Source organism: Listeria fleischmannii subsp. fleischmannii LU2006-1, assembly GCF_000344175.1.
Taxonomy (GTDB): Bacteria; Bacillota; Bacilli; order Lactobacillales; family Listeriaceae; genus Listeria; species Listeria fleischmannii.
Window position 1 is genome coordinate 57,672 of sequence record NZ_ALWW01000001.1, and the last position, 90,825, is coordinate 148,496.

Annotated in this window: 82 protein-coding genes, 8 pseudogenes and 1 other annotated feature; of the genes and pseudogenes, 13 read left to right on the forward strand and 77 right to left on the reverse strand. The window is 38.2% G+C overall.

The window, feature by feature from the left end; translation table 11 throughout:
- Positions 1 to 27: 27 nt before the first annotated feature.
- The 9 genes from LFLEISCH_RS00315 to LFLEISCH_RS00355 form a co-directional block, all read right to left on the reverse strand.
- Entirely contained in the window at positions 28 to 255 is a 228-nt protein-coding gene (locus LFLEISCH_RS00315; protein WP_007471808.1) for a hypothetical protein, read from the reverse strand.
- An 81-nt stretch (positions 256 to 336) separates the two neighbouring features.
- On the reverse strand, positions 337 to 720 hold the full coding sequence (locus tag LFLEISCH_RS00320) for a DUF1149 family protein (RefSeq protein WP_007471810.1): 384 nt from the start codon (positions 718 to 720) through the stop codon (positions 337 to 339).
- A gap of 15 nt (positions 721 to 735) precedes the next feature.
- Positions 736 to 1,116, reverse strand: coding sequence for a VOC family protein (locus LFLEISCH_RS00325; RefSeq protein ID WP_007471812.1), 381 nt, complete (start codon positions 1,114 to 1,116; stop codon positions 736 to 738).
- Positions 1,106 to 2,305 carry a multidrug effflux MFS transporter gene (locus LFLEISCH_RS00330; RefSeq protein ID WP_007471814.1) on the reverse strand — a complete coding sequence of 400 codons (1,200 nt, stop codon included), beginning with the start codon at positions 2,303 to 2,305 and terminating at the stop codon, positions 1,106 to 1,108. Before LFLEISCH_RS00330 ends, LFLEISCH_RS00325 begins: the two co-directional genes overlap by 11 nt.
- A 45-nt stretch (positions 2,306 to 2,350) precedes the next feature.
- A complete protein-coding gene (locus LFLEISCH_RS00335) occupies positions 2,351 to 3,355 on the reverse strand; it encodes an inorganic phosphate transporter (RefSeq protein ID WP_007471815.1) in 1,005 nt (334 codons plus the stop codon).
- Between the two features lie 98 nt (positions 3,356 to 3,453).
- A complete protein-coding gene (locus tag LFLEISCH_RS00340) occupies positions 3,454 to 3,855 on the reverse strand; it encodes a hypothetical protein (RefSeq protein WP_007471818.1) in 402 nt (133 codons plus the stop codon).
- On the reverse strand, positions 3,846 to 4,247 hold the full coding sequence (locus LFLEISCH_RS00345; protein ID WP_007471820.1) for a DUF4064 domain-containing protein: 402 nt from the start codon (positions 4,245 to 4,247) through the stop codon (positions 3,846 to 3,848). Before LFLEISCH_RS00345 ends, LFLEISCH_RS00340 begins: the two co-directional genes overlap by 10 nt.
- A gap of 117 nt (positions 4,248 to 4,364) precedes the next feature.
- The gene (locus LFLEISCH_RS00350) at positions 4,365 to 4,790 is read right to left on the reverse strand and encodes a universal stress protein (RefSeq protein WP_007471822.1); all 426 of its coding nucleotides are present in this window, start codon (positions 4,788 to 4,790) and stop codon (positions 4,365 to 4,367) included.
- Between the two features lie 66 nt (positions 4,791 to 4,856).
- Entirely contained in the window at positions 4,857 to 5,210 is a 354-nt protein-coding gene (locus tag LFLEISCH_RS00355) for an iron chaperone (RefSeq protein ID WP_007471824.1), read from the reverse strand.
- A 376-nt stretch (positions 5,211 to 5,586) separates the two neighbouring features.
- Between LFLEISCH_RS00355 and LFLEISCH_RS00360 the strand changes: the two genes are divergently transcribed.
- Together LFLEISCH_RS00360 and LFLEISCH_RS00365 are read left to right on the forward strand one after the other, a co-directional pair.
- The gene (locus tag LFLEISCH_RS00360) at positions 5,587 to 6,117 is read left to right on the forward strand and encodes a hypothetical protein (RefSeq protein WP_007471825.1); all 531 of its coding nucleotides are present in this window, start codon (positions 5,587 to 5,589) and stop codon (positions 6,115 to 6,117) included.
- A gap of 70 nt (positions 6,118 to 6,187) precedes the next feature.
- Complete coding sequence (locus LFLEISCH_RS00365) at positions 6,188 to 6,868, forward strand: cyclic nucleotide-binding domain-containing protein (protein ID WP_040504715.1); 681 nt, start codon at positions 6,188 to 6,190, stop codon at positions 6,866 to 6,868.
- 27 nt (positions 6,869 to 6,895) lie between these two features.
- Here the strand turns inward: LFLEISCH_RS00365 and LFLEISCH_RS00370 are convergent, their stop codons facing one another.
- The 6 genes and pseudogenes from LFLEISCH_RS00370 to LFLEISCH_RS00395 all read right to left on the reverse strand — a co-directional run bounded on the left by LFLEISCH_RS00370 (position 6,896) and on the right by LFLEISCH_RS00395 (position 11,816).
- Entirely contained in the window at positions 6,896 to 7,576 is a 681-nt protein-coding gene (locus LFLEISCH_RS00370) for a DsbA family oxidoreductase (RefSeq protein WP_007471829.1), read from the reverse strand.
- Positions 7,577 to 7,657: 81 nt separating this feature from the next.
- Complete coding sequence (locus LFLEISCH_RS00375) at positions 7,658 to 8,101, reverse strand: DMT family transporter (protein WP_373852535.1); 444 nt, start codon at positions 8,099 to 8,101, stop codon at positions 7,658 to 7,660.
- 36 nt (positions 8,102 to 8,137) lie between these two features.
- The gene (locus LFLEISCH_RS00380; protein WP_007471835.1) at positions 8,138 to 8,587 is read right to left on the reverse strand and encodes a DMT family transporter; all 450 of its coding nucleotides are present in this window, start codon (positions 8,585 to 8,587) and stop codon (positions 8,138 to 8,140) included.
- Positions 8,588 to 8,655: 68 nt separating this feature from the next.
- Positions 8,656 to 9,749 (reverse strand): annotated as a pseudogene (gene uvrC, locus LFLEISCH_RS00385) (excinuclease ABC subunit UvrC).
- 242 nt (positions 9,750 to 9,991) lie between these two features.
- The gene (locus tag LFLEISCH_RS00390; RefSeq protein WP_007471841.1) at positions 9,992 to 10,336 is read right to left on the reverse strand and encodes a hypothetical protein; all 345 of its coding nucleotides are present in this window, start codon (positions 10,334 to 10,336) and stop codon (positions 9,992 to 9,994) included.
- Complete coding sequence (locus LFLEISCH_RS00395) at positions 10,317 to 11,816, reverse strand: T7SS effector LXG polymorphic toxin (protein WP_007471843.1); 1,500 nt, start codon at positions 11,814 to 11,816, stop codon at positions 10,317 to 10,319. The genes LFLEISCH_RS00390 and LFLEISCH_RS00395 overlap by 20 nt, the downstream gene beginning before the upstream one ends.
- Before the next feature lie 146 nt (positions 11,817 to 11,962).
- Here LFLEISCH_RS00395 and LFLEISCH_RS16125 point away from each other — a divergent pair, with 146 nt between their 5' ends.
- The 3 genes from LFLEISCH_RS16125 to LFLEISCH_RS00405 all read left to right on the forward strand — a co-directional run bounded on the left by LFLEISCH_RS16125 (position 11,963) and on the right by LFLEISCH_RS00405 (position 14,715).
- Entirely contained in the window at positions 11,963 to 12,343 is a 381-nt protein-coding gene (locus LFLEISCH_RS16125) for an Abi family protein (protein ID WP_051057268.1), read from the forward strand.
- Entirely contained in the window at positions 12,340 to 12,885 is a 546-nt protein-coding gene (locus LFLEISCH_RS16415; RefSeq protein ID WP_420912436.1) for an Abi family protein, read from the forward strand. The genes LFLEISCH_RS16125 and LFLEISCH_RS16415 overlap by 4 nt, the downstream gene beginning before the upstream one ends.
- Positions 12,886 to 13,278: 393 nt before the next feature.
- Positions 13,279 to 14,715 (forward strand): glycoside hydrolase family 1 protein, encoded by a 1,437-nt coding sequence (locus LFLEISCH_RS00405; RefSeq protein WP_007471844.1) that lies wholly within the window; start codon positions 13,279 to 13,281, stop codon positions 14,713 to 14,715.
- Positions 14,716 to 14,766: 51 nt separating this feature from the next.
- On the opposite strand, the gene LFLEISCH_RS00410 is transcribed toward LFLEISCH_RS00405, so the two are convergent.
- The 8 genes and pseudogenes from LFLEISCH_RS00410 to yicI form a co-directional block, all read right to left on the reverse strand.
- Positions 14,767 to 16,293, reverse strand: coding sequence for a flavocytochrome c (locus LFLEISCH_RS00410; RefSeq protein ID WP_007471846.1), 1,527 nt, complete (start codon positions 16,291 to 16,293; stop codon positions 14,767 to 14,769).
- Between the two features lie 169 nt (positions 16,294 to 16,462).
- Positions 16,463 to 16,939, reverse strand: coding sequence for a MarR family winged helix-turn-helix transcriptional regulator (locus LFLEISCH_RS00415; RefSeq protein ID WP_007471848.1), 477 nt, complete (start codon positions 16,937 to 16,939; stop codon positions 16,463 to 16,465).
- A gap of 2 nt (positions 16,940 to 16,941) precedes the next feature.
- Positions 16,942 to 17,076 (reverse strand): hypothetical protein, encoded by a 135-nt coding sequence (locus LFLEISCH_RS16130; protein ID WP_277619579.1) that lies wholly within the window; start codon positions 17,074 to 17,076, stop codon positions 16,942 to 16,944.
- 121 nt (positions 17,077 to 17,197) lie between these two features.
- Positions 17,198 to 17,839: a histidine phosphatase family protein gene (locus LFLEISCH_RS00420; RefSeq protein WP_007471851.1), complete on the reverse strand. Its 642-nt coding sequence runs from the start codon at positions 17,837 to 17,839 to the stop codon at positions 17,198 to 17,200.
- A 90-nt stretch (positions 17,840 to 17,929) separates the two neighbouring features.
- Positions 17,930 to 19,420 carry a xylulokinase gene (xylB, locus tag LFLEISCH_RS00425; protein ID WP_007471853.1) on the reverse strand — a complete coding sequence of 497 codons (1,491 nt, stop codon included), beginning with the start codon at positions 19,418 to 19,420 and terminating at the stop codon, positions 17,930 to 17,932.
- 11 nt (positions 19,421 to 19,431) lie between these two features.
- Positions 19,432 to 20,739, reverse strand: a pseudogene (gene xylA / locus LFLEISCH_RS00430) (xylose isomerase).
- A gap of 11 nt (positions 20,740 to 20,750) precedes the next feature.
- Positions 20,751 to 22,139: a glycoside-pentoside-hexuronide (GPH):cation symporter gene (locus LFLEISCH_RS00435; RefSeq protein WP_007471857.1), complete on the reverse strand. Its 1,389-nt coding sequence runs from the start codon at positions 22,137 to 22,139 to the stop codon at positions 20,751 to 20,753.
- Positions 22,140 to 22,164: 25 nt separating this feature from the next.
- Positions 22,165 to 24,424 (reverse strand): annotated as a pseudogene (yicI, locus tag LFLEISCH_RS00440) (alpha-xylosidase).
- Positions 24,425 to 24,569: 145 nt separating this feature from the next.
- Here yicI and LFLEISCH_RS00445 point away from each other — a divergent pair.
- The gene (locus LFLEISCH_RS00445) at positions 24,570 to 25,706 is read left to right on the forward strand and encodes an ROK family transcriptional regulator (protein WP_007471859.1); all 1,137 of its coding nucleotides are present in this window, start codon (positions 24,570 to 24,572) and stop codon (positions 25,704 to 25,706) included.
- Positions 25,707 to 25,774: 68 nt separating this feature from the next.
- Here the strand turns inward: LFLEISCH_RS00445 and LFLEISCH_RS00450 are convergent, their stop codons facing one another.
- Both LFLEISCH_RS00450 and LFLEISCH_RS00455 read right to left on the reverse strand, forming a co-directional pair.
- Positions 25,775 to 26,764 (reverse strand): Gfo/Idh/MocA family protein, encoded by a 990-nt coding sequence (locus LFLEISCH_RS00450; RefSeq protein WP_007471860.1) that lies wholly within the window; start codon positions 26,762 to 26,764, stop codon positions 25,775 to 25,777.
- A gap of 1 nt (position 26,765) precedes the next feature.
- Positions 26,766 to 27,782: a Gfo/Idh/MocA family oxidoreductase gene (locus LFLEISCH_RS00455; protein WP_007471862.1), complete on the reverse strand. Its 1,017-nt coding sequence runs from the start codon at positions 27,780 to 27,782 to the stop codon at positions 26,766 to 26,768.
- A gap of 160 nt (positions 27,783 to 27,942) precedes the next feature.
- Between LFLEISCH_RS00455 and LFLEISCH_RS00460 the strand changes: the two genes are divergently transcribed.
- Positions 27,943 to 28,797 (forward strand): MurR/RpiR family transcriptional regulator, encoded by an 855-nt coding sequence (locus LFLEISCH_RS00460; protein ID WP_007471863.1) that lies wholly within the window; start codon positions 27,943 to 27,945, stop codon positions 28,795 to 28,797.
- Positions 28,798 to 28,824: 27 nt separating this feature from the next.
- On the opposite strand, the pseudogene LFLEISCH_RS00465 reads toward LFLEISCH_RS00460, so the two are convergent.
- The 3 genes and pseudogenes from LFLEISCH_RS00465 to LFLEISCH_RS00475 form a co-directional block, all read right to left on the reverse strand.
- Positions 28,825 to 29,786, reverse strand: a pseudogene (locus LFLEISCH_RS00465) (ring-cleaving dioxygenase).
- A gap of 12 nt (positions 29,787 to 29,798) precedes the next feature.
- Positions 29,799 to 30,212: a MarR family winged helix-turn-helix transcriptional regulator gene (locus LFLEISCH_RS00470; protein ID WP_007471864.1), complete on the reverse strand. Its 414-nt coding sequence runs from the start codon at positions 30,210 to 30,212 to the stop codon at positions 29,799 to 29,801.
- Positions 30,213 to 30,273: 61 nt separating this feature from the next.
- The gene (locus tag LFLEISCH_RS00475) at positions 30,274 to 30,804 is read right to left on the reverse strand and encodes a TetR/AcrR family transcriptional regulator (protein WP_007471866.1); all 531 of its coding nucleotides are present in this window, start codon (positions 30,802 to 30,804) and stop codon (positions 30,274 to 30,276) included.
- Between the two features lie 147 nt (positions 30,805 to 30,951).
- Here LFLEISCH_RS00475 and LFLEISCH_RS00480 point away from each other — a divergent pair, with 147 nt between their 5' ends.
- On the forward strand, positions 30,952 to 32,412 hold the full coding sequence (locus LFLEISCH_RS00480) for a glycoside hydrolase family 1 protein (protein ID WP_007471868.1): 1,461 nt from the start codon (positions 30,952 to 30,954) through the stop codon (positions 32,410 to 32,412).
- Positions 32,413 to 32,462: 50 nt separating this feature from the next.
- Here LFLEISCH_RS00480 and LFLEISCH_RS00485 read toward each other — a convergent pair whose 3' ends face one another.
- From LFLEISCH_RS00485 to LFLEISCH_RS00505, 5 genes are all read right to left on the reverse strand, one after another.
- Entirely contained in the window at positions 32,463 to 34,412 is a 1,950-nt protein-coding gene (locus LFLEISCH_RS00485) for a LapB repeat-containing protein (RefSeq protein ID WP_007471869.1), read from the reverse strand.
- A 254-nt stretch (positions 34,413 to 34,666) separates the two neighbouring features.
- Positions 34,667 to 38,272: a DNA-directed RNA polymerase subunit beta' gene (rpoC, locus tag LFLEISCH_RS00490; protein WP_007471871.1), complete on the reverse strand. Its 3,606-nt coding sequence runs from the start codon at positions 38,270 to 38,272 to the stop codon at positions 34,667 to 34,669.
- 187 nt (positions 38,273 to 38,459) lie between these two features.
- Positions 38,460 to 42,011 carry a DNA-directed RNA polymerase subunit beta gene (gene rpoB / locus LFLEISCH_RS00495; protein WP_099048767.1) on the reverse strand — a complete coding sequence of 1,184 codons (3,552 nt, stop codon included), beginning with the start codon at positions 42,009 to 42,011 and terminating at the stop codon, positions 38,460 to 38,462.
- Between the two features lie 521 nt (positions 42,012 to 42,532).
- Positions 42,533 to 45,199 carry an alpha-mannosidase gene (locus LFLEISCH_RS00500; RefSeq protein ID WP_007471877.1) on the reverse strand — a complete coding sequence of 889 codons (2,667 nt, stop codon included), beginning with the start codon at positions 45,197 to 45,199 and terminating at the stop codon, positions 42,533 to 42,535.
- 11 nt (positions 45,200 to 45,210) lie between these two features.
- Complete coding sequence (locus tag LFLEISCH_RS00505) at positions 45,211 to 46,500, reverse strand: glycoside hydrolase family 125 protein (RefSeq protein WP_007471879.1); 1,290 nt, start codon at positions 46,498 to 46,500, stop codon at positions 45,211 to 45,213.
- Between the two features lie 159 nt (positions 46,501 to 46,659).
- On the opposite strand from LFLEISCH_RS00505, the gene LFLEISCH_RS00510 reads away from it, so the two are divergent.
- Both LFLEISCH_RS00510 and LFLEISCH_RS00515 read left to right on the forward strand, forming a co-directional pair.
- Positions 46,660 to 47,706, forward strand: a complete 1,047-nt coding sequence (locus LFLEISCH_RS00510; protein ID WP_007471881.1) for a GntR family transcriptional regulator — start codon at positions 46,660 to 46,662, stop codon at positions 47,704 to 47,706.
- 14 nt (positions 47,707 to 47,720) lie between these two features.
- Positions 47,721 to 49,916: a GH92 family glycosyl hydrolase gene (locus tag LFLEISCH_RS00515; RefSeq protein ID WP_007471883.1), complete on the forward strand. Its 2,196-nt coding sequence runs from the start codon at positions 47,721 to 47,723 to the stop codon at positions 49,914 to 49,916.
- Between the two features lie 97 nt (positions 49,917 to 50,013).
- On the opposite strand, the gene LFLEISCH_RS00520 is transcribed toward LFLEISCH_RS00515, so the two are convergent.
- From LFLEISCH_RS00520 to LFLEISCH_RS00690, 38 genes and pseudogenes are all read right to left on the reverse strand, one after another.
- Positions 50,014 to 50,472: a hypothetical protein gene (locus tag LFLEISCH_RS00520; RefSeq protein WP_007471885.1), complete on the reverse strand. Its 459-nt coding sequence runs from the start codon at positions 50,470 to 50,472 to the stop codon at positions 50,014 to 50,016.
- Between the two features lie 114 nt (positions 50,473 to 50,586).
- The gene (locus tag LFLEISCH_RS00525; RefSeq protein ID WP_007471887.1) at positions 50,587 to 51,375 is read right to left on the reverse strand and encodes a hypothetical protein; all 789 of its coding nucleotides are present in this window, start codon (positions 51,373 to 51,375) and stop codon (positions 50,587 to 50,589) included.
- A gap of 668 nt (positions 51,376 to 52,043) precedes the next feature.
- Positions 52,044 to 53,084, reverse strand: a complete 1,041-nt coding sequence (locus LFLEISCH_RS00530) for an ABC transporter substrate-binding protein (RefSeq protein ID WP_241432849.1) — start codon at positions 53,082 to 53,084, stop codon at positions 52,044 to 52,046.
- A 130-nt stretch (positions 53,085 to 53,214) separates the two neighbouring features.
- Positions 53,215 to 53,496 carry a hypothetical protein gene (locus LFLEISCH_RS15680; protein ID WP_241432850.1) on the reverse strand — a complete coding sequence of 94 codons (282 nt, stop codon included), beginning with the start codon at positions 53,494 to 53,496 and terminating at the stop codon, positions 53,215 to 53,217.
- A 116-nt stretch (positions 53,497 to 53,612) separates the two neighbouring features.
- Positions 53,613 to 55,214, reverse strand: coding sequence for a beta-N-acetylglucosaminidase domain-containing protein (locus LFLEISCH_RS00535; protein ID WP_007471888.1), 1,602 nt, complete (start codon positions 55,212 to 55,214; stop codon positions 53,613 to 53,615).
- 11 nt (positions 55,215 to 55,225) lie between these two features.
- Positions 55,226 to 56,710 carry a response regulator transcription factor gene (locus tag LFLEISCH_RS00540; protein WP_007471890.1) on the reverse strand — a complete coding sequence of 495 codons (1,485 nt, stop codon included), beginning with the start codon at positions 56,708 to 56,710 and terminating at the stop codon, positions 55,226 to 55,228.
- Positions 56,710 to 58,422: a sensor histidine kinase gene (locus LFLEISCH_RS00545; protein ID WP_007471892.1), complete on the reverse strand. Its 1,713-nt coding sequence runs from the start codon at positions 58,420 to 58,422 to the stop codon at positions 56,710 to 56,712. The genes LFLEISCH_RS00540 and LFLEISCH_RS00545 overlap by 1 nt, the downstream gene beginning before the upstream one ends.
- Before the next feature lie 225 nt (positions 58,423 to 58,647).
- Complete coding sequence (locus LFLEISCH_RS00550) at positions 58,648 to 59,052, reverse strand: DUF624 domain-containing protein (protein ID WP_007471894.1); 405 nt, start codon at positions 59,050 to 59,052, stop codon at positions 58,648 to 58,650.
- Between the two features lie 61 nt (positions 59,053 to 59,113).
- Entirely contained in the window at positions 59,114 to 60,037 is a 924-nt protein-coding gene (locus LFLEISCH_RS00555) for a carbohydrate ABC transporter permease (RefSeq protein ID WP_007471897.1), read from the reverse strand.
- A gap of 13 nt (positions 60,038 to 60,050) precedes the next feature.
- Positions 60,051 to 60,932: an ABC transporter permease gene (locus tag LFLEISCH_RS00560; protein WP_007471899.1), complete on the reverse strand. Its 882-nt coding sequence runs from the start codon at positions 60,930 to 60,932 to the stop codon at positions 60,051 to 60,053.
- A 218-nt stretch (positions 60,933 to 61,150) separates the two neighbouring features.
- The gene (locus LFLEISCH_RS00565) at positions 61,151 to 61,750 is read right to left on the reverse strand and encodes a class I SAM-dependent methyltransferase (protein ID WP_007471902.1); all 600 of its coding nucleotides are present in this window, start codon (positions 61,748 to 61,750) and stop codon (positions 61,151 to 61,153) included.
- 95 nt (positions 61,751 to 61,845) lie between these two features.
- The gene (locus tag LFLEISCH_RS00570; RefSeq protein WP_007471904.1) at positions 61,846 to 62,331 is read right to left on the reverse strand and encodes a DUF1307 domain-containing protein; all 486 of its coding nucleotides are present in this window, start codon (positions 62,329 to 62,331) and stop codon (positions 61,846 to 61,848) included.
- 20 nt (positions 62,332 to 62,351) lie between these two features.
- Complete coding sequence (locus LFLEISCH_RS00575) at positions 62,352 to 63,017, reverse strand: DUF1266 domain-containing protein (protein WP_007471906.1); 666 nt, start codon at positions 63,015 to 63,017, stop codon at positions 62,352 to 62,354.
- 156 nt (positions 63,018 to 63,173) lie between these two features.
- Positions 63,174 to 65,108 carry a M56 family metallopeptidase gene (locus tag LFLEISCH_RS15685; protein ID WP_007471908.1) on the reverse strand — a complete coding sequence of 645 codons (1,935 nt, stop codon included), beginning with the start codon at positions 65,106 to 65,108 and terminating at the stop codon, positions 63,174 to 63,176.
- Positions 65,105 to 65,485, reverse strand: a complete 381-nt coding sequence (locus LFLEISCH_RS00585) for a BlaI/MecI/CopY family transcriptional regulator (RefSeq protein ID WP_007471910.1) — start codon at positions 65,483 to 65,485, stop codon at positions 65,105 to 65,107. Before LFLEISCH_RS00585 ends, LFLEISCH_RS15685 begins: the two co-directional genes overlap by 4 nt.
- A gap of 156 nt (positions 65,486 to 65,641) precedes the next feature.
- The gene (rplL, locus tag LFLEISCH_RS00590) at positions 65,642 to 66,010 is read right to left on the reverse strand and encodes a 50S ribosomal protein L7/L12 (RefSeq protein ID WP_007471915.1); all 369 of its coding nucleotides are present in this window, start codon (positions 66,008 to 66,010) and stop codon (positions 65,642 to 65,644) included.
- Positions 66,011 to 66,064: 54 nt separating this feature from the next.
- The gene (gene rplJ, locus LFLEISCH_RS00595) at positions 66,065 to 66,565 is read right to left on the reverse strand and encodes a 50S ribosomal protein L10 (RefSeq protein WP_007471917.1); all 501 of its coding nucleotides are present in this window, start codon (positions 66,563 to 66,565) and stop codon (positions 66,065 to 66,067) included.
- A gap of 46 nt (positions 66,566 to 66,611) precedes the next feature.
- Positions 66,612 to 66,751 (reverse strand) — a sequence feature (ribosomal protein L10 leader region).
- Positions 66,752 to 66,798: 47 nt separating this feature from the next.
- Entirely contained in the window at positions 66,799 to 67,488 is a 690-nt protein-coding gene (rplA, locus tag LFLEISCH_RS00600; RefSeq protein WP_007471919.1) for a 50S ribosomal protein L1, read from the reverse strand.
- A gap of 33 nt (positions 67,489 to 67,521) precedes the next feature.
- Positions 67,522 to 67,947, reverse strand: a complete 426-nt coding sequence (gene rplK / locus LFLEISCH_RS00605; RefSeq protein ID WP_007471922.1) for a 50S ribosomal protein L11 — start codon at positions 67,945 to 67,947, stop codon at positions 67,522 to 67,524.
- Positions 67,948 to 68,077: 130 nt separating this feature from the next.
- Positions 68,078 to 69,106 (reverse strand): CgeB family protein, encoded by a 1,029-nt coding sequence (locus LFLEISCH_RS00610; RefSeq protein ID WP_007471924.1) that lies wholly within the window; start codon positions 69,104 to 69,106, stop codon positions 68,078 to 68,080.
- Positions 69,103 to 69,735, reverse strand: a complete 633-nt coding sequence (locus LFLEISCH_RS00615; protein WP_007471926.1) for a DUF6270 domain-containing protein — start codon at positions 69,733 to 69,735, stop codon at positions 69,103 to 69,105. The genes LFLEISCH_RS00610 and LFLEISCH_RS00615 overlap by 4 nt, the downstream gene beginning before the upstream one ends.
- A gap of 98 nt (positions 69,736 to 69,833) precedes the next feature.
- Positions 69,834 to 70,631, reverse strand: a complete 798-nt coding sequence (locus tag LFLEISCH_RS00620; protein ID WP_007471928.1) for a hypothetical protein — start codon at positions 70,629 to 70,631, stop codon at positions 69,834 to 69,836.
- On the reverse strand, positions 70,628 to 71,533 hold the full coding sequence (locus tag LFLEISCH_RS00625) for an O-antigen ligase family protein (RefSeq protein ID WP_159099749.1): 906 nt from the start codon (positions 71,531 to 71,533) through the stop codon (positions 70,628 to 70,630). Before LFLEISCH_RS00625 ends, LFLEISCH_RS00620 begins: the two co-directional genes overlap by 4 nt.
- Entirely contained in the window at positions 71,455 to 72,012 is a 558-nt protein-coding gene (locus tag LFLEISCH_RS00630; protein WP_007471933.1) for a hypothetical protein, read from the reverse strand. Before LFLEISCH_RS00630 ends, LFLEISCH_RS00625 begins: the two co-directional genes overlap by 79 nt.
- A gap of 105 nt (positions 72,013 to 72,117) precedes the next feature.
- Positions 72,118 to 72,633 carry a nucleotide-binding protein gene (locus LFLEISCH_RS00635; protein WP_007471934.1) on the reverse strand — a complete coding sequence of 172 codons (516 nt, stop codon included), beginning with the start codon at positions 72,631 to 72,633 and terminating at the stop codon, positions 72,118 to 72,120.
- Positions 72,634 to 72,724: 91 nt separating this feature from the next.
- On the reverse strand, positions 72,725 to 73,315 hold the full coding sequence (locus LFLEISCH_RS00640; RefSeq protein ID WP_007471936.1) for a YveK family protein: 591 nt from the start codon (positions 73,313 to 73,315) through the stop codon (positions 72,725 to 72,727).
- A gap of 12 nt (positions 73,316 to 73,327) precedes the next feature.
- Positions 73,328 to 74,476 carry a glycosyltransferase family 4 protein gene (locus LFLEISCH_RS00645; RefSeq protein ID WP_007471938.1) on the reverse strand — a complete coding sequence of 383 codons (1,149 nt, stop codon included), beginning with the start codon at positions 74,474 to 74,476 and terminating at the stop codon, positions 73,328 to 73,330.
- Complete coding sequence (locus tag LFLEISCH_RS00650; protein WP_007471940.1) at positions 74,473 to 75,699, reverse strand: glycosyltransferase; 1,227 nt, start codon at positions 75,697 to 75,699, stop codon at positions 74,473 to 74,475. Before LFLEISCH_RS00650 ends, LFLEISCH_RS00645 begins: the two co-directional genes overlap by 4 nt.
- Complete coding sequence (locus LFLEISCH_RS00655) at positions 75,696 to 76,307, reverse strand: CatB-related O-acetyltransferase (protein ID WP_007471943.1); 612 nt, start codon at positions 76,305 to 76,307, stop codon at positions 75,696 to 75,698. Before LFLEISCH_RS00655 ends, LFLEISCH_RS00650 begins: the two co-directional genes overlap by 4 nt.
- The gene (gene murJ / locus LFLEISCH_RS00660; RefSeq protein WP_007471945.1) at positions 76,307 to 77,830 is read right to left on the reverse strand and encodes a murein biosynthesis integral membrane protein MurJ; all 1,524 of its coding nucleotides are present in this window, start codon (positions 77,828 to 77,830) and stop codon (positions 76,307 to 76,309) included. The genes LFLEISCH_RS00655 and murJ overlap by 1 nt, the downstream gene beginning before the upstream one ends.
- A gap of 23 nt (positions 77,831 to 77,853) precedes the next feature.
- On the reverse strand, positions 77,854 to 78,549 hold the full coding sequence (locus LFLEISCH_RS00665; protein ID WP_007471947.1) for an acetyltransferase: 696 nt from the start codon (positions 78,547 to 78,549) through the stop codon (positions 77,854 to 77,856).
- Positions 78,515 to 79,117 (reverse strand): sugar transferase, encoded by a 603-nt coding sequence (locus tag LFLEISCH_RS00670; RefSeq protein ID WP_007471949.1) that lies wholly within the window; start codon positions 79,115 to 79,117, stop codon positions 78,515 to 78,517. Before LFLEISCH_RS00670 ends, LFLEISCH_RS00665 begins: the two co-directional genes overlap by 35 nt.
- Positions 79,118 to 79,130: 13 nt before the next feature.
- Positions 79,131 to 80,444 (reverse strand): UDP-glucose dehydrogenase family protein, encoded by a 1,314-nt coding sequence (locus LFLEISCH_RS00675; protein ID WP_007471951.1) that lies wholly within the window; start codon positions 80,442 to 80,444, stop codon positions 79,131 to 79,133.
- Positions 80,444 to 80,821, reverse strand: a complete 378-nt coding sequence (locus LFLEISCH_RS14470; protein ID WP_051057270.1) for a glycosyltransferase — start codon at positions 80,819 to 80,821, stop codon at positions 80,444 to 80,446. Before LFLEISCH_RS14470 ends, LFLEISCH_RS00675 begins: the two co-directional genes overlap by 1 nt.
- Positions 80,754 to 81,068 carry a glycosyltransferase gene (locus tag LFLEISCH_RS16305; protein ID WP_338151537.1) on the reverse strand — a complete coding sequence of 105 codons (315 nt, stop codon included), beginning with the start codon at positions 81,066 to 81,068 and terminating at the stop codon, positions 80,754 to 80,756. The genes LFLEISCH_RS14470 and LFLEISCH_RS16305 overlap by 68 nt, the downstream gene beginning before the upstream one ends.
- A gap of 30 nt (positions 81,069 to 81,098) precedes the next feature.
- Positions 81,099 to 81,605, reverse strand: a pseudogene (locus LFLEISCH_RS16310) (glycosyltransferase); the annotation flags it as partial.
- A gap of 112 nt (positions 81,606 to 81,717) precedes the next feature.
- On the reverse strand, positions 81,718 to 82,146 hold the full coding sequence (locus LFLEISCH_RS00685; protein WP_007471952.1) for a DUF4352 domain-containing protein: 429 nt from the start codon (positions 82,144 to 82,146) through the stop codon (positions 81,718 to 81,720).
- Between the two features lie 14 nt (positions 82,147 to 82,160).
- Positions 82,161 to 82,811 carry a cyclic nucleotide-binding domain-containing protein gene (locus LFLEISCH_RS00690; protein ID WP_007471955.1) on the reverse strand — a complete coding sequence of 217 codons (651 nt, stop codon included), beginning with the start codon at positions 82,809 to 82,811 and terminating at the stop codon, positions 82,161 to 82,163.
- 364 nt (positions 82,812 to 83,175) lie between these two features.
- Between LFLEISCH_RS00690 and LFLEISCH_RS00695 the strand changes: the two genes are divergently transcribed.
- The 3 genes from LFLEISCH_RS00695 (at position 83,176) to LFLEISCH_RS00705 (ending at position 85,254) form a co-directional block, all read left to right on the forward strand.
- Complete coding sequence (locus LFLEISCH_RS00695) at positions 83,176 to 83,919, forward strand: LytR/AlgR family response regulator transcription factor (protein ID WP_007471956.1); 744 nt, start codon at positions 83,176 to 83,178, stop codon at positions 83,917 to 83,919.
- A gap of 17 nt (positions 83,920 to 83,936) precedes the next feature.
- Complete coding sequence (locus tag LFLEISCH_RS00700) at positions 83,937 to 84,662, forward strand: hypothetical protein (RefSeq protein WP_007471959.1); 726 nt, start codon at positions 83,937 to 83,939, stop codon at positions 84,660 to 84,662.
- A gap of 127 nt (positions 84,663 to 84,789) precedes the next feature.
- On the forward strand, positions 84,790 to 85,254 hold the full coding sequence (locus LFLEISCH_RS00705) for a GHKL domain-containing protein (RefSeq protein WP_007471961.1): 465 nt from the start codon (positions 84,790 to 84,792) through the stop codon (positions 85,252 to 85,254).
- A 47-nt stretch (positions 85,255 to 85,301) separates the two neighbouring features.
- On the opposite strand, the gene LFLEISCH_RS00710 is transcribed toward LFLEISCH_RS00705, so the two are convergent.
- The 6 genes and pseudogenes from LFLEISCH_RS00710 to LFLEISCH_RS00730 form a co-directional block, all read right to left on the reverse strand.
- Complete coding sequence (locus LFLEISCH_RS00710; protein ID WP_007471963.1) at positions 85,302 to 88,487, reverse strand: Ig-like domain-containing protein; 3,186 nt, start codon at positions 88,485 to 88,487, stop codon at positions 85,302 to 85,304.
- A gap of 237 nt (positions 88,488 to 88,724) precedes the next feature.
- Positions 88,725 to 89,258: a transcription termination/antitermination protein NusG gene (nusG, locus tag LFLEISCH_RS00715; RefSeq protein ID WP_007471966.1), complete on the reverse strand. Its 534-nt coding sequence runs from the start codon at positions 89,256 to 89,258 to the stop codon at positions 88,725 to 88,727.
- A 128-nt stretch (positions 89,259 to 89,386) separates the two neighbouring features.
- Positions 89,387 to 89,567: pseudogene (secE, locus tag LFLEISCH_RS00720) on the reverse strand (preprotein translocase subunit SecE).
- Between the two features lie 20 nt (positions 89,568 to 89,587).
- On the reverse strand, positions 89,588 to 89,737 hold the full coding sequence (gene rpmG / locus LFLEISCH_RS14885) for a 50S ribosomal protein L33 (RefSeq protein WP_007471971.1): 150 nt from the start codon (positions 89,735 to 89,737) through the stop codon (positions 89,588 to 89,590).
- Positions 89,738 to 89,865: 128 nt separating this feature from the next.
- A pseudogene (locus LFLEISCH_RS00725) lies at positions 89,866 to 90,454 on the reverse strand (RNA polymerase factor sigma-70).
- A gap of 89 nt (positions 90,455 to 90,543) precedes the next feature.
- A pseudogene (locus LFLEISCH_RS00730) lies at positions 90,544 to 90,825 on the reverse strand (NYN domain-containing protein); the annotation flags it as partial.

A 90,825-nucleotide genomic window follows, 5' to 3' on the forward strand; every position in this document is an offset into this window, starting at 1 on the left:
GGAAAGTGTTTTCCAAACCTCTAAATCTTACTCATTATTTTTTTGGAATCCGCGTTTAACACCTTTTAAAAAGGAGCCACTCGTTTTCCCAATTACTTTTGCTGCTTCAAGCGAACCATAAACGGCAATTTTAGCAGCATCTCCAAGAACTTCACCAGCTTTTTCAGCAGCATCTGTCGCCGTTGCACCAACTTTTTCAGAAATTTCTTTGACTTTTTCTTTGTCAAACAACTTCGGCTCTTCATTCTGTGTCATACTATTCCTCCGTTCTTGTGTTTCCTTAATCATAGCGAAATTATGCCTAACATTCAAGCCCATATTCTAAGAAGGCTTGATTTAGTTAGCTTCAAAATTAAGATCAAATCCTGGCTCATCAAACGCAATTTCCGTTACTTCATACGTAAGGCGTTTAATATAGTCAATAAGCGGGCTTGAAAGTTCAGCAATAAAACTCTTATCTAGTTCATCCGCTTCCCCAAAATAATCCACTAGTTGCACGATTCGACTAATATGTCCATTAATATTAAAACGTTCTAAACTAAGCTCGAAAGGTACATCTACTTTAAACATTTTTCCCTCGTCTAAAATGGATTTATCATCTCCAGCCGGTTCTACTTCATTTAATTGCACAGTAATTTTATTTTCACCATTTATTTTTCCACCTAGATTTGCTTCAAAATTATATTTTTCAACTACAATTGGATTCGTTTTTATTTCCATTTTTATCACCCTCACTTAAATTGTTAATTCAATTCGATTTCCTTCTGGATCTAAAATAACACTTTCATAGTAGCCATCTCCTGTTATACGGGGCTCTCCTATGATTTCGAAATGGTCATTTCTAAATATTTCTGTAAATTGGTCCACCTTTTCTTTACTGCCTAGCGAAATCGCAATATGGGCATAGCCAAATTGCTCGCCTTGTGTTCTTGAAAAAATATCCGTACGCGTCATTAATTCGATCCGGCATTCCGAATTCATTGTTAGAAAATACGATGCAAATCCTTTTTTCTCATTGACGTATTTTTCTGAAGCAGAGGCATCAAAATAGTCCTCATAAAATTGACGCATTTTTTCTAAATCTTTGGCCCAAATGGCGATATGTTCAATTCTCATATTTCATTCTTCCTTTCTGATAGAGCAGAAATATAACGATAGCCGAAATGGCGCAACCTACCATTACAATTCCCATCGGTAATCCCGTTTTCCCCGAACCAAGACCAACAAGCGGCGAAACAATTCCACCGAATAGAAATCCCATTAATCCGATTAACGCCGAGGCACTTCCAGCATTTTTTGACTGACTTTGCATACTAAGAGAGGTACCTACTGTATTAATTATACCCACACTTGAAATAGCAAAAAACAAAATAAGGATTATGAACCCGACTGGCGCTAAAAATGCGAGTAAAAGAAGTAGGAGAAGGCTCGCTGAGACTGCCAATATAACCCCAAACTTAAATACGCTAACTTCAGTATACCTTAAGCTGAAATTTCCTGCTAACTGGGAAGCTATAACTAGCCCTAAACCATTTAAGGCAAAGCAAAAACTAAACATTTGCGGGGATAAAGCATAGATACTTTGTAGAACAAACGGAGAAGCCGCAATGTAAGCAAACATCATACCTGTTAACAGACCTTGTGGTAGCGCATATTGCATAAACTCTCGATTTTTAAGAAGTGTACGAAAGGCAATTAAAATCCCCATTAAGCCACCTTGTTCGCGCTCTTTTTCCGGCAAAGATTCCCCTACCATAAAAAATGAAAAAACAAAGAGCAACAAGCCAATAAAAGTAAGCAAAATAAAAATGCCTCGCCAATCTGAAATAAGTAACATGCCACTTCCAATAATTGGTGCAAGAATAGGACCTAGCCCATTAATTAGCATCAAAAAACTAAAAAAGCGGGTTAAATTTTTCCCTTCATAGTAATCTCGCGCAATCGCACGTGAAAGTACGCTTCCTGCCCCACCAGCAAATCCTTGAATAAAACGAAGAATGATAAATAAAATGATGTTTTCTGTAAAAATACAAATAAAAGAAATGATAAAATATAGAAATATCCCAATAAGAAGCGGTTTCCTTCTGCCAACTGAATCACTAAGCGCGCCGATTACTAATTGGCCAGCAGCAAGGCCAATCATACAGGCCGTTAAGCTAAGCTGAGAAACAGATGCGCTGACGCCCATATCGGCAGCCAGATCAGGCAGTGCAGGCAAATACATATCAAGTGAAAGTGGACCAAACGCGGAAAGAAAACCTAGGATGATTACTAATGAGACAACAATTTTATCTTTTTTTTGCATAATTTCTCCTTTTTGCTAAATCCTAAACATTGAAAAACTTACTTTTTATAAAAAAACAAAAGCTGCTACCCAGTAAACGAGCGCTGCGAGCGTAGCCGCAATGGGAAGTGTGATTATCCAAGTAACGAGCATATTTTTCCCTGTGCGCCAGTTCACTTCTTTTTTATGATTGGCCGTCCCAACCCCCATAATCGAGCTGTCAATAACCTGTGTAGTGCTCACGGGCAGATGCGTTAAGGTTGCGGACATAATGACGGAAAGTGAGCTAATATCCGCCGCAACCCCTGTCACAGGCTCGATTCGCATGATCTTCGTTCCGACAGTTTTAATGATACGAAATCCACCCACAGAAGAGCCAATAGCCATCGCGAGCGCGCAAGAAAGTTGGACCCAAAACGGGACGCCAGCGGTTTCTTTTAAGAGCCCGCTTGTGATTAAAGCGAGTGTAATTACTCCCATCGTTTTTTGCGCATCGTTTGTTCCATGTGCGTAGGCTTGAATTGCAGCCGTAAAAATCTGAGCCACCCTAAAATGACGATTGGTTTTCGCACGTTTTCGATTTCGAAATATCCATTTAAATCCCGAATAAATCAAATAACCTACTGAAAATCCAATAATTGGCGAAATAATTAATGCAATTATAATCGTCGTAAATCCACTGAAATTAATAACACTGAACCCAGCAGATGCAATGGCTGCACCCGCTATCGCACCAATTAGTGCATGTGAGGAACTACTTGGCATACCAATTAGCCATGTCAGTAAATTCCAGATTACAGCAGCAACTAAACCGCATAAAACAACAAATTCCCCGTTATTCAGAGAAAATGGATCTACAATGCTTTTGGTCAAACTTTCAGCGACACCTGTGAATGAAATCGCCCCAAGAAAGTTCATGACAGCGGCCATCGAAATAGCAACACGCGGCTTTAATACACGAGTTGAAATACATGTAGCTACCGCATTGGCAATATCATGAAATCCATTGATAAAATCAAAAGCAAGACCAACGATCACAATCAAAATAGTAATGAGAATAACTGTATCCATAAAAATACTCCTATCAAACTGCCTTTTTATCTCTCTACCCTATTCTAAGCTAAACAAAAACCCCTACTACTTGCAGGGGCTCTAGATGAAGTCTCTGTTTAAAAATCATATTCCTCGTCATAATCGTACATGTGATCATCCATCTCATCGTGCATATTATAACCATCGTCATACCACCCATTATCTAATTCATAAATAATAGAAGTAAAGAAACCAATTCCAACAAAAATACTAAGTACAAAACTTAAACCTGTCATAATACAACCTGCTATTAAGAGCCCTAAGCCCTTCTTTGGTTCGAAACTAGGTTTTTTCACAAAAAGATAGACCAGTAAGACGATAATCACACTTGTGAATACGATAAGTAAACACCAAAGCAATGAATTCATCCCACGCCTTTCTGCATCTTTATAAATCCAAAACGCAAGCATAGCGCGTGCCGCTAATGATACTAATGCTAAAAATAAAATACCAAAGATAAATAAAAACATTATTCCCATTTCGTCTGTTCCTCACTCTCTGTTTTTTCAGCTGGTTTTTTCGTTAATGTTAAAATACCTGCTATTAAAAATAAAATCCCTTGAATGCTTGAAATTTGCAGACCACCAAATACAATTAAAAGAATCGCATACGTTCGAATTTTTGGTACATCTGCTTTTATTTTAAATGCCGCAATAAAACCAATCACGGCTGATGCAATCGTTACTAAAACAATAATACCAATAATAACAGCAAAAATACCAAAAAAGAGTACATCTTCACTGCTTGTATAGCCCATACTAGCAATAAAACCCATCCCTAGAAAAAGGCCATATAATACGATAAATATAGTTGAAAGTATACTAAATGCTGCGCCAACGATAGCTAAAATAAATTCTGCTTGTCTGTTCATAAGGCCCTCCTCTTTATCATTACTCTATTTAGTTTAGCATGGTTTTAAAAAAAATGCTTTCATTTCTATGAAAAAAATACAAAAAGGAAGGAATAACTTGCTCCTTCCTTTTTGTATTTATCTTGCAATTAAAACTTGGCAGGTTGCATGCTTCACGATATACGATGAAATACTGCCCATCAAAACTTTTTCTAACCGCGTTAACCCTGTTGCTCCGCAAATAATTAAATCGGCGCCAAATAAATCTGGAATTTCTTCTGTTAATAATTTTTTCGGATTCCCTACTTCTAAAAATGTCCCAACTGATTGAATTCCTTCCGCTTCTGCAATCTGAACATATTTACTCAAAATCTCTTCAACATCCGACCGAAGTTCCGCTTCCCATGTCCTACCTTCAGCTGTGAAGCTTGGGAAAGACCTTACATCTATAACACTTGCCAGTGCAAGAGATGCATCAAGCGCTTTCGCCAATTGAACAGCTTCATGAAAAGCTTTTTCCGCTTGTTTTGATCCGTCTATGGCAACTAAAATTCGTTTATACACAGGAAATCGCCTCCTTAAGTATCTTTTAGCCTCTCTATTCTATACCTTCACCAGTCTAATTTAAACTTATTTTGAACGATTTTCTTCTGTTCTAAATCTCACTATTTTTTCAATTAAAGCTACTGGCATTTCTTCGTTTAACGGAAATTGTATCGTCCCTTTGGAATATTTATATTTTCCCTCTACATCATCTAAAAAAGTAGCCACACCTTTTGCGCCTGGATAGAAACCAATATGCGTTTTATACCCTGCAAAATGAACTAAATTACCGTTTAAATAAAATGTTGGAATACCGTAACTTATTTTTTCTGTAGCTTCTGGCGCTATTTCTTTAACTAATGCCCGAATGGCTAAAAGTCGCTCTTTTACTATTCCTGAAAATTGATTGATATATTCATCTATATTTTGATATTCTTCCATTTTATGCACCTCTTTTAGTCTTTTCTTTAGGATAACATGACGATTCACAAAAAGATAGCGCTTTCTATAACAGTTGAAATTTTTATATCTGCCATTTCTATTTTGCACTTTGTCAAGCTTGATAAAAAAATTCATAAAATAGACAAATAATCCAAAAAAAAACTACTAAAGTGAAATTTTCCTTTTCTCTATACATGGTATGATGCAAGTAATGAAAGGTGTGAGCGAAAATGAAAATACTATTTAATGCAGATGAATTTGTAAATGGGATAAAAAAAGAACTTCCAAATGCAATAGAAAAAATAAAAAGTTCAGCCTGGGACTATTCTATCCTTTGAAGAAATAGATTCATGTTATATTATTAGCTCTGGAGTTATTGGCGGATTTATACGTAATCCTATGGAATCAAAAAGCGAGCAAGTTTATTCCTTTTTTTCCTAAAGGGGATGTTGTAGGGTTTGGCCAGATTTTTGACAACTTTAAAGGCATGATTTTTGAGGCTATAACAGAGGTTGATGTATACGCGATTAAAAAGTTAGAGTTAGAATTTTGGCTCTCTTTTCCGGAAAATACACCCTTTATTTATTATATTATGAAACGTTTTGGTACGCATTACTATTTAAAATCCTTACTTAGCCTTCGTACTAAAAGCAATGTGTTGCCACAAAGTATTTATAATCTTTGTTTTTTACTTGAGACTAATATCAATGAGCTAGATTTTGTAAAATTCCCAAAAGAGTTTACGCAATCTCGTTTGATGGAGTATTCTACACTTTCGCAAGGTGGATTTTATAAACATCTCGATATCCTCTATAAAGCTGAAATTCTGTCCAGAGATTCTTCTGGAATTACTGTTAATATGAAGAAAATGCGTGATTCTTATCCAAATATGCATTTCCATAAGTAATTATATGGTGTATCCTTTCTTCTTTTGGGTAAACAGGTACTAACCCAAAGAAATGAAAGGGATTGATTTTATGGACAATCTTTTCACCCCTGATGAATTCATCAATGCCATTCGCGATACTTTGCCAAACGCGATAAACGAAAAAAAATTACCAGCAAATATGGAAATCCCTTTTAATCACGCTACTTCCTATATTATAAAAAGCGGTACCATTGCCGGTTACATTTCACGTGATATTGAGTCAAAAAGTAGTCAGCTCTATTCATTTTTTTCAAAAGGTGATTTCATCTTATTTGGTCAAGTATTTGATGATTTTTCAGGTATGACATTCGAAACCTTAGCACCAACAAGTGTCTATTCTATAAAGCAAAAAGACTTACAGTACCTTTTACATTTCCCTGAAAACTCCCCGTTTCTCTACTATATTATGAAACGCTTTGGTGTGCACTACTATTTAAAATCACATTTAAGCATGCGTGTGAAGGAAAATGTGCTTATTCAAGCTATTTTTAATATATGTTTTTTGCGCCATCCCGATTTAAAAGAATTTGATAGGCTCCTTACTTTACCAAAAGAATATACTGCTTCTCGCATAAAAGAGTATTCTACATTGTCACAAGCGGGGTTTTATAAGCATCTTAAACACGCATATGAACAAAAACTACTTTTAAAATCAGAAGTCGGTCTTCAAGTCGATTTAGAAAGGATGGAAGAACTTTATCCTTCCACCATCCCTAAAAAAGCCTTTTAAAAAAAACAGTGCCGAGGCACTGTTTTTTTAAAAGGAACAACTGTCATCTGAACAGCCTGGCCCTTGTGATTTTGAAATATCTTCTTTTGTCCCTGAGGCTCTCTCCAATACCGAAACAAAACTTTCAACAGGTTGCGCCCCTGAAATAGCATATTTCCCGTCGATAAGAAAAAAAGGAACACTTGTGATACCGTATTCCATCGCTTTTGTTTCATCCACACGAACTTGTGCTAAATATTCATCAGAGTGAATAATCTTTTTTACTTTATCTAAATTTAAGTCAGCTTCTTCCGCTAGTTTTAACAGTGTTTCTTCATCATTTAAATGACCGCCTTTTGTGAAGTAAGCTTCCATGCCCGCTGTCATAAATTCATTTTCTTTTCCCACCGTTCTAGCATACTGTGCAATTCGATGAGCTGTAAATGTATTCGTTGCTTGTATATGGTCAAAATCGAATAGAAGTCCGGCAGACCGCGCCATGTTACCCACATTTTCATTCATTGCCTTTGCCTCAGCTACAGTTTTCCCGTATTTTTCAGCTAATAGTTCGTGAATATTTTTATCTGTTTGAACAGGCGCGTTTGGATCAAGTTCAAAGCTGCGAAACGTGACATTCACATCCGTGCGACCATCAAGCACTTTTTCAAGATTCGTTTTTCCAATATAACAAAACGGGCAGGCAAAATCTGACCAAATTTCAATCTCCATCTTTATTCTCCTTTCTCACTTATAAAAAGTAAGTACAGAGTTTATTTTAACGGAAATAGAAAATTACGCAATCTTTTTGCCTTAGAATTTCTGAATCAACACTACACCAATAAGCATGATCGCGACACCAATAATTCGATACCGATTAATAGGATGTCTGATTACACCAAACCAACCGAAATGATCAATTAAAAGCGCCATCACCATTTGGCCACAAATCGCGAGTACCACAACCATGGCGGAACCAAGCACGGGCAACAACAGAATATTAGACGTGATGAAGAAAACGCCCAAAAGGCCGCCTGTAAAAATCCACCACGGTACTTTCCCCACACCGCGCAGTTTGAACGTAACTCTTTTTTCAATGATTAAACAAATTATAAAAAGGGCAATAGTTCCGATTAAAAAGGAAATCATCGACGCCACAAGCGGCGACCCAACAGCCGTGCGTAATTTCCCGTTGATGGACGTTTGAATAGGCGACATCATTCCAGCGAAAAAGCCCATAATCATAAATAAAAACATTGTTTTGGTAGCTTGTTTTTCCAATTGTCTCCCCCCCTAAAACCTTTGCATCAAGTAAACGCCAAAGAACATGAGTAATACGCCAATTAAGCGTTCAGGATTTAATTCGTGGACAGGCAGACTAAACCAACCAAATTGGTCAATGAGTATCGCCATCACCATTTGACCACAAACGGTCACCATTACTGTTAAGGCTGCACCTAATTTTGGTAATAACAAAATATTGTTTGTTAAAAAAATAGTTCCTAAAATTCCGCCACCAAACCAAATCCACCACGGACTGGTCATTATCGCATGACCGATGCTTGAATAATCATGGAAGGTTAGTAGTGAAATAATAACTAAAACGATACTCCCAACAGAAAATGATACAAAAGAAGCGATAAATGGTGACTCTGTATATCCCTTTAAACGTGTATTTACGGATGTTTGGATAGGCATTACCATACCCGCCAAGATGCCAGCTAACAAATAAAATAAAACCAAAACGTCTCCTTCTCTCTCTCAAATTTACTTCCATTATTTTACGCGCAATCAGACCATTTGTAAACAGCTTACTCACTTACTTTTGACTTATAGGTAATCATTTTAAAATGGGCTTCTAACGCGCTTTTGGCATTTTCATGAACCAACTCTAATAAAGCTTTTTTCTCACCCTTTTTAGGTACACGCACTTTTATATCTAGTGTTTTAGCTAGTAAAGTCGGATCTAGGGTATCTGGAATAAGTAGTTCTTTTGGTTCTAAGTGATTAGGATGCATATAAAATTGGACTAAATAACTTTCCACTACTTCAGACAGTTCTCCTGTATATTCAAATACTTTCGCTGTTCGGCCAACAATCGCGCCATTTCTCACAAAGAAAATTTGAACGGCACAATAATTATCACTACCTACAAAATGAACTATATCACGATGGCCAAAATCGCGTGTAATGACTTTTTGTTTTTCCGTAACACGGTCCAAAATATTTAAAAGCGCGTGTGTTTCTTTTGCGCGTTCAAATTCGAGCGCCTCCATTTGATTTTGCATGCGCTCTTTAATTTCCCTTTTGACGGCTTTTTGCCCGCCGTTTAAAAATTGTTTGATTTTTTTTATTTGGTCATTATATTCTTCTGGACTAACATTTCGCGCACACGGGCCGATGCACATACCCAAATGATAGTAAAAACATGGCCGGCCCTTTTTTCCAGAACAGTGGCAAAGGGGATATAATTTTTGAATGAGCTCAAGCGTTTCTGTGGCCATATAACGGCTTGCATAGGGCCCAAAGTAATGGCCGCCGTCGTTTTCAATTTCCTTTGTCAGTTCAAGGTGTGGATTTTGTTCGTTCGTAATTTTAATGTACAGATAACGAATTTCTTCTTTTAACATAACATTATAAGGTGGTTGATATTTCATGATAAGTGTCATTTCTAAAAGAAGGGCCTCTTGTTCTGAGTCCGTTAAAATAAGTTCAAAATCAACAATATGGTGAACTAATCGCGCCGTTTTCCCACTTTGCGTTTTTGTAAAATAAGATTTTACACGTTTTTTTTAAATTTTTTTGATTTCCCTATATAAAGAATATCACCGTTTTTATCTCGGTAAATATAACATCCTGGCGATTCAGGCAAAGTTTGAAGTTTTTCTTTTAGTTTATTTTTCATGCGACACCTCCAAAAAACATATGTTCGCCACTTTATTTTAGCCCTTTCGTTCAAGTTTGTAAAGATACCACGGTATTACCGCTTTATGGTAAAAAGTATCCGTTTAGTTATATAGGTTTCAAACTGAATTTAATTGCACACTGTCATTTTATTAATTCAATAAGTTCATAAAAAAGCCCTCACTTAAGCAGATAGCAGGAGCTTCCAATTTATATTTTTTCACCTAATGCAGTGAATACCATCTATTCTAACCAGCCTTTTCTTTGTAAGAATTTATCTGGAATTCGTAATCTTATATCCTCGTCTAACTCTTTACAAAATTGCCCAATATTTTTTAAATCATACCACCCTATACTGTTTTTCACATCAACTCCATAATTCCCAAAATTAATTCCGCATCCTATCGCCCCTCTATTATAACTAAACTCAATTATAAACGAGTTATACAACTCAAAACGAAAATTAAACATTGGGTAAGGTGTATCTGTCACATTATATATGGATATTGTATCAATTTTATCCCCAAAATATGTTTCAAATTCGTTTGCTATTTCATCTACCAACTGGTCACTTTTTTTTGACTGCAATCCAAACATCTCCTTCTTGTTTTAATCGTTTATAATTGTGTTCACTTTTCAAATAGTTCCATTCTTTACGTAAATAACTATCTTTATAAGCATCTAACATTGGGTCATGTGAAAATCGTATAGTTTTCCCGTCCTTCACTGCCCTTTCAAGTGCCGGTATATTAAATTGTTCAAACATCTCATCAGGTGTTAACTTATATTTGGTTTCAATCACAGACCATTTTTGTCCTAAATCAAAATACATCGAGTCATTACCCGCTTTTGCTATGTAGGAATCTGGACCCGCCTTTCCCCAGTTAGCCACTCCATTTTCCATAGCTGGAGTATATTTTCCAAGCATCATGGAATCTGTTTTGACATTATGCAAGGAAGCTTTCGCTATTTTAGCATGCTCATTAATAGGAATCTTCCCACCCATCATGTCCACTTTTATCTCTTTATAACGAATCGCCGCCGCACTCAAGCCGAGCCCAAGCACCACATCCGTCAATCCCGATTCATCAATCTTCCCTTTCCACTCCTGCACATAGGCAGAGGCTTGGAGGACTTTCCCGGTGCCGCCAGAATACACTTTCCCGTTCATATAGTAGGTACCCTTTTGCCACGCTTTGGTGATTTTTTTATCGAGGTCCGCTAAGGTGATTATAGTATATTTCTCTGCATCTTGGTAGCGCCCCGTCTGTTCGATATACTTTTGTAGCTTCATATTTTGAACGCGTACCCCATCTTTTTCTAACACCCACATTACCGCATCTTTTCCGGTGTTATCTTTGTACACCACAGCCAATATCTCATAGTCTTCTAGCTGTTCATCTAATTTTGGATCGATTCCGCGTGCTTTTTGAAGGGAGTCCTGCAAACTTTTCATCGCAGGAGCAAATGTTTTCGCTACCGTATAAGTGCCCGTCTCTTCATTAAAGTGGACTTGTTGGTGGAGAACATCTACCGCACGCTTCGCCGCCTGCACTAATTCGATAAGGGGTTCAAAAAAATGAGTATGGCTTTGCTCAAATTGTAAGTACTTTTCAAGAATCTTTTCTTGTTCCACGGCCTCGATAAAATCAAGACGCAAAGTTTGAGCTCTTCCCTCGTAAATTCCCGCTGTAGAGCCCGATAAAGATTGCTGTAACGCTTCTTGTTTCCTTCGAATACTTTTCACTTTTTCCATCGCTTGCCCCAATAAAACGGCATCAATTCGCGCATTAGGCGAAGGGTCCACCTGACTATGAAACGCTTGGATATATTGTGCCAAAAGCGCCTCACTCGTATCAAAAGCTTGTAAAATCGTCTCAATCAAGGGCGGATAGCTTGCTTCAAAATAAGATTTAGACGCTTCGACCGCTTTTCCCGATAAGCTATCATCCTGCACATAACGTTCGACTGTTTGTTTTAATTGGAGTAACCAGACACGCGCCTCCGCATTGGCTTGCTTTAAAATGGTTAGAAAATGCCTCACTTCTCCGATGTCAATTCGACTCATCCCATCTCCTCCTTACTTTTAGTATACCATTCTGGAAGATGTATAGGTGTGTCTATTTGTTGAATAAGGAAAAATATTAAATTGAAATTTTAACTTTTTATTTTATGTTATAATGTAAATACCATACTAAAAAGGATGATGCATAAGTGAAGCTGAAACAAAAAAAGAAATTACTTACTTATGAGGAACTTATTCAAAATATGAAAGACAAAGGAATAACTTTTCAAATAACCACTGAAGCTAAAGCAATTGAAATTTTAAAAGAAAATAACTATTATTATAAATTAGGGTCATATAGAAAAAACTATACATGCAATCGAAGTGGGAAATACGAGAATCTAGAATTTGCTTATTTATCAGATTTAGCCATATTAGATATGCGATTGAGATATATAATGCTACAAATGTGTTTAGATATTGAGCATTCTATTAAAACTAAACTATTAAAAAATATTACCTTGGATAAAAAAGAAGAAGGCTATAAAATTATGGAATCATTTTCGAAAAAGATGAGCGTAGAAAGATAGAACTTTTTAAAAAAGAGCAATACTACAATAAAAAACAGCAACTATGCTATACCTCGATATACCAAAAGTATTACGATAATCCACCCGTTTGGGTAGCTTTAGAATTGATGAGTTATGGAACCTTTGTAATGTTCGTAGAGCACTACTATTCTGATGTGTTTTTTAATAAAGATAACTTTAAGATGTCCAATGAACTATTAAAATTCGCCAAAAATATTAGAAATAAGTCTGCTCATAGTAGCCCTCTTATTTTATTCATAAAACCTGGAAAGGCTATTAATCCCTTTTTAAAAGAACAAAACAAAAATTATATAAAGCTCAGTGAGTCTCAACTTAGAGTTAAAAGAATTCATGACATATTTGCGACATTCCTTCTACACAAAACTTATTGCAGCCACGGAGTACAAGAGAACAAGAAAGAAATGCTCAATGATTATAAGATAAGGCTTCATAGAACAAAAGATTATTATTCATCTAACATTGACATTAAAAGATTTTTCACTGCTATCAATATACTAATTGACAAATTATATCAATATTGATATCATCTAACTAAGGAACAAGGTTTAAACCTTGGCATTATTATTGTACGCAATTTTAATGTTTAGAAGTACGGAAAGGATGTTCTTAACGAACATCCTTTTTTTATGAGCTACGGTGTTATATAAAATACCTTCCATTTTGATGGATAGTGCCTCTAATTTATAGTCTGGATTTGGTGTGATGATTTGACCACCTCACAAGTCTTTGTGATATCACCAGATTACGATTAAAAATAGGATAAATGAATTTCGGAAAGATTTTCGGCATAAAAATCTATGACTAAACTTCAAGCACACTCTCCCAGAACACCTTTACACTTCCATTTCAAAAGAATATACTTTAAAATAAAGAAGTAATGTGTTTTATGAATTATGGACTGAGGAGGATTATAAATGGAACACAAAAAACGGACAAGTTTTCCGAAAGATTTCTTATGGGGATCGGCTTCTGCAGCATATCAAATTGAAGGTGCGTGGGATGCAGACGGTAAAGGCCCATCGGTTTGGGATGAGTATGTTAGAATACCGGGTACAACTTACAAAGGAACAAACGGAGATGTTGCGGTAGACCATTATCATCGTTATAAAGAAGATGTTAAATTGATGGCAGATGCTGGTCTTAAGGCCTATCGTTTTTCAATTGCTTGGTCGCGTATTTTCCCCAAAGGAAAAGGGGAAGTAAATGAGGCCGGACTTAAATTTTATGATGATTTAATTGATGAACTTTTAAAATATGACATTGAACCACTTGTCACGATTTATCACTGGGATATTCCTCAGGCGCTTTTCGATGAATATGGTGGTTGGGAATCACGGGAAGTCATTCAAGATTTTACAAACTATGCCGTTACTTTATTTAAACGCTACGGTGACCGAGTAAAATACTGGGTTTCTTTAAACGAACAAAATATCTTTGTTGGAATGGGTTATGGTCAAGCTCTTCATCCGCCAAAAGTTTCTGATCCAAAACGGATGTATGCGGTGAACCATATCGCCAACTTAGCCAACGCTAGTGTAATAAAAGCCTTTCACGCGGTTTGTCCTGATGGGAAAATTGGACCTAGTTTTGCCTACACTCCTCACTATCCAATTGATACAGATCCAAAAAATGTTCAGGCTGCTGATGATGCGGAAGAATTAAATAGTTACTTTTGGATGGATGTTTATGCGTATGGACGTTATCCAAGTGCGGTTTGGAAATATCTTGAGGAACAAAATATTGCGCCTACAATTGAGGATGGCGATATGGAATTACTACGTGCCGGCACGCCTGACTTTATGGGTGTGAATTATTATCAATCTGCAACGGTTGCTTATAACCCACTTGATGGGGTTGGTATGAGTAATGAAATGAATACGACAGGTAAGAAAGGGACTTCAAAAGAGACCGGGGTTCCTGGCGTTTACAAGAAAGTTGTTAATCCTTTTGTAAAAACGACAAATTGGGACTGGACCATTGACCCGAAAGGTTTACAAATTGCCTTACGCCGCATTAATAGCCGCTATCAACTCCCTATTTTAATCACAGAGAATGGTTTAGGGGAATTTGATAAGCTAGAAGACGGACAAATTCACGATGACTATCGTATCGACTATTTGGCAAGCCATGTGACGGCAATTCGTGACGCGATTAGCGACGGGGTTACTATGCTTGGCTACTGCACATGGAGCTTTACAGATTTACTTAGCTGGTTAAACGGCTACCAAAAACGTTATGGTTTCGTGTATGTGGACCGCGATGTTTCTGATGATGCGCCGATGACACGTATTCCTAAGAAGAGCTTTTATTGGTATAAAAAAGTGATAGAAACAAATGGCGAAGAATTATAAAAAAAGTGGGATGGCACATGGCCATCCCACTTTTTATAAGGGCGTTTCAATTTATTTTGCGTTCACATATTCTGCTGATTTAATACCGGCTTGACGTCCGAAAATAATAATTTCTGCAACCGAGTTTCCACCAATACGATTTTCACCGTGTAATCCGCCAGCTACTTCCCCTGCTGCAAATAAACCCGTAATTGGTTTACCATCTTTATCCAGAACTTCGGTGTTCGTATTAATTTTCACACCACCCATTGTATAATGAATGCCAGGCCCAATTTTAATCGCATAATATGGCGCTTTTGATAAATCATTATCCATTCCAGTTTCACGACCGAATTCAGCGTCTTTTTTAGCTTTTACGCTACTATTCCACGTATCTAACGTTGCTTTCAAATCATTTGCCGGAACATCCATTTCTTTCGCTAATGCTTCAACTGTATCCGCTTTTTTCACAAAGCCCATTTCTTCATATTGTTTAATGGCCTTCACACGTTCTGTAACCCCTGCATCAAAAACTAAGTAAGCTGATTTTGCAGGCTCTTTATTAATGGCTGCTGTTACTTTATCGCGTGTATCTAGTTCATTTGTGAAACGTTTGCCATCGTTATTTACTAAGATGGCCCCTTCACCACGAACGGCTTCCCCGATTAAATACGATTTTTCTTGTTGTACAGTAGGATGAACTTGAATTTGATCCATATCCACTACTGTCCCGCCAAGTTTTTCAATCATTTTAATACCATCGCCTGTGCTACCTTCTTGGTTCGTTGTCACATACCCTTTTAAATCAGGACGAACTTTTTCAATCATGTCCGCATTGGCACCGTAACCACCTGTTGTCACAATAACTGCATCTGCCGCAATTTCTTTTTCTGTCTTATTATTAAATAAGACTTTTACGCCACTCACTTTTCCATCTTTTTGCATGATTTCTGTTACATTTGCATTAACAAATGTCGGGATTTTTTCTTCTTGAACGTTCCCTAAAAGGCCATCTACTAAGTATTGTCCTACTGCAGAACCATCTTCAGGACGATGCGTTCTTTTTTCGTTCATTCCACCTGTAATGGTAATATTGTTCAATTTAATGCCTTTTGTATCTAGCCAGTCAATCGCGTCTGCGGAATTATCTACGAAGAAGCGGAGCATCTCTTTATCGTTTGTTCCGTGTCCGCCTTCTAAAGTTTCCTTATAAAAAAGGTCGTTACTGTCCTTAATCCCTTGCTCTTTTTGGAATTTTGTTTCGGAAGCATTCATTCCTGATGAGGCTTTCGATGTATTTCCTCCGGCAACCGGCATTTTTTCAAAAATAACGGGGTTTAAGCCTTTTTCTTTCGCTTCAAGAGCGGCTGTCATTCCAGCGCCGCCCGCACCAACGATAACAATATCATATTGATCTTTTAATTTATCCATGGCCGTATAACTTGCCTGGGATGCTCCCGAATTCACTTCCGCTGCTTCTTCTTTTTCGCTAGACTTGCCCTTATTTTTTTCATTTGCCTTATCACTAGACCCGCACCCTGCAAGCACAAGTGTGATAGAAAGGATAAAAATAAGTGCTGCTACTAATTTCTTTTTCATTGTTAAACCTCCATTTTATTCCCTTTTTCACGTTTTACGCCCTTATATCGTGAACACATGAACAATCATAACATAAAAAATTTACTTTGTGTGCTGTTTCACAAAAATTGTGCATAAAAAACCCTTACGCGGGTAAACGCCTAAGGGCCTTAAATACTTATTCTATACTTTACTCTTCAAAATGAGGATCTCTACCACCACGCATCATATCGGGGTTCATCCCATGAGGAAAATCACCGCGTCTAGGTCCGTCGCCGCGAAAACCAGGATGGAAACCATGACCTGGTCCAAAGCCGCCGCGCATTTGTTCAGGATTAAATTCCGGCATTCCCTCTTCTTTCGTCATATCAGCTTGCAAACCTTCTACATGCGCCGTTAAACGCTCCAATAATTCCGAAAGCGTCTCCTGCTCCTCATCCGACAAACAATCAAATACATGGCCAGATTCTACGCTAGGATGACTCATTTCTTCCGCTTTTTCTTTGCCTAAATCGGTCAAAGTTACATTCATCACACGACGATCATCTTGAGACGGCTCACGTGTGATATAGCCACTCTTTTCAAGTTTTGAAAGCAGTTCTCCTAAAGACTGATTACGCATATCAAGCAAATAGGCTAATTTTTTTTGCGTAATTTCAGGTTGCATTTTTAAAATTGCAAGTACACGTCCTTGCCCCCGATAAGGTTACCAAACGGGCCAAAGCGCTGCATTTTCATACCTTGATAACGCCATAATAAACGATCGAGTGTCAAGAATTGTTTCATTAAATTTTGTTCTTCCATTTTAAATCATCTCCAAGTTTTATTATAAAGGTACCTTATGTTCTGTATTATAAAGGCACCTTCATATTTTGTCAACAAAAAAGAAAAGGCACCTGATTAAAAATCAAATACCTTTTCTTTTTTATACGCGCGTCTTTTCCAAATGCGCGATATCATTTAGTTTCACTACACGAAACTCGCCGTTTTCATAGTCAACTTGACTGATACTTGTATTTAAAATACGTTCACCTTTTAGCCGATGATCGGCCATTTTGCCGCCGCCAAGAAGATACATAAGAAGCGTTAACGTCATGCCGTGAGATACGACAAGTACATTTCCACTTTTTTGTTCAGAGATAAGCTTTTGAATGCCTTTTTGGACACGTTCTTCTAACTGATAGTAGGTTTCGCCGCCGTTTTCACGCGCATCGAATGTGGCCGGGCTATGAAGCATAGCGTGTCGCGCTTCTTTAAACTGATCATCTAACTCGCTAACGCGGACGCCCTCCCAAGAGCCAAAGCTCATTTCACGAAATTCTTCTGTGAGGTGAATGGGAACTTTTTTTCCACTTAAAATATATTTGGCTGTATCTTGTGTACGTTTACTCGGACTTACATATGCGGCTTTAAAACGAATATCTTGAAGTGCTTCACCGACTAAAATCGCGCCATTTTTACCTTCTGACACAAGTGGTGAATCTCCCCACCCTTGCATTTGGCCCGTTAAATTCCACTCTGTTTTACCATGCCTTACAAAATAAATTGTGAGTTTGCCTTGTTCCAATTCATTTCCTCCTATAATCAAACACTAATGTGTTCATTGTACCACTCTAGGTATTTTTTTAAAAGAGGAGGAATTTAACATTTTTTCGCTTTATAGCTTGGCTAGGCTCATTGAAAGCGGTTTAGTCGCCTTGTAAATTTCACGATAAATGGCATATATTTTTTCATATGCGAGCGCATTTTCTTCGTTTGGCGTATAAATTTTATCGCTATAGGTGACGAAAAGCTTGGCACACTCATTTAGGCTTGAAAAATAGTTTAAGCCTGTTGCCGCAATCATTGCTGCGCCAACACCTGGCCCTTGTTCATTGGCTAAAGTTCGTACATTTCGATTGTAAATGTCTGCCTGCATTTGGAGCCACAGCGGGTTTTTGGCACCGCCGCCAACTGCAATGATTTCCGCCGCATCACGTCCTGCCAGTTTTAACAGCTCAAAAGTATCTCGCAGTGAAAACGTAATTCCTTCTAGAACGGCTCGCATAAAGTGGCTGCGCGTGTGTCTGCCATCAATGCCGATAAATGCCCCGCGAATTTCGCTATCTGTATACGGTGTCCGCTCTCCGCTTATATACGGTGTAAAAAGTAGTCCCAAAGCGCCGACTGGAATACGGCTCGCACTGGAAAAAAGCTCGTCAAAACTTTCTTCCGGTGCAAATTCCCGTTTAAACCAGTTCAAACTATTGCCCGCCGAAAGCGTAACACCCATGGAATAAAAAGCCGTATCTTCTATATGATTAAAGAAATGTAAAGGTGTTCTGCCGGCCTCCAAAACGTTCGACTCAAAATTTAGGAAGACGCCACTCGTTCCAATGCTTGAAAGTGCAAGACCCGGTCGAGTGATGCCAGACCCAATTGCGGCCACCGCATTATCCGCCCCGCCCATGAAAACTTTGACGTCCGTTTTAATCCCAAGCTTTTGTGCCATTGTAACAGTTACCGCGCCAATACAGGTCGTGGAAGAAACAAGTTTTGGAAGTGCCTGTTTAGGGATTTGGAACGCGTTTAAAATTTCATCCGAATATACTTTCTTTGTGACATCTAAAAGTAGCGTTCCTGCTGCATCGGAGTAATCGGTACATAGTTCACCTGTTAATATATAAGCTAAATAATCTTTTGGCAAACAAAAATGGGCCGCCTGTCGCCAAGTTTCTGGTTCATTTTGGGTAAGCCAAACTAATTTAGGAAGCGTAAAGCCTTCTAACACGGGATTTCGCGTAATTTCTCGAATATCCGGCATCGTCCGATAAATAAACTGACACGCTTCCGTCGTTCGTACATCGTTCCATAAAATCGCAGGACGCACCACTTTCATCTCGCTATCCATCACGACTAAGCTGTGCATTTGGCCCGAAAAGCTAATTCCGGCAAGTTTTTCTTTTAAATTAGAGACTTTTTGGTGTAGCACCTCAAAAACCGCGTGTAGCGCTCCGACCCACTCGGCCGGATTTTGTTCGCTATACCCCTTTTTTTCACTAATGAACGGATAATCACTCGATGCCTCGGCCACCCATTCGCCCTTCTCAGTCATCAACACTGCTTTAAGTGCACTTGTTCCTAAATCCAACCCTAACACATAAGCCATTTTCTTCTCCTTTATACTAAATAATCGTTCAAGCGGGACTTCACATATTCGATGTGGCTAGACTCGTTTTGGATAGAATCATGTGCTAACGCATATTCAGTCAGCGTTTTAAAATCTTCCTTGTCATCTAAAATACGTGCGCCAACGCCTTCCTTAAAACTGCGATATCGTTCTTCTTTTATTTTATCAAAAAAGCGATCTTCTGTTAGTTTGGCTGCTGCCTTTAAACCTCTTGCGTATGTGTCCATGCCTGCGATATGCGCCAGTAGCAAGTCTTCCATCTCAAAAGATGTTCGTCTAACTTTGGCATCAAAATTAATCCCGCCTGGTGCGATGCCGCCGTTTTGAAGTATTTCATACATCGTAAGGGTTGTGTCGTAAATGTTTGTTGGAAATTCATCCGTATCCCAGCCTAGAAGAAGGTCCCCTTGATTGGCATCAATAGAGCCTAGTGCCCCGTAAGTTCTAGCCACATTTAATTCGTGTTCAAAAGTGTGCCCGGCAAGCGTGGCGTGGTTTGCTTCTAAATTCAGTTTAAAATCATTTTCAAGACCATATTTTTGTAAAAACGCCATCGTAGTAGCGGCATCAAAATCGTATTGATGCTTCGTGGGTTCTTTTGGCTTCGGCTCAATTAGAAACTGCACATCATGTCCGATTTCTTTTGCATAGCGAATCGCCATTTTATACATCCGTGCCATATTCGCTTGTTCAAATTCCATGTCTGTATTAAGAAGGGATTCGTAACCTTCTCTACCGCCCCAAAAACGTAATTCTGCCCACCTAATTTTTTACTAATATCGAGCCCTTTTTTAATTTGAGCAGCTGAAAATGCGTATACATCTGCATGATTTGTCGAAGCAGCACCATTTAAAAAGCGTGGATGTGTGAAAAGGTTTGCTGTGTTCCATAGCAATTTAATCCCCGTCTGTTTCATCTTATCTTGAATTAAATCCGTTATTTCATCCAAATTGTGCATAAATTCTTGTAAAGAATTTCCTTCCGGTGCAATATCCACATCATGAAAACAAAAATATTCCACGCCAAGCTTCTCTAAAATTTCAAAAAACATCTCCACACGATTTCGCGCAAGCTCCATTTCATTTTCACCAAAAACATGACGCACATTCGTCGCAGCACCAAACGGGTCAGATCCGTCTTGAGTCATGGTATGCCAATAAGCAACCGCAAAGCGCAAATGCTCCTTCATCGATTTCCCCAAAAACCACTTCTTCCGGATTATAATGTCTAAAAGCAAACGGATTTTCTGACGTTACACCTTCATAATTTATTTTTTCAATTTGTTTAAAATACGTCATAATACTCTCCTTTATTTTTCGTTTTCTCGAAACGCACGATTTCGTTCTTCTAACTCTACTAAATATTGTTTTTCTTGTTTATCTGCACGATAGAAAAATAGGGCAATTGCAGCAATCGCAAAACCGATAATTGGAATCCAGACGAAATTAAATTCAATCGCACGAAGTGATTCGGTCGTTTGCGTCTGGTTCGCCTGATAACCGCCCGTAGCCAAAATTAAAGCCGTCAAGGCGCCGCCGATACCCATACCAAATTTTGCCCCAAAGCTAGAAGCAGAAGTTAATAGCCCTTGAGCGCGTACGCCATTTTTCCATTCTCCATAATCCACCGTGTCGGCTAACATAACAGACAATAATCCGGAAATAAAGCCGGTTCCAAATGCATTGACGACAACGCCTAAAATAATAATGGCGATACTCAAATTGTGTGCCCCAATACCCATAATAATTTGGCCAATAATCGCAAGCGCTAGGCCCATAACCATCGTATTTCTCTTACCAAAGCGATTCGCTACAGCTGGTGTAAAGAGCAGTGTGAGAAGCGATCCAAACGCCAGCGCCATAATAATCGGAACTAAATCTTCTCGGCCAAGATTGTATTTAAAGAAATAAACCGTCGTTTGATTTTTCATCGTCATAGCCATCCAGTAAATAAAGTTCATTAAAATCATAATCATCCATGGCCAGTTGCGTTTCATTGCTTTTACGCTATCCTTCACGCGCACCACTTTTTGAACGTTTGTGACGCGCTCTTTGGTGTTTACGAAAGTATTTAGAAGTAAAACAACAGCTACTATTGAAAAAAGTAAAATGGTTAGGAAAAATCCTTTTTGCTGATCTCCTGAACCTAAAAGGGCCACAATTGGCAAGGTGAAAACGGTCACGATAATTTGTCCTAGTGTCCCGCCAAATTGCCGAATGGTGCCTAGTACAGTCCGTTCTTTTGGATTATTTGTTAAGCTAGGCAAGATAGAGGTGATTGGTAAATTGACACATGAATAAAAAATACCAACCAAAATATACGTCACATAAGCCCAAACGATTTTGCCGCCGTCTGACAAGTCAGGCGTTGTAAAAGTTAAAACACACATTAAGCCAAACGGAATGGAAAACCATAAGAAAAACGGTCTACTCTTCCCCCATTTGGTATGAGTTCGGTCAATAAAAATCCCAATAATTGGCCCATCAAACGCATCAATTACACGTGCGACTAAAAATAGTGTCCCAACTGCCGCTGCACTAATGCCGTAAACATCGGTATAAAAAAACATTAAATATGTTCCGATAACTTGAAATGCTAAATTACATGCTGTATCACTTAAGCCATAACTAATTCTTTCTTTCCATGGAACCATCGCTTTTAGCGGTGCTGCTTCTTTTATACGTTCTGTTGCTTCCATTTCGTTACCCTCACTTTTTTAATTTTTATTGTAGACGAAGTTTTTTTGCTCCCTCAAAACGCTCGGTTTCAGCTGAAATTTGCTTATGCCACAGAACCGAATAATTGTCTATATTTTCTACTTCTAAAGAAACTTTCTCACCTTCTTTACTTACTTTGACGCAAGCCACTTTTTCCCCTGTTTTAGAATAAATATCCTTTGAAACAGAAATATCTGCACCAAGAAAACCGTATACATGGATTTCAGGATTTGCCGCATAATCGTATTCAGCATGCGCATCTTCTCTTCCCATCACAATAATACTATTCTCTTTAGCTAGAAGCGGAAATGACATATAATCGTGGATTTCGCTATACCATTTTTCTCCTTCATAGGTTTTTTCGGTTAAAATGTTCGTCCATTTTCCTTTCGGCAAGTAAAATTCACCTCTACCCACAGAATTAAAAATCGGTGCCACAAGAAGAGAATCGCCGAGCATATATTGCCTGTCAAGCGTTCCAGCCGTTACATCTTCTGGGAAACTCATTACCATCGGACGCATCATGGGAATACCCGTTTGACTCGCACACACAGCATGCGCATACAAATACGGCATCAAGCGTAATTTTAGTTTAGTAAATTTACGCGTTACTTCCGTCGCCTCATCATCAAACACCCACGGAACACGGTATTCTACATTGCCATGGTAGCGACTATGGGAGGATAAAAGCCCAAACTGTCCATCTTTTATAAATGTCCGGTGTGGCACCTTCTTCAAATCCGCCAATATCATGACTCCAAAAACTAAAACCGGATAACATAAAGGATAAGCCGCCTCGAAGTGATTCTGCCATGGACTCATAGGTTGATAAACAATCGCCTCCCCAGTGAACTGGAAATTTTTGACTTCCTGCCGTAGCCGATCTTGCAAACACTACCGCTTCACCAGGCTTTTTACGTTCTAAAAGTTCATATACAGCCTCATTATACTGATACGCATAATAATTATGCATTTTCTCCGGATCAGAGCCATCAAAATAGGTCACATCTGTCGGGATTCGTTCACCGAAATCTGTTTTAAATGCATCAACACCCATATCCATTAATGCCTCAAGTTTCGATAAATACCAAGCTTTGGCATCTGGATTGGTAAAATCAACAATGGCTTGGCCGCCTTGCCACAAATCCCATTGCCATACAGAACCGTCTTGCCGCTTGATAAAGTAACCGTTTTCTTTTCCTTCTAAAAATAATGGCGATTTTTGGGCAATGTACGGGTTTATCCAAACACAAATTTTCAAACCTTTTTCCTTCAAACGTTTTAACATCGCTTCCGGATTTGGGAAAACACGTTTATCCCATTCAAAATTACACCATTCAAAATCTTTCATCCAAAAACAATCAAAGTGGAAAACTTCAAGCGGAATATCACGCTCCGCCATCCCATCAATGAAGCGATTAACCGTTTTCTCGTCATAATCCGTACAAAATGATGTGCTAAGCCATAAACCAAACGACCAAGCTGGAGGTAAGGCAGGTTTTCCCATAATATCCGTATATTTTTGTATAATACTAGCCATTGTCGGACCATAAATGATGTAATACTCTAAAGTTTCCCCCGCCACACTAAATTGATTTTTCGACACATGTTCTGTCCCGATTTCAAAAGATACGTGCTCCGGATGATTAACAAAAACACCATAACCTTTATTGCTGATGAAAAAAGGAACATTTTTGTAGGACTGATCGCTACTTGTCCCCCCGTCCTTATTCCAAATATCAACAGTCTGCCCGTTTTTGACAAAATTGGTAAATCGTTCACCTAAACCATAAATATTTTCCCCAACAGAAAGGTTCAGACGTTCCCGCATAAATGCCCCTTCAGCTGACTCAATATAGCCTTCTCCGCCTACATCAGACGAGGTGAGTAAAGTATCCTCTCCAAAAAATGAAATCTTATAATCTGTCTTATGTAGCTCAGCTTTTAAGTGACCTGACTGAATAATGATTTTCTCTTCTTCATCCGTCGTTTCTAGCGCCATCTTATTTTTTGTAACTGGAAATTCCGGGCCTTTCTTTTCTTCGCCATCATGATGCGTTAAGGTGACTTTTAAAATATCTTTTTGAGGCGCTTCAATGCTTGTCGTCATCATTCCCAAATTTAACGTATCGCCTCTTGTAACAATTTTTTTAAATGGTGCAAAAACCTCCATTGAATCCGCTTTCATTTTGTAATCAAAAATTTCTTTTGGCGTATGAATTGTGTAACCTTCCTTGACGAGCCAAATACCATCTGTAAATTTCATGACTTTTCCTCCCATTCTTAAACGTTTGCAAAAGTTTCGTTTTGAGTTTGTTAGCATAATAAACTAACTAACCATAATATAAAGGAATACAGTTTCTTTTGTCAAGTCTTTTTGCTAAAATAAAAAGAGAAAGCGGGGGAAACGGATGTTTACTAATCGTGCAGGAATTCGAGAATCAAACGAACGAATCGTTTTAAATACCATCGCGCAAAAAGGACCACTCTCACGTGCGCTATTATCAGATACCATCGGGTTAAATAAAGCGACCATTTCTGATATTGTTAAAAAATTAATGGCACAAAAATTAATAAATGAAGTCGGTATCGGCGAAAGTACAAACCAGGGCGGACGAAAGCCCATTATGCTTGAACTAAATGCAAAAGCCGGTTTTTCCGTAAGCGTGGATATTGGCTATAATTACATGGATATCATGATTCAACGCCTAGACGGCACCGCCTATAAGCGCGAACTATTCCCCTTCATCGTAATCAAAAGGGAAACGATTATCCAAGAAATCTCAAATAAACTTGATATATTCCTTTCAAGTCTACCAAAATCACCTTTTGGCATTGTTGGTATTTTAATTGCCATTCACGGCATTGTTTTGGACAATCAAATTCAATTTACGCCGGCCTATGATTTAGCAGGTTTGGATTTTTCAAGCGTACTGCGTGAACAATTTGCCTGCCCGGTTTATGTAGAGAATGAAGCTAACCTTTTAGCAGTTTCCGACCATACAAAAGAAGAAAGCTATGCAAACCTCGTGAGTATCAGTATTCATTCAGGTATTGGTAGCGGCGTTATTTTAAATAACGAACTTTATACTGGCGTGAACGGTTATGCTGGTGAAATTGGCCATATGCAAATTGTGACTGAAAACGGCAAACCTTGTCCGTGTGGTGCTTTTGGTTGTCTGGAATGCTATGCTTCTGAAAAACATATTTTAGATACCTATCAAGCGCGCACCGGAAATAAAAATGCGCTTGTGACCAATTTATGTCGCGCTTTTATGGAAAAAGAAGCGGAGGCAGTCGCTGTAATTGAGGATATGATTCGCTATTTAGCTATTGGTATCCAAAATTTAACTGCACTCTATAATCCGGAAATCATTTTTATTAATAGTGAAATTTCACGTCTCATCCCAGATTTCACAAAACAAATCGAAACAAGGCTAACTTCCTTTACATCCAAAAACATCGCCATAAAGAAATCTCATCTAGGCGAAGAAGCCATTTTATACGGGGCAGGGTATCTGATTATCCAGCGTTTTTTAGCCTCCTAAAAAAGGCAAGGAAACAATAAAAAGTTTCCTTGCCTTTTTAATTTATTTTCTACTTGAAACCAACAACCCTATTTTTCATCCGCTAAAAAAACAAGGCCAGCAGTCGCTTTCGCTTTCGTCACAACATCCATGACCACTAAACTATGATCAAGGCGACGAAGCATCTCTTCTTTATCCTGTTCTGTGATTATTCGCGAAAAAGCCGCAAATTCATCATACATCCGATGCTCGCTATCTTTTACATCCACATGCTCATCTTCCCCGTTGTTTGGTAAAAATTCAAAAGAATCACATACACTAACCGTTCCATTTACATGAATCGTTCCCGCGTCACCTTGGACATTTGCAGAAATAGGCGCTTTGCTATCTTTAGAACCAATGCAAACCGCTTTAAAATCACCGTAATCCATGGCTAAAATGCCCGACGTATCAATGCCTTTTTCGATATTGGCATAATAAAATACATCTTTCGGCGCTCCAAATAGGCCGACCACAAAATGAATATTATAGATATTTAAATCCATCAACGCCCCACCAGACATTTCACGGTTAAAAGCTGGTAAAATATTCCCTGCTTTAAAAGCATCATAACGCGAGGAATACTGCGAATAGTTCGCCTCCACGATTTTAATTTTCCCAAGACGACCTACTCGTTTTTTAATTTCCAAAAAGTTTTTAATATATTGATTCGTAATCGCCTCTAACAAAAACAAATCTTTCTCTTTGGCTAAATCAACAAGAATTTGTAGCTCCTTGGCGTTCGATGTAAAGGGCTTTTCACAAATGACGTGTTTGCCATGCTCGAGCGCGCGCTTTGTATATTCAAAGTGCAAATGATTCGGAAGCGCCACATAAACCGTATCAATCGTATCGTCATTTAAAAAGGCCGAAAAATCCGTATGCACTTTTTGAATGTTATATTGCTGTTGTAAATCTTCCAGTTTCGCTAAACTTTTTTCGCGACCATAAATGGCTGCAAGTGTAATTTCAGGTAGCTCCACAAAAACAGGTAACAAATCATGTACAATCATTCCCGAACCTACAATACCTAATTTCATTTTACCAACACTCCTCTACACCTTTTTCTAAAATTTGCATTTGCAGTAAAGTTTCAACATCGCTTACTTGCTTTTCCCGTCCGTTTATAATCGCATCATGCAGGCCGTCGTACACGCGTCCATAATCGCCCACTTCAGAAATAATTTTTTCCTCATGATACACCCCGTTTTCATCCACATAAGTGAGCGTCCCGTAGTGCTCTTGTAAATCAATCCCAAAATCTGCGTTTTCAGGCATATAAAACAATTTTAAATGTTCTTCTTGTCTATCTTTTGTTTCTTTCACAAAAGAGCCTTTTTTGCCGTAAACTACAAAGCTTGGACGTGCTTTTAAGCGGAAATAACTCGACTTTACAGAGACTTTTAGAATATTGTAGTAAAAATCAAGGTCAAAATAGTCGTTCATCCGATTTTCGCCTAGTAACTGCCGCACATCATAATGGATTTTATCCGGCTTTCCGAAATAAGATAAAACTTGGTCAATAGTATGGCAGCCATGGCCGTATAAATAGCTATTATAAAACTCAAATTTGTGCGCCGCTTCAGGAACTTCCGGCCTAAAATAATCATAATGCATTTCAACTTCTAAGAGGTCGCCTAGTTTACCACTTTCAATTACACGTTGTACGGTTAAAAAGTCGGAATCGAAACGGCGGTTTTGGTAGCACTGGACGATTAATCCTTTTTCTTTAGCCAAATTAAAAATTTCCTCGGCCTCTTTATACGTCATCATAAATGGTTTTTCAACTAAAGCATGTTTTCCTGCTTCTAAAACTTGCTTAGCAAAACTAAAATGAGACTGTTGCGTTGTAGCAACAACAATCATTTGAATTTCTGAATCTGCCAGTAATTCTTCTAAATTCGTTGTATAATGAATATGATCGAATTTTTTCCATGCATCATGATCTGGGTTTCTTCGGTAAATCGTTTTTACACGAATATTATCCCTTTCTAATACAAATGGTAAATGGTATCGATTGGTACTCTTCCCATTTCCGATATAACCGATAGTTAGCATCATTTGTCCTCCTCGTTCTCCTTTGATACTTTTATCTTATAAGTATTTGGCGAAAAAGGCTACCAATTGTATTTCTATCGCTTCATTTAGAAAAAATTGTTCCAAACCTTATCCAGTAAACTTACTTTTTGTACAAAAAGTTCATGAAAGGGGCTTTTTTATGCTTTTAACGAAAATGAAAAATATGGTCAATTTTACGTCCACTGAAAAGGAAATTGCGACATTTATTATTAAAAATACAGATATAATGGAGCATTTAACCATTCAAGAGCTTGCGAAACAGACCTATTCATCGCATGCTACCATCATCCGTTTTACTCGAAAACTGGGACTTTCGGGGTTTCGAGAATTTAAAATTGCGCTTGTTAAAGATATTCAAAACCGGGAGTATCCCCTTTCTGACGTTGATCCTAACACGCCTTTTAAAGCAAACGACTCCCTTATGGATATTAGCCGGGAAATGATGGAACTTACGCAGCAAACTGCTAGGGAGAGCTTTCAACTTTTAACGGAGGATGCGCTTCAGGAGGCCACGAGTAGGCTTCATTCGGCTGACCGAATTTTTTTGTTTGCTGTTGGTGATTCACAAATCCGGGCAGAGAGCTTTCAAAATAAATTATGGAAAATTAACCGCTACACCATTCTTGCAACAAAAAGAGCAGAGTGGGCAGTTCACACGGCCAATATGACCACACGCGATTGCACGCTTTTTATTAGCTACGATGCAAAATCAAAACTTGATGTAACGGCTGCCAAATTTTTAAAAGAGCGAAAAATCCCGATGATTCTTCTTACCTCTCATTCGACGAGCGAACTTAGCCAACTGGCCGATATTTCCATTTCTATTCCGAAAACTGAAGATAAGACAACTCTTAAAATTTCAACGTTTGCCTCTCAAATTGCCTTTGATTATGTTCTGAATGTATTTTTTGCCACACTTTATCAAATGGACTACACGGAAAATAGAGCGTATCTAGCTAAAAACCAAGCTTTCTTCCAAGAAAATGATATTTAAAAAGACCCCCATTTGGAGGTCTTTTTATTATTTATCCGTATCAAGCGGTGTCAAATGCGCTTCAATTTCAGCGCGTCTGCTTTCAAATTTTGGTGGCAACTCCACGTAAGTTCCGCGTTCCACTTCAAAATCCGTTTGAAATCCCGGGCCGTCTGTTGCAAGTTCAAACAAAATGCCGTTTGATTCCCGGAAGTATAATGAATGGAAATAATAACGGTCAATAAATCCTGAATTAGTGTACCCTGCGTCAGAAATCCGTTCTACCCACTCAAGCATTTCAGCATCATCTTTCACGCGAAAGGCTACATGATGAATTCCTCCGGCACCTAAATTTTGCGACTCTAAATCCGGACGCGATTCAAGATGAATTTCAGTATCCATACCTCTTTCACCAGTGTGATAAACGGTAAGCAATTTTTCATTTTCTTCGTAAGCTCCTGCACGTTTAAAGCCTAATAATTTCGTTAACACCGCATCCGTTTTTTTCTTTTTTTAAAAACAGAAATGCGTACAGGCCCTAAGCCTATAATGGCATATTCAATCGGAACTGGACCATCCTTAAATGGATGTGCTGCTTCTTTCCTCTCATTTTCCTCATCCGATACTAAATGAATCGTTAGACCATCCACATCCTTAAAACGAATTATTTTACGGCCAAATTGTTTTTCGCCTAAACTATGAAAAACTTCAAATTCATCTAAACGTTTATCCCAATAATCTAGTGCCGCATCATTTGGCACGCGCAAACTTAGCGCTGAAATTTGGTTGCGCCCAGGACGGTTTTTCACCATATTAGGCACTTCAAAAAATGTAACGGCTGAACCAGGGCTACCGATTTCATCGCCGTAATATAAATGATACGTATAAGGATCATCTTGATTCACAGTTTTTTTCACAAGACGCAAACCCAATACTTTTGTATAAAAATCAAAATTTCTTCTAGCATTTTCAGTAAAAATAGAAATATGATGTAATCCTAGTAATTCCATTATTTCTGCCCCCTAATTTAATTTTTTAAGTAAATCAAGCAGCTGTTTTTGTTCTTCGCGCGTTAATTTACTAAATTGCTCTCGTTGAAACGCTTCTTGCTTTGGAACAAGTTCATTGTAGCAAGCAATCCCTTTTTCCGTTAACATAATAAATTTTTCACGGCCTACTTTTTCGCGGCGCACATATTGTTGTGTTTCGAGTTTTACGAGTAACTGTGTGATATTCCCTTTTGTCACAACCAATTTTTTGCCCAGTTCTTGTTGTGTAAACTTACCTTCTGGACCGATTTGGGCTAGCAAATCGAACATGGCTGTTGAGATTCCGGCTTCTTTAAAATTTTGATTGGTGAGCTTCATATTGCGATTATAAAAACGACTTAAGCGAAACCAGAGGACAACGCCTAGTCGGTCATCTTTTTTTACCATCTCAAACCGCCTCCTTTTATTTAGTTTAGTACTAAACTAAATAAAAAGCAAGTTTTTTAACTTACTTCCCCTCACTCACAAAGTCAAGTAGCTCCTCTACTACTTTTTGCGTATCGGCCTGCTTAATTCCTAAAATATGCGAATGCCAAATCCCATCAATGGTATAGCGAACAAAATGGGATTTTTCGGGACCAATTTCAGGAGCAAGGCGGCTAAAGTCCTCATCATAAACCGCATTCCACTCTTCATTATCGACATCTTGGGTAATGACAGATGCTAAAAGGGCTGCGTGAAGTCCAATTAAATCTGCATCTTCTAATTGGCGAAGATTTCCTGCAATATAGGCTTCTGTAAAAGGGATTTTGGAGTGATTTTTTCGCTTCTCATACTCCTTCATAAGAATTTCATTATACGCATCGATGGTATAGGTAATTAATGATTTTGTGAGCTCTTCTTTATTTTTAAAGTAATAAAAGATGGCAGCTTTGGTCATTCCTGCTTTTTTGGCAACTTTGGCTAAACTGTAATTTTGAATTCCTTCTTCTGAAATCACGTCAATTGCCGACTTGATAATTAAATTTCTACTACTCATCTTGTTCCTCCGTTCACGTCTTTCCTAAATTTTACCCAAGATTTCCCTTTTTAGCAATTGTAAGCGCTAAATTTAAGGCTTGACATGTAATGCATTACAGAAAGTATGATAAAAATGTAAAAATTAATGATTGAAGGAGCGACGAACATGACAGAATTAAAATCAGGTTTTCCGAAGAACTTTTTATGGGGAGGCGCAACCGCTGCTAACCAAGTTGAAGGTGCATACGATTTAGATGGAAAAGGCTTATCTACCGCGGATATGGTGAAATTTGTACCAAAATCGGAACGTGGCAATGATTTTTCACTTGATGTTACAAAAAAGGAAATTGACGCTATTTTAGCTGGTGAAGTTGACGCTCGCTTTCCAAAACGTGATGGGATAGATTTTTATCATCATTACAAAGAGGACATTGCTCTTTTTGCCGAAATGGGTTTTAAAACTTTTCGTTTATCCCTAAACTGGGCACGTATTTTCCCAAATGGTGATGACACTACACCGAATGAAAAAGGATTAGCTTTTTATGATTCTGTTTTTGATGAACTCTTAAAATATGGTATTGAGCCACTTGTCACTTTGTCACATTATGAAACCCCCTTAAATCTGACACTAAAATATAACGGTTGGGCGGATCGCCGTGTAATTGGCTTCTTTACCCATTATGCTGAAACCGTTTTTAAACGCTATCAAAATAAAGTTAAATACTGGCTAACTTTTAACGAAATTAACGTGATTTCTCTTAGCCCGTACACAGGCGGAGGTGTTTTAGTAGAAAACGCCGAAAACCCTCTTCAGCTGTCGTATCAAGCCGCACACCATCAATTCTTAGCAAGTGCGCTTGCGACCAAACTTTGCCATGAAATTATCCCTAATTCACAAGTCGGGTGTATGCTGGCACGCATGGCGACTTACCCAGCAACAAATAACCCAGACGATGTACTAAAGGCACAACACGAAAATCAAATGAACCTTTTCTTCACAGATGTGCATGCGCGCGGAACGTATCCTACTTTCATGAATCGTTTTTTTGCAGAAAATAATATTGTGATTAAAAAGGAGACTGGCGACGACGAAATCCTAAAAGAACATACTGTCGATTTCATCTCATTTAGTTACTACATGTCGCTTTCGGCAACCGTAAAACCTGAAGGCGACCGCACAGCTGGTAATTTTATGGGCGGTGTGAAAAATGAATATCTTGAGACATCTGATTGGGGCTGGCAAATCGATCCTAAAGGTTTGCGCTTTACATTAAACGACCTTTATACCCGCTATAACTTGCCACTTTTCATCGTAGAAAACGGTTTAGGGGCTTATGATACAGTAGAAGATGATGGTAGCATTCATGATGATTACCGCATCGACTATTTGCGCAAACATATTGAACAAATGAAAGAAGCAATCAAAGACGGCGTTGACCTTATGGGCTATACAAGTTGGGGGCCAATTGATTTAATTAGCGCTTCTACGAGTGAAATGTCAAAACGTTATGGTTTCATTTATGTTGATCAAGATGACGAAGGAAACGGCACTTTAAAACGCTCGAAAAAAGACTCTTTCAATTGGTATAAAAAAGTCATCGCTTCAAATGGCGAAGATTTAGCATAAGCAAAAAAACACACACTTTCGGATTAATGAAAGTGTGTGTTTTCTTTCTGTTACGCTTTTTTACGTCGGAATAAAATCACGCCTGCAAGTAACACGAGCGTTCCACCCAAAATACTTGCTATCCCTAGCGCTTTATCGCCAGTTTTCGGAAGGCTATTTTTCTCTCTTTGTAACGTATTCGTATTTTTCTCCTTACCGGTCTGCGCTTTATTCGTCGGATTCATTTTTGAAGTCTCTACTTCATTTTTCACTGTATCTTGTTTTCCTACCTCATTTGTTACCCCTTGTGGCGCTTTTGTGGGTGTTTTATTTTCCTGAACATCACCCGCCGGAACATCTGGTTTTTCATTTGCATTTTCATTTGGTACTTCGTTTGGTGTTTCATTCGGATTTTCACTTGGATTTTCTTCTGGTGCAGTCGGTGTCCCCTCGTCATCTGGAACATTAGGATTGGTTGGATCAACTGGTGTAACAATCGGTTCTACTTCATTATCTTCCACAATCACTTTCACACGCACAGGGTCCGCTTGTAAGCCTTTATCATTCGTTGCGTTTAACGTAACCCAGTACTCACCAGGCGCTAGCATGTCAACCTTTTGTTCAAAATCCGCTAAAATAGCCGAACCATCATTAGTCTTCGCATGTACATCCACTAAAAACTGTGCAGCTTCTTTCTCTTCTCCTACTTTATAAGAAATCTCAGGATCTGCTGTGATAATTGGTTTCGCGACAACGGTCACCATAACTTTCACAGGTATCGCTTGAAGTCCCGCTTCATTCCTAGCATTTAAAGTGACTTCATATATGCCAGGTTTTGAGGTATCTACCACATCACCAAAGTTGCTTGTAACGAAAGAACCATCATCCGTTTCTGCGTTTATATCCTCTAAAAACTGCTCTTCCGTAACCGCCTGATTTTCCGTATAGGTAATCGCTTCATCAGCCGTTATATTAATAAAATGGTCAATGGCAAAATACTGATCATATGTCCCGGAAGAAGCACTATAACTCTTCAAAAAACTAGGTGTAGCATAACTACCGGCCGCATTATCATACCGCGCATTGTACTCCATACTTTCTAATTGATCGAATTCTTGTTTCGTAACCCCACTAACTATAATCCCCGATTCATTAATGCTTAAGCGGCTATTATCCACTCTTGTATCATTAAATGCCAAATACGTTTGACTCGAAGACGTAGAAGTCGTAAATGGTGGTTTGTAACCATCAAAATGTGTAAAACGATTAGGCATCATATAAAAAGGAATAAAAAGCGTTTCCGCCTTGTCGTTATAAGCAAAATCGCTACTTTTTACTTTATTTACCTCGTCCATTCGTCCCGTATTTTGCCCAGTTGCAGCAAGCGATTCTAATTTAGGAAATTCTGAAATACATTGTAAATCTTTGATACCGTTAAATTGCACAAACAGCGTCTTAAGTTCAGGTAAACTTTTAAGTGCTGAGATATCTGTAATCGTCATCGTATTTTGTACATAAAGGTAAGTTAAATTTGGCAATTGATTTAATTTCGCAAATACCGCATTTGTATTAGACGTATTACTCACGCTTAGTGAATTTAAATTCGATAAACCATTTAAATTGGGGAAAATCGCATCTGTTAAATGTTGTCCTGAAAGGTATAGTGTTTGTAAAGAAGGCATTGAGGCCACAAGGGAATAATCGGTAATATTGGAAGTATTATTTAAGGTAAGTCCAGTCAAATTGTGTGCTTTTTCCAGACCTGATAAATCTGTATAGGCTCCATTTGCTAACGACACCGTTTTAATTGTATCCATTTGAGCTTGTGTAATATCCGCATCGGCCGGTTGCTTTAAAAGTCCATTTAAATATTTCTTAAGTTCCGGATCTTTTATCTGGATTGTTGTTGATTCAAGCTCTGTGCTTACCGGATCCTCTGCTAACGCATGATTTGTCATAAACGGGGTTGCTACCATCGTTGTCGCTAAAACAAAAATTGCTGCCTTATGCTTTAATGTCATTCATTAAAACCTCCTGCTGGTTGATATGGCAATCATAGTCCCATATCTAAAAAGTTTCAATGAACATTTTGTGAAGAATCATCAAAAAAATTGTTTTTTTTAACAAAAAGTATTGACAGGCTACAAACGCTGATTTTACGCTCTTTATTTATAGGTTTTTAGACACAAAATTGACATATTTGCATTAGAATTCCATGAGTCGTGTGTAATTTACACAAAAAAGACCACTTACCAAATAGGTAAGTGGTCTTTTTTTAAAATGTCGTAGGTTCTTCAAGTGTTTCTTCTTTTGCACCCACAACTTCTGGTTTTAATTTACGATAATGGTGAATACCTGTTCCAGCTGGTACAAGTTTACCAAGAATAACATTTTCTTTAAGTCCTAGAAGCTCATCACGTTTTCCTTTAATTGCAGCATCTGTTAAGACACGAGTAGTTTCTTGGAAGGATGCAGCAGATAAGAAGGAATCTGTTTCAAGTGAAGCCTTTGTAATACCAAGTAAGACAGGACGACCTGTTGCAGGTTGTCTCCCGCTCATTAAAGCATCACGGTTTGCTTCTGTAAAGGTATGAATATCCATTAATGTACCAGGTAAAATATCAGTATCCCCAGTATCCATTACGCGGATTTTACGTAGCATTTGACGAACCATTACTTCAACGTGTTTATCGCCAATTTCTACCCCTTGCATACGGTAAACTTTTTGAACCTCAGCAAGCAAGTATTCTTGAACGGATAAAACGTCACGTACACGAATCAATGCTTTCGGATCAATCGAACCTTCTGTAAGAGCTTCCCCGCGGTCTACCATAGAACCTTCTTGTACGCGAAGACGTGCAGTATAAGGCACTGTGTAGCTACGACGGTCATCTGTACCTTGAATCGTAATTTCTTGTCCACGGTCACGTCCTTCTTCAATCGAAACAACTTCCCCAGCCACTTCTGTGATGGTTGCTTGTCCTTTTGGATTACGTGCTTCAAAAATTTCTTGAATACGTGGAAGACCTTGTGTGATATCGTCTCCAGCTACCCCACCGGTATGGAATGTACGCATTGTAAGCTGTGTACCAGGTTCCCCGATAGATTGCGCCGCGATAATACCAACCGCTTCACCAACTTCAACTTCTGTTCCAGTAGCCAAGTTTTTACCATAACATTTTTTACATACGCCGTGTTTCGTATTACATGTAAACGCGGAACGAATGGACACTTCTTCAATGCCAGCTTCTACAATTTGAGTTGCAATTGGTTCAGTAATTAAATCATTTTCTTTTACTAGAACTTCGCCTGTTTCAGGATGACGAATCGTCTTACGAGCATAACGTCCTTCTAGACGCTCTTCTAGTGGTTCGATGATTTCAGTACCTTCACGAATCGCTTTAATTGTTAAGCCGCGGTCAGTTCCACAGTCGTCTTCGCGAATAATAACATCTTGCGCCACATCAACCAAACGACGTGTAAGATAACCAGAATCGGCCGTTTTAAGGGCTGTATCGGTCAAACCTTTACGCGCTCCGTGGGTAGAGATAAAGTACTCAAGGACTGTTAAACCTTCACGGAAGTTAGATGTAATTGGCAATTCTACGATACGTCCAGATGGGTCAGCCATTAGACCACGCATACCTGCAAGCTGTGTAAAGTTGGAGATATTACCACGAGCTCCGGAATCTTGCATCATAAAGATTGGATTTAAACGTTCCAAACTTAAAATTAATTTGCCTTGGATTTCATCTTTAGCTGCATTCCAAACGCCAATAACACGTTCATAACGCTCGTCGTCTGTAATTAAACCACGGCGGAATTGTTTCGTGATTTTTTCAACCATATCATGGGCTTCTTCTAAAATTTCATGTTTTTCAGTAAGTGTTAAGATATCTGCAATACCAACTGTGATGCCGGCCTTTGTAGAAATCTTAAATCCTAAGTCTTTCATGCGGTCAAGCATTTTAGAAGTTTCTGTGATATGGAATCGTTTAAACACTTCTGCGATAATATTTCCAAGAATTTTCTTCTTGAATGGATCAACAATCGGTTGTTCTGCGATGTGCGCTTTAACATCCGTAGTTGGATCAACGAAATATTTCGCTGGTGTTTCGATTTCTAAATTATATTTCGTCGGTTCATTAATATACGGGAACGATGTAGGTAAGATTGTGTTGAAAATTAGTTTACCAACCGTTGTAATTAATAGTTGTTTGCGCTGCTCATCTGTAAAGCGTTCGTTCGGAATTGAACCCGCATGAACTGCAATACGAGAATGCAAATGCACATATCCATTTTGATAAGCAAGTTGCGCTTCGTTAATATCTTTAAAGACAATTCCTTCACCAACTGCGTTTTCACGCTCAAGTGTCAAGTAGTAGTTACCTAATACCATATCTTGGGAAGGTGTAACAACTGGTTTACCATCTTTTGGATTCAAAATGTTTTGTGCTGCAAGCATTAAAATACGTGCTTCCGCTTGAGCTTCTGCCGATAGTGGAACGTGGACGGCCATTTGGTCACCATCAAAATCGGCGTTATAAGCCGTACAAACTAGTGGGTGCAGACGAATTGCACGCCCTTCTACAAGAGTTGGCTCAAATGCTTGAATACCAAGTCTGTGAAGAGTAGGGGCACGGTTTAGTAAAACTGGGTGTTCACGAATAACTTCTTCTAAAACATCCCAAATTTCAGGTGCCATACGTTCAATTTTACGTTTTGCACTCTTAATGTTATGCGCAAGACCACGACCAACAAGCTCTTTCATCACAAATGGTTTAAATAGTTCAAGTGCCATTTCTTTTGGAAGCCCACATTGATACATTTTAAGGTTAGGTCCTACAACAATAACAGAACGACCAGAGTAGTCAACCCGTTTACCAAGTAAGTTTTGACGGAAACGACCTTGTTTCCCTTTAAGCATGTGCGATAGAGATTTAAGTGGACGATTACCTGGTCCCGTTACTGGACGGCCACGACGACCATTATCAATAAGCGCATCTACTGCTTCTTGAAGCATACGTTTTTCGTTTTGAACAATAATGTTAGGAGCGCCTAAATCAAGTAGACGTTTTAAACGATTATTCCGGTTAATAACACGGCGATATAAATCATTTAAATCACTTGTTGCAAAACGTCCGCCTTCCAGTTGAACCATTGGACGTAGTTCTGGCGGGATAACTGGTAGCACATCTAAAATCATCCAACTTGGATCATTTCCAGAGTTACGGAAGGCTTCCATAACTTCTAGGCGACGAATCGCACGAGTACGACGTTGCCCTTGTGCCGTTTTCAATTCTTCTTTTAGCTCATCCGTTTCTTTTTCAAGATTGATGTCTGAAAGAATTTTTTTAATGGCTTCAGCACCCATTCCTGCTTGGAAAGTTTGGCCATATTTTTCACGATAAACGCGGTATTCTTTTTCAGAAAGAAGTTGTTTCTTCTCAAGTGGTGTATCACCAGGTTCAGTTACCACGTAGGAAGCGAAATAAATAACTTCTTCTAAAGCACGTGGGCTCATATCCATAACAAGACCCATACGACTTGGAATACCTTTAAAATACCAAATGTGTGAAACTGGTGCTGCAAGTTCGATGTGCCCCATACGTTCACGGCGAACTTTTGATTTTGTTACTTCAACGCCGCAGCGGTCACAAACAACGCCTTTATAACGTACACGTTTATATTTCCCACATGAACATTCCCAGTCTTTCATTGGTCCGAAAATACGTTCACAAAACAGTCCATCACGTTCTGGTTTCAGCGTACGGTAATTAATGGTTTCAGGTTTCTTAACTTCACCGTGCGACCAAGAACGAATCTTATCTGGAGATGCTAGACCTATTTTCATATACTCAAAATTATTAACATCTATCAAGTGCCCAACCTCCTAATTTTGGTCATGACTTCTCACTTATTAGGTTTAAATTATATGCGTTTCATATAACTTGCCCCGCAAGAAGTAGTGATTACATCTAGTACTTCTTGCGGCTAACAAGTGACTTCAATCATGTTTTCTGCTATCTATAAAATTATTCTTATTTTGGAGTTTTGTTTCGGGCGGGTTAGTCAACCTGCTCGGTAGCCTCTTCAGGCTTCACAATATTAAATGCATCGTTTTGACCAGAGAAATCATCGTCTTCTGTATCACGCATTTCGATTTCTTCCTCATCAGCAGATAGGATTTTAACGTCCATACCTAAACTTTGCAACTCTTTGATTAATACGCGGAAAGATTCTGGTACGCCTGGTTTTGGCACACTTTCACCTTTCACAATTGCTTCATACGTTTTCACACGTCCAACAACATCATCTGATTTAATTGTTAGAATTTCTTGTAACGTATAGGCTGCACCGTACGCTTCAAGAGCCCAAACTTCCATCTCACCAAAACGTTGTCCACCAAACTGAGCTTTACCTCCGAGTGGTTGTTGTGTAACAAGTGAGTATGGTCCAGTCGAACGAGCATGCAATTTGTCATCAACCATGTGAGCAAGTTTAATCATATACATAACACCAACAGAAATACGGTTATCAAAAGGTTCACCTGTACGTCCATCATAAAGAACTGTTTTCGCATCACGAGCCATTCCAGCTTCTTCTACAGTGCTCCACACATCTTCTTCATTTGCTCCATCAAATACTGGTGTAGCAACATGAATACCGAGTTTACGAGCTGCCATACCTAAGTGAAGCTCGAGCACTTGCCCGATATTCATACGAGATGGTACCCCTAGTGGGTTAAGCATAATATCAACAGGCGTTCCGTCAGGCATAAATGGCATATCTTCTTCTGGTAAGATACGGGAGATAACCCCTTTGTTACCATGACGACCGGCCATTTTATCGCCTTCATGAATTTTACGTTTTTGTACGATATACACACGCACTAATTGGTTTACACCCGGTGGTAATTCGTCACCAGCTTCACGAGTAAAGATTTTAACATCTAAAACGATACCGCCACCACCATGTGGCACACGTAGTGATGTATCACGAACTTCACGCGCTTTTTCACCAAAAATAGCATGTAATAAACGTTCTTCTGCAGTAAGTTCTGTTACACCTTTTGGCGTTACTTTCCCTACAAGAAGGTCGTTATCTTTTACTTCTGCACCGACACGAATAATACCGCGTTCGTCAAGATCGCGAAGAGCGTCTTCCCCAACGTTTGGAATATCGCGTGTCATTTCTTCAGGCCCAAGCTTCGTATCACGAGCTTCGGATTCGAATTCTTCGATATGAATGGATGTATAAACGTCGTCTTTTACAAGGCGTTCGCTCATAATAATCGCATCCTCATAGTTATAACCATCCCATGTCATAAAGGCTACTAATACGTTACGTCCAAGTGCAAGTTCACCGGAATCCATAGAAGGTCCATTACCTAGAATTTCACCTTTTACAACGCGGTCGCCTTCCGCAACGTTTGGACGTTGGTTATAACAAGTTCCTTGGTTAGAACGAACAAATTTACGAAGCGTATATTTATCAATTCCACCAGTTACTTCTTTACCATCAACCATAGAAACGCGGCGCACCCAAATTTCGCGTGCTTCAACGTGTTCTACAATACCATCATGTTTAGCTGTTACAGCGGCACCTGAGTCTTTAGCCGATACGTGTTCCATACCAGTTCCTACAAATGGTGCTTCTGGGTGCATCAAAGGAACAGCTTGACGTTGCATGTTCGCACCCATTAGGGCACGGTTACTATCATCATTTTCAAGGAACGGGATACAAGCGGTTGCGACAGATACAACTTGTTTTGGAGATACGTCCATATAATCGACGCGCTCTTTATCCACAGCTAAGTTTTCAGAACGGAAACGAGCCATAACTTCTTCTTCAGTGAACACGCCGTTCTCATCAAGTTTCGAGTTGGCTTGTGCCACAACATAGTTATCCTCTTCATCAGCTGTTAAATAATCAATTTTATCTGTTACTTGGTTTGTTTCAGGGTCAACACGACGATATGGTGTTTCAATAAAACCAAAGCGATTCACTTTTGCATAAGAGGAAAGTGAGTTAATTAGACCGATATTTGGTCCCTCTGGCGTTTCAATTGGACACATGCGACCGTAGTGCGAATAGTGAACGTCACGTACTTCATAACCAGCACGTTCACGAGTCAAACCACCAGGTCCTAAGGCAGATAAACGACGTTTGTGCGTCAGTTCACCGAGTGGGTTTGTTTGATCCATGAATTGGGAAAGTTGCGAACTACCAAAGAATTCTTTAATAGAAGCGACAACTGGACGAATATTAATTAATTGTTGTGGTGTGATGGTCGTCATATCTTGGATAGACATACGTTCACGTACCACACGTTCCATACGGGATAAACCAATACGGAATTGATTTTGAAGAAGTTCACCGACTGAACGAAGACGACGGTTACCTAGATGGTCAATATCATCCGTATCGCCAACACCGTGCAGAAGGTTAAAGAAGTAACTAATGGAAGACACAATATCAGATGGTGTAATGTGTTTCACATTTTCATCAATATAGGCATTTCCAATGATGTTAATTTCTTTTTCTTCATCATCTGGTGCATAAATTTTAATAGATTGAACAACCACGTTATCTTCTAATACGCCATCAGTTGGGCGGAGCGTACGGAATCCAACGCCATTTTCAAGATTAGGAATAATGGTATCTAGCTTACGGCGATCTAAAATGTCGCCTTTTGAAGCGATAATTTCACCTGTTTCAGGGTCCACTAACGTTTCAGCTAAAACTTGGTTAAATAAACGGTTTTTAAGGTGTAGTTTCTTGTTGATTTTATAACGTCCAACGCTTGCTAAATCGTAGCGCTTAGGATCGAAAAAGCGAGAAACAAGTAAGCTTCTTGCGTTTTCAACAGTAGGAGGCTCTCCTGGACGCAGACGTTCGTAGATTTCAAGGAGCGCTTTATCTGCATTGTCTGTATTATCTTTTTCTAATGTGTTGCGCAGGTAATCGTTATCTCCGATTAAATCTAAAATTTCTTGGTCGGACCCGAAGCCTAGTGCACGAAGTAGAACAGTAACAGGTAGTTTACGTGTACGGTCAATACGAACGTGTACAACGTCTTTTGCATCTGTTTCATACTCTAACCAAGCACCACGGTTTGGGATAACTGTTGAGCCGAAGCCTTTTTTACCGTTTTTGTCTAGTTTGTCATTAAAGTAAACACCAGGGGAACGAACAAGTTGCGAAACGATAACACGTTCTGCGCCGTTAATGATAAATGTTCCCATTTCTGTCATCAGTGGGAAATCGCCCATGAAAACTTCTTGGTCTTTTACTTCGCCTGTTTCTTTATTAATTAGGCGTAGTTTCACACGTAAGGGTGCTGCATAGTTTGCGTCACGATTTTTGGATTCTTCTACCGAATATTTCGGTTCTCCTAAATCGTAATCAATAAATTCTAGCGATAAGTTACCTGCGAAATCCTCAATTGGAGAAATATCGCGGAACATCTCACGGAGTCCCTCATCTAGGAACCACTGGTAAGACGCTGTTTGAATTTCGATTAAGTTCGGTAATTCTAATACCTCACTAATCCGAGCGAAACTTCTACGTTTACGGTGTCTGCCGTATTGTACATCATGTCCTGACAAACTCTTCACCCCTCAAATTATTTAAAATTTATAAGCACATTCATAGTAGTTGTCATTCGCACAAGTAGTGGAACCCCCCGCACCCGGAATTTAAGACGCTAAGAGCTTTTTTACACGTGTAAAAATCACTCGCTTAAACGCCGTTCATCAAAAGCTTCCTGCTCCTTTATAGCTAGCTAAGAGACTAGCAAAACGACAACTTTGAATGGAACTTTAAAAGAAAATTCTATGCTGTTTTAGACAAAAAGAAAGCGGATTTCATTCGGCAAAGAGACTTTTTTCAAAAAAAAGTTTCTTAATAAATCAAATTTGACTTATTAGCTTGAAAACCACATCCATGTCCATTATGCTACCAAAATGATGGAAACGCTTCATTTTACTAGGTTTTAACATAAAAATAAGCGCACCAAAAAACAGTATAGATTCTTTTGGCATTTAACTATAATACAACATCAGGTGCACGTTGTCAAGTGTCGCTAACTAAATACAAGACTCAAAAAAAGCGCCGAAAATCTTCGGCGCTTTTTAGCTTATTTCACGAATTTAATCGTCATGATTTCGGCAGGCTTTAGCTCGCCTAAAAGTGGCTTTCTTCCTTCTTCAAGGAGATTCGAACGATAACCCGTTCGCCCGCCCATTTTCACCTGTAGCGGCTCTTTCGTGCTTTTCAAGTTGTAGCCACGAACAATAATCGCATCATCTTCCTGTGCTTTTTTCAGCGCCGTCATAAGGAACGCATCGTTATCCGCCGTTAGGAAAGAAGATTTAGCGGGGAGGGAACCCTTATGGACATCCGTTTGTGCGGCAGTAAACGGCACTTGGAACTGCTTCGCCTGATGGAAAGTTTCTTCCTTACCATCTGCCCCGTGCAAGATGAGTGCATATTTGAATACCTGTTTACCCAGACACTGGGCCTCAGGAGTTTCAAAGTAACCCCAGTCACCCATTTCCCCAACCGAGCGGAATAGCGTAAGCGCAATGGTATTATCCTCCAGCACCTCGTATTCGTTTAAACCAAAGTTTGCAATGGTCATCCCACCAGATTCATCCTCCATATGCACAAAAGCGTGTTGATGATTAGGATTCGTCACATTTTCCCACGTTTCCGGCATTTTGTTTTGTCGGCTGACCACCTCATAGATGCTGTCCGCTTGGTGAACATTCGTTTCAAAGCCTGTTGGGAATAAAACGCGCAACCTATGGTCTTTTATGTCGTTATTCACGGTCGTCTCAAATTGCACTAGCGAATTGTTTTTCTCTAAAACCACACGCGTTGTAATAACCATTTTTTTCATCTTTTTCGAGCGTTTTGCTTGGCGGAGTTTAAATTCGAGCACCATTTTCTGTTCTTTTTCAAGGAGTTCATCCGCGGATTCAGGCACAAGCATTTCTTGGCAGATTTCAATTTCCCCAACATTTGGCGTATTTCGAATCACTCGGATGTTTGCGGGCACATCGTGCGAGTAGTAGCGCGAAACTCCGGTTGGCTCAAAGAAAATATATTCGTTCCCGATATCTCCCGTTTCTTCAAAAGAAAGAAGGTTTTCGTGAACTCGCGAAGTAGCCTTGTGCGTCGCGGTTAACTTGCCGTTTTCTTGAATATCGATGCGAATGAATTCATTTTCAAGCGTGCGTTCACCTCGGATGATGTTCTCCCCTGACGTGTTCGCTTCTTTTTGAACAAGGGCAAATACTTCATGGCTATACGCAGGCATTTTTGTTAAGAAGAGCTGAACCGTGATATAGCGCGCAATATAAGGGACTCTAAACGCATCTTTGGGTAAATCAAAGCCAAATTTCACTTCATGCGTGATAATCTCAAAAGGAATTTGATTCCCGTTTACATCAATGACACAAACTTCCGGTACCGGCTTGCCAGATAGCTTGTCATACAACGTGTCATGTTTATTTCCCGCAAAAAGCATACGCTCCCATTCAATTTCAATTTGAACAGACCCCGTTTTTGCGTGCGATGTTGTATTCCAAACAATAAATGGTTTCGCTTCATTATCAAAAGCGCTCGTATCTATTTTATTCGCGAGAAACGTGGTTGCTTCACTCGCAACATACTTTCCAACCTCATCCGCCGTTTCAAAGCGTGTCATCATACCGCGGTGAACAGAATCCACACTACAGCCACAAATACTGTCATGTGGATGGTTTTGCATGAGCGTTTTCCACGCATAGTCAAGCTGGTCGCTAGGGTAATCAAATCCTTCCGCAAAAGCCATGGTCGCAAGCGGTTCCGCCATATTTTCAAGCTGGCAACTGACCTCTGTATTTCGCTGTTTTAAATACACACGGGAAGAAGCTGTATTAGCAAGCGTATACCAACCGTCCGATTCCTGACTGGTAAGCTCCCCTTCAATCACACTTAAATCAGCAGGCAGGTCGGCTTTTAGGGCATTTAAATAAGTATCAAAGCCCGCATGGATAAACTCAATATCCGGATAAAGTTCGTTTGCAACACGAATGGCCTCTGTAATATCTTTTTGAACCGGCTGATGATCACAACCATTCATCATCAGCAGATGGTCCGTTGCCGCATATTGTTCAGCATCGCGTAATTTTTGTTCCCAGAATACTTTTGCTTGTTCTTTGTTTGTAGGGATTTCATTCCCGTTGCTGTACCAATTGGCGAAAAGCACGCCCAAAATACGACTACCGTCAGGCCCGTCCCACCACATTTCCGAAAACTGTGAGGAATATTTTTCATCGTTAATCACAACATTATTAAACCCAGTCGGCTTTACCCCGCGTCCAAAAGCGGCAACATCCAAGTTTGCTTCTTTCATTAATTGCGGCGTCTGCCCCATGTTCCCGAAAGTATCGGGGAAATAGCCTAATTTAACTGGTGTTCCCCATTTTTTACTTTCTTGCATGCCAATCAGCATATTACGAACGTTTGATTCACTACTTGTCAAAAATGCGTCTTGCAAAATGTAAAAGGGACCAATTTTCAACTTACCCGCTTCAATCGCCTTTCGGACCGCTTCTTCCTTTTCAGGTCTCACTTGTAAATAGTCATCCAAAATAATCGTTTGGCCATCTAAATGGAAACTATCAAATTCCGGGTCCGTTTCAAATAATTCCAGCAAATCATCCATTAACTCAATTAAACGCATGTGGTGGGCCTCATACGGAATATACCATTCTCGGTCCCAGTGACTATGCGAAACGATATAAACTTTTTTCACGTTGTCGCCTCCTATTTTTCCACTCGAATATCAAAATAATCCATAACTAGCTCACAAAACATCATATTAGCCCAAGAAAACCATTCTCTCGTATAGGCATTAGGATCATTAACATCAAAACCTTCGTGCATTAAATGCGTGCCTGCATCACAGTTGACAAGCAAATCTAAAATGCGTTTTTTCTCCGTCTTATCTTCTGTTGTCATGCCCTCCATCGCAAGCGCAATTGGCCAGATATAATTAGGCGGCGTATGTGAACTGCCAATTCCTTTCGCAAACTCTCCTTTATAAAAATAAGGATTTTCTTCACTTAATAACACTTGTCTTGTTGCGAGATAGGTTTCATCGTTTGGCGACAGGTAACCTAAGTATGGCGCCGAAAGTAAGCTTGGCACGTTTGAATCGTCCATCACACTGCTTCCACCTAAACCGTCCACTTCATACGCAAAAATCGTTTTCCCATCCTGCGATTTTGTTTTCCCGTGCGTTTCAATACCTGATTGAATCGTTTCACGAAGCGTCTGAATCCGCTTAACTAGCGCCGCATCTTTCGTAATCGTCTCGTAGACATCCTCCAAATAGCCAAGTACAACGACAGCAAACATATTGGACGGCACTAAATAACCAAACTGACAAGCATCATCACTCGGTCTAAACCCTGACCATGTCATGCCTGTGTAGCCAACCTTTGTTCCTTTGCCGTCTTCTAGAAGCGTATCTTCCATGCGGCTTGTATCACGTGTAAAGGTATACGGGGAATTTTCATGTCGTTGTTCTACTTCCCACACCGTTAAAATATTTTTTACAGCCTTGTGGAAAGTTTCGTTAAACTGTTTAGTTTCGCCAGTCGCTTTATAAAGCAGGTAACTCAGTTGAACTGGGTAGCAAAGCGAATCAATTTCATATTTTCTTTCCCAAATCCACGGGTTCATTGTTGTATTGTCCGTTTGATGCCCTGCGTCATTCGCTTCTTCATTGAAGGCGTTTGCATAAGGATCCAAACAAATAAATTGCATTTGACGTTCTACTAACCCACGAATCATTGCCGCAATTTCAGGATCCTCTTTCGCAATGACGAGGTACGGTCTGATTTGAGCAGTCGAATCGCGAAGCCACATCGCCGGAATATCACCAGTAAGTAAAAAGGTAGTTTCATCAGGTAATCGCTTCACCGTTGTTAACAGTGTATTTGCAAAACATGCATTGAAATTTTCTGCCCAGTTTGCATGTGTTTCACCGCATTTTTCCGTTATTTTTTTCATAAAATTTTCTACTGAAACAGGGATAGTTTGATATGCCATTTATAACACTCCTAAAATTTGATATATCTTTTTAACACTAAATACAGTATAATGGTGTTATCATAGATTGTCTAGTATTTTTTCATTTTATTTTCTTTCAAACTGTAAATTTGGTATAGTGAATTAAATGAAATGATATATCAAAGGAGATTGTTTATCATGGGGAAAAAACCACTTTACCAACAAATTAGCGAACGGCTTGAAAGCCAAATCATGTCAGGCGAGCTTCCAGTAGGTGCACAGTTACCAACTGAATTCGCATTGTCCGAAGCCTATAAAACGAGCCGCATCACATCAAAACGGGCCGTATCTGAGCTCGAGAATAAAGGTCTCGTGGAACGAATTCGCGGCAAGGGAACTTTTGTTAAGGCTAGGAAGGCAACAAAGAATACGTCTTCTATCAAGCAAGTCCTTTTTATTCTGCCTTTCCCAGGCCAAAACGACCTTGGTAACTTTGCAGCTGGTTTACTTCCTTTTTTAGCGGAAAAAGGCTATCACATTCATATTCAAGATGAAAGTTTTCTTTCGCAAACGCATTTTTTCCAGTTGATCGAACAATACGCGGGAATGATTTATTATCCTGAAACTGGAAATTCCAACTTGGATATTTTATATCAATTGCAATTTCAAAATTTTCCGGTCGTTTTGCTTGATAAAAAAATGGAAGGTTTCAATTTTCCTTATGTGACGGCAGACAATTTCAGTGGCGGCTTACTTGCAACTCGTTTACTGCTAGCTAAAGGCCATACGAAAATCGCATTTTTAAACAGTAGAACGATTTCCATTACTTCTACGGTGCGCGAGCGTTATATGGGTTATTTACGTGCTCTTTTTGAGGCGGGAGTAAGTTTTCACACTTTAGAAACCACTATTCACGAGGAAAAGGCATATGCGAGTGTTGCGAAGAAATACGTGGAGGAAGGCGTCACAGCTGTTGTGGCTGAAAATGATTTAATGGCTATTCAATTTATGAAGCAAGCAAAAAATAGTGGGATTCGCATTCCAGAAGATTTAGCGGTGATTGGTTTTGATAATATTCAAGCGGCTGAATTTGTGGAACCATCTCTTACAACGATTTCTCAAGATTTTGAGGCGATGGGCAGAGCGGCTGCTATTAGCTTGCAAAAACGAATTCAAAAGAAAGACGTGGAAAACGCAGTCATTCCCGTTTCTTTAATTGAAAGGGAGTCAAGCGGCGCACGTTAAGAACGGAGGAAATTATGGACGTCACACAAATTGATACAAGGCACGGTACAAATAATCAGCACAGTTATTCGAATGGGAATACACTCCCCTATACTTCAGTTCCTTGGGGGATGAATCATTTCGTGCCACAAACGACAAACAATAACGGAAGTTGGTTTTTCCATCCAAATGATCATACCTTCCAAGGCTTTCGTTTGACACACCAACCAAGCCCGTGGATGGGCGATTTTTCCCACTTTTTACTCACGCCCATTTCAGGCCCCTTGGCAAACTATGATTTATTTTTCGCCCAAAGCTCTTACCGACCAAATGAAGCCATCTTTAGCCCGCATTATTTAAAAATCAAACAACTACGCTACCAAATTACAAGCGAACTCGCACCTAGCACATACGGCGCTAAAATTCGCGCATCCTATGAGAAAAACGAAAATCATGCACTGCTTTTTTCGGCTGAAAATATCAGTTATATCGAGGTAGACGAACAAGAAAATCGCATTTTGGGCTACGTTCAAAATTTTGCTGGTTGCGCGGATAAAGAGTTCAAAATGCACTTTATCTTGGAGGCAAATTGCCCGTTTGATTTAGCAAACACAGGCCATCCAAAAGACGGCGCCTTCATTTTAAACCCCAACCAACAAATAGAAAATCAATTTTTCCAAATTGGGTTTGTTGGGACTACACCTAAAACGGTAGAAATAAGTTTAGCAACCAGCTTCATAAGTCCGGAACAAGCCAAATTAAACTTAGAACGCCAAGCACATATGGACTTTTCTGCCACTAAAAAGAAAGCTTTCGAGAAATGGAATGCCTATTTAAATAAAATCCAAGTAAGCGATTCGGATGCATCCAAAGTGGCTACTTTTTATCACTGTTTATACCGAACGGCGCTTTTCCCGCAGCGCTTTTATGAATATGATGAAAATCAAAATCCTATTCACTACAATACAACGGCACGTAAAGTTGCACCAGGCAGACTTTATACGAACAATGGTTTTTGGGATACATATAAAACGGTCTTCCCACTTTATTCCTTGCTCATCCCAGATGAGTATGAAAAAATGCTTACAGGCTTTTTAAATAGTTACCGCGAAACAGGTTACCTGCCAAAATGGCTTTCTCCAGACGAACGCGGTTTAATGCCCGGTACGCTCATTGATGCTGTAGTGGCCGACGCTGCCGTAAAAGGGATTGGCACAAGTCTCATGACAGAATTCCAAGAAGCCATGCTAAAAGCGGCTACAACACAATCTGACAAGGAAAATTACGGTCGCCACGGCGCGCTAGACTACAATAAGCTGGGCTACGTCCCAGCAAGCTACCATGAAAGCGTCAATCACACACTTGATTACGCCTACAGCGATTTTTGTATTTCTGCCGTCGCGAAGACACTCGGAAACGAAACGATACAAAAAGAATATGAGGAACGCTCTAAAAATTATCTGCATATTTTTGACAAAGAAACGGGCTTTATGCGCGCAAAAGACAAGGAAGGCAACTTCAGAACCCCTTTTAACCCTTTTTCTTGGGGAAAAGATTACGCCGAGGGAAGCGCATGGCAAAGTAGTTTTGCGGTCTTCCACGACTTTTTGGGCCTAAAAGAAGCCTACGGTTCGGATTTATTTTTAGCTAAACTGACCGAGCTTGCCAACACACCACCAAACTTCGATGTGAGCGGCTACGGATACGAAATCCACGAAATGAGTGAAATGGCCATGATTGACTTTGGACAAATTGCCCTGTCCAATCAGCCAAGTTTCCACCTGCCATACTTATTCCAGTATGCGAAAAGACCTGCCTACACAGAAGTTTTAATTAAACAAGCCGTTAACCAATTTTTCAATGCTGGTTTTGATGGCTATCCTGGCGACGAGGATAACGGTAGCATGTCTGGTTGGTACATTTTTAGTACGCTCGGTTTCTATCCAGTGACACCCGGCTCAGGGGAATACGTCTTTGGAATTCCCGCTTTCGAAAACGTGCGTATTGAACTCCCAAACGACAAAGTGTTAACTCTCGAAACGGCGAACAACACGCCTGCGCATCAATTTGTCAAAGCCAGATCACGCGACAAAGAACCCATAAAATCGCTTTTCATCACCCACAGCGACCTAATCCGCGGTGGCCATCTCAAAACCACACTTGGTCTTTTACCTGAGGAACGAGAAATCGCTCAGGAAGAATTACCATTTTCACTTTCAGAATATGAATAAGAAGCTCAAAAAGCATTTTCCAAAAATGGAAAATGCTTTTTTGTAACTTATCATTTACTTAAAATACCTATTAAAACGCTCAAATCAACCATACATTTTAATTCCTTTGTCCATGTCTATCTCTTTTTTTAAAAATCTTTTCAAAAAGCAAATCAGCAATGAATGTACAAATGTATAAATAAATGCCTAAGAATACAAATCCTAAGGGTGATCCACTGATTGTTTTTGTAACTACTGCAAATAACCATGCAAAACAGAATGAAGAAAAAAGTCCGATAAACACACATGTAATTTTCTCAAACAGTTTTTTTGTTGGTCCTAGTACTGATTCCACAATGCAATCCACAATAAAATCAAAGAAAAAAGCGGCAATACTAAAAATAACACCGTAAAAAACCCTTCCTTGCCACGTGCTTATGTGGAGCTGAATTCGAGGGATATATTCGATTAAATTAAAAATAACAATCACAATGCCAATAGGGACCATCACGATTAAAGCTACCATCACTAGAACTATCATAAAACCAAATAGGCTAGCAAAATCATATTTCCTCATAGATTCTCCCTTTATATTATCTCTTTAGTAAGTGCCATAAGTGGCACTCACTAACAAATAATATTATACAAACGAAGAAATTACCTCGTTTTGGCTTTTTTAATAAATCATTTCTTACTGATTGAAATATGAATTAAATTCATTAATAGCATACTTCGGGAAGTATAGCCCAATATCACTGTGTTTTTTATAATCTTTAATACTCACATCAACATGAATATTGTTTTTTTGCGCAAAAACGGATAGTTTTTGGACATGATCTTCGTACATGCCATCTAGCGTGCTAACTAGAATAGATATTTTACTTTTACCTTTTTTCTGAGCAATCGTTTCTAGCATTTTATCATTTAACTCGAGGCGATTTTTCTCTGTCACGCCTCCCATAATAAACTCAAGTAACGGTTGATGCTTATCGATATATAGATAATCACCTAACAGAATTTGAGGAGCCCCAGAAATAGAAGCACCGTAATTATATTTATTTTCAAAATAAATTGCTGCGTAACCACCTTTACTCGATCCACATGTGACGACATTATCTTTGTCCACTTGAAGGTCGGTTCTTACTTTTTCAATCAAATCATGAACAGCTTTTTCTATATAAAACTCTTTATTAGCCCCAAGGTAATAAGCACCTTTTTCTTTTGGACCAAAGTCATCTAAGATATAAAGTCTAGACGTTCTGAGGTTTCTAAACTTAACCACATAATTATAACGCGCTTTTTGTCCTTCTCCCGGATATGCGGAAAAAATAACAAGTAATTTTTTAGTTTTCTTTTTCTTAAAAAGAAGATATTTTAAATCACATTTTTCACTATTAAAAGTCTTCTCAAATAATTTGGAATAGGCCATATAAATTTTGATAATCATTCGTTTTATTTTTCGAACTAAAAATTCCTTCATCTTTAAAGCTCACACCTTTTCTAGTTTTGGAATAATTTAATTTCAGTAGCTGGAGCAACATCCCGATTCATATGCACTTGTCAAATTGATTTACGATACGGTATTTCCGAGACCTGTAGTCAAAAACCGGCGTAATTTTAAACACTTATTAATTTCAGAATCATCTGAATAAACACTAAATTCTACGCCGATATAATTCATCAATTAACTTTCACAAACCTGTATGCAATGTTCTTTTATTTAAGATAACTTGGCCTTATTTTGATAAGGGAATGATTCTATCTACATCCGTTTTGCAGTAATACGCTCATCTCCATCCTAACAATAACTTGTTAAATGATTGAAACCTAGAATCAAACAGCATCCTCTCTCATTGCCTAAAACACATTTTACAATTTTTCCTAGTTTTTTTGAACCCAGCTTTTGTGTGAGTCTTTTCAAAATGAGCCAGTTTTTGTGAACATTTTGTTACAGTTTAAAATAATGACTAACATTGGTCCTCAGCTAGAAATCTCTTTCTACAAAAAAAGCACCCTTTATTAAAAGGCGCTAGAGTCTAAAGAACCTCACTATCCCAGTGAGTTGATACATATTATATTTTATTAGATGCGAGTCCCCCATTTGTACACAATCTAAAAGCACCTTTCGTTAAAAAGGTGCTTTTATCATTATTTATTTTCTTTTAAAAATGCGTCATATTGTTTTTGTAGCTCTTTTCTTACTTTTTCATAGCCTGCTTTTTCAAGTTTTTTGTTCATCTCTGGAATTGCTTTATCTGGGTCTAATGTTCCTGTGTTTAAGCCATCAATATATTGATTCATCACGTTCGCAATGTTCGATAGCTCTGTTTTTACTGCATCTGTATTTAAGTTAAAGCCGAGTAGCGGTGATTGTTTTGCCGCTTTAATTGAATCGTCGCGTGTTTTAATCATATCTTCTGTGATGTTAGCAGTCGGATAAAGAATTTTGTTATTCCCTGTATTCCAAGCAGATAAATGATTATTTGCTTTATATCCATCTAGAAGTTTTGCATGATCATTGTCTGTTTTTTCCCAGTTTTTACCTTCTTCTCCGTAAACGAGCGTATTCAGTACTTCTGGATTAGAATTTAGCACACCGAGAACTTCTACAGCTTTTTCTTTATTTTTAGAGTTACTTGAAACGACAAAGTTTGCCATTTGAGCTTGAGCATTTGTTTTCATTGGTGTTGTAATTGGACGTGAAACTAGTTCTTGCCCAGCAACTTGTGTTAATAAAGTATCGCCATAATCGTATGGTCCTTGTGTTTCTTGACGAGCGAACCATGTACCACCATCAAGAGGGTATTCTGTTGTATTTGTTGCTGCATCTTGCGCGATATAACCTTTTTTATAGAGTTTATGCATAGCACGTAAGTTGTCACGTAGTTCAGTTGTATCGAATTGGTTTACAATTTTTGTTGTGTCGCCTTTTAAGTCAACGGCAAATGGCATACCATTTTCGATAGGATATTCTAATTGTGCCTCTACTTTAAAGCCTTGTCCGGCAGCAAGCGGCATAACATTTTTTTCGTTTTTCTTAATAACCGCAAGTAATGGCTCTAAGTCAGCATACGTATTGACATTTGATACATCTAAATTGTATTTATCCAAGTATTGTTTGTTGAATGTTAAAACTTGTTGCGCGAACACATTGCCGTTTACAGGCATCGCATACAATTTTCCATTCACAGTATTCCCTTTTATATAAGCAGGATCTAGTTGATCATAAGCTTCTTTAGCGTATTTCGGAAGGAGCTCTGTTAAGTCGGCGTAAGCTCCTTTTTGGGCGTTGATGACATAGTTATTAGCAAAAGCGATATCATAATTTTCTACCAGATGATACCATTACTGACATTTTTTTATCATAGTCTCCCCATGAAATAAAGCGCATATCAAGTTTAGCTCCAGTTTCTTTTTCAATGACTTTATTCGCTTTAGCAAGTAACGTATCAAATTCCTTTGGCTTATCCCCAATTTGATACATGACGATGGTATCTTTGTCACTTCCTTTTACGGAATCAGACGACCCACACGCCGATAGTGAAACAAGAAGGACTGTTGCAAGAATTCCTGTAGTTAACACCTTTATCCACTTTTTCATTTTTCCTTCCACTCCTCTTAAAATATATAGTTTATTCCTAGTAAAGAAAACGCTTTCTAGGAAAAATTATACTATTTGTCCCTCCTTCCAAAAAGGTATAAATTATATAGAAAAAGCTATAAACTATAGTTTTTATAAAACCGATACGGCAAGTTCGAACTCGTTTGATAGTCCATTTCCGAAAGCTCTAACGCAATTAAATCCGCTTTTTTCATGTCACCCTCTACAATCGCTTGGGCTAAAAGGAGTTCCCGTTCGGCGCGTTCTAGGCACTGTGCAGTTTCAATTTGAAAGCGCGAATTGGGTAGGCTTTTTAGCTCACGGAGAGCCAAGACGAGTTTTTCTACTTCACTCGTGATTCCATGGATATTTTTTTCGCGTAGTAGCGTTTGATGGCGAAGCGACAGGCCAAAATGAACGCGGGTATTTAAATTGTGCGCGGTGAAAATGCGAAAACTTGGCAAGAATTCTCCCGCAAATTCAGATAAGGCGGCATCAAAATTTTCACTGCCGGGAAACCAGGCGAACTGGCTCATATGATGAAGCGTGATTTTAGAAAGTTCGAGCGCGGGCATTGGATTAGCGACAAGACCAACTGCTCCGTTTTCCGCCAAATACAGCGTCCGATTTTCGTAAGGAGAAAGAAAAAACTGTTTTTTATCGGCTTCAAAATCGTTCACGGGCGTGTTGTCCCAAATGATAATGGGGTGCCCGAATATTTCACTCATCTGTTTTATATCTGTTGTTGTAATGGCATGTGCGAGCGTTTCAGGGCCTGTCCAGAAAAACGGGATTTCAGACGGCGTATGTGCACCAAGCTCCTCTAAATAGGGCGAATCAAAACCGTTATCGTATTCTGTTGGGCAGACTACTAGTTCGTAAGTTTCAAGTGTGTCACATAAAAAGGCATCCACTTCGCGAACTAAATAGGCATGCGCCACGCCGGGGCTTTTAAAACGCTTTTTTGCTGCCCCTTTCAGCACATAATCAATGTCATCGAGAAGCAAACCAAAATGCGTGACGCCCACTTCCACGAGTTGCTTTAATTTCGCAAAAAGAGCCTCTAAATCAATCTCTTTTGTGTAGTCAATATCATTTCCCGGGCTAATCATATAGTAAAAATCAATGTCCCATTCCGCTGAAAAGTCTATATATTCCTTAAAAAGCGCAAGTTCTTCTTTTGGATAAAACTCACGCCAATTCATGCGACCAAGCGTATCATGTTTCGGCGCGTACATATACGTGTTCAGCTTATGGTCTCTTATAAAACGCAAAGCTTCTAAACGGTCTTCGTGTTGCCAAGGTATCCCGTAAAAGCCTTCCACAATACCGCGAACTGACAAAGAGGGCACGTGCTTGATTTCCCCAAGCGGTACAAAAATCATTTCATCACGCCATTCGATTTTCTCCATAAACGCTTCCATCCCGTACCGAATACCGCGCCTGCAAGACGCAGAGATGGTGACCATTTCTCTTCCAACTTCAAGTTTAAATCCGTCGCCTAGTATCCCGCGGTCAAATTTGTGACGGAGTGTTAAATCGCACACCTCTTCCGTGTCTCCCGGCAAAATGACAAATAAGTCTCGCGGATAACTTGTTCCATAAGGGACATCTTCTGGCTTGCCAAAGCGAATAAAGCGGCTTTCTAAGCGTAATTGAAGTTCTCCTTTTTTAAACGAAAGATATTCGCCTGTTAAGTAGTTTTCTTTGTATTTCACGGTTTTTCCTCCTATTCAATTGGGTCGAAATTCGCTTGGTACTCCTCACGAAACTCTTTTGGCGAAATCCCACAGATTTTCTTAAAACTTTTGTAAAAATAGCCGGCACTCGTATAGCCTGTTCTCTCAGCTACTTCACTGATGGTCATAGCTGTATCAACTAAGAAACTTTGCGCCTGTTTAATACGATATTGGTGTAAATACTGGGAAAAGCTTTTATTCGTTTCTTTTTTAAAAAGTTGACCAAGATACATGGTGTTCATATGAATCCTACCGGCAATCTCTTTTAGCGATAGGGCAAGGTGATACTCTTCTTGAACAATTTCAATGACATCTTGAACATGCTGAGAATACATTCTGCGTCCCTTACTACTTCTAATTTCTTCTATCGTGTCCCAAATCACCGGTTCCAGTTCTTCAAAATTAAGGCCCGATGTAATCTTTTCCGCCTGGTTTTGATAAAATTCCTCACTTAATCCTTCAAACTGGCGATATAAGTCAATAAAAATCAGAAATATAATATGCCTCGTGTAGTCTGGCCTCGCTGCTGCTGCACGTAATTTCGCAAAAATCACTTCAATTTCACCTTGAATCGTTTCAAAATCTCGAAGTGACAAGGCTTTATTAAATTCAACAAAGGAAATACTAGGCAAAGCCCCACGAGCATCCACATCACCAACGCCTGCGTTTTTCATATCGTTGAAATCATAAAATTCATGAAGCCTACTTGAACCGAGTGCGCTATCGTAACTTGAAGGTACATCTTTCATATCCGCGACCGTTTCCCCAACAACTAAATCCGCATCTTCTAAATGTAAATCTTCCTTCATCTTTTGCGTAAATACTTTAAGTGGAATTTTATCTCCTAAATAAATCAGTAACCACATGTCGATTTCAAGCGCATAGTGAACGAGTGGCTGGCTTTCTGCTACTAAATAATCTTGAATTTGCGTTTCTTCCGGACCGCGTTTAATAAAAATAACCGTATAGTTTTCCTTTAATACATCAATCTTATTTTCAATTAAATATGTACTTAAATCGCTATAAATAATGTCTCCATGAATCCAACTCAACATAAAATATTCCGCAAGATAGCCCTGATCACGCTCATCTTGCTCATCCTGTTTTAAAGCTTTTATAACCATTTGGAGCGTTTCCACCATTTCCGATTTATTGACTGGCTTTAATAAATAGTTTTCGGTTCCAAGTTTAAGCGTATCTTTTACATATTGAAATTCTTGATATCCTGAAAGCATAATAAAACGGAATGGAATGCCTTCTTCACGTGCTTTTGCAACAAAGTCAATTCCTGATAACACAGGCATATTTACATCCACAACAACTAAATCAATTGGATTTTTTCTAACATAATCAAGCGCTTCCTGTCCATTCGCTGCAGTTCCAACTACTTCAAAACCAAATTCTTGCCAAGAAATCAACTTTTTCAACCCATTTACAATCATATATTCGTCATCCACTAACAGAACCCGGTACATTAGAACTCACCCCTTTGTTTATTGAAAGGAAAGCGAATTTCAATCGTTACGCCACCCGTTTCATTTCGCATCATATTCATATGATAACGGCTTCCAAAAAAGCCGCGCATTCTTTCGTTCACGTTTTTTATACCAATGGATTTTCCTTCTATAAGAGAATTATCTTTTAAAAGTTCTTCTTGTAATTCCGACATCTTTTCAATTGGCATCCCCATACCATTGTCTTTTACAACAATTACAACCTCATCTTTTTCCAAGTAAGCCTTTAAACTACCTGCATTATCAATTCGTGTATAATCCACACCATGCACGAAATAATTTTCGAGTAATGGTTGAATGATAAATTTTGGAATTTGTACGTTTTTCACTTCATCTGCTACTAAAAACGAATAAGCCAAGCGATCTGGATAGCGCATTTGATATAAATAAAAATATTTTTCGCAAAAGTCGAGTTCTGCAGCAACCGTTGTCGTTTTCTCTTGCGCAATGTTATTTCGAAGGAGTGCGGCAAACGCATAAACTACATCCGCCAGCTCATCCGCCTCTAAACTTACAGCATACATGCGAATATACTCTAGCGTATTATATAAAAAATGCGGATTAATTTGTGACTGCAAGGCACGCATATTGGCATCTTTTTGAGCAATTTCCAGTTCGTAAATATCCTTTATATACTGGTTAATACTATCAAGCATCGCATTGACCCCATGCGAAATCGCGTAGAGTTCCCCTTCCTTACTACTTTCATCAATTCGCGCATGTAATTTCCCATTTGAAACATCTTCTACTGAATATAAAATTCCTTTTACCTGCCGATTATACTTAGAGAAAATTTTATATAGCGCCCAAATAAGCAATGAATCTAACAAAATCACACCCACCCACAAGAAAATAAGTGAATTTTGCATAGAAAACCAGACATTATGATTCGAAATGAGCGTCACAACTTGATAACCATTTGAGAGCGTCACATGCTTCACAAAATAATCTTTATGAAGTGTCTCCAGCGCTTTTGAAGTCCCTTTCGGCAATTCCGCTTCCAAAACTTCTTTGCTTTCGTCTTTTGAATCCATTTGATAGTCAAATACTAAATTTCCTTGCTCCGTTAAAATATATAACGAAACAGGCAAGTCCTCGCCGTAGGTGGACAAGGTTTCTTTAAATTCTTTTGATCGCAATGTTAGATAAAAATCCCCCATTTTTTCTAGCGTTGCCGGATTTAACAAGTTTTTCTGTAATCTAACCCCATTTTCTTCTTGCGGCACAGTATCTACTAAATAACCATTTTTATTAGCTAAATTTGAATAGAGTACCTGTTTTTCATCTACGAGGGAAATAGCGATAGATTGCACTGTTTCATCGCCATAATAAATTTCTCGTAATCGAAGCGGCAAATAATTATATTCTGTGCTCGCCTCAGCATGGAGACTATAATTTAAATAATCTTCACTATTCATTTCAAAAAAGCGATGCATACTATCTACTTTGGCTTGGTTGCTTAATAAATCGCGGGTAATCAACTCTAATTTAGAATTTTTTCCCGAAATAATATCTGCTACATGTCCGGCTGATTGATTGGCAGCTGTTTGCGCGTTTTTTTGATCACGTTCATAGATAAAATAACTGACAAAGGCTCCAAAAATTGTAATTCCAACAATTAAGATGACGGCATACCACTTGAGTAAATACATAAATACATTTTTCTTTTTCACAAAACTCCCACATCCCTTTATTCCAGTTCAAACTTCTTATTTATCATCTCATAAACTCCGCGGGTAATAAATAGGGTAAAAAAGATTGCAATAGCTTCCATACCAAATAGTAATAAAGCAGGATATTTGTAAGTCAAAAATGCAATAACAGCAAAGCCCAATATCATTTTAATTAATGTAAAAAAATTACTAAAGAACGCCATAATGCTTAAGTTTAAAATATTTTTAAATGTCGTATCGTAGCGCGTATTGGTGATAAGAGCGAAAAAGTAGCCTAAAAATAAAAACGCATAAACAAAACGCTAAAACGAATGTAATGACAAAAAAGACAATACCTTTCATTTGTACGACTAAAAACAAATTATAGGCAAGCAGAATAAATGCACCTGCAAATAGGTAAAACAGTGCGTTCCCACGTTTAAAATCCTCTTTAAACAGCGAAAAAGCTTTTTTCCAAGTGATCTCTTTGTAGGAAAAGCCTTCTTCAAAGGCTAGTTGCGTAATAGAAGAAAATGCGGGGCCAACGCCTAAAACTATGCCACCGCAAAACATCAGCCCGACAAAAATAATATTTAATTTGATTACGGTATAACAACGAATAAAAATTTGCTCGATTGCACGTCCAATCATAATTCTCTCTCCTTTTAAAAACGCCAGAAAGGAAGCAGAACGAACTGCTCCCTAAACGGCCTTATTCTTTTACGCCACCAATTGTCATTCCGCGAACGAAATATTTTTGGAAGAACGGATAGCTGAGTGCGATTGGCAGTGTGGAAATAACTACCATCGCCATTCGAGTGGCTTCTCGCGGTATACTTGCCGCTCCCCCGGCCATATTGCTACTCATACCGGCGTTTTGTGCCATGTAATCAATATTCGCCTGAATTTTCATAAGTAAATATTGGAGTGGCACTAAATTGTCGCTTTGGATATAAAGTAACGCATTAAACCAGTCATTCCAGTATCCAAGTGCCGCAAACAAACTAATGGTCGCAATCCCCGGAACAGCAAGCGGAAGTACGATTTTAACAAAAATACGAATTTCACTTGCCCCGTCAATACGGGCGGATTCAATAATCGCATTGGGTACAGAACGATTAAAGAATGTACGCATGACGATAATATTAAATGGACTTAGTGCCATCGGTAAAATAAGCGCCCAAATGGTATCTTTTAATTGCAACATGTTCGTCATGACAATATAGTTTGGTACCATACCAGGACTAAATAACATCGTGATAAGCGCAAAGATAGTTAAGAAACGGCGCCATCTAAAATTCGGTCTAGAAATCGCATACGCATATGTAGAGGTAAAACTCACATTAACAATTGTTCCTACAACGGTTACAACAACCGTAACAAGAAGCGATTGTAAAATTTGTTCTTTCATTTCATATAAATAGCGGTACCCATCAAAACTCCACTCAGAAGGAAACAGTTGATAACCATCTGTTACAAGTGCATTTTCTCCCGTTAAGGAAATGATCATAACAAAAATGAGCGGAAACACACATGTAAAGGCGAATAAACCAATTAAAATGGAAAAGAGTAAATTCGTTTTTTTCCCGAAAGTGCGATGTCTAACTTCTGAAATCTTGATTTTTTTCTCTTTCATTATTTACTCCCTCCTAGAAAAGTGCAGATTCCGGATCAAATTTGCGGACAATTAAGTTCGTGCCAACAACGAGAACAAAACCAACGAGCGATTGATAAAGCCCTGCCGCAGCCGCCATACCAATATCTCCAGTACTTGTCAGTCCGTTATAAATATATGTATCAAGTACAGAAGTCACTTCATAAAGCGCGCCTGAATTTCGCGGAATTTGGTAGAACAAACCAAAGTCTGCTCGGAAAATATTTCCCACTGCCAAAATGGATAAAATGGTGATGAGTGGAACTAATTGCGGTAACGTCACATTTTTCACTTGCTGCCACTTACTTGCCCCGTCCATTTGAGCCGCTTCATAGTAAGTCGGGTCAATTCCCATGATGGTCGCAAAATAAATAATACTGTTGTAGCCGACCCCTTTCCATATTCCCATGAAGATTAAGATATATGGCCAGTATTTCGGCTCCGTATACCAGCTAATTGCTTCGCCTCCGTTAGCTACAATTAAGCTATTTAAAAGGCCCTTATCCGGACTTAAGAAAGCATAAACAAAGTAACTAATAACAACCCATGATAAAAAGTAAGGAAGTAACATGGAGGTTTGATACACTTTAATTAGTTTTTTCGAACGCAACTCACTCATAATAATCGCGATCATAACCGCAACAATAAGACCTAATACAATAAACGCCACATTGTAAAGAACTGTGTTACGTGTAATTAAATAGGCATTGTCTGAACTAAATAGGAATTTAAAATTATCAAAGCCGACCCACGGACTCTCCTTCAAACTTTCAATAAACCCTCCAGCAGCGTAATGGAAGTCTTTAAACGCGACAACATTACCTAAAACAGGAATATAGAAGAAAATAATTAACCAAATAAAGCCGGGCAAACACATCGCTAAAAAGGCTTTAATTTCTCATAAATTCGCGTCCCAGTTTTTTCATAACCTTCTCCCTCTCTTCTGAAAAACAGTTTCTCGTGTATCTTTATTTTAGCCAAAGAAAAAATTTCCCAAAAGATACAAAATATAGATAAAAAAGGACGAACTATATAATTTATAATGACCAAACAAAAAAAGATTCCTGCCACAACCTGACAAGAATCTTTCGGAATTTATTTTATACTTCTAAAAATGAAGTACCCTTTATCTTTTACCACCGTCTCCACATTGCCGAAAACAGCTTCCATTTTTTTAGCCGCTGAGGGACCACCTTGCTTTTTCTGAATGACAATCCATAATTCACCGGAGCTAGCCAAATGCTCATACGCCTCTTCTAAAATGGCGTGAACAATTTTTTTACCCGCTCGAATAGGTGGATTACTTAAAATCGCCTGATAATCATTCCCCGTGACTTTTTCATATACGGAGCTTTCATAAATCCGCACGTTTTGAATATCATTTAAAACACTATTTTCCTTCGCAAGTAGAAGCGCTCGTTCGTTTACGTCAATCATTTCGACTGTCACATCTGGATAGCTTTTTGCAACAGCAAGTCCAATTGGTCCGTAGCCGCATCCTACATCTAAAATGCGTCCGCTAACTACATCCAGTTGAAAAGCTTCAATTAAAACACGTGAGCCAAAATCTACTGCATTTTTTGAAAAAACACCCGCATCACTTATAAATTTAAGTTCATGTCCGCGAAGGTTAAAATTGAAATGTTTACGTTTATGTTCTAAATCATGATTATTTGAAAAATAATGTTTCGTCAAGTTTCCTCCCCCATTTCTCTTTCATTAAATATACCACAGGAAGAGAGATTCTGGGAGAGTTACTAACCTAAAATTTTTAACAAACCTGTGATTGATTAGGATTCCTTTTTCTTGAATCCTTGTGCTTCGAAAGCCGAAACCGTTTCTTTGTAACTTACATTTTTCGCATCTGAAGTTCCTTGTAATAAGCTTGAGATTTGAGCCTCATCTGCTTTTTCAAGATCTACAAACATTTCAATTGTCAGAGCTTCATCTGTAAATTCCGATTTTAGCGATGTTCCCTTGCCATTTTCATAGGCTTTATATTGTTCTTTTGCCTGTTTCTCATAGTTCTTTTTCGTCGCGTCATCCAGCTTCTCCCCTTCTTTTACACCAAAATAGGAAAGTGGATATGTCATTTTTTGCCCAACTTTTTTCAACTTATCTCCATCATGGTGAAATGTCGCTTCTAAATCTGCACCATTTAGGTTCAAAACATACACATCTTTTTCGATATTTGCTTTCTTTTCATTGTTCCCACAAGCAGTTAAAACGCCTAACACAGCAATGACTACAATTACAAAACTTAGAATCTTTTTCATACTTTTCCCCCACAAAATTTTTAAGCTAATGGATAGCGATTGATGAAACTTTGACTATCTTGACGTAACTCGATATAAGAAATATGAGTATCACTATACCAGTTTGTTCCGAGTCCCTCTTGGCCATTTAGAAAACTAACGATATAATCATCCCAATTTGCAAAATTAAGTTCCGCTTCTTCTCGTAGCTTTTCAAGGCACATCCATGCTTGTTGTTCACTAATTAATCCTAAAGAATAACAAACTCTTACGATATAACCAAGGCGTTCTAAATCAAACGCGCCACAGGTTGTGATTTTATCGGCAGATTCGAGTAGTGCTGTATCATCGTAACCAAACTTTTGAGCCGCTTTACGGATTTCCTTTTTCACACCTCTTGAATGAGCTTCTGAAATAGAAGTTGTATAGTCATTATTTTCAATCCAGCTTGAAATCAAACTCATGGCAGAATGTTCATCATAAATATTGAACATCGGTAACCAGTATTTTTTAACTTTTTCACCACGATTTTTCGGATAATATAACTTTAAATGTCTATTCCCTCCCGCTACCTTCGCTTCCACTTTATGCTTACATTCCGTAGTTGAACTTCCTACACATAACAATCGTTCTTTATCCTCTGAAAACTTGTTAAATTGCTCATATTCACTTGGAATAATTACTTCTTTTTTACCAAACAAACCCATTATGCCACATCCTCTTTTGTAATACTTTACAAGAAAATATTACAACATGTAGTCCTTTGTGTCAATAAGATTTTTAAACTATTTTTTCCTTGTTTATAGGAACGTAAAAAAAGTTACCTTCTTCATTAAATAGAAAAAGATAACTTTTTTAATCTTTTATTCCTCAAATGATAAATTAAAATTATTATTAAAGGGTGAATCATTCGTAAGTGTGATATTATTCGGTGCCGATAAATTTTGTGTAAACGGATAGTTCACTATACTTTGGTTTAAAATAAATGTGTCAGCTTGACTAGACTGCGCGTCAATCGCATACTTTTGCATCTTGTCCCGAATGACAAATTTAGTTTGGGACGGTCCAATTGACATGCGCGTTTGCCCATTTAAAACACCATCAAATTGTAGTAACATACTTTCATTGTCTTGGAACTCCGAAGATTTTTTAACAAATGTATTTTGGAATTTCATATTGCCAGAATTTCCGGCAATAAGTTTTAACGTATCGGTCGTTATATTTCTAGCATCTAATTGGCCACCGCTATTAATAGATAAGCCACCTTGAACATTCAAATCATTTAACTTCGCTGATAAAAAAGAAGTCATTTCAAGATTATTAAAGCTCGATTTTTCAAAATGGATGAGGGCATTGTTCCCATTAAATTTCATCCCTTTATTTACCTCACTGTCCGTTAAATGCACATTAGCAGATCCTGTTGTGACGTTTATTGTATCTGCTTTGATTTGATTAAAATGGGCTATAATCACGCCGCCTTTAATACGCATCGTTTTCGTGTGTATATCCGAAATTTTAATTTGCGTCCCAGTCGTCTGAATAGATAAGCTATCATAGACCTTATCCGCATCAATTGTAATTATAATAGCGGATTGCGTATTTGGATTTGCGTTTTTGTACATTAAAATTCCATTTTTCACGACTAATTCAGCTTTACTATTTTCATCATAAGTTGTGAGGTCAAATGATTCAGTCTTTCCTTTACGAATCGTAACATCTTGATTGGCATTTTGTAAGTCAATCGCTCTAAATTCCGTTTTTTTGGAAGTATCTTCCTTTTTAATTTCAATCCCCTGCTTTTTCTCATAAATAAAAGCTTTAGCCTCATAAAAGTTAAGCAATATACCTATTAAAGTAAGTAAAATAAGTAATAATAAGAAAGAAATATAGCCTTTTTTCCCTTTTTTATAAGATGCAATAGCCTCTAATCGCTCTTTTAACATTTTTGCGTTTTCATGCAAAGAAACCGCCGCATGCGATTCTTTATAAGTTCCCGATTTCACAATGGAATGTAGTAGCGTATCCCCATAACTGAGGGCATCCCGAGCCGGTAAATAAGATAAAACACTTTCATCACACGCATATTCGCGGTCGCGCTCCAGTTGCCTAATCATCCAATACATAAGCGGATTAAACCAGTAGATACAGGTGAAAATTTGAGCAAGAAAAACCACATACATGTCCTTAGATTTACAGTGCACTAATTCATGTAAAAAAATATGATACAACTCTTTTTTGGAAAAAGAGGTGCTCGGTAACACAATGATTTCCCGTCGGAATCCAAAAAAAACGGGTGAAGAAATAAGCGGATTAATCATAACTTCAACCGGTTTATTAAGCCCAATGGTTTCCATCGCTTCCGCTAAAATATCAAGTTCATCCGGTTCCTCAATATAATGAGCGCCTGAAATAACAAACTTTTTAAAATTTCGATAAGAAGCTATTCGGTACACAAGCATGATGAGGCCAACCATTAGCCATAACACCCACACATAATCCATTATAAACTGAAAAATAACTGCTTGTGTGCTTCGCTCCACTTCAATACCATTTTGGCCAATAACCATAGAGGTTAACCCTGCAAATTCACTCGGAGTTCCCCATAAAAATTCAGTGTTTTTTTGCACGAAGAAAAAAGCAAACGGTACAATTAAAAAGAAAAACACAACGCCCCAAGCGTAATAGCTTTTTCTTTTAGTTAAAAATTGACCGAATACTTTTTTTAAAAACCAAACTAGCGGAATTAAAATAACAGATGCGATAGACATGGATAAAAGCATTTTTAGTAAAATATTCATTCAGTAGATTTCTTCCTTTTCCAAAATTGTTGTAAATTTTCAATGTCTTGTTGTGAAATCAAATCTTTTTGAACTAGGTTCGTGATTAAGCCCTTTACGTTTCCCTCATACACATCTTCTATGAAGGTTTCTGTTTGCTTATTTAAATATTCTTTCTCGCTTAAAAGCGCATAATACTCATTTTTACGTCCAACTTTCTTTACACGTATGAAATCTTTTTCAACCAGCCTGGCCAAAAAGGTTAGGATTGTATTTTTCTTCCATGTAAAGCCATTTTCTTCCAACTCTTTAGCTACCTCAGCATACTGAACCGCTCGGCCAAATTGCCATACAACTTTCATTACCTCGAGTTCAGATTTAGATATTTGTTTATGCATAACATAGCCCTCCAAAAACTTTCTACTCTTATATTAGCACGGTTTTCCAGTAAAGGACAGAAAAAAATAAACTGGCATTTAAGCGATTGCTTTTACCAGTTTAAAATTATTTAATAAAAAAGAACCTTAGAAAAACTTCTAAGGTTCTGGTCATTATTATTTTGCTTCTACGCTCGCGCCAACTTCTTCAAGTTTAGCTTTGATTTCTTCAGCTTCTTCTTTAGAAGCACCTTCTTTAAGAGCTTTAGGAGCGTTATCAACTAATTCTTTAGCTTCTTTTAAGCCAAGACCAGTGATTTCACGAACCACTTTGATAACTTTAATTTTAGAATCTCCAGCAGAAGTTAATTCAACTGTGAATTCAGTTTGTTCAGCAGCGCCACCAGCAGCACCAGCAGCAGCTACAGCTACAGGAGCAGCAGCAGTTACGCCAAATTCTTCTTCGATTGCTTTTACTAAATCGTTAAGTTCTAATACAGACGCTTCTTTTACGGAAGCAATGATTTCTTCAATGTTTAAAGCCATTTTAAAATTCCTCCATTATTGTTTTAATTTTTTTATTGGGTTAAAACCCGGTAATTAAGCCTCTTGTTCAGCTTTTTGATCCGCAACTGCTTTTGTAGCAAGAGCAAGGTTACGAACAGGAGCTTGAAGTACGTTGCAAAGCATAGATAAAAGTCCTTCACGTGATGGAAGTGTTGCAAGAGCTTTGATTTCATCAAGAGAAGAAACATTCCCTTCAATGATACCTGCTTTAATTTCAAGTGCTTCGTGATCTTTCGCGAAGTCATTCAAAATTTTAGCTGGAAGAACAACATCTTCATTACTGAAAGCGATAGCGTTTGGTCCAGTAAGAACTTCTTCAAGTCCCTCAAAACCTTTTGCTTCTACTGCACGACGAACTAATGTGTTTTTGTATACCTTGAATTCTACGCCTGCTTCACGTAATTGTTTACGTAATTCAGTCACTTCAGATACATTAAGACCACGATAGTCTACGATAACTGTAGATACGCTATCTGAAAGTTTAGCTGAAATTTCATCAACTGCACTTTGTTTAGCTTCTAAAATTTTACTCATTTTTACACCTCCGTCCATAATCTAAACGCCAAAACGGCTTTGTTTCGCGAACAAAATAAAACCCTTGCCACCGTAACAGCAAGGGTAAAATCACAAGATAAGACTATCTTGTTCATCTAAATCCTCGGCGGGCCATTTTAAACGCAAAAGCGTACCTGCTGTCTACGGTAAGGATATTCATTTTTTAAGCCTAGTAAATCTTATCAAAGATTTACTAGGTCGTCAAGTCCATTTTATAAAGAAGATGGGTCAACTTGGATACCAGGTCCGAAAGTAGTTGTTACGCTTAAGTTTTTCACGTAAGTACCTTTTGCAGCAGCTGGTTTCGCTTTTTGTAACACATCATTTATAGTACGGAAGTTTTCAATTAATTTATCAGTATCAAATGAAACTTTACCGATAGCAGTGTGAATATTACCCGCTTTATCAACACGATATTCCACTTTACCAGCTTTAATTTCATTTACTGCTTTTGTAACGTCCATTGTAACTGTACCAGTTTTAGGGTTTGGCATTAAACCTTTTGGTCCTAAGACACGGCCTAATTTACCAACTTCACCCATCATATCAGGTGTAGCTACGATAACATCAAAGTCAAACCAACCTTGATTGATTTTTTCAACGAATTCAGCATCTCCAACGAAATCAGCGCCAGCAGCTTCTGCTTCTTTTGCTTTTTCTCCTTTAGCGAAAACTAAAACGCGCTCTGTTTTACCAGTACCGTTTGGTAATACTACGGCACCACGGATTTGTTGATCCGCTTTTTTAGGGTCTACGCCAAGACGGAATGCTACTTCAACAGTTGCATCGAAACCGGCGAAATCAATTTCTTTAGCAAGCGCTACTGCTTCTTCAACAGAATACGCTTTTGTTGTATCTACTTTTTTCAAAGCATCTTGATACTTTTTACCTTTCTTAGCCATTTCTTTTCCTCCTTATTGTTCAAATTGCTTTTCTTAGTCTTCTACTACGAATCCCATAGAACGAGCTGTACCTTCAACCATACGCATTGCAGACTCAACGTTTGCAGCATTTAGGTCAGGCATTTTAAGCTCAGCAATTTCTTGTACTTGAGCACGAGTTACAGTTGCAACTTTGTTACGGTTAGGTTCACCAGATCCTTTTTCCACTTTAGCAGCTTTTTTAAGCAATACTGCAGCTGGTGGAGTTTTCGTGATGAACGTAAACGAACGGTCTTCAAATACACTGATAACAACAGGAATGATAAGACCAGCTTGATCGGCTGTACGAGCGTTAAACTCTTTACAGAATCCCATAATGTTTACGCCAGCTTGACCTAGTGCAGGTCCAACTGGAGGTGCAGGATTTGCTTTCCCTGCTGGAATTTGAAGTTTAACTTCTTTAATAACTTTTTTAGCCACGAGACATACCTCCTTAAGTCCGTGCTGTGGTTAAATGGGGATTAAGATTTCCCCTCCCACGTCAAAACATACGCAAAAACGTACTTAAATATGATACCACTTTAAAGCCGAAGATGCAAGGCTTTTTCCACTATTTGAAAGCTAATATTTCTTGTATACGACGCGTATACGTAGCATCTAGCTTCAGGACCTTTTCGTACCCTTTTCGCCGAATGAATTCCCTTTTTGCCGGATTCGCGTGATAAAAGGCCACTTTTTCTAAAAGTTCCTCAGTATTTGAAAAAAAGTCCGCTTCCTCGCCTTCTTTAAATAAAGCTTTTTGTTCTTCCGTGCGTTCTGTTAATAAAAATCCACGGCAAGCTGGGATTTCAAACGTTCGTGCTGTATGTTGTTCATCTGACAGATGCGTCAAAAAGCCAAGCGCCACATCACTAGCCCCAAAAACTTTTGCCATATCTTCCGTATAAACACCTTGAAACATACAATAATTACGCAGTTTCATTTTAGAAGGAAGCTTCTGCCAATTGGTTCCCCATACTTTTAACCAATAATCTTCCTTCGCAATCTCATTTAGCCATAAAGCCCGCTGACGCTCCATCCGCCCAACAAAAGTAAAGCTAGCGCCATAACGCATTCTATCAGCATCGCTTAGCACGACTGGTCTGTGAATCTCCGGATCGAATGCATATTGGATTTGTAGCACACTTGAACAGCCATGCTTACGGTACTTCATCACTTCTGTTGACTTTGGCGTGACAACCACATCATACATTGTGATGGCATCATTTAGCACTTTGGATGTATGATATCTGTCATCGAATAAAAAATCGGGATGAAAATGAATCGTTTTTACGCCCAGTTTTTTCGCTACATCAATTGTTTCCGGGTCAACCCATAACCCCTTTACGACAAATAAAAGTTCAGGTGTTTGAACTTTTAAAAGCCGTCTAATTTCACCATTAAATTGTTGATATTTATGTTTAAGTGGCTTGCTCATAACACGCATGTACGCACGTTCAGCAAGTGAATAGTTATAAAATAAATCATCCGTCGAAACTGCTGTTACTTGATATCCTAATGCACGAAAACCTCGGAACAGTGATAAACTATTGGCGCCTTGAAACGTGGCCCCCACGCATAAAACCGTCTTTTTATTCATTCATAGCACCCCGTTACTTCCTTAAATTTCTGATATAACTTTTTATAATAAGCCGACTCATAATGCGAAACCGAATGTCCAAACGGGTAGCGCACATCCCCAATATACTTTTCCTCCAACATATTAATGACTTTCGCTTTTTTAAAAACAGTCAAAAAACAGCGATCTAGCTCGCGCCAAACCCTATTGTACTGTTCAAGCTTTGACACATTTTTATAAGGTTGCGCCTTGCCGCCTGAATCCAAATAGCGTGTCGTGAGCTTGCCGCAATTTAAAATCAATTGTTCCTCGCGTAAATACGGTGAAATTGCTTCTTTAAAACGTTCGATGGCATCCATCCAATACGCCAAAAAAAGCGGCCAATCCGTTTGGCTAATAATCTTTTTAATCGGCAAATCATTTCGAATTTGGCTTTGTTCAATGATGGGCGAAATGGTAATCGCTTGATGGTCTGATACAAAAGCAGTTTCCTTTAGCGCATCTGTATATAAATCGATGAGTAAAAAGTCCGGCTGTTCTTTTTCTAATGCCTGAAAAAAACTCTTTTCAAAATCAGTTTTAACAAAGGGCTTTTTTTCAGAAGGAATATCTTTGTAGTTCTCAATTTGAAAGGAAAATGGGTCTGTCATTAACGCAATGAATGAGGAGTGAAACTGTGTAAACGACACTTGATAATGCGTTTTGTAGCCCGGATTAAAATAGGCGCTCGAGTTTAAAAAATTTACGACTAAAACAGGTTCCGACTACACCAATTTTTTGTACCATAACGCATCACTCCTCGATGATTTTTTTTAGTGTTCGTTTTAAAAAAAGGCGGAAAATAATAAGCCACTTCTTGGTGTTTGTAATACTTTTGTTCGTCTAACGTAAGCGGATATCCACTTGCTTTTAAATCTTGAATCAAATCGGCAATATGTTCCCTAAAGGTGTGTTCATTACATGAATAATGAATATAAAAATCGATTGGGAATTTAGGTTCTTCCAGCACTTTATCTTGTAACAAGCGATTTAAATACGGGACGGAATATGCCTCTTTTTCCCCCACCATACCTTTATAGGTTGGGTTTTTTTCGGGAATATCTGTCAAATAATCACCTAGAAAGTATTGCGGGGCACCTGCTATGACCGCATTTGCTTTTAATTTCAATCCGTAGTACAGAGCCGCATAACCGCCTTTACTCGTTCCCACGCAGATAACTTTTCGGTATTTTTTCTGTGCTATGATACTTTCAATCAATTCTGTTACCACGGTCTCCGGCGCCCTTGTGCCCTTATGAAATAAGTAGTAGCCCCCTTGTTTGTTATAACCAAAATCGTCCAAAATAAAGAGGCGGTCAGCTGCCACTTCCTTCGTTGTCGCCATATAATTGTAAGTGGCAGGAAGCCCCACTCTTGAAAACGCACTAAATACAATAACTAATGTGTCATGCGAACGTCTCGTTTTAAGCGCATATTGAACGCTCGTGCTAGATTTAAACGTTCGACTAATCATTTTAAAATAAAGCCCAATACATCTTTTTTTCATAAATCCCCTTCCTTTTTCTTTAAATTTAAATGAACAATGGCAAGCGCGAGGCCTATTCCTAGCCACACAACGCGCATTTCAAAAATGCTACTGCTACCAATTGAAATTGCAATAAAAGCAATAATGATACATAACGGAAGTCCAGCCAAAAGCCCTTTTTCCGTGAAAAACAACTTAACCGCCTGGTGGAGTAGCCAAACAAAAAAGATTAAAAAACACGCTAAGCCTAAAACGCCAATATCCGCTAATTGAGCTAACCAAAAATTATGCGCGCTCATCGTTTGTGTGATATTAGCTGATATATTTACCGTCCCATAAAGCGCCTCGAATATATACTTCGGAACAACTCCCATCCCAACACCTAAAAAATGACTTTCTTTGGCCACATTTAGTGCCGTTTCATAAATGAGGAGCCGCTGATCTGTTGAAGTTTGCTTGCCTACAAAATAACTGAATTCCTGTGTTTGGAAAAGCTTCATCACAAGCAGCGAAATACTCACCACACACGTTCCTATAAAAAAGAGAAAAAGCGCAATTTGTTTCGTGTACAATTTAATAATGATTAAAACGATGGTAATCAAAAAGGCAATAAGACCCGTGCGCGATTCCGTTGCGACAACTAAGAAAAATAAAACGGCGGCGCTACTTAAAGCGATGAAAGTCCGCACCCACGTCTTCTTTTGAAGGAGCAAATAAATGAAGGCTGGGAAATAAATGGATAAATAGGAGCTAAAATCGTTTGTATTAGTGAGTAGTCCTGTGGGTCGAAAATCTGGATAGCCGTTTTCGCTTAGGCCCGAATACCATAAATGATTCCCGCTCATCATTTCATAACAGCCAACCCCAATGGATAAAATAAAGGGTGGCATAATCCATAGCAACATTTTTTTAATATCAGACACTTTTCGCACATAATAAATGCAAAGAAAAATAATATAAAACTTTCAAGTTGAAAATAGATGGCACGCACACTTAATTGCGGATCCTGACTCCAAATGAGAGTGATTACGGCGTATAAAATCCATAGCGCAAAACCGGCGAGCGGTAATTTTAACAAGGCGAACTGCGCTAAGTCCTTTTTTTCAAACAAAAAGAGAAAGAAATGGAGCAAAATCGCGATGCGGAATAAAAATAGGCCAGAAAGTCCCGGAACACTTAAATAGGGGCCTAGTATTGCGCTAATTAAAATCACGTAAAATAAAAAATACGTTATCCGGGAAAGTGGAATATCGATAATAAATAGGCACGCCGCGATGATTAAAACGGGGAGAAGAAAAAGCGGATAAACGGCGGTCACTAAACTGATGAAAATAAAGGCAAGGCCAAGAACTGTTTTATTAATAGCCATAATAGTCATATTTCTTTTTATTGTATTTAACATTATTTAGCACCGCGCCAACAGCTTTCACACCCGATTTATCTAATAAACTTTTGGCTAAAGCGAGTTCTTCCTCTTTCGTTTTGTTGTTATTTACAACTAAAATTCCTAAGTCACAAGAAGACGCGACAATACGCGAATCCGTAAATAAATTAATCGGCGGACAATCAAAAATAATATAGGCGTAACCAAGCGTACAGGCTTCTTCAATGAGCCAGAAAGCCCTTGTACTCGGAGTAATTCAAGTGGATTCGGCGGAATAGCACCTACAGGCAAAACATCCAAATCGTCCGAAAATGGATACACCGCATCCTGTAATTCCGTGCGTCCCGTCAGCACATTTGACAAGCCACTCCTCCCTTTTAAACGATGTTGTTTCGTTAGGCTTGGGGAATAAAAATCTACATCAATGAGTAGCACCTTTTGTTTAAAATTGGCATAGGTTTTAGCAAAATTTGTACTAAAAAAAGTTTTTCCTTCGCCTTTATTCGATGACGTGATGGCCACGGTACGAAAAACATCATCTTGCCTATGCATATATTGAATATTCGTTTGAATAGCCGAAAATTTTTCCTGAATAATGCGATTCATGGACATTTGGTTCTCGTTCGAATTTTTTTCCATTGGTCAACTAGCTCCTTACTCTTTCATCACGGGGACGTCCCCTAAATACGTAATCTTTAGGTTCATAATTTGCTCCTGCGTTTTAATCGTCTTATCCATAAAAGTCACGAGCATAATAAATATAGCGGATAGAAGAATACTGAACAAAAAACGCGATTAAGTTCATAGACAACCCTTGCGTCACAAGATGCACGCTTGGTTTTTCTAAAATAATAACCGTACTCCCTTTAAAAAGCCTCGGGATTTCTTTTTCAACAACTTTGACATAGGACTGACTAACACGTTCTGCTTGTTTTTGATTTTGATCTGTATAGGCAATATGAAAAACTAATGAATTTTGATCCGAACTAATCGTTAGGCGGTTCGCTAATGTTTTGCTACTTTTCCCGCCGATTTCTCCCTCGCCGCTCACTAAATCCATGATTTTACTGCTTTTTAAAACGGAAGAATATGTTGTAATAAGTTGAATGCTATTCCGGACACCTTCTTGTGTGTAAAGGTTATTATCTTTTTGCTCGACATTAATTAAAAGCGATGTTTCTGCTTGATATTCGTTGTTATGAATGTAATTTTGGTAAATCCATACACTCATTTGTGCGATAAAAATAATGAGTATAATCCAAATTAGATTTTTTTTGAGCGTTTGAAGTAAACTGCCCACTGTCATATTTTTTATATTCATAAATTCCTAACCTCAATTTTTCGATTTCTCGAAACTTTCATATAATGTCAGTAACTTTTCCGCCTCATGCTGCCAACTATATAAATTTTGAAAGGCACGAAAACCATTCTGCCCTAAATCCCAATTTCTTTTTCGATTGTCCTTCAACTGAATAACTAAATCCGCAGCCCGCTCGTAATCAAAGGGATCCGTTGTATACCCACAATCCGCATCCGAGATAATCTTTTTAAAATCCGGAAAATCAGATGCTAAAATCGGAATTTTAGCGGCCATATATTCAAAGAGCTTCGTTGAATGTGAGTTTAAATTATTCGGTGTCGGATGAAGTAAACATAGACCAATATGGCTCTGATAGTAATGTCGCCAAATATCTTTGTATTGCATCCGGTCGAGATGCTCCACATTTTTTTCTAAGTGGTTCACTATAATAAATTCTGAAAAAGCATCTTCATTTGTAAACATCGGACCAATCAGTTTTAATTTAAAGTCCGTGCATCCTTTTTCACGTATAGATTTCGCAAGCTCCAGCATATTAAAGAGGCCCCGCTGCTCTGTTAGCACCCCTACATAAATGAGCGTAAAAACTTTAGAAATCGTTTCATTTCTTACGGGCGGCATGATGGGATAGTTTAAAACATCCACTGTATTTAAACCCATCTTAAGATAGTTTTCCTTATAGGAAACTTCTGCAAAAACAACCGCATCCACCCACTTTAAAAAATATTTTTCAAAAAATGCCACCATTTTTGATACAAATGGGCGACTGCCACGCGGAATCCATTGTTTGGTTAAAATCGCAGCCGGCAAATGCTCATGCATGTCATAGACAATTTTTACAGCGTCGCCATATTTTTTCTTGATTTTTCTCGCTAAAAAAAGGAGTTCTGGGTCATGAAAATGGAAATTCTTGGCGTCTGATTCCTCGAAAGCTTTCAGCAAAGTTTGCATATGGCGAAACCGCTTTTTGCGCGATAAAACAGGAAGATAATGCATCGTTAAATTCGGAATAGATTCTTTTTCACCGTCAAAATTCAGCGCATAAAATTCAACTTGAAAGCCTGCTTCCGCAAGTGATTTAGCTTCTTTAAAATAAATTCGTGTATCGGACCAAACGTGCACTGAGCTACACATAAAAATTTTATTTGGGTCTCTTCTCTTCAAATTTTTTCTCCTTTACATCGTTTTACTAATCGGTCATTCCACGTATTTAAACAGAACTCCCGATGAATCGTCTCACGCGCCTCTAAAGAAATTTTCTCCAAAGGAAAAAGCTTGCTTTGTAAAATGCCTTCGATTAAATCAGCGGCTTGCTCGGGGCTATTTTCTTGTACTAAAAAGCCATTTCGTCCATTTTCAATTAGTTCCGGGATGCCGCTGTGATATGTGGAAAGGGTTATCTTACCCCGCGACATCGCCTCCATTAACACCATTGGAATACCCTCCATATCTCCGTTTTCAGCCGTTTTACTTAGCTGAATGATAATCGTCGCTTCTTTTACAGCGGCTTTTACTGCTTCTTGCGTCTTGGCCCCACATAGCGTAACAACATCCCCGACATCTAAGCGGGAGATGAGCTCGACTAAATCCGCTCTTCGTTCACCATCACCCAAAATATCTAAGTGAAACGGCACCTTAAGACGCGATTTTAAAAGCGCCATAGTTTGGATTGCTGTCTCCATCCCCTTTTTCTCGGTTAGCCTACCTGTTGTTAAAAAATGAATCGGCGCTTGTTTCTTTGTCGCTTGGTAATCAAATTCCGCTGTGTCAACGCCCATATGGTGTATGGACACATTTTCTTTACTTGCTCCGTAATGAACCAGCTTTGTCGCAAAATAGTGGCTGATGGGAAGCAAACTGATTTCACTGGCGAATAAATCGCGGTAGACTCCCTCCCCCCATTTTTTAACAAAAGAAGTAAGATCTTGACCGTGAAAAAATACCATCGTCCGCTCTTCTAGGAGGCCCATATTTTTATAAAAGTTAGCGATATTTCCGTTAGGCCCGTAATGCGCAATGACCGCGTCCGCCTTCTCTCTGTTTAAAAAGTAAGAGGCACTGTAGAGCAACCGCAGTGAGGACGACATCTGGCCATATTTGCGCCACTTAATTGTTTCAAGAGCCAGCCGCCTATTTTTAAGGAAAAGTTTTCCGAATAAGAAACTGGCTTTTACAAGTCTACGCCACTTACTCGCCGGAATATTTATAAAATGTGTTTTGGAAAGTAAGTCATATTCCTGGACCGCCTGATGATCCGCCTCATTAAATGCACGGTGCCATGCTAAAATTTCGACTTCTACGCCTCTGTCAATGAGCCCTGTTATTTGGTTTAAGATAAAAGTTTCAGATAGTTTTGGAAAACTAGAAATAAAAAATAATACCTTCATGCCTCTTCTCCCTCAAGCTTTTGAATAAAACGAGCCAATTCCTCTTGTGGTTGATTCCACCACTCTGATTCAAGTAGCGCTCTCCGCTTCTTTTCAGAAAAGCGATACCGAATGATTTTAGCCGGATTTCCGCCCACAATAGCATACGGCGGTACATCTTTTGTCACAATTGCTCCTGCCCCAATGACAGCGCCCGTTCCAACTCTAACCCCTTGAAGAATAACGGCGGTACTCCCAATCCACACATCATGCCCAATCACTGGCGGCGCTGTAAAAGAGTCCCATGACTGATTTTGATAGGTAAAAGGAGAGGTCGAAAAATGATTTAGCGGATGTTCATCTAGGCCAATGAAACTGTAAGCTCCAATGGAACAATATTTGCCAATTTCACCCGATGCAATGATGGCGCCTTTATTGACATAAGAATAATCGCCTAGTTTCACACTTTTTCCAATATGGACATCGTAATTAATCCAACAACTCTGTCCTAATTCAATTTCTGTGGATACAGAGCCAGACATAATACGATGGTTTGGAAATTTGCGTCGTACTTTTTGTAAAGCGATATATTTACTTAGCTGCGGGGGAATCCATCTTTTTAGTGACATTAAAACATCTCCTCTCTCTTTTTTGATCTACCAGGCAAAAATGGACGTATATATTTAAAATCAGTCAGTAGGGTTAAAAGACCATAAATGATAACACCCGTTGCTACGTACAGGATTAAATTGATGAGTTCTGATGAGGTCATGATGGTTATTTTTTCAATATAGACGACGGTGGCCATTAAAGCGGCGTTTAAGGTTGCTTTGGCTAATTCTTTTGCTACGGGAATAAATTCCTGTTTAAAACTTAGCTTTCTAACCAAAGCAATAACAGCTAACAATGCGGCGAAAATTGCGACGATGAGCGGCGAAATCATGAGCGTCATAACGCCTAAGGTGAACACTCCTCCGCTTAAAAAGAGAATTTGAAACGCGATGCTGAGAGAACTATTTACAACAGGGGTTTTCGTATCGCCAATGCTATAAAAAATTTTAAACGTGAGCTCTTTAAATACGTTAAGCGGTAGCGCCAGTAGTAAAAATAGGAGAAAAATAAAAACTTGGTGACTTGAAGTACTGTCAAAATTCCCTCTTTCAAATAAGATCGCGATAACCTCATGCCCAATCACAATCATCAAAGCCACAACCGGCATTACAATCATAAAAAACAGCTTTAAATATTGAACAAATTTCACCCGCCCCACTTCTACTGAATAACTAAAGCTTCTGCTTAAATTGGGGTACACCATAGACATTAAATTCGTAATGAGCAAGACCTGAAAAATACTAATCATTTGATTCGCGTAAGTCATCATCGAAATATAACCAGTTCCAAAATAACTGCCAAGCATCCCCGGAAGTAAAATCGTCACTTGATAAATGATTGCCCCCAAAAGCGAAGGAATCGTAAGGCGAACTAAACGCCTATATTCTGCCGAACGAAAGGCGAAAGAAAAACGAAACGACCATTTCCGGTTAAAAAAAGCGAGGACAAGCGTTTCAATAAGAAATGAAATCGCTACAGAAAGCGCCACTTGATAAATTGTCAAATATTCCACATACAAAAGGAGAAATAAAAAATTTAAAAGGGCCGCTACAAGACCTGCTACTTTAATCCAAATAAATTTTCCTTCTACTTCCAAATACGAGGTCAAAAGCCAGGAATACATTCGAAACAACTGTCCTGCACCCATAATAAAGGTGAGTAAGTAGGTCATATAATAAAAGGGGCGATTCGTTTGCCACCTAAAATTTTCCATCCCGATAAAGCCTGCAATATAAACGACAATGAGGAAAAATAAGCTGGCGGACATAATCGTTACCACATACGAATTTAATATCCTTTTCGCATTCGCCGTCTGCTTTTCCGGCATGGTTGCCAAGAAAGGAATGACGACAGTTGGAATAGCTGCCCCGCCAATGTTCACAATGGCAATCATCATTAAATTGGCCAGATTAAAAGCATCCATTTCACTTGAAACACCAAATTCTTTGGCTAATAGCGCAGTCCGCATCATGGATAATAGCTGAATACTCATCGTAAAAATCACGACGCCATAAAAAATATGGGTCATTTTATTTTTCATCAATTGAATCCTTTTCTCCTCGCTTAAAAAAATACATTAAATAGTGTAGTTTCTGTTTTTCGTGGTTTTGACATCGCAGGGGTACCGAGGGCAAGGGAGTTATCCGCAACATCACGAATTACTGTGGCACCTGCGCCAATGAGGTTTCTTTTTCCAAGTGTAATCCCTTGAATAATTGACGCCCCGGCTCCTACAAAAGAAATATCATCCACACAAACGTTCCCGCATAAGGTGGCATTGGGTGAGATATTGACAAAGGAGCCAATCCGGGATTCATACTCAATGACACTTCCTGTCAAAATGCTTGTATGATGGCCAATAGAGACGTCGTGCATTATTGCAGCATTAGCAGAAATATAAGTCCCTGCCCCAATTTTCACTGTGCGGTCCACATAAGCATCTGGATGAATAATGGTAGCGTAGCGATTTTCAGGTATATGCATGACCCTTTTCGCTACTTCAAAGCGGTCATCCACATTTCCAATCGCTAAAATGAAATGAACATCGTCTTTTAGAAGTTCATAGCTGTAACTAAGCGGCGCCATAAACGCACCCTCTACTTCTTTAAAAGTCGTAATCTGATCATCCAAAAAACCAATAAATCGATACCCTAAAGAATAATGCGCTACAAAATTTTTTAACATCCGTCCTTGCGACCCACATCCAATGATGACAAGTTTTCGTTCAACCTTTAAATCGTTCTGCTGTCGTGGATTCATTTTGATCAACCCCCTCTCGCGAAAGAACCACTCGGATTGTCCGAATTAAAATTTTCATATCAAGTTGTAAAGAAAATTGGTCCACATACGCGACATCAAACTTAAATTTTTCTGCCCAACTAATCGTATTTCGACCATTTACTTGCGCAAGACCTGTAAGCCCCGGCTTAACCTCAAGTCTTCTTTTCTCATTTTTATTATAAAAAGCGATGTAATCACATGTCAGCGGCCGTGGACCAATAAAACTAATATCACCTTTTATAATATTGATGAGCTGCGGAATTTCATCAATACTCCATTCGCGCAAAAATTTACCCACTGGACTAACTCGGTTTTTATCACTATCCAACTCTCCTGCCGTAGAATCAAACATCGACTTAAATTTATATTGCTTAAACGGCTTACCCAAAAGTCCTGCACGTTCACAAACATAAAACGGATTCCCCCTATAATAACAAGCTAAAAATAAAGTCAGTATACTAAAGGGAATCATCACAATCAGCAAAAGAATAACAGCCATCAAACAATCGATTAATGCTTTTATCCGTAAATAACTTCTGCTATGCACCTTGTCCCCTCCTTTACTTCACAGCTAATTCCTTCATTTCTCCTCCGCGCCCAATCGCCTCGTAATAAACATTCAGAGAAAGCATGGCATCTGGATCCAAACAATTTCGCCCGTCAAACACATAAGCCTGTTTCATCCATTTTTTAAAATCTTCCGCTTGAATCGCTCTAATTTCCGACCATTCCGTCACAATAAGCGCCGCATCCGCCCCCGTAAGAGCTTCTTGAATAGAATTTGCCACCACCACATCACTTGGTAAATCGAGACTAGCAGCTTTTACGACTGGATCATAGGCATAAACTTTAGCCCCGTGGCTCACAAGCTCCTCAATAATTTTTAGTGACGGTGCCTCACGAACATCATCCGTATTTGGTTTAAAAGCGATTCCTAGAATCGCGATTTTCCTTCCCCGAATAATCTCCATTCTTCCTAGCAATTTACTAACAAGCACTCGCTGTTGCTCGGCATTCGCCTGAATAACCTCTTCTAACAGTGGAAACGTCATCCCGTATTCATGCGCGATTTGAAGTAAACCAAGTGTATCTTTCGGGAAACAAGATCCCCCGTATCCAATACCAGCTTGTAAAAATTTAGCCCCAATTCGTTTATCAAGGCCCATCCCAAGACTCACTTCTTGGACATCAGCGCCAACTAATTCGCATAAATTCGCAATTTCATTAATAAAACTAATTTTAGTAGCTAAAAAAGCATTAGAAGCATATTTAATCAATTCAGCACTTTTAGGCGTTGTCGGAACAATTGGAATTCGAAAAGGCTGATTCACATCCATCATGATATTCATTGCTTTTTTATCAGTAGTTCCAATCACAATTCGGTCCCCGTGAAACAAGTCATGAATTGCCATCCCTTCACGTAAAAATTCAGGATTGGAAACCACGCTCACTTCAAAAGCCGCCTGTTCGTCCATTAAATGTTGCAACGCCTCATTTGTCCCAACCGGTACCGTACTTTTTATAACGATGATGGTTGGCCTAGAAATCACGCTAGCCATTTCAACTGCCGCTTGATTAAAATACTTCATCTCAATCTCGCCATTACTTCCAGTCGGTGTCCCCACCGCCAAATAAATCACATCCGCATGCTTTGCACCTTCCGCAAATGAAGTGGTAAAATCTAATCTTCCTTCTGCCATATTTTTTAAAATTAAAGATTCAATCCCGGGTTCATAAATCGGTGATATTCCTAGTTTTAGCTTCATGATTTTAGTTTCAACAACGTCAATGCACGTCACGTTATGACCAATTTCAGCTAAACCAACGCCGGTTACTAATCCAACATACCCTGTTCCAACAATCGCTATATTCATTATTTCCTTCCTTTCTCTGTCGCCACATTCTCCAAAATCTCAAGTAATTCTGTACTTGCTTTTGTAGCACTAAATTCATTTTCAGCTATCGTTTTTATCTCCATTTTCAGACCCCGTAACATTGCCTTTTGATTTTTTAATTCTATTAATAAATCAGCTAGTTCCTGTGGATTTCTCGCATCAACGTAGTAGCCTATTTTATATTTTTCAACAATGTCTTTTGTCCAACCAGCTGAATTCACAATAATCGGTTTCCCCGCAGCTAAAGCATCGAAAAATTTATTCGGCGAGTTCGTGGCTAAAATCGGTTTAGGTAAAAAACTCGTTATGGTGATATCTGCTAAATCTAAAAATGTAGGGACATCTTTTTTTTTCAATCATATCCTCAAAAATAATATTTTGAAGATTCTGCTTTTCGCTTTTAGAGACTAGTAGCGGTTTGGTTTTCCCACTTCCTACGATAAGAAATTTAATGTCCGTCACATTTTGCTTTTCGAGCCTTTCACAGGCATCGAGTAAATATTGTAAGCCATTCGCTTCTCCCATCGCGCCAATGTGAGAAATAACAAATTGGTTTTCTAAATGCCATTTTTTTATGATTTCATCTTGAAGCGTTTGATTCACATTTTCATCTGAGAAAAGCTCTAAATCAGCTAGATTTGGAATAACAGATATTTTCTCATCTGAAATGCCATTTGACCGGACTCCGTCTGCCATACCAGGCGACAAACATATAATATGAGCGGCTTTTTTATAAATGCGTTTTTCTATTTTTCGCAAAGCATATTGAAGGGGTTTTGATTTGATATAACCCATTTGAATCGGAGCTTCCGGCCATAAATCACGGACTTCAAAGACAAAAGGGGCACTTAATTTTTTACTTAACCGCATGGCTGGAATACCAATTGTAAGCGGTGTTGAGGTGGCAAAAATCAAATCGATTTTTTTTATTTTTTTCCCAACCTGTTCCGCTTTTCGCATAAATTTTAAAAACTCCATAATACGCGCTTTCTTCCCTAAGAAATTACTATAATCGCTGCGGATAGCTAAAATTTCGATACCTTCAATGTGAAAATATTTCACATCATTTGTCATTTTATATGGTTTTTCCTGCTTCATAAATGCATCTGTCGTAATGACGGTAACTTTGTGCCCACTTTCTGCGAGCTTTTTTTGAAAAAAATAAAACTTCTAATCGAGGTTGAAGAAGATAATGTCGCAAAATATTGATGCAAATATAAAATATTCAATGGCCTTTCATCCTTTTCCATGCTTAGTTTTGAAATTGTACGTTTTTCCAAGTCGTTTTTTCTTTCGAATTAATCGGGCTATAAATTAAATCGGCTTTTTCCAAATCTTTCGGGATAATATAATAGCCTTTTCCTTCTTTTTCTTCACCGGGTTTTAAGACCTCATTTATATTTTTCAAACTCCCTTTTGCATAAAAATAATGTTCATCATTGTCAGTTAGAAAGAAATCGGCTGCGACAATACCTTGATTTTCTTTTGAGATATTTTTCACTTTGTATGAAATGACTAATTCCTGGTTTCCTTTTTCTGAACTATCCTGCACCATCATTTTAGTTGGTGTAATTTGCCAAGATGCCGTTTTTTTCTGCTCCATCGTTTTTTGATCATTACCGCATGCGGCTATCGTAAGTAGTAAAATCATTAAGCTTATCATAAGTCCTATTTTCTTCATAAAATCTCTCCTTCTTACATTTCTAACAGGTATTCGATATTTTCCTCAGGAATCATAAATCCCTCTTTCTCCGGAAAAATATAGTGTTGTTCTTTTAACTTGCTAATGAGTCTTGAAGCAGTAATTCGGTTGCAATTGCAGTATTTAGCTAAGCTTGTAACTGTAATTTCTTTTGGAAACAATAGATAAGGTAGTTTAAATGTCTGCTGGTTAAGTCTTGAAATTTGCAGTATATAATGAATAATTCGTTTATTCGAATTCAAAAGATGTAAGTTGAAAAAATGCATTTCTTCTTCGACTTTCAAATATTGTTCTAAAAACAAATGCACAAGTAAGCCGTCTTTTTCAAGCGCATCGAAAACAATTTCTTTATTTAATACAGCAATTTGGCATTTTTTGATATTGCTTAAATAATAATTTTCTTCCTCACCAACCGTAAAAATAAAATCGCCCTCTGAATCAAAACTATACTGATACTCCCCTGTTATTCGATTACTATTTCTTTTTATCAGCAGTCCATTTAATACAATGATAAATTCATTTTCTAGCACATTGTATTCACTGTTTTTCTTTAGCTCGATTTTTCTATGGCTAAATTTATTTAAAAGAAATAACGATAAATTTTGATGTTCCGTTATTTTTTCATGCAGACTTAAAAAGTCCATGCTGCCCCTCCTTTCCAAATTTATTGTAACGAAATTTTTAACATGGAAGAATAGGTCAAAGTGTAATATAAGTTACAAATTAAATAATAATTTCACAAAAATGCCACCTTTTAAATTAAAACTATGATTTTTTAAAAAAAATTATAGTTTTTTTATGTTCATGACTACAAAAATGAGTATTTTACTCACCTGAAATATCAGCTAGAATATTCATTTAAGCGTAAACCCATTTTTAAAAATATAAGGTTTAACCATTGTTTTTTGGCAATGAACATGTTACAAATATAATGATAGAGTAATTACAAGTCTTTTTTACTCCTTTGTGGCCTATTTTTAGCACTTTGGAGGAAGGAGTATAGATAAAATGAATATTTTTCTAATTGAAGATGATTTTCTACATAGAGAATTTATCGAAAATGGCATCTTGACCTCCACACAAAAACTTGGCATTATTTCAGAAATGCATACGATTTCTAACATCCCCGCTTTTATTGAACAGCTTGAAAAAGTTCCAGTTATGGATAACGACATTTATTTTTTAGATATCGATTTAAAAGAAATCCTCTCAGGCATAGACATAGCCGAACTCATTCGCAGAAAGAATCCGCACTGTTACCTTTACTTCATCACAGCCTTCGAAAACAAAGGCATCGAAATCATCAATCGCCAAATTCTACCTTCAGGTTACCTCACCAAAAACCCAGATAATTTAGACTCTATTTCAGAACAACTTCTCTCCACTTTTAAAACCATCCAAGAAAAAGAAATGCAAAAAGCATTAACAGGCGACATTGTCTTAAAAAATGGATCAGAACGTGTTTTTCTAAGAAAAAAAGATATCGTTTTTATCCAAACTTTAAAAGGTAGTAAAAATTATTCAGAAATTAATTGTAAAAATCGCAGTCTATTTGTTCGCTACCCCATCAGTGTCTTAAAAGAATTATTTGAGGAAACGAATTTTTATACCAACTTAAAGTCCTTTATTATAAATACAAATGAAATTACTCTAATTGACCGAAAGCTAGGGATTATCCATTTTGATTACGGATACGAATTATATGCCAGTAAAAAAATCATAGATAAACTACTTAAACATTTGAATTCTTAGGGAGGTGGAATAAAACAATGTTTATTTTATCTGATTACATTATTATAGTAGCTGGCTATTCTGGTGTGCTCGTCAACTTATTCCTGCTTAACGCCCCATTATTTATTACGTATCGTGATGCCTTTAAACTAGTCGCACTCATGTTTTCACTTATCATTAGCATAGTTTTTATTATTTCCTATCAACCATTAGTGACGCTATCCGCCATGTGGTTAGTCCCGCTTCTCCTCTCACTACCACACTTTTATTTTGCCTACCGTCACTTAAATAACTTATTCGCAGCCGCTATCATTATTGCCATTAACTATCTTACCATCGTGGTATCTTTCTCTCTATCACTGGATTTTATTCAAGTTCGCATTACTTCTTTTAGCGACTTAGTGGAAGAAAAATTCTTCCTTCTTTTAGCCATTAGCTTCGTCATTATCATCACTCTTATTGACTCGCTCTTGTTATATTTAAATAAAAAGTTTCACTGGGTCGAAATTTTAGCGAATAATAAGCAAAGTCGCTTAACTCAGTTTTCCGTTCTGCTTGTTATTCCCTCACTCTTTATTATGAATACTATTCGCGTTATTTTTTTTAGTGATAGCCGACTACTTTACGCTGTTTTTGGTTTTATTAATTCTATTTTTTTTCGTCGTTCTACTCCTTTTTTTGTTTCAACTTACAAAAACTGCCAGGGATTACAAATTTCTGACACAGCATTTAAACTATCTCGAGGAACAACGACAAAAAACTGAATTCGCACTTGATTTTATCCATGATTTTGAAGCCTTACTCCTTACCGTACAAATTCAAGCCGATAATGGTGAGATAGAAGAAGTTAAAAAAACCGTCACAAATCTGCATACTTATATAAAAAGTAATATGCCAGACCAGCAATTTGCAGAAGTTCAGCAAATTTATCTCCCTAGTTTACAAAGTTCCATCATGTATTATTTGTCTTTAGCTCGAAAAAAAAGCATTCATGTAGAGCTCGATATTCCGCACCCCATTGAAAGTAGCATTATAAACACCATTGATTTCCTTCGACTTCTTTCCATTTTATTAAATAATGCCATTGAAGCCACTGAACACGCAGAAAAACCAGCTATAAAATTTCGCCTAGTTAATAGTCCGCACGCGCTTGAAATGCATATTACAAATTCTTCAGCGAGCGAATCCAAACTTCAAACTAGCCAATTAATTCAAAAAGGACAATCAAGTAAAAAAGGGCATCAAGGACGCGGACTACACATTTTCCATAAAATTACTCATAAGTATAAAAATGTGCATTACACCATCCAAAATGAAACCGAAAAATTTACTGTCTCAATAACGATTGATAAATAAAATAGGGTTGTTGACTCACTTAACCGAGTCAACAACCCTATTTTTTATTATTTTACAACCGTCACATCAATACGATTAATTTCTTGATAAGCCGCATTTACTAAAACTAATTCTACTTTATCATTTTCAGTAATTTGTAGCGCTTTTAGATTTGAGAATGAATATTTTCCGTCTGCTGAGTTTGCTTGACGTTTAACAACACCATTCACGAATAAACGAACTTTAGATCCTAGTGTGCCATATGTGCCTGATAATGTATCTGTATCAAGCTTATAGTTACTATCTACAGTTAGTGCATTTAATTCTGCTGCATTAGCTACTTTCACTGTTAGTCTTTTCACTTCAACATATTGTGAGTTTACAGCTACTAATTCCACTTTATCATCTGGACCTACAATAAAGCTTCCTGCATTGTTAAATGTGAACTTATGTGTTGCTTCATCCATATTCGCTTGCGCCTTCACTACACCATTTACAAATAAACGTACTTTTAAAATACCTTCTCCGTATGTTCCTGTCAACACTTGGTCACCGGCATTGTAAGCATCATTTGTTAATGTGTATAGCATCCCTTTTAATTCAACTGATTTACGGCTAACTTCTTGATAAAGGGAGTTAACAGCAACCACTTCCACTTTAGCTTGGTTAGAAGTAATCAATTTATCAACATTATTAAATGTGTAGCTTCCATCATTATTAATAGCTTGAGCAACAATTTTCCCATCTATCGCTAAACGTACTTTAGAAATACCTGAACCATATGTTCCTGTTAACGTAGTATTCCCCATTTGATAAGCTTGTACTGTTAATGCATTCGCTGTTGAATTTTCCACTGTAACAGGAGCGCGGTAAATTTCTGCATATTGCTTATTCACTGCAACTACTTCCACTTGATCGGACGGGCTTGTAATTAAGCTTGCTGCATTATTAAATGTGAATTTATGTGTTGTTGCATCAGTTGTGGCTTGTGCTTTAACTTCACCATTAACAATAAGGCGGATTTTATAAGCACTATCATCATACGTACCTGTTAATTGACTTGTGCCATAGCTATACGTATCTGGAGTAAGAACTTTAATTAAATTCCCTTTTAATGTTACTGCCACGCGTTTAACTTCCACATATTTACTATCCACACCAACAACTTCTACTTTATCTGTTGCTGAAACAATAAATTTATCAATGTTATTAAATGTATAAGCACCATTAGTTGTAGTAGCTTGTGAAACAACCGCGTCATTCACAAATAAACGAACTTTAGAAATACCAGCACCATATGTGCCACTAAAGGAGCTCGTTCCAACTGTAAGTGTTTCTGGAACAGTTAAATCCAATTTTGTAGAGCGTGTCACTGTTTTTTCAACTGCATCTGAAATATTATTTGCTGCGTCTACGAGCGTGACGCTAACCACTGCATTTTCAGCTTGTTGTGGAATAGCAATTTGGAATTTTCCATTTTCAGCCACTTTTGCTCGGCCAATTTCTTGACCATTAACTTTCGCAATCGCAGTTGTAGAAGCTTCCCCAGTACCAGACACTACTTTGTCATCTGCAGAAATAGCATTTACAACCGGCGCATCTGGAGCCGTCACATCTTTTACTTGAATCACTTTTTCTTTGCTGACTTGGTCCCCTTTTGAAAGTGTCATGGTCACTGTGTAAGTTGGTAATAACTTATCTATTAAAATCGAGAATTTACCTGTTGAATCTACTGTACCGATATACGGATTTTTAACAGCAGTTCCATCTTGATCTTTTACAATAATTCTAAAATCAGCATTTGGTGTCGCCGTACCTTCAATTTTTGTAGATTGATCTGTAATTTCACTTATGATTGGTTGAGGTAGATCTCCAGGTAGAACTGTCTTAACTGTTGTTTCTCCTTTTAATCCAGAAGGTTTAATTTGCGCTATACTAATTTTGGCACCTTCTGCTTGTGCTGGAATTTCAATTTTAAATGAACCATCTGCAGCTACTGAAACTGGATCAAGAACACCAGTTGGCAATGTAACTTCAACTTTATTTCCAGAAGTTCCTTGACCTTTAATTTCTACTGTATCCGTATACACATCTTCAACAATGGGTGCCGCTGGTTTAATAGCATCCACAACTGCTGTTTCTGCTGTAGGACTTACTTTACCGTTTCCTGAAGTCACAACTTGAACTTTATCTCCGTATTCAGGTTTAGCAATTTCTACTGAAAAATGTCCGCTATTGTCTGTATTCCCTACGTATGGTTTTTCGGTACCATCAGGTTTAATAACTTTAACATTTACATTAACCGCTAAATCTGCTTCACCGCTAACGCTTGTACTATTATTTGTTACTTCATTGATAACTGGTTTAGCAAGTTCACCTTGTCTGACAGGAAGAGAAGTAGTGGCGTCACTAATGTTTCCAGCGATATCTTTATTGACAACAGTCACAACTCGGCCAATAATTTGACGTGGCAATTTAACAGAGTAATTACCATCCGCATCCACATCTCCTTCGACCGTTTGATTATCCTCAGTTGTTAAAATCACGGTTGTATTTGGCTCGGCTTTACCAGTTGCAAGATTAGCATCTGTGTAAATTGGATTGATTGTTGGTGCGTTTGGTGGAGTCACATCAGTATTTTTAAATGCTAAGTTTGTTAATTCCATAATTGCTGCGTTTACACCAATATTTCCACCTCGCAACATTCCAATCGTGATACTAACATCACCAGTAACAGGTGCTACAATGTCAAATTGAAATGCCCCTCCCATATCCTTTGCTGCTTTACGCACTTCTGAATTACCGATTTTAAGATAGAAATCAGCTCCTGCATCAAATAATCCACCTGTATCTTTCACATTACCGCTTAAACGATACGTCTCGCCTTTAATAACATGAACTTTTTGTGTAAGTGTACCTTTAGCTCCATAAGACCAAAAACTTAGACCACCAGTAACTGGTTTTACAGTTGAACCATCCCCAAAAATAAATGAACCTGAACTATCTTTACTCATTCCACCTGTAATCACTTTGTCATTATACGCCGGAATCCAGTCATCGAAACCTAATGCATTTGGCGTAAATCTGGGGTTTTTAAGTGTATTCACAGGTGTCACAATTGTAGAACGTGTTTGTGTACTCGTAGATTCTGCTGCACTTACAGTTGCTGGTATTGCTGTTAAAGCTGTGGATGCTAATACATTAAATGCAACAAGCGCCACAGCACCTTTTTTCAAAAATTGTTTCTTTTTCATTTTCTCCTCCTGCTTACAAAAAAATTATTTAGTGAATATGTTTTGGTTTCCCCCCTTTTTTTCATTCACTACTTTCACATATAATCTTACAATGAATTCAAGTGACTTATTTAGGTTAATTTCGATTATCAAACTACAGTTTAGAAATTTTTTTCACAAATTTTCACGTTTATGTCAAAAACTTCTCACAAAAACAAAAAAAACGCAGCTCCACAATTTGGAACTACGTTTTACAATTTAAATTTTTTCAATTTGATTAAAATCAACTTCAACTGGTGTTTCACGGCCAAACATATTGACCATGACTTTTGCTTTTCCTTTATCCAAGTCCATTTCATCGACTTTTCCAGAATAATCAGCGAACGGCCCTTCTTTAACCATTACAGTCTCGCCAATCTCAAAGTCAGCATCCAGCAATTTATCCATCATACCCATACTTTTCAGAATACGATCAGCTTCTTCTGGTAAAAGCGGCGTCGGTTTGGAACCTGAACCAGCGGAACCAACGAAGCCCGTAACGCCTGGAGTGTTACGAACCACATACCAAGAATCATCTGTCATCACAATTTCTACAAGGACGTAGCCAGGAAAAACTTTTCTTTTAATAGTTTTTGTTTTTCCGTTTTTTACTTCGGTTTCCTCTTCTTCCGGAACGATAACGCGAAAGATTTTATCCGACATGCCCATAGATTCAACACGTTTTTCAAGATTAGCTTTTACTTTATTTTCATAGCCAGAGTAAGTGTGGACAACATACCAATTTTTCTCCATGTATTAGTTGGTGACACCTTTTGCCACCATCCTCCTTTATTTCCGTTTTATCCAAAATAAAAAACCCGGATTCACTCGGGTTTCATCACAAGTAGTATTATACCATTAATTTTTAAAATTGCCCAGTTTTACAGAATAAGCTGAATAAGCTGTTCAATTCCAAAGTCTAAGAGCATAAAGAATACGGCAAATAAAATAACTGTAATGACAACTGTTACCGTGTAACTGGTCAATTCTTTACGCGTTGGCCAAGTTACTTTCCGCATTTCAGATGTTACGTTTTTAAAAAAATCTTGCAATCGCAGACATGTTTAAACCTCCAATTAAATCTATTTTGTTTCTCGATGTAAAGTATGTTTATTACAGTGCCGGCAAAATTTCTTAACTTCTAAACGAACTTGTTTATGCGAACCACTGGCACTAATTGAATAATTTCTGGAACCGCACTCGCTACACGCAAGTGATGTCTTTTTTTTCATTTGCTTCCGTCAACTCCGCTACCTTCATTTGCGTAGTCCCACTAGAAGACTTTGCATCTCTATAAATATATCATTCCCGAAAGTTCTAGTCAAACGAATTTTTGTGACAAAATTGCCATAAAGCAAGTTTATAAGTCTTTCGTCATTTTCCGTTTTATCCGTTGTAGCGCATTATCAATTGATTTTTCTTTAACATTAAATGCCAGCGCCATTTCATGATAACTTTTTCCCTCTAAATACTGCCTTAAAACATCTCTTTCAAATTCACTCGTTAATGATTCCAATTTTTTGACCACACTTGTAAAATCTTCATTTTTGATTAAAAAATCTTCAGGGGTTTCAGCTTGTTTTTCAGAAATAACATCAATTAACGTCCAGTCTAGCTCGTCATCTGAACTAACAGGCGTATCTAAAGAAATTGATTGATTCAGTGGATTATTTTTTTTTCCGTGCCCCTCGCTTTACAGCTGATAAAAGTTGTCGGTTAATACAAATCTCTGCAAACGATTTAAATGAAGCCTCCCGTTCAGGATTAAAGTCACGTATGGCCTTAAAAAGACCAATCATCCCTTCCTGAATCAAGTCTTCACGTTCAGCCCCCTGCAAAAAATATTGCGTTGCTTTCCAATATACGATGCTTTGATACTTATCGAAAAAGTACTCAAGCGCATCCGTACTTCCGCCTCTAGCAAGTGTTAGCAAATCCATTTCATTCATTTGTTCTCGTTCATTTGTCAAATCTGATTTGGCTCCTTCGCTAAAAGATTTTGCTTCATTATACAAAGACCACACCTTAGCGTCAACTTTTATTTTTCACCCCTACGCCACTTTTCTAGCTGTTGAATCGTATCAGAATCTAAGTTTAATTTAGATTTTGGCATTTCTTCCCTAATACGTTTCATTTTCTTATCAATTGATCGACTCATTTCTTGAATTTCAAAAAAATAACTCTCTTGAGGAAATCCGTAACACGCATCCTTCTTCCAAAAAATCGCCCCATTGCTCCGTATAATCGCTCGTTGCAACCATAATTTTGCGTTTTTTCGCATTTTTCCACTCAATAGCTTTTCTTTCTATATATTCATCCG

Excerpts from the sequence above, each read along its gene's own strand:
- LFLEISCH_RS00710 (WP_007471963.1), bottom strand. The coding sequence starts at position 88,487 with ATGAAAAAGAAACAATTTTTGAAAAAAGGTGCTGTGGCGCTTGTTGCA.
- LFLEISCH_RS00570 (WP_007471904.1), bottom strand. The coding sequence starts at position 62,331 with ATGAAAAAGATTCTAAGTTTTGTAATTGTAGTCATTGCTGTGTTAGGC.
- LFLEISCH_RS00370 (WP_007471829.1), bottom strand. The coding sequence starts at position 7,576 with ATGGAGATTGAAATTTGGTCAGATTTTGCCTGCCCGTTTTGTTATATT.
- LFLEISCH_RS00450 (WP_007471860.1), bottom strand. The coding sequence starts at position 26,764 with ATGAAATTAGGTATTGTAGGTTCGGGAATGATTGTACATGATTTGTTA.
- LFLEISCH_RS00555 (WP_007471897.1), bottom strand. The coding sequence starts at position 60,037 with ATGAAAGAGAAAAAAATCAAGATTTCAGAAGTTAGACATCGCACTTTC.
- nusG (WP_007471966.1), bottom strand. The coding sequence starts at position 89,258 with ATGGAGAAAAATTGGTATGTTGTCCACACTTACTCTGGCTATGAAAAT.
- LFLEISCH_RS15680 (WP_241432850.1), bottom strand. The coding sequence starts at position 53,496 with ATGAAAAAGTGGATAAAGGTGTTAACTACAGGAATTCTTGCAACAGTC.
- LFLEISCH_RS00665 (WP_007471947.1), bottom strand. The coding sequence starts at position 78,549 with ATGAATCCACGACAGCAGAACGATTTAAAGGTTGAACGAAAACTTGTC.
- LFLEISCH_RS00445 (WP_007471859.1), top strand. The coding sequence starts at position 24,570 with ATGTTTACTAATCGTGCAGGAATTCGAGAATCAAACGAACGAATCGTT.
- LFLEISCH_RS00525 (WP_007471887.1), bottom strand. The coding sequence starts at position 51,375 with ATGAAGGAATTTTTAGTTCGAAAAATAAAACGAATGATTATCAAAATT.
- LFLEISCH_RS00475 (WP_007471866.1), bottom strand. The coding sequence starts at position 30,804 with ATGAGTAGTAGAAATTTAATTATCAAGTCGGCAATTGACGTGATTTCA.
- LFLEISCH_RS00405 (WP_007471844.1), top strand. The coding sequence starts at position 13,279 with ATGGAACACAAAAAACGGACAAGTTTTCCGAAAGATTTCTTATGGGGA.
- xylB (WP_007471853.1), bottom strand. The coding sequence starts at position 19,420 with ATGGCTTATGTGTTAGGGTTGGATTTAGGAACAAGTGCACTTAAAGCA.
- LFLEISCH_RS00365 (WP_040504715.1), top strand. The coding sequence starts at position 6,188 with ATGGACAATCTTTTCACCCCTGATGAATTCATCAATGCCATTCGCGAT.
- LFLEISCH_RS00640 (WP_007471936.1), bottom strand. The coding sequence starts at position 73,315 with ATGAATATAAAAAATATGACAGTGGGCAGTTTACTTCAAACGCTCAAA.
- LFLEISCH_RS00435 (WP_007471857.1), bottom strand. The coding sequence starts at position 22,139 with ATGGAAGCAACAGAACGTATAAAAGAAGCAGCACCGCTAAAAGCGATG.
- LFLEISCH_RS00690 (WP_007471955.1), bottom strand. The coding sequence starts at position 82,811 with ATGGACTTTTTAAGTCTGCATGAAAAAATAACGGAACATCAAAATTTA.
- LFLEISCH_RS00615 (WP_007471926.1), bottom strand. The coding sequence starts at position 69,735 with ATGACAGACCCATTTTCCTTTCAAATTGAGAACTACAAAGATATTCCT.
- LFLEISCH_RS00460 (WP_007471863.1), top strand. The coding sequence starts at position 27,943 with ATGCTTTTAACGAAAATGAAAAATATGGTCAATTTTACGTCCACTGAA.
- LFLEISCH_RS00505 (WP_007471879.1), bottom strand. The coding sequence starts at position 46,500 with ATGGCATATCAAACTATCCCTGTTTCAGTAGAAAATTTTATGAAAAAA.
- LFLEISCH_RS00575 (WP_007471906.1), bottom strand. The coding sequence starts at position 63,017 with ATGGGTTTGTTTGGTAAAAAAGAAGTAATTATTCCAAGTGAATATGAG.
- LFLEISCH_RS00520 (WP_007471885.1), bottom strand. The coding sequence starts at position 50,472 with ATGAGGAAATATGATTTTGCTAGCCTATTTGGTTTTATGATAGTTCTA.
- LFLEISCH_RS00410 (WP_007471846.1), bottom strand. The coding sequence starts at position 16,293 with ATGAAAAAGAAATTAGTAGCAGCACTTATTTTTATCCTTTCTATCACA.
- LFLEISCH_RS00610 (WP_007471924.1), bottom strand. The coding sequence starts at position 69,106 with ATGAATAAAAAGACGGTTTTATGCGTGGGGGCCACGTTTCAAGGCGCC.
- LFLEISCH_RS00705 (WP_007471961.1), top strand. The coding sequence starts at position 84,790 with ATGCCAGACCAGCAATTTGCAGAAGTTCAGCAAATTTATCTCCCTAGT.
- LFLEISCH_RS00320 (WP_007471810.1), bottom strand. The coding sequence starts at position 720 with ATGGAAATAAAAACGAATCCAATTGTAGTTGAAAAATATAATTTTGAA.
- LFLEISCH_RS00695 (WP_007471956.1), top strand. The coding sequence starts at position 83,176 with ATGAATATTTTTCTAATTGAAGATGATTTTCTACATAGAGAATTTATC.
- LFLEISCH_RS00315 (WP_007471808.1), bottom strand. The coding sequence starts at position 255 with ATGACACAGAATGAAGAGCCGAAGTTGTTTGACAAAGAAAAAGTCAAA.
- LFLEISCH_RS00630 (WP_007471933.1), bottom strand. The coding sequence starts at position 72,012 with ATGTTAAATACAATAAAAAGAAATATGACTATTATGGCTATTAATAAA.
- LFLEISCH_RS15685 (WP_007471908.1), bottom strand. The coding sequence starts at position 65,108 with ATGAATATTTTACTAAAAATGCTTTTATCCATGTCTATCGCATCTGTT.
- LFLEISCH_RS00650 (WP_007471940.1), bottom strand. The coding sequence starts at position 75,699 with ATGAAGGTATTATTTTTTATTTCTAGTTTTCCAAAACTATCTGAAACT.
- LFLEISCH_RS00330 (WP_007471814.1), bottom strand. The coding sequence starts at position 2,305 with ATGCAAAAAAAAGATAAAATTGTTGTCTCATTAGTAATCATCCTAGGT.
- rplA (WP_007471919.1), bottom strand. The coding sequence starts at position 67,488 with ATGGCTAAGAAAGGTAAAAAGTATCAAGATGCTTTGAAAAAAGTAGAT.
- LFLEISCH_RS00455 (WP_007471862.1), bottom strand. The coding sequence starts at position 27,782 with ATGCTAACTATCGGTTATATCGGAAATGGGAAGAGTACCAATCGATAC.
- LFLEISCH_RS00560 (WP_007471899.1), bottom strand. The coding sequence starts at position 60,932 with ATGTGTTTGCCCGGCTTTATTTGGTTAATTATTTTCTTCTATATTCCT.
- LFLEISCH_RS00480 (WP_007471868.1), top strand. The coding sequence starts at position 30,952 with ATGACAGAATTAAAATCAGGTTTTCCGAAGAACTTTTTATGGGGAGGC.
- LFLEISCH_RS00700 (WP_007471959.1), top strand. The coding sequence starts at position 83,937 with ATGTTTATTTTATCTGATTACATTATTATAGTAGCTGGCTATTCTGGT.
- LFLEISCH_RS00550 (WP_007471894.1), bottom strand. The coding sequence starts at position 59,052 with ATGATTGGACGTGCAATCGAGCAAATTTTTATTCGTTGTTATACCGTA.
- murJ (WP_007471945.1), bottom strand. The coding sequence starts at position 77,830 with ATGAAAAATAAAATGACCCATATTTTTTATGGCGTCGTGATTTTTACG.
- LFLEISCH_RS00325 (WP_007471812.1), bottom strand. The coding sequence starts at position 1,116 with ATGAGAATTGAACATATCGCCATTTGGGCCAAAGATTTAGAAAAAATG.
- LFLEISCH_RS00620 (WP_007471928.1), bottom strand. The coding sequence starts at position 70,631 with ATGAAAAAAAGATGTATTGGGCTTTATTTTAAAATGATTAGTCGAACG.
- rplL (WP_007471915.1), bottom strand. The coding sequence starts at position 66,010 with ATGGCTTTAAACATTGAAGAAATCATTGCTTCCGTAAAAGAAGCGTCT.
- LFLEISCH_RS00485 (WP_007471869.1), bottom strand. The coding sequence starts at position 34,412 with ATGACATTAAAGCATAAGGCAGCAATTTTTGTTTTAGCGACAACGATG.
- LFLEISCH_RS00585 (WP_007471910.1), bottom strand. The coding sequence starts at position 65,485 with ATGCATAAACAAATATCTAAATCTGAACTCGAGGTAATGAAAGTTGTA.
- LFLEISCH_RS00335 (WP_007471815.1), bottom strand. The coding sequence starts at position 3,355 with ATGGATACAGTTATTCTCATTACTATTTTGATTGTGATCGTTGGTCTT.
- LFLEISCH_RS00635 (WP_007471934.1), bottom strand. The coding sequence starts at position 72,633 with ATGGAAAAAAATTCGAACGAGAACCAAATGTCCATGAATCGCATTATT.
- LFLEISCH_RS00540 (WP_007471890.1), bottom strand. The coding sequence starts at position 56,710 with ATGTACCGGGTTCTGTTAGTGGATGACGAATATATGATTGTAAATGGG.
- LFLEISCH_RS00510 (WP_007471881.1), top strand. The coding sequence starts at position 46,660 with ATGGGGAAAAAACCACTTTACCAACAAATTAGCGAACGGCTTGAAAGC.
- rpmG (WP_007471971.1), bottom strand. The coding sequence starts at position 89,737 with ATGAAAAAAAAGACATCACTTGCGTGTAGCGAGTGCGGTTCCAGAAAT.
- LFLEISCH_RS00655 (WP_007471943.1), bottom strand. The coding sequence starts at position 76,307 with ATGTCACTAAAAAGATGGATTCCCCCGCAGCTAAGTAAATATATCGCT.
- LFLEISCH_RS00355 (WP_007471824.1), bottom strand. The coding sequence starts at position 5,210 with ATGGAAGAATATCAAAATATAGATGAATATATCAATCAATTTTCAGGA.
- LFLEISCH_RS16130 (WP_277619579.1), bottom strand. The coding sequence starts at position 17,076 with ATGGAAGAACAAAATTTAATGAAACAATTCTTGACACTCGATCGTTTA.
- LFLEISCH_RS00685 (WP_007471952.1), bottom strand. The coding sequence starts at position 82,146 with ATGAAGAAAATAGGACTTATGATAAGCTTAATGATTTTACTACTTACG.
- LFLEISCH_RS00515 (WP_007471883.1), top strand. The coding sequence starts at position 47,721 with ATGGACGTCACACAAATTGATACAAGGCACGGTACAAATAATCAGCAC.
- LFLEISCH_RS00395 (WP_007471843.1), bottom strand. The coding sequence starts at position 11,816 with ATGAGTCGAATTGACATCGGAGAAGTGAGGCATTTTCTAACCATTTTA.
- LFLEISCH_RS00340 (WP_007471818.1), bottom strand. The coding sequence starts at position 3,855 with ATGGGAATAATGTTTTTATTTATCTTTGGTATTTTATTTTTAGCATTA.
- LFLEISCH_RS00415 (WP_007471848.1), bottom strand. The coding sequence starts at position 16,939 with ATGCAACCTGAAATTACGCAAAAAAAATTAGCCTATTTGCTTGATATG.
- LFLEISCH_RS00470 (WP_007471864.1), bottom strand. The coding sequence starts at position 30,212 with ATGGTAAAAAAAGATGACCGACTAGGCGTTGTCCTCTGGTTTCGCTTA.
- rplJ (WP_007471917.1), bottom strand. The coding sequence starts at position 66,565 with ATGAGTAAAATTTTAGAAGCTAAACAAAGTGCAGTTGATGAAATTTCA.
- LFLEISCH_RS00375 (WP_373852535.1), bottom strand. The coding sequence starts at position 8,101 with ATGTTTTTATTTATGATTATGGGCTTTTTCGCTGGAATGATGTCGCCT.
- LFLEISCH_RS00675 (WP_007471951.1), bottom strand. The coding sequence starts at position 80,444 with ATGAATATAGCGATTGTTGGAACAGGGTATGTTGGATTAGTAACCGGC.
- LFLEISCH_RS00345 (WP_007471820.1), bottom strand. The coding sequence starts at position 4,247 with ATGAACAGACAAGCAGAATTTATTTTAGCTATCGTTGGCGCAGCATTT.